This window comes from Pseudomonas putida (assembly GCF_025905425.1).
Taxonomy (GTDB): Bacteria; Pseudomonadota; Gammaproteobacteria; order Pseudomonadales; family Pseudomonadaceae; genus Aquipseudomonas; species Aquipseudomonas putida_AF.
Genome location: NZ_CP109603.1, coordinates 4383121 through 4495081, shown reverse-complemented (window position 1 = coordinate 4495081; position 111961 = coordinate 4383121). Strand labels below are relative to the sequence as shown.

At 62.3% G+C, this 111961-nt stretch carries 109 protein-coding genes, 2 tRNA genes, 1 pseudogene and 1 riboswitch; of the genes and pseudogenes, 64 read left to right on the top strand and 48 right to left on the bottom strand.

Annotated elements, in window-relative coordinates; genetic code table 11:
* The first annotated feature begins 68 nt into the window (after positions 1-68).
* From OGV19_RS20210 to OGV19_RS20195, 4 genes are all read left to right on the top strand, one after another.
* A complete protein-coding gene (locus OGV19_RS20210) occupies positions 69-557 on the top strand; it encodes a TIGR00645 family protein (RefSeq protein ID WP_016501546.1) in 489 nt (162 codons plus the stop codon).
* A 109-nt stretch (positions 558-666) separates the two neighbouring features.
* Complete coding sequence (locus OGV19_RS20205; protein ID WP_264310359.1) at positions 667-972, top strand: DUF6482 family protein; 306 nt, start codon at positions 667-669, stop codon at positions 970-972.
* Positions 973-1057: 85 nt separating this feature from the next.
* Complete coding sequence (locus OGV19_RS20200) at positions 1058-1675, top strand: BamJ family beta-barrel-assembly machinery protein (protein ID WP_264310358.1); 618 nt, start codon at positions 1058-1060, stop codon at positions 1673-1675.
* Between the two features lie 257 nt (positions 1676-1932).
* Positions 1933-2868 (top strand): IS110 family transposase, encoded by a 936-nt coding sequence (locus OGV19_RS20195; RefSeq protein WP_264310357.1) that lies wholly within the window; start codon positions 1933-1935, stop codon positions 2866-2868.
* A gap of 176 nt (positions 2869-3044) precedes the next feature.
* Here the strand turns inward: OGV19_RS20195 and OGV19_RS20190 are convergent, their stop codons facing one another.
* The 3 genes from OGV19_RS20190 to OGV19_RS20180 form a co-directional block, all read right to left on the bottom strand.
* Positions 3045-3290, bottom strand: coding sequence for a PA4570 family protein (locus OGV19_RS20190; RefSeq protein ID WP_003256316.1), 246 nt, complete (start codon positions 3288-3290; stop codon positions 3045-3047).
* A 151-nt stretch (positions 3291-3441) separates the two neighbouring features.
* Positions 3442-3783: a zinc ribbon domain-containing protein YjdM gene (locus OGV19_RS20185; RefSeq protein ID WP_027594521.1), complete on the bottom strand. Its 342-nt coding sequence runs from the start codon at positions 3781-3783 to the stop codon at positions 3442-3444.
* 164 nt (positions 3784-3947) lie between these two features.
* Positions 3948-4916 carry a polyprenyl synthetase family protein gene (locus OGV19_RS20180; RefSeq protein WP_264310356.1) on the bottom strand — a complete coding sequence of 323 codons (969 nt, stop codon included), beginning with the start codon at positions 4914-4916 and terminating at the stop codon, positions 3948-3950.
* Between the two features lie 244 nt (positions 4917-5160).
* On the opposite strand from OGV19_RS20180, the gene rplU reads away from it, so the two are divergent.
* From rplU to OGV19_RS20155, 5 genes are all read left to right on the top strand, one after another.
* Positions 5161-5475, top strand: coding sequence for a 50S ribosomal protein L21 (gene rplU / locus OGV19_RS20175; protein ID WP_003247466.1), 315 nt, complete (start codon positions 5161-5163; stop codon positions 5473-5475).
* A 38-nt stretch (positions 5476-5513) separates the two neighbouring features.
* Positions 5514-5771, top strand: a complete 258-nt coding sequence (gene rpmA, locus OGV19_RS20170; RefSeq protein WP_008092023.1) for a 50S ribosomal protein L27 — start codon at positions 5514-5516, stop codon at positions 5769-5771.
* Between the two features lie 188 nt (positions 5772-5959).
* On the top strand, positions 5960-7186 hold the full coding sequence (gene cgtA, locus OGV19_RS20165; protein ID WP_264310355.1) for an Obg family GTPase CgtA: 1227 nt from the start codon (positions 5960-5962) through the stop codon (positions 7184-7186).
* An 85-nt stretch (positions 7187-7271) separates the two neighbouring features.
* A complete protein-coding gene (gene proB, locus OGV19_RS20160; protein ID WP_264310354.1) occupies positions 7272-8390 on the top strand; it encodes a glutamate 5-kinase in 1119 nt (372 codons plus the stop codon).
* Between the two features lie 10 nt (positions 8391-8400).
* On the top strand, positions 8401-8856 hold the full coding sequence (locus tag OGV19_RS20155; RefSeq protein ID WP_264310353.1) for a CreA family protein: 456 nt from the start codon (positions 8401-8403) through the stop codon (positions 8854-8856).
* Between the two features lie 138 nt (positions 8857-8994).
* Here the strand turns inward: OGV19_RS20155 and mksF are convergent, their stop codons facing one another.
* Genes mksF through mksB form a run of 3 tightly spaced genes read right to left on the bottom strand, consistent with a single transcriptional unit; the run spans position 8995 to position 13809 of the window.
* Complete coding sequence (gene mksF / locus OGV19_RS20150) at positions 8995-11826, bottom strand: Mks condensin complex protein MksF (RefSeq protein WP_264310352.1); 2832 nt, start codon at positions 11824-11826, stop codon at positions 8995-8997.
* On the bottom strand, positions 11823-12530 hold the full coding sequence (gene mksE, locus OGV19_RS20145; RefSeq protein WP_264310351.1) for an Mks condensin complex protein MksE: 708 nt from the start codon (positions 12528-12530) through the stop codon (positions 11823-11825). The genes mksF and mksE overlap by 4 nt, the downstream gene beginning before the upstream one ends.
* A complete protein-coding gene (gene mksB / locus OGV19_RS20140; protein ID WP_264310350.1) occupies positions 12520-13809 on the bottom strand; it encodes an Mks condensin complex protein MksB in 1290 nt (429 codons plus the stop codon). The genes mksE and mksB overlap by 11 nt, the downstream gene beginning before the upstream one ends.
* A 273-nt stretch (positions 13810-14082) precedes the next feature.
* On the opposite strand from mksB, the gene OGV19_RS20135 reads away from it, so the two are divergent.
* The 4 genes from OGV19_RS20135 (at position 14083) to OGV19_RS20120 (ending at position 16732) form a co-directional block, all read left to right on the top strand.
* Positions 14083-14868 carry an energy transducer TonB gene (locus OGV19_RS20135; RefSeq protein ID WP_264310349.1) on the top strand — a complete coding sequence of 262 codons (786 nt, stop codon included), beginning with the start codon at positions 14083-14085 and terminating at the stop codon, positions 14866-14868.
* Entirely contained in the window at positions 14865-15320 is a 456-nt protein-coding gene (gene rimI / locus OGV19_RS20130) for a ribosomal protein S18-alanine N-acetyltransferase (protein ID WP_264310348.1), read from the top strand. Before OGV19_RS20135 ends, rimI begins: the two co-directional genes overlap by 4 nt.
* A gap of 51 nt (positions 15321-15371) precedes the next feature.
* Positions 15372-16010, top strand: coding sequence for a carbonate dehydratase (gene can, locus OGV19_RS20125; protein WP_033701363.1), 639 nt, complete (start codon positions 15372-15374; stop codon positions 16008-16010).
* Between the two features lie 137 nt (positions 16011-16147).
* Complete coding sequence (locus tag OGV19_RS20120; RefSeq protein ID WP_264310347.1) at positions 16148-16732, top strand: YcbK family protein; 585 nt, start codon at positions 16148-16150, stop codon at positions 16730-16732.
* On the opposite strand, the gene OGV19_RS20115 is transcribed toward OGV19_RS20120, so the two are convergent.
* Positions 16672-17577, bottom strand: coding sequence for a LysR substrate-binding domain-containing protein (locus OGV19_RS20115; RefSeq protein ID WP_264310346.1), 906 nt, complete (start codon positions 17575-17577; stop codon positions 16672-16674). The two genes, OGV19_RS20120 and OGV19_RS20115, sit on opposite strands and share 61 nt — an antisense overlap.
* Before the next feature lie 226 nt (positions 17578-17803).
* On the opposite strand from OGV19_RS20115, the gene OGV19_RS20110 reads away from it, so the two are divergent.
* Positions 17804-18421 (top strand): LysE family translocator, encoded by a 618-nt coding sequence (locus tag OGV19_RS20110; protein ID WP_264310345.1) that lies wholly within the window; start codon positions 17804-17806, stop codon positions 18419-18421.
* Positions 18422-18514: 93 nt separating this feature from the next.
* Here the strand turns inward: OGV19_RS20110 and OGV19_RS20105 are convergent.
* Positions 18515-18591 (bottom strand) — tRNA-Met (locus tag OGV19_RS20105).
* A gap of 94 nt (positions 18592-18685) precedes the next feature.
* On the bottom strand, positions 18686-19609 hold the full coding sequence (locus tag OGV19_RS20100) for a FecR family protein (RefSeq protein WP_264313980.1): 924 nt from the start codon (positions 19607-19609) through the stop codon (positions 18686-18688).
* Between the two features lie 192 nt (positions 19610-19801).
* Between OGV19_RS20100 and OGV19_RS20095 the strand changes: the two genes are divergently transcribed.
* Positions 19802-21016: an MFS transporter gene (locus OGV19_RS20095; RefSeq protein WP_264310344.1), complete on the top strand. Its 1215-nt coding sequence runs from the start codon at positions 19802-19804 to the stop codon at positions 21014-21016.
* Positions 21017-21339: 323 nt separating this feature from the next.
* On the top strand, positions 21340-22497 hold the full coding sequence (locus tag OGV19_RS20090; protein ID WP_264310343.1) for an MFS transporter: 1158 nt from the start codon (positions 21340-21342) through the stop codon (positions 22495-22497).
* A gap of 11 nt (positions 22498-22508) precedes the next feature.
* On the opposite strand, the gene OGV19_RS20085 is transcribed toward OGV19_RS20090, so the two are convergent.
* Positions 22509-23465: a FecR domain-containing protein gene (locus tag OGV19_RS20085; RefSeq protein ID WP_264310342.1), complete on the bottom strand. Its 957-nt coding sequence runs from the start codon at positions 23463-23465 to the stop codon at positions 22509-22511.
* A complete protein-coding gene (locus tag OGV19_RS20080) occupies positions 23452-23967 on the bottom strand; it encodes a sigma-70 family RNA polymerase sigma factor (RefSeq protein ID WP_264310341.1) in 516 nt (171 codons plus the stop codon). The genes OGV19_RS20085 and OGV19_RS20080 overlap by 14 nt, the downstream gene beginning before the upstream one ends.
* Positions 23968-24139: 172 nt before the next feature.
* On the opposite strand from OGV19_RS20080, the gene OGV19_RS20075 reads away from it, so the two are divergent.
* From OGV19_RS20075 to OGV19_RS20065, 3 genes are all read left to right on the top strand, one after another.
* Positions 24140-24766, top strand: a complete 627-nt coding sequence (locus OGV19_RS20075) for a DNA-3-methyladenine glycosylase family protein (RefSeq protein ID WP_264310340.1) — start codon at positions 24140-24142, stop codon at positions 24764-24766.
* Between the two features lie 144 nt (positions 24767-24910).
* Positions 24911-25969 (top strand): bifunctional DNA-binding transcriptional regulator/O6-methylguanine-DNA methyltransferase Ada, encoded by a 1059-nt coding sequence (gene ada, locus OGV19_RS20070; protein ID WP_264310339.1) that lies wholly within the window; start codon positions 24911-24913, stop codon positions 25967-25969.
* Between the two features lie 56 nt (positions 25970-26025).
* A complete protein-coding gene (locus OGV19_RS20065; RefSeq protein WP_264310338.1) occupies positions 26026-28428 on the top strand; it encodes a DUF3772 domain-containing protein in 2403 nt (800 codons plus the stop codon).
* 128 nt (positions 28429-28556) lie between these two features.
* Here OGV19_RS20065 and OGV19_RS20060 read toward each other — a convergent pair whose 3' ends face one another.
* The 4 genes from OGV19_RS20060 to OGV19_RS20045 form a co-directional block, all read right to left on the bottom strand.
* On the bottom strand, positions 28557-29774 hold the full coding sequence (locus OGV19_RS20060; protein ID WP_264310337.1) for a DUF3422 domain-containing protein: 1218 nt from the start codon (positions 29772-29774) through the stop codon (positions 28557-28559).
* Positions 29775-29940: 166 nt separating this feature from the next.
* Positions 29941-31371 carry an aldehyde dehydrogenase family protein gene (locus OGV19_RS20055; RefSeq protein ID WP_264310336.1) on the bottom strand — a complete coding sequence of 477 codons (1431 nt, stop codon included), beginning with the start codon at positions 31369-31371 and terminating at the stop codon, positions 29941-29943.
* A gap of 298 nt (positions 31372-31669) precedes the next feature.
* Positions 31670-32200, bottom strand: coding sequence for an RES family NAD+ phosphorylase (locus OGV19_RS20050; protein WP_264310335.1), 531 nt, complete (start codon positions 32198-32200; stop codon positions 31670-31672).
* Entirely contained in the window at positions 32197-32592 is a 396-nt protein-coding gene (locus OGV19_RS20045) for a DUF2384 domain-containing protein (protein WP_264310334.1), read from the bottom strand. Before OGV19_RS20045 ends, OGV19_RS20050 begins: the two co-directional genes overlap by 4 nt.
* A gap of 193 nt (positions 32593-32785) precedes the next feature.
* Between OGV19_RS20045 and OGV19_RS20040 the strand changes: the two genes are divergently transcribed.
* From OGV19_RS20040 to OGV19_RS20005, 8 genes are all read left to right on the top strand, one after another.
* Positions 32786-33805, top strand: coding sequence for a transporter (locus tag OGV19_RS20040; protein WP_264310333.1), 1020 nt, complete (start codon positions 32786-32788; stop codon positions 33803-33805).
* Between the two features lie 90 nt (positions 33806-33895).
* Complete coding sequence (ycaC, locus tag OGV19_RS20035) at positions 33896-34516, top strand: isochorismate family cysteine hydrolase YcaC (RefSeq protein WP_264310332.1); 621 nt, start codon at positions 33896-33898, stop codon at positions 34514-34516.
* A gap of 180 nt (positions 34517-34696) precedes the next feature.
* Positions 34697-35515 carry a polyphosphate kinase 2 gene (ppk2, locus tag OGV19_RS20030; RefSeq protein ID WP_264310331.1) on the top strand — a complete coding sequence of 273 codons (819 nt, stop codon included), beginning with the start codon at positions 34697-34699 and terminating at the stop codon, positions 35513-35515.
* Positions 35516-35551: 36 nt separating this feature from the next.
* Complete coding sequence (locus OGV19_RS20025) at positions 35552-36748, top strand: monovalent cation:proton antiporter-2 (CPA2) family protein (RefSeq protein WP_264310330.1); 1197 nt, start codon at positions 35552-35554, stop codon at positions 36746-36748.
* 39 nt (positions 36749-36787) lie between these two features.
* Positions 36788-37885 (top strand): AI-2E family transporter, encoded by a 1098-nt coding sequence (locus OGV19_RS20020; RefSeq protein WP_264310329.1) that lies wholly within the window; start codon positions 36788-36790, stop codon positions 37883-37885.
* Positions 37886-37898: 13 nt separating this feature from the next.
* Entirely contained in the window at positions 37899-39419 is a 1521-nt protein-coding gene (locus tag OGV19_RS20015; protein WP_264310328.1) for an efflux transporter outer membrane subunit, read from the top strand.
* Entirely contained in the window at positions 39416-40513 is a 1098-nt protein-coding gene (locus OGV19_RS20010; protein WP_264310327.1) for an HlyD family secretion protein, read from the top strand. The genes OGV19_RS20015 and OGV19_RS20010 overlap by 4 nt, the downstream gene beginning before the upstream one ends.
* Complete coding sequence (locus tag OGV19_RS20005; protein WP_264310326.1) at positions 40503-41519, top strand: DUF2955 domain-containing protein; 1017 nt, start codon at positions 40503-40505, stop codon at positions 41517-41519. The genes OGV19_RS20010 and OGV19_RS20005 overlap by 11 nt, the downstream gene beginning before the upstream one ends.
* Here OGV19_RS20005 and OGV19_RS20000 read toward each other — a convergent pair.
* The 10 genes from OGV19_RS20000 to OGV19_RS19955 all read right to left on the bottom strand — a co-directional run bounded on the left by OGV19_RS20000 (position 41516) and on the right by OGV19_RS19955 (position 51596).
* On the bottom strand, positions 41516-43237 hold the full coding sequence (locus tag OGV19_RS20000) for a SulP family inorganic anion transporter (protein WP_264310325.1): 1722 nt from the start codon (positions 43235-43237) through the stop codon (positions 41516-41518). The two genes, OGV19_RS20005 and OGV19_RS20000, sit on opposite strands and share 4 nt — an antisense overlap.
* A 235-nt stretch (positions 43238-43472) precedes the next feature.
* Positions 43473-44692, bottom strand: a protein-coding gene (locus OGV19_RS19995; protein WP_264309780.1) for an IS3 family transposase whose coding sequence is annotated in 2 segments (ribosomal slippage) — positions 43473-44344 and positions 44344-44692 — 1221 coding nt in all. Because the reading frame shifts where the segments join, the coding sequence is not laid out codon by codon here.
* A gap of 110 nt (positions 44693-44802) precedes the next feature.
* Positions 44803-45903 (bottom strand): redox-regulated ATPase YchF, encoded by a 1101-nt coding sequence (gene ychF / locus OGV19_RS19990; RefSeq protein WP_027594480.1) that lies wholly within the window; start codon positions 45901-45903, stop codon positions 44803-44805.
* 21 nt (positions 45904-45924) lie between these two features.
* Positions 45925-46509, bottom strand: coding sequence for an aminoacyl-tRNA hydrolase (pth, locus tag OGV19_RS19985; RefSeq protein ID WP_008099045.1), 585 nt, complete (start codon positions 46507-46509; stop codon positions 45925-45927).
* A 79-nt stretch (positions 46510-46588) separates the two neighbouring features.
* Positions 46589-47182 carry a 50S ribosomal protein L25/general stress protein Ctc gene (locus OGV19_RS19980; protein WP_264310324.1) on the bottom strand — a complete coding sequence of 198 codons (594 nt, stop codon included), beginning with the start codon at positions 47180-47182 and terminating at the stop codon, positions 46589-46591.
* A gap of 122 nt (positions 47183-47304) precedes the next feature.
* Positions 47305-48246, bottom strand: coding sequence for a ribose-phosphate pyrophosphokinase (locus OGV19_RS19975; protein ID WP_003247410.1), 942 nt, complete (start codon positions 48244-48246; stop codon positions 47305-47307).
* A 48-nt stretch (positions 48247-48294) separates the two neighbouring features.
* Positions 48295-48369, bottom strand: a tRNA-Gln gene (locus OGV19_RS19970).
* Between the two features lie 19 nt (positions 48370-48388).
* Complete coding sequence (ispE, locus tag OGV19_RS19965) at positions 48389-49249, bottom strand: 4-(cytidine 5'-diphospho)-2-C-methyl-D-erythritol kinase (protein ID WP_264310323.1); 861 nt, start codon at positions 49247-49249, stop codon at positions 48389-48391.
* A gap of 3 nt (positions 49250-49252) precedes the next feature.
* Positions 49253-49870 (bottom strand): lipoprotein insertase outer membrane protein LolB, encoded by a 618-nt coding sequence (gene lolB, locus OGV19_RS19960; RefSeq protein ID WP_264310322.1) that lies wholly within the window; start codon positions 49868-49870, stop codon positions 49253-49255.
* 4 nt (positions 49871-49874) lie between these two features.
* Positions 49875-51596 (bottom strand): tetratricopeptide repeat protein, encoded by a 1722-nt coding sequence (locus tag OGV19_RS19955; RefSeq protein ID WP_264310321.1) that lies wholly within the window; start codon positions 51594-51596, stop codon positions 49875-49877.
* Positions 51597-51802: 206 nt separating this feature from the next.
* Here OGV19_RS19955 and hemA point away from each other — a divergent pair, with 206 nt between their 5' ends.
* From hemA to OGV19_RS19925, 6 genes are all read left to right on the top strand, one after another.
* Positions 51803-53080 carry a glutamyl-tRNA reductase gene (hemA, locus tag OGV19_RS19950; protein ID WP_264310320.1) on the top strand — a complete coding sequence of 426 codons (1278 nt, stop codon included), beginning with the start codon at positions 51803-51805 and terminating at the stop codon, positions 53078-53080.
* Positions 53077-54159 (top strand): peptide chain release factor 1, encoded by a 1083-nt coding sequence (gene prfA / locus OGV19_RS19945; protein WP_264310319.1) that lies wholly within the window; start codon positions 53077-53079, stop codon positions 54157-54159. Before hemA ends, prfA begins: the two co-directional genes overlap by 4 nt.
* Complete coding sequence (gene prmC, locus OGV19_RS19940; protein WP_264310318.1) at positions 54159-54989, top strand: peptide chain release factor N(5)-glutamine methyltransferase; 831 nt, start codon at positions 54159-54161, stop codon at positions 54987-54989. Before prfA ends, prmC begins: the two co-directional genes overlap by 1 nt.
* Positions 54983-55738: a molybdopterin-synthase adenylyltransferase MoeB gene (locus OGV19_RS19935; protein WP_264310317.1), complete on the top strand. Its 756-nt coding sequence runs from the start codon at positions 54983-54985 to the stop codon at positions 55736-55738. Before prmC ends, OGV19_RS19935 begins: the two co-directional genes overlap by 7 nt.
* Positions 55731-56528: a glutamate racemase gene (gene murI / locus OGV19_RS19930; RefSeq protein WP_264310316.1), complete on the top strand. Its 798-nt coding sequence runs from the start codon at positions 55731-55733 to the stop codon at positions 56526-56528. The genes OGV19_RS19935 and murI overlap by 8 nt, the downstream gene beginning before the upstream one ends.
* Before the next feature lie 106 nt (positions 56529-56634).
* Positions 56635-57153: an acyloxyacyl hydrolase gene (locus OGV19_RS19925; protein ID WP_264310315.1), complete on the top strand. Its 519-nt coding sequence runs from the start codon at positions 56635-56637 to the stop codon at positions 57151-57153.
* Positions 57154-57171: 18 nt separating this feature from the next.
* Here the strand turns inward: OGV19_RS19925 and OGV19_RS19920 are convergent, their stop codons facing one another.
* From OGV19_RS19920 to OGV19_RS19900, 5 genes are all read right to left on the bottom strand, one after another.
* Entirely contained in the window at positions 57172-57870 is a 699-nt protein-coding gene (locus OGV19_RS19920; RefSeq protein WP_264310314.1) for an SDR family oxidoreductase, read from the bottom strand.
* A complete protein-coding gene (gene phrB / locus OGV19_RS19915) occupies positions 57867-59309 on the bottom strand; it encodes a deoxyribodipyrimidine photo-lyase (protein WP_264310313.1) in 1443 nt (480 codons plus the stop codon). Before phrB ends, OGV19_RS19920 begins: the two co-directional genes overlap by 4 nt.
* Positions 59300-60199, bottom strand: a complete 900-nt coding sequence (locus OGV19_RS19910) for a MerR family transcriptional regulator (protein WP_264310312.1) — start codon at positions 60197-60199, stop codon at positions 59300-59302. Before OGV19_RS19910 ends, phrB begins: the two co-directional genes overlap by 10 nt.
* Positions 60189-61157 (bottom strand): YbgA family protein, encoded by a 969-nt coding sequence (locus OGV19_RS19905; protein ID WP_264310311.1) that lies wholly within the window; start codon positions 61155-61157, stop codon positions 60189-60191. The genes OGV19_RS19910 and OGV19_RS19905 overlap by 11 nt, the downstream gene beginning before the upstream one ends.
* 105 nt (positions 61158-61262) lie before the next feature.
* Entirely contained in the window at positions 61263-62249 is a 987-nt protein-coding gene (locus OGV19_RS19900) for an NAD(P)/FAD-dependent oxidoreductase (RefSeq protein ID WP_264310310.1), read from the bottom strand.
* A 186-nt stretch (positions 62250-62435) separates the two neighbouring features.
* Here OGV19_RS19900 and OGV19_RS19895 point away from each other — a divergent pair, with 186 nt between their 5' ends.
* Both OGV19_RS19895 and hemH read left to right on the top strand, forming a co-directional pair.
* Positions 62436-63341: a TIGR01777 family oxidoreductase gene (locus OGV19_RS19895; RefSeq protein ID WP_264310309.1), complete on the top strand. Its 906-nt coding sequence runs from the start codon at positions 62436-62438 to the stop codon at positions 63339-63341.
* A 13-nt stretch (positions 63342-63354) separates the two neighbouring features.
* On the top strand, positions 63355-64368 hold the full coding sequence (hemH, locus tag OGV19_RS19890; RefSeq protein WP_264310308.1) for a ferrochelatase: 1014 nt from the start codon (positions 63355-63357) through the stop codon (positions 64366-64368).
* A gap of 114 nt (positions 64369-64482) precedes the next feature.
* Here the strand turns inward: hemH and OGV19_RS19885 are convergent, their stop codons facing one another.
* Together OGV19_RS19885 and upp are read right to left on the bottom strand one after the other, a co-directional pair.
* Positions 64483-65757 (bottom strand): uracil-xanthine permease family protein, encoded by a 1275-nt coding sequence (locus OGV19_RS19885; protein ID WP_027594462.1) that lies wholly within the window; start codon positions 65755-65757, stop codon positions 64483-64485.
* Positions 65758-65759: 2 nt separating this feature from the next.
* On the bottom strand, positions 65760-66398 hold the full coding sequence (gene upp / locus OGV19_RS19880) for a uracil phosphoribosyltransferase (protein ID WP_264310307.1): 639 nt from the start codon (positions 66396-66398) through the stop codon (positions 65760-65762).
* Between the two features lie 160 nt (positions 66399-66558).
* Here upp and OGV19_RS19875 point away from each other — a divergent pair, with 160 nt between their 5' ends.
* The 4 genes from OGV19_RS19875 (at position 66559) to OGV19_RS19860 (ending at position 68488) form a co-directional block, all read left to right on the top strand.
* Positions 66559-67116, top strand: a complete 558-nt coding sequence (locus OGV19_RS19875; RefSeq protein WP_264310306.1) for a hypoxanthine-guanine phosphoribosyltransferase — start codon at positions 66559-66561, stop codon at positions 67114-67116.
* A 2-nt stretch (positions 67117-67118) separates the two neighbouring features.
* The gene (locus tag OGV19_RS19870) at positions 67119-67592 is read left to right on the top strand and encodes a WbuC family cupin fold metalloprotein (protein ID WP_264310305.1); all 474 of its coding nucleotides are present in this window, start codon (positions 67119-67121) and stop codon (positions 67590-67592) included.
* Positions 67593-67658: 66 nt separating this feature from the next.
* Positions 67659-68129: a hypothetical protein gene (locus OGV19_RS19865; RefSeq protein ID WP_264310304.1), complete on the top strand. Its 471-nt coding sequence runs from the start codon at positions 67659-67661 to the stop codon at positions 68127-68129.
* Positions 68130-68197: 68 nt separating this feature from the next.
* A complete protein-coding gene (locus OGV19_RS19860; protein WP_234227539.1) occupies positions 68198-68488 on the top strand; it encodes a PA4642 family protein in 291 nt (96 codons plus the stop codon).
* Positions 68489-68641: 153 nt separating this feature from the next.
* Here OGV19_RS19860 and mqo read toward each other — a convergent pair whose 3' ends face one another.
* Positions 68642-70147, bottom strand: coding sequence for a malate dehydrogenase (quinone) (gene mqo, locus OGV19_RS19855; protein WP_264310303.1), 1506 nt, complete (start codon positions 70145-70147; stop codon positions 68642-68644).
* Between the two features lie 604 nt (positions 70148-70751).
* Positions 70752-70985: a hypothetical protein gene (locus OGV19_RS19850; RefSeq protein WP_264310302.1), complete on the bottom strand. Its 234-nt coding sequence runs from the start codon at positions 70983-70985 to the stop codon at positions 70752-70754.
* Between the two features lie 144 nt (positions 70986-71129).
* Here OGV19_RS19850 and OGV19_RS19845 point away from each other — a divergent pair, with 144 nt between their 5' ends.
* A complete protein-coding gene (locus tag OGV19_RS19845; protein WP_264310301.1) occupies positions 71130-71714 on the top strand; it encodes a YajG family lipoprotein in 585 nt (194 codons plus the stop codon).
* A gap of 64 nt (positions 71715-71778) precedes the next feature.
* Here OGV19_RS19845 and OGV19_RS19840 read toward each other — a convergent pair whose 3' ends face one another.
* The gene (locus OGV19_RS19840) at positions 71779-71985 is read right to left on the bottom strand and encodes a hypothetical protein (protein WP_264310300.1); all 207 of its coding nucleotides are present in this window, start codon (positions 71983-71985) and stop codon (positions 71779-71781) included.
* A gap of 160 nt (positions 71986-72145) precedes the next feature.
* On the opposite strand from OGV19_RS19840, the gene OGV19_RS19835 reads away from it, so the two are divergent.
* Entirely contained in the window at positions 72146-72406 is a 261-nt protein-coding gene (locus OGV19_RS19835) for a hypothetical protein (protein WP_264310299.1), read from the top strand.
* A gap of 33 nt (positions 72407-72439) precedes the next feature.
* On the opposite strand, the gene OGV19_RS19830 is transcribed toward OGV19_RS19835, so the two are convergent.
* On the bottom strand, positions 72440-73609 hold the full coding sequence (locus OGV19_RS19830) for a 1-acyl-sn-glycerol-3-phosphate acyltransferase (protein ID WP_264310298.1): 1170 nt from the start codon (positions 73607-73609) through the stop codon (positions 72440-72442).
* 122 nt (positions 73610-73731) lie between these two features.
* Here OGV19_RS19830 and OGV19_RS19825 point away from each other — a divergent pair, with 122 nt between their 5' ends.
* From OGV19_RS19825 to OGV19_RS19810, 4 genes are all read left to right on the top strand, one after another.
* Positions 73732-73917 carry a CPXCG motif-containing cysteine-rich protein gene (locus tag OGV19_RS19825; RefSeq protein ID WP_264310297.1) on the top strand — a complete coding sequence of 62 codons (186 nt, stop codon included), beginning with the start codon at positions 73732-73734 and terminating at the stop codon, positions 73915-73917.
* Positions 73917-74177 (top strand): putative signal transducing protein, encoded by a 261-nt coding sequence (locus OGV19_RS19820; RefSeq protein ID WP_264310296.1) that lies wholly within the window; start codon positions 73917-73919, stop codon positions 74175-74177. Before OGV19_RS19825 ends, OGV19_RS19820 begins: the two co-directional genes overlap by 1 nt.
* A gap of 15 nt (positions 74178-74192) precedes the next feature.
* The gene (locus OGV19_RS19815) at positions 74193-74813 is read left to right on the top strand and encodes an SOS response-associated peptidase (protein WP_264310295.1); all 621 of its coding nucleotides are present in this window, start codon (positions 74193-74195) and stop codon (positions 74811-74813) included.
* 97 nt (positions 74814-74910) lie between these two features.
* The gene (locus OGV19_RS19810) at positions 74911-75726 is read left to right on the top strand and encodes a M48 family metallopeptidase (RefSeq protein ID WP_264310294.1); all 816 of its coding nucleotides are present in this window, start codon (positions 74911-74913) and stop codon (positions 75724-75726) included.
* A gap of 124 nt (positions 75727-75850) precedes the next feature.
* Here the strand turns inward: OGV19_RS19810 and OGV19_RS19805 are convergent, their stop codons facing one another.
* From OGV19_RS19805 to OGV19_RS19795, 3 genes are all read right to left on the bottom strand, one after another.
* Positions 75851-76432, bottom strand: coding sequence for a TMEM165/GDT1 family protein (locus tag OGV19_RS19805; protein WP_264313979.1), 582 nt, complete (start codon positions 76430-76432; stop codon positions 75851-75853).
* A 99-nt stretch (positions 76433-76531) separates the two neighbouring features.
* Positions 76532-76664: riboswitch (yybP-ykoY riboswitch) on the bottom strand.
* A 39-nt stretch (positions 76665-76703) separates the two neighbouring features.
* Positions 76704-77702: a methyltransferase gene (locus OGV19_RS19800; RefSeq protein WP_264310293.1), complete on the bottom strand. Its 999-nt coding sequence runs from the start codon at positions 77700-77702 to the stop codon at positions 76704-76706.
* Between the two features lie 55 nt (positions 77703-77757).
* Positions 77758-78723, bottom strand: coding sequence for a 2-hydroxyacid dehydrogenase (locus tag OGV19_RS19795; RefSeq protein WP_264310292.1), 966 nt, complete (start codon positions 78721-78723; stop codon positions 77758-77760).
* A 216-nt stretch (positions 78724-78939) separates the two neighbouring features.
* Between OGV19_RS19795 and OGV19_RS19790 the strand changes: the two genes are divergently transcribed.
* The 10 genes from OGV19_RS19790 (at position 78940) to OGV19_RS19745 (ending at position 91978) form a co-directional block, all read left to right on the top strand.
* A complete protein-coding gene (locus OGV19_RS19790; protein ID WP_264310291.1) occupies positions 78940-80622 on the top strand; it encodes a fatty acid--CoA ligase in 1683 nt (560 codons plus the stop codon).
* A gap of 332 nt (positions 80623-80954) precedes the next feature.
* Positions 80955-82841, top strand: a complete 1887-nt coding sequence (locus OGV19_RS19785; RefSeq protein ID WP_264310290.1) for a DUF1302 domain-containing protein — start codon at positions 80955-80957, stop codon at positions 82839-82841.
* A 25-nt stretch (positions 82842-82866) separates the two neighbouring features.
* On the top strand, positions 82867-84231 hold the full coding sequence (locus tag OGV19_RS19780) for a DUF1329 domain-containing protein (RefSeq protein ID WP_264310289.1): 1365 nt from the start codon (positions 82867-82869) through the stop codon (positions 84229-84231).
* 275 nt (positions 84232-84506) lie between these two features.
* Complete coding sequence (locus OGV19_RS19775; protein ID WP_264310288.1) at positions 84507-87224, top strand: winged helix-turn-helix domain-containing protein; 2718 nt, start codon at positions 84507-84509, stop codon at positions 87222-87224.
* A gap of 159 nt (positions 87225-87383) precedes the next feature.
* Positions 87384-88991: a tetratricopeptide repeat-containing response regulator gene (locus OGV19_RS19770; RefSeq protein ID WP_264310287.1), complete on the top strand. Its 1608-nt coding sequence runs from the start codon at positions 87384-87386 to the stop codon at positions 88989-88991.
* Positions 88988-89680 carry a sensor histidine kinase gene (locus OGV19_RS19765; RefSeq protein WP_264310286.1) on the top strand — a complete coding sequence of 231 codons (693 nt, stop codon included), beginning with the start codon at positions 88988-88990 and terminating at the stop codon, positions 89678-89680. The genes OGV19_RS19770 and OGV19_RS19765 overlap by 4 nt, the downstream gene beginning before the upstream one ends.
* Before the next feature lie 182 nt (positions 89681-89862).
* A complete protein-coding gene (locus tag OGV19_RS19760) occupies positions 89863-90141 on the top strand; it encodes an AbrB/MazE/SpoVT family DNA-binding domain-containing protein (RefSeq protein WP_264310285.1) in 279 nt (92 codons plus the stop codon).
* On the top strand, positions 90138-90485 hold the full coding sequence (locus OGV19_RS19755) for a type II toxin-antitoxin system ChpB family toxin (RefSeq protein ID WP_264310284.1): 348 nt from the start codon (positions 90138-90140) through the stop codon (positions 90483-90485). The genes OGV19_RS19760 and OGV19_RS19755 overlap by 4 nt, the downstream gene beginning before the upstream one ends.
* Before the next feature lie 19 nt (positions 90486-90504).
* The gene (locus OGV19_RS19750) at positions 90505-91149 is read left to right on the top strand and encodes an MBL fold metallo-hydrolase (protein ID WP_264310283.1); all 645 of its coding nucleotides are present in this window, start codon (positions 90505-90507) and stop codon (positions 91147-91149) included.
* Between the two features lie 109 nt (positions 91150-91258).
* On the top strand, positions 91259-91978 hold the full coding sequence (locus OGV19_RS19745) for a YiaD family glycine zipper/OmpA-like lipoprotein (protein WP_264310282.1): 720 nt from the start codon (positions 91259-91261) through the stop codon (positions 91976-91978).
* A 34-nt stretch (positions 91979-92012) separates the two neighbouring features.
* Here the strand turns inward: OGV19_RS19745 and pta are convergent, their stop codons facing one another.
* Both pta and OGV19_RS19735 read right to left on the bottom strand, forming a co-directional pair.
* Positions 92013-94100: a phosphate acetyltransferase gene (gene pta / locus OGV19_RS19740; protein WP_264310281.1), complete on the bottom strand. Its 2088-nt coding sequence runs from the start codon at positions 94098-94100 to the stop codon at positions 92013-92015.
* Between the two features lie 32 nt (positions 94101-94132).
* On the bottom strand, positions 94133-94435 hold the full coding sequence (locus tag OGV19_RS19735) for a DUF3565 domain-containing protein (protein WP_264313978.1): 303 nt from the start codon (positions 94433-94435) through the stop codon (positions 94133-94135).
* Between OGV19_RS19735 and OGV19_RS19730 the strand changes: the two genes are divergently transcribed.
* The 3 genes from OGV19_RS19730 (at position 94434) to OGV19_RS19720 (ending at position 96533) form a co-directional block, all read left to right on the top strand.
* Positions 94434-94919: an FKBP-type peptidyl-prolyl cis-trans isomerase gene (locus OGV19_RS19730; protein ID WP_016501463.1), complete on the top strand. Its 486-nt coding sequence runs from the start codon at positions 94434-94436 to the stop codon at positions 94917-94919. The genes OGV19_RS19735 and OGV19_RS19730 overlap by 2 nt on opposite strands.
* A 147-nt stretch (positions 94920-95066) precedes the next feature.
* Entirely contained in the window at positions 95067-95549 is a 483-nt protein-coding gene (locus OGV19_RS19725; protein ID WP_264310280.1) for a glutathione peroxidase, read from the top strand.
* Between the two features lie 117 nt (positions 95550-95666).
* Complete coding sequence (locus tag OGV19_RS19720) at positions 95667-96533, top strand: RHS repeat-associated core domain-containing protein (RefSeq protein WP_264310279.1); 867 nt, start codon at positions 95667-95669, stop codon at positions 96531-96533.
* Between the two features lie 14 nt (positions 96534-96547).
* Here OGV19_RS19720 and OGV19_RS19715 read toward each other — a convergent pair whose 3' ends face one another.
* Entirely contained in the window at positions 96548-97762 is a 1215-nt protein-coding gene (locus OGV19_RS19715; RefSeq protein WP_264310278.1) for a glycosyltransferase family 4 protein, read from the bottom strand.
* A gap of 178 nt (positions 97763-97940) precedes the next feature.
* Here OGV19_RS19715 and OGV19_RS19710 point away from each other — a divergent pair, with 178 nt between their 5' ends.
* Positions 97941-99254: a methyl-accepting chemotaxis protein gene (locus tag OGV19_RS19710; protein ID WP_264310277.1), complete on the top strand. Its 1314-nt coding sequence runs from the start codon at positions 97941-97943 to the stop codon at positions 99252-99254.
* A gap of 130 nt (positions 99255-99384) precedes the next feature.
* Here OGV19_RS19710 and OGV19_RS19705 read toward each other — a convergent pair.
* The 5 genes and pseudogenes from OGV19_RS19705 to cysZ form a co-directional block, all read right to left on the bottom strand.
* A pseudogene (locus tag OGV19_RS19705) lies at positions 99385-99468 on the bottom strand (sulfate transporter CysZ); the annotation flags it as partial.
* A gap of 63 nt (positions 99469-99531) precedes the next feature.
* Positions 99532-102069, bottom strand: a complete 2538-nt coding sequence (locus OGV19_RS19700) for a TonB-dependent siderophore receptor (RefSeq protein ID WP_264310276.1) — start codon at positions 102067-102069, stop codon at positions 99532-99534.
* Positions 102070-102153: 84 nt separating this feature from the next.
* Positions 102154-103095 (bottom strand): FecR domain-containing protein, encoded by a 942-nt coding sequence (locus OGV19_RS19695; protein WP_264310275.1) that lies wholly within the window; start codon positions 103093-103095, stop codon positions 102154-102156.
* Positions 103092-103619, bottom strand: coding sequence for a sigma-70 family RNA polymerase sigma factor (locus OGV19_RS19690; protein ID WP_264310274.1), 528 nt, complete (start codon positions 103617-103619; stop codon positions 103092-103094). The genes OGV19_RS19695 and OGV19_RS19690 overlap by 4 nt, the downstream gene beginning before the upstream one ends.
* Positions 103620-103744: 125 nt before the next feature.
* Entirely contained in the window at positions 103745-104509 is a 765-nt protein-coding gene (cysZ, locus tag OGV19_RS19685; protein ID WP_264310273.1) for a sulfate transporter CysZ, read from the bottom strand.
* A gap of 329 nt (positions 104510-104838) precedes the next feature.
* On the opposite strand from cysZ, the gene trxB reads away from it, so the two are divergent.
* Both trxB and OGV19_RS19675 read left to right on the top strand, forming a co-directional pair.
* Entirely contained in the window at positions 104839-105801 is a 963-nt protein-coding gene (trxB, locus tag OGV19_RS19680) for a thioredoxin-disulfide reductase (protein ID WP_264310272.1), read from the top strand.
* Positions 105802-106105: 304 nt separating this feature from the next.
* On the top strand, positions 106106-107041 hold the full coding sequence (locus OGV19_RS19675) for an IS110 family transposase (RefSeq protein ID WP_264309399.1): 936 nt from the start codon (positions 106106-106108) through the stop codon (positions 107039-107041).
* Positions 107042-107180: 139 nt separating this feature from the next.
* Here OGV19_RS19675 and nadC read toward each other — a convergent pair whose 3' ends face one another.
* Complete coding sequence (gene nadC, locus OGV19_RS19670) at positions 107181-108029, bottom strand: carboxylating nicotinate-nucleotide diphosphorylase (protein WP_264310271.1); 849 nt, start codon at positions 108027-108029, stop codon at positions 107181-107183.
* Between the two features lie 242 nt (positions 108030-108271).
* On the opposite strand from nadC, the gene OGV19_RS19665 reads away from it, so the two are divergent.
* The 3 genes from OGV19_RS19665 (at position 108272) to ampE (ending at position 111928) form a co-directional block, all read left to right on the top strand.
* Entirely contained in the window at positions 108272-110446 is a 2175-nt protein-coding gene (locus OGV19_RS19665) for a DUF1631 domain-containing protein (protein WP_264310270.1), read from the top strand.
* A gap of 88 nt (positions 110447-110534) precedes the next feature.
* Complete coding sequence (gene ampD / locus OGV19_RS19660) at positions 110535-111101, top strand: 1,6-anhydro-N-acetylmuramyl-L-alanine amidase AmpD (RefSeq protein WP_264310269.1); 567 nt, start codon at positions 110535-110537, stop codon at positions 111099-111101.
* Positions 111098-111928 (top strand): regulatory signaling modulator protein AmpE, encoded by an 831-nt coding sequence (gene ampE, locus OGV19_RS19655; protein WP_264310268.1) that lies wholly within the window; start codon positions 111098-111100, stop codon positions 111926-111928. The genes ampD and ampE overlap by 4 nt, the downstream gene beginning before the upstream one ends.
* The last annotated feature ends 33 nt before the right edge of the window (positions 111929-111961 follow it).

Genomic DNA, 111961 nt, shown 5'->3' with positions numbered 1-111961 from the left:
TGCTGTAACAGGTGGCTGGCTATACTCGCCGTCGCTTTTTTAGTCACCTGACGAGTCCCTTACCCTCCATGGAACGTATTCTCGAAAACGCGATGTATGCCTCGCGCTGGCTGCTCGCCCCTATCTATTTCGGCTTGTCCCTCGGCTTGCTGGCCCTGGCCCTGAAGTTCTTCCAGGAAGTCGTTCACGTTCTGCCCAACGTGTTTGCCCTGAGCGAAGCCGACCTGATCCTGGTGATCCTGTCGTTGATCGACATGTCGCTGGTGGGCGGCCTGCTGGTGATGGTGATGATTTCCGGCTACGAGAACTTCGTCTCGCAATTGGACATCGACGACAGCAAAGAGAAGCTCAACTGGCTCGGCAAGATGGACTCTTCTTCGCTGAAGATGAAGGTTGCCGCCTCGATCGTGGCCATTTCGTCCATTCACCTGCTGCGGGTGTTCATGGATGCACAGAACATCTCCACCGACTACCTGATGTGGTACGTGATCATCCACATGACCTTCGTGGTGTCGGCCTTCTGCATGGGCTACCTGGACAAGCTCACCAAGCACTGAGTCCGCCAAGGGGTAAAACTGACGAGTGGCGTCAGTTTTACCTTGTGTATTCCTAGCCGCTGTACAAAAAATGAGCACTCATGCGCGGTTCCCGCGGCGAGGTGCTCTCATGAACCTGCATCAGCTCAATACCGAGGCCAGGGTTGGCCATGTCGACGAACTCAATCTGATCGCCATCGAAGGTGGTGATTATCTTCTGGAGGCCCGGGTCAAGGGCCGTGCGCACCCGCTTTCCGACAGCCATGGGCAACGCTTGCGCGTGCATTCCGTGGAGGAGGCACGTGACCTGCTCAAAGCCCTGCCATTGCTGTCGCTGAACCTGTTGCACTGGTCAGTGCAGGACGAAATGTGCGGCATGGGCACGCACCCGGAAGAAGACCTGAAAGTGCCGATTTCTCACCGCTCGGCCTGGTAGCTGCTCCCGGCGCCCCAGTGTGCTAGGCTGCTCGCCCTTTTCATCAAGGGCGCGGCTTCACTGCGCCCTGCAGTGGAGCACGACCATGTCCGAACTCAACCTGTCTACCGACGAAACGCGCGTCAGCTACGGCATCGGCCGTCAGCTGGGCGGCCAACTGCGTGACAACCCGCCACCAGGCGTTAGCCTGGACGCCATCCTGGCCGGCCTGACCGACGCCTTCAACGGCGCCGACAGCCGCGTCAGCGAAGCCGACCTGTCGGCCAGCTTCAAGGTCATCCGCGACATCATGCAAGCCGAGGCTGCTGCCAAGGCTGAAGCTGCTGCTGGCGCTGGCAAGGAATTCCTCGCCGAAAACGCCAAGCGCGAAGGCATCACCACCCTGGCTTCGGGCCTGCAGTTCGAAGTGCTGACCGCCGGTGCTGGCGCCAAGCCGACCCGCGAAAGCAACGTGCGCACCCACTACCACGGCACCCTGATCGACGGCACCGTGTTCGACAGCTCCTACGACCGTGGCCAACCGGCTGAATTCCCGGTAGGTGGCGTGATTGCTGGCTGGACCGAAGCCCTGCAGCTGATGAACGCTGGCAGCAAATGGCGCCTGTACGTGCCGAGCGAGCTGGCCTACGGCGCCCAAGGCGTCGGCAGCATCCCGCCGCACAGCGTCCTGGTGTTCGACGTCGAGCTGCTCGACGTTCTGTAAGACCGCTGGGGCCGCTTTGCGGCCCATTCGCGGGGCAAGCCCGCTTGTGTCTTGGAGAGGGAATAGAATCTGAAGTGAGAGCGGTGAATGGCAAGCTGATAGCCCGAGGTGCCCAGAGCACGTGTGGGAGCAAAAGCTGCCATTCACCGTTCCACTTTGGCGAGAGCCCGAACAGTTGGATGAGGGGCGTAATCTCGAATCACAAGCGTGGGCCAAGCCAAAGCGCTCTCACTCCTTGAGTTTAAGAGGGTTTGGCCATGTCTTCCTCTGTCGGCATCGATGTTTCCAGTGCCACACTTGCTGTTCACATCCGTCCTGAGGGGGTGAACTTCAGTGTTTCCAATGACTTGAAGGGATTCCAACTGCTCGTCGAAAAGCTTGGCGGGCATGCAATTTCAATGGTCTTGCTCGAAGCTACCGGTGGCTACGAGTGCAATGTCCTCAAAGCGCTGCAGGATGCCGATTTTCCGGTTTGCCGGATCAATCCCAGTCGTGCCCGGGACTTTGCCAAGTCGATGGGTAAACGCGCCAAGACCGATCCCATTGACGCAGCTGTTTTGGCTCACCTGGCTGAAGTTATGCCCCCACGGCCTTGCCAGGTGATGACACCCGAGCGGGCTTTGCTGCGCGAACTGCTTATGCAGCGGGATCGCTTCGTCCAACAGCGCGACGATGACAAGCGGCGCCTGAAGCAGGCGCGGGCTCCCAGTGTTTGTTTGCGGTTGGAACAACACATCGCCTATCTGAAGGGTGAAATTCGAGCGCTGGAACAAGAGATCGCACAGCAGGCAGCAGCTTTGCCTGATGATCGGGTTAAACAGCTCACTCAAGTCAAAGGAATTGGTCTGATTACTGCCGGAAAGCTGATGGCCTTGCTGCCAGAGCTGGGCCAGGTGGATAAGAAGGAAATTGCCGCCTTGGTCGGTGTTGCGCCGTTCAACCAGGACAGCGGCAAGCAGTCGGGCAAGCGTTCAATCTGGGGGGGGCGCTCACAAGTCAGGCGGGCGCTCTATATGGCCTGCTGGGTGGTGATACGGCACAACAAGGACTTCTGCGAGCGCTACAAAGCACTGCGAGCCCAGGGGAAGTGCGCGAAAGTATCGGTGGTGGCGTGTATGCGAGTATTGATAGTGAGGCTAAATGCGATGCTCAAGACCGGAACGCCCTGGAAGGAGCAAATAGCTCATTCGTAGGAGCAAGCCTTGCTGGCGATGCCCGGCACAGCCGGGCCTGGGGCGCTACGCGCCCCATCGCCGGCAAGGCCAGCTTCCACAAGAAGACAGTTGCTCCCACAGAGATGCCGCTCCTATTGAGCAGAGAGGTCTTTGTGGGAGCGGGCTTGCCCGCGAATGCGTCGGGCCTGCAAACATCAATTCCAGTCTGTCCCCCCAGGGCGCAATGCCCGCGCATAGCAGAACAGAAACAAATTCCGCACCAGCTCCTTGAGCACCCCAGGTTCACTCGAATTCAGCCCGCTCATGTCCAGGTCGCCCTGGTCTCGCAGTTCATCGAGCGCTTCTTCTTCGAGCACGGCACAGACTTCGCCAGTCTCGCGATGCAGGATGCGCAGGTAAGGGTGAGGGCGGTCTAGCCAGGCGTCGATCAGATAAGTCATGGCTATTCTCCTTGGATAGCGGTTCCAATGAGAATAATTCTTATTATCAAAATAGCAAGGGTCTATTGGCGTATTTTTGCCGGACGGTGCAATGACCCTGTTGCAGGATCTGTCAGGGCCACCCGGAAGGTAGCCCCGTCGCACAGTGTAATCAGACCTTACGCACGAACTCGGACTTCAGCTTCATGGCGCCGATGCCGTCGATCTTGCAGTCGATGTCGTGGTCGCCGTCGCACAGGCGGATGTTCTTGACCTTGGTGCCGACCTTGACCACCAGGGACGAGCCCTTGACCTTGAGGTCCTTGATCACGGTGACGGTATCGCCGTCCTGCAGGACGTTGCCGACCGAATCCTTTTTCACCACGTCATCGCTGGCGGCTTCGGCTTCGCCGTTGGCCGACCACTCGTGGGCGCATTCGGGGCAGATCAGCTGGCTGCCATCCTCATAGGTGTATTCGGAATTGCATTTGGGGCAGGGCGGCAAAGTGCTCACTTCGGTTCCTTAAACAGACAGGCGGTTAAAGGCGCATATTGTATAAGGTTTTGTCCCGGAAGTGTTTTGTCCTTGCAAAAGCATCGCGGGCAAGCCCGCTCCTACAGGGATCGGCGAAAATCCTGTGGGAGCGGGCTTGCCCGCGAAGAAGGCGACTTGGTTTGTCAGTGCGTACGCGCTACCGCAAATTCGCTCAGCTCAACCAGCGCATCGCGGTATTCACTGGCCGGCAGCACTTCCAGGCACTCGATGGCCTTGGCCACGTAATCACGTGCCATCTGCGCGGTGTAGTCCAGCGCGCCCGAGGCTTCGACCGCTGCACGGATCTGCTCGAGGTCTTCAAGGCCACCTTTCTGGATGGCCTTGCGCACCAGTGCAGCCTGCTCAGGCGTGCCTTCGCGCATGGTGTAGATCAGCGGCAGGGTCGGCTTGCCTTCGGCCAGGTCGTCACCGACGTTCTTGCCCAAGGTCTGCGAGTCGCCCTTGTAGTCCAGCAGGTCGTCGACCAGTTGGAAGGCCACGCCCAGGTGGTCGCCGAAGGTCCGCAGGGCCTCGCGCTGCGCTTCGCTGGCGCCGGCCAGCGCGGCGGCGCTGTGGGTCGAGGCTTCGAACAGCATGGCGGTCTTGCCGCGGATGACCTCCATGTACACCTCTTCGGTGGTGCTGGCATCGCGAACACGCGACAGTTGCAGCACTTCACCCTCGGCGATGACGCGGGTGGCCTTGGAGAGGATCTGCATGACCGGCATCGAACCCAGTTCGACCATCATTTCGAACGAGCGCGAATAAAGGAAGTCACCCACCAGCACGCTTGGCGCGTTGCCCCACAGCGCATTGGCGGTGGAACGGCCACGGCGCATGCCCGACATGTCGACGACGTCGTCGTGCAGCAGGGTGGCGGTGTGCAGGAACTCGATGGTCGCTGCCAGCAGGCGCAGGTCATCGCCTTCGCGGCCCAGGGCCTTGCCACAGAGCAGGACCAGCAGGGGACGCAGGCGCTTGCCACCGGCCGACGTGATATAGTCGCCGATCTTCGATACCAGCGGCACGCGCGAGGTCAGCTGCTTCTTGATGATCTCGTCGACGGCGCTGAAATCATCAGCCACCGCGCGGTAGAAGGTTTGGGGTTGCATCGGCTGCTCCATTGACGTTGCGCGGCATGCTAGGTCGCGGGTCCCGGTGTGTCAAGGCGCGGTGCCCGCACCGCCGGGGCGGTACTTGCAAGCAAAACCGGGGTTGCGTACAATCGCGCACCCTAACTTCCTGGGCAGCACCTGCCTTACGCAATTGCACCGGGCCGTTCCAGCCCCATGCAGCCATGCCAGCCAATACTCAATATATAAAGCGCTGGGTGAGCAGGATTATCGGAGAAATACCATGTCTTACGCAGTAATCGTTACCGGCGGCAAGCAGTACAAAGTCGCTGAAGGTGAATTCCTCAAGATCGAAAAGCTGGAAGTCGCCACTGGCGAATCCGTGACTTTCGATCGCGTTCTGCTGGTTGCCAACGGTGAAGAAGTCACCATCGGCGCACCAGTTGTCGCTGGCGCTAAAGTTGTTGCAGAAGTCGTTTCGCAAGGCCGTCACGATAAAGTCCGCATCATCAAGTTCCGTCGCCGTAAGCACCACATGAAGCGTATGGGCCACCGCCAGTGGTTCACCGAGATCAAAATCACCGGCATCCAGGCTTAATCCCCTAGATCCCCTGAATTTATTTGGAGAATTGAACCATGGCTCACAAGAAGGCTGGTGGTAGTACCCGTAACGGTCGCGACTCAGAATCGAAACGCCTTGGCGTGAAGATGTATGGCAGCCAGGTCGTCAAGGCCGGCAACATCATCGTCCGTCAGCGCGGCACCCAGTTCCACGCCGGCTACGGCGTTGGCATGGGCAAGGATCACACCCTGTTCGCCAAGATCGAAGGCGTGATCAAGTTCGAGAAGAAAGGCGAGTTCAACCGCCGTTACGTGAGCATCGTCGCCGCTTAATCGCGACCTCGCTCCAGAAGCCCCGTCATGCGACGGGGCTTTTTCGTTTGTGGTGAGCCTCTTGCAAAGCTGTTTGTATGGGCTGCCGGCGTTGGTTTCTACGGTCGTACGGGGCCGCCGCGCTCATTTTTGCAAGAGCCTCAGGTTTTTTAAGTATTCAGCTCGTCGGAAGGCGAGAGGCGGTTTTAATGAAGTTTGTTGACGAAGTATCGATTCGAGTCAAAGCCGGTGACGGCGGTAACGGTTGCATGAGCTTCCGTCGCGAAAAATTCATCGAAAACGGCGGCCCCAATGGTGGTGACGGCGGCGACGGTGGCTCGGTGTTCATGGTTGCCGACGAAAACCTCAACACCCTGGTCGACTACCGCTACACCCGTCACCACGAGGCCCAGCGTGGCGCCAATGGTGGCAGCACCGATTGCACCGGCAAGAAGGGTGAAGACCTGTTCCTGCGCGTGCCAGTCGGCACCACGGTGATCGACGCCACCACCCAGGAAGTGATCGGTGACCTGATCACCCCTGGCCAAAAGCTGATGGTCGCCCAAGGCGGCTGGCACGGCCTGGGTAACACCCGTTTCAAGTCCAGCACCAACCGTGCGCCACGCCAGACCACCCCGGGCAAGCCAGGTGATCAGCGCGACCTGAAAATGGAAATGAAGGTGTTGGCCGACGTCGGCCTGCTCGGCCTGCCGAACGCGGGCAAGAGCACCTTCATCCGTTCGGTATCGGCCGCCAAGCCGAAAGTTGCCGACTACCCGTTCACCACCCTGGTGCCGAACCTGGGTGTGGTCAGCGTCGACCGCTGGAAGAGCTTCGTCATTGCCGACATCCCCGGCCTGATCGAAGGCGCTTCCGACGGTGCCGGCCTGGGTATCCGTTTCCTCAAGCACCTGGCGCGTACCCGTGTGCTGCTGCACCTGGTCGACATGGCGCCGCTGGACGAAAGCAGCCCGGCCGATGCCGCCGAAGTGATTGTCAACGAACTGACCCGCTTCAGCCCGTCGCTGGCCGAGCGCGAGCGCTGGCTGGTGCTGAACAAGTCCGACATGGTCATGGACGACGAGCGTGACGAGCGGGTCAAGGAAGTGGTCGAGCGTCTGCAGTGGGAAGGCCCGGTCTACGTGATCTCGGCCATTTCCAAGCAGGGCACCGACAAGCTCAGCCACGACCTCATGCGCTACCTCGAAGACCGCGCCGACCGCCTGGCCAACGACCCGGCCTACGCCGCAGAGCTGGCCGACCTCGACCAGCGCATCGAAGACGAAGCCCGTGCCCAGCTGCAGGCCCTGGACGACGCGCGTACCCTGCGTCGTACTGGCGTCAAGAGCGTCCACGACATCGGCGACGATGACGGTTGGGACGATGATTTCGAGGACGACGAAGACGGCCCAGAAATCATTTACGTGCGCGACTGACCGGTTGCAGTACACTAAACGCCGCTCTCTGGAGCGGCGTTTTTGTATCTACGGTATCTACAGATTCGACATAGGTTGGAAGAAGATGCGAAGCAAGGTGACGGGCGCCAAGCGCTGGGTCGTGAAGATTGGCAGCGCACTGCTGACCGCTGATGGCAAGGGCCTCGATCGCGGCGCAATGGCCGTTTGGGTCGAGCAGATGGTCGCACTGCGTGAGGCAGGCGTGGAGTTGGTGCTGGTCTCTTCCGGGGCCGTGGCCGCTGGCATGAGCCAGCTGGGCTGGACCTCGCGACCGAGCGCGATGAACGAGCTGCAGGCGGCCGCCTCGATCGGCCAGATGCGCCTGGTACAGGCCTGGGAGTCGAGCTTCGGCGAGCACGGCAAGCACACCGCGCAGATCCTTCTGACCCATGACGACCTGTCCGACCGCAAACGTTACCTCAACGCCCGCAGCACCTTGCGCACGCTGGTCGACCTGGGCGTGGTGCCGGTGATCAACGAAAACGACACCGTGGTCACCGACGAAATCCGTTTCGGCGACAACGACACCCTGGCTGCGCTGGTGGCCAACCTGGTGGAGGCCGACCTGCTGGTGATCCTCACCGACCGCGACGGCATGTTCGATGCCGACCCGCGCAACAACCCCGAAGCCCAGCTGATCTATGAAGCCCGCGCAGACGACCCGGCGCTGGACGCCGTGGCCGGTGGTACTGGCGGCGCCTTGGGCCGTGGCGGCATGCAGACCAAACTGCGCGCGGCTCGCCTGGCGGCACGTTCGGGTGCCCACACCATCATCATCGGTGGCCGTATCGAGCGCGTGCTTGACCGCCTCAAGACGGGCGAGCGCCTGGGTACCTTGCTGTCGCCTGAGCGCGGCATGCTTGCAGCGCGCAAGCAGTGGTTGGCCGGGCACCTGCAGACCCGCGGCACGCTGGTGCTCGACGCCGGTGCCGTGCAGGCGCTGCGCCAGGCCAACAAGAGCCTGCTACCTGTGGGTGTGAAGACCGTGCAGGGCAGTTTCCGCCGTGGCGAGATGGTGGTGTGCGTCGGCCCGGACGGCCTGGAAGTGGCCCGCGGTCTGGCCAACTACAGTGCGCTTGAAGCGCAGAAGATCATCGGCCAGTCGTCCGATGCCATCGAATCCCTGCTCGGTTACAGCGCGGAACCCGAGCTGGTGCACCGTGACAACCTGGTTCTGGTCTGAGGAAGTGCACATGTTGAAAAGGATGATTGCCGTGGCGGCGTTGGCGTTGCCGATGCTGGCCGGTGCCGAGGAGATCGGCCAGGTGTCCACCGTGTTCAAGTTCGTTGGGCCCAACGACCGCATCGTGGTCGAGGCGTTCGATGACCCTAAGGTCGAGGGCGTGACCTGTTACCTGTCGCGGGCCAAGACGGGCGGTGTGAAGGGTGGTCTGGGCCTGGCTGAGGACCGTGCAGAGGCGTCGATCGCCTGCCGTCAGGTGGGGCCGATCAACTTCAAGGGTGAGTTGAAAGACGGCGAGGAAGTGTTCAAGGAACGCACCTCGTTGGTGTTCAAGACCATGCAGGTGGTGCGCTTTCTCGACAAGAAGCGCAATACCTTGGTTTACCTGGTGTACAGCGACCGCATGATCGAGGGCAGCCCGCAGAATGCGGTGACGGCGATTCCGATCTTGCCTTGGGCTCATTGATAGCCTGATAGATGCTGGGAGGCCTTTGGCCTCCATTCGCGGGGCAAGCCCGCTCCCACAGATACTCCGCTGGCGCAAAACTTGTGGGAGCGGGCTTGCCCCGCGAATGGGCTGCAAAGCAGCCCCAATTCACAACAATCAGGCGAGCTCTTCGGCCTGATCCTCACGCACGTCCACCTGCACCTCATCCAGCCGGCTGATGAACTTCCAGTCCGCCTCATCGATGTAGATGCCATTCGGCCCGCTGCCACCTTCCAGGTCGATCGCCACCTTGGCCGACACCTGCGGCTTCACACTCGCCAGAATCGGTACGAAGCCCAGCTGCAGGCTGGTTTCCAGCAGTGCTGTCTGGTTGCGTTCGTCGATGTCTGCCGCTTCGTCGAGGTAGTACGGCAGGCGAATGCGCCCGGCCAGGTCACGGTCCATCAGGTGCAGCAACAAGTACATGTTGGTCAGCGCTTTGATGGTCATGGTGGTGCCGTTGGACGCAGCGCCGTCGATGTCGGCGTGGATCACCGGCTGGCCATTGACCTTGGTGATCTCGAACGCCAGTTCGAACAGGTCCTTGAGGCCCAGTTGGTTGTGGTTGGCCGCCACCAGCCGTGCCAGGTACTCCTTGGCCTCTTCGTTCTTGTGGTCCTGGTCGGAGTTCTGGGTCAGGTCGAACACCGACAGGGTCTCGCCTTCTTCGTACTGGCCGGCGCTGTGGATGATCTGGTCGATGTGCTTGAGCGCTTCCTTGTTCGGTGCCAGCACCACGCGGAAGCTCTGAAGGTTGGATACCTGGCGCTTGTTGATCTCACGGTTGAACAAGGCCAGCTGGTGCTCAAGGCTGTCGTAGTCGCTGCGGATGTTGCGCAGGGTCCGGGCGATGTCGGTGACTGCGGCGCGGCGCGCCTTGGCCAGGGTCAGGGCCTCATCGGTACGGTGCGCATAGGCGTTGACCAGTAACTGGAGGCGGCGCTCCATGTCGTCTTCGCTGTCGAACTTGGCCACGCCCTTGAGGCGCACCTGGGCGTACAGCGCCTCGATCTGGTTGTCCACCCGCTGCAAACCCTGCCAGCTGTCTTGGTAGTCGTTGAGCATCGGCAGCAGGTTGTCCATGGTGTCGTCGACCGCTTCCATGAATGGCGTGCCGTAGGGCAGGTCCGCCGGCAACAACTGGCGGCGGCGCAGGGCGTCTTCCAGGGTGCGTTGCTTGGACTCCAGGTCACCGAGCTGGCGGCCGACCAGTTGCAGCTTGGCCGACAGCTGCTGGACGCGCTCGGTGAAGGCATCGCTGGAGCGCTTGAGCTCGTCCTGAGCGGCTTCCAGTTGCGACAGATGCTCCAGTTTTTCGGGTTCTTCGGCCGCCAGGGTTTCGCTGCGGCGGAAGTCTTCCAATGCCTTCTGCGCATCCAGTACCGCTTGGTACAGGGTCTCGGTCTGTGCCTTGGAGGCGGAGCGGTCGGCGGCTACGGCCTGCTGGGTCTTGAGCTGCTTGAGCTCTTTTTCCAGGCGCTCTTTCTGGTCGCGCAGGGCGGCGCGGTCGGCCAGGGCCTGCAGTGCTGGAGGGTCGATGTGGGTGAGGTCGATGGACAGGCCGGGCGCTTCGAAGCGCTCGCCTTTGAAACCGTCGAGCACCGCTTCCAGCGACTTTACCCACAGGTCGCTGTCGTCCAGCTCGATGCCGCGCTCGCCCAGTGGCAGGCTGAACAGCGCACCGTTGAACAGGCGCATCAGGCGGTCGACATCCTGTTGGGAGAACTCTTCGCGCAGGCGGGCATAGCTGTTGTTGTCGGCGTGGTCGAGCTGCTGACGGACCTGCTTGAGGCGTTTTTCCAGGTCGCGTACGCGCTCGTCCAGGTCTTCGGCAGAGAACTGCCGCGACTGGGCCAGGGCGCCGGCCAGTTCGTCGTGGGCGTCTTTGGCGGCCAGCAACTGCTGCTCCAGCACCTTGACGTCATCGACCAGGGCGAAGCGGTGTTTGAGCACCGACAGCTCGCCGAGCCAGCGCTGAATGCCAGTGATCTCACGCTCCAGGCGCATCAGCTCCTGGGTGCCGCCACGTTGGTCGTTCTGCAGCCGGTCTTGTTCGCCGCGGTAATGCTCGGACTGGATAACCAACTCTTCCTTGCGCGCCATGGCGTATTCCTGCCAGGTGCCCAGCAGGTTGTCGAGCAGCGGCGAAAGGCGGTGCAGCTTGCCGCGCAGGATGTCGCGCTGGGCCACGCCACCGGCCAGGGCTTCGACCAACGGGCCGGCGGCGACCAGGGCGTTGTAGTCCTGCTCCATGCGCCGTACGTCGCGGAAGGCTTCTTCACAGGCCGCGATGTAGTCGACGCTGCCCGAGCGCAGGCTGTGCTCGAAGGCGTCGAGGAACAGTTGCTTGAGCTTGGCAGCGGTGATTTCGCGCATGTGCAGCAGGTTGATGAACAGCGCGCGGAAGGTTTTCAGACTTTGCTCGCTGGTCGAGCGCAGCGGAATCATGGTCAGGTCCAGCGGCACCGAAGTGTGGCCACCGACCAGCAGGCGGCGCAGTTCGTCGGGCTTGAGCTCGTAGGCCTTCAGGCCCAGGCGCTCCAGGTTGGTGAACAGCTCTTTCTGGCGCAGGCAGGTGTCGTTCTTCTGGTAGTGGGCCAGGTCCAGCTCGCCTTTGTAGGCGAAGAACTGGTGGCCGAAACCGCCACCTGGGCCGCGCCCGACCACGCCGATCACGTGCGGGCCGTGAGGCAGGTTCAGTTCGCAGAGAATGTAGGACGTGTCGCTGGCGAAGTAGAAGCGACGCGACTGCTCCAGGCTGTACTTGCCGAAGCTCATGTCGGACATGCGCGCCAGGATCGGGAACTGCAGGGCGTTGATCGATGCCGATTTACCCAGGTTGTTGGCGCCGTAGACCGACAACGGGTGTTCCAGCGGGAACAGGCCGAGGCTGTAACCGGCGGTGTTGAGCAATGCAAAGCGGCGGATGCCGTAGCGTTCCTGGCTCATGCGTCAATCTCCTGTTGCTCTTCGCGGATGGCCCTGGCCAGGGCGTCCTCTTCGCTCTCGTCGCCGTCGAAGGGTGAAAGGTCGAGCGGGTCGTCGGTGCGGTTGAGTTGCTCCGGGCTTTCTTCCTCGACCAGTACCGGCGTGGGCAAAGGCAGGTCACTGTGCAGGGTGGCGGCCAGGTCGCGGTCCTGCTGGACCGACAGGCAGACGTCGAGGAAGCGGTGCATCGGCGGCAGGAAGCGGTAGATGCCGCCTTCCTCATGGGCGAAGCCGAGCTGGGTCATGCGGCGCAGGATTTTTTCTTCGAGCTCTTCGACGGTTTGCACTTCGGCCTGCAGGAACAGGTCGCGGTACTTGTCCAGCAGCGAGGGCAGTTCATCGCGGCCGATGCTGCCGCCGTCGAGCACGGCCATCGGGTCACGGCCCTGGTCGGCCAGGTGCTCGACCAGGATGAAGGTGAACAACGACAGGCGCTGGGCGGTTTTGTTGACCTGCGCGGCGGCAAGCTCGGGCACGAAGTAATAGAAACCACGGGTGTCGCATACCAGCTCGAAGCCCAGGGCCTTGAACAAGGTACGGTACTGGTCCTGGAAGTTCGACAGCTGAGCGTACAGCTCCGGGTCACGGCGGCTGACGTGGAAACCTTTGAACAGCTCGCGGAAGATCGGCGCGAGCTGGGACAGTTCGGAAAGATCAAGATGCATTGGCTGGGCTCGCGTTGGATTCGGCAGTCGTTCTGGCGACGTCTTCACGGCTGGACGTCAGGGCGAACGAGCGCAGGCTGACCAGGTGTTCGTGGGTGGTGTAGTCGCGGCGGTCGAGGCGCTCGCGCTTGAAGCGCTTCTCACGGGACAGGCGCGAGAACCAGTACAGCAGTTCGTCGGTGGCGCCTTCGGGCTCCTGGTCCAGCAGCCAGACCATCAGGTCTGGCAGTGGCAGGGCCTGCTCGCAGCGTTCGAGCATTTCCTTCACCGTACGGGGTGCGCGCGGTAGCGGGTCTTTGTCGGTCTTGTGCGCCTTGGGGAAGCGCGCGGGCTTGGGCTCGAAACGGGCCAAGGCGTAAACATAGGCCTCGACCTGGCTGGCGCTGCCAAGGAAGGTGCTTTGCGGCCGGGTGAACATCGGCATGGCCGCTTGCGGCACGGCATCGATGCCCTTGCGGCGGATCACCGACAGCGCCAGCGCGGCGCCACGGGTCACGGCGTTGTGCCGGCGCGCTTCTTCGCGCAAGGGCAGCAGCAGTTCACGGGCGTGGCGCAAGGTCAGCTGGGCGCTGGTTTGCATTTCCAGAATACGCGCGTGGGTGCGCAGCAGCATGTCGTCGTCGACCAGGTGGCCCAGGCGCGCCTGTTCGCCCAGCAGGCGCAGCAGCACGGTTTCGACCTTGCGCACGCCTTGTTCGAAGGCGCCATCGGCGTTTACCAGCTGGATCATCGGCTCGACGTATTCGTCCCAGGTCGCGAGGACTTCGGCATAGCGCTGGCGCAGCGGGATCTGGCGGTTGCTGGTCTTGGCCCGCTCGGCCACGGCCACCAGCGCCTGCTCGTCGTTGTCGAGCTTCTTGAGCACATCGCGCACGCGCATGTCGAGCAGGCGCAGCTGGCGCGCCAGGTCGTCGCTGTCGCGGTTGTCGAAGGCGTCCTGGATATGCCCGGCGAGGCGCTCCAGGTGGCGCAGGTAGGCTTCGATCTCCAGGCACAGGCCCAAGCGGTGCTCGCGGCGCAGGTAGGCGAGGAAGTCGTGGATCTGGGCGTTGAGCTCGAAGCGGTTCGGGCTCTTGGCTACCGGGACCAGGATATCCAGGCGGATCCACACGTCGAGTAGTTGGGTGATGTCCTGCGGGGTGCTTTCGACCTGCTGGCGGGCCACATGCTGGCGCAGTTCGACCAGGCTCAGGGTGCCCTGGTCGAAACGTTCGCACAGCGGCTCGATCAGGGCCCAGTGTTCGGCTAGGGCGCGCAGGACGCGCTTGGGTTCGATCATTGGCTTCGACTCGTTGCCAAGAAAAAGGGGGCGATTGTACTGCATCCAGGGGGGAGGATTTCACCCCTTGGTCTGTAATGAGAAATGTCCCTTATTTTGCTGGGGGAATCTCGGCGCCTGCCGCCGGTATTGTCAGCGACGCAGCCCCTGTAGGAGCGGGCTTGCCCGCGAAAGGGCCGGTACAGCCAATAAAAATCCGCCGACCAGTTGCGGCACGCGAATGCTAACGGCGTTAGAATGCTCGATTGATTTAGCCCCTCGGATACCCGTCCCTTGCTGACCGAACCCCGTCGCCGCGCCTACCTTTCCGCCATGCAAGTGGTGCACTGGCTGCCGCGCGCCGAACTGCCGTTCGCCGCACCGTCACGCCCCGAACTGTTGTTGCCGGTGGGGCCGGTCGAAGACATCGACTTCGACGTCAAGCCGGCGCCGGCCGCCAACGCGGCGCCCATCGCGCCCCAGGCACGCGCCGGCGAACGCCCGAAAATCGAAATTCCACGTCCTGGCAGCACTCCAAAACCTGCGGCCAAGGCCGTCGAGGCAGAAGAGCCGGCCCCGGCCCCGCGCCCGGTGCCGGTGCCACCACCACGCTTCGCGTTGCAGCTGCTGCGCGCCGGCAGCTGCCTGCTGCTGGTGGAGCTGGCCACGGGCCAGCCGTTCCAGAGCCGCGACCCGTCCTACCTGCTACTCAAGGACATGTTGCGCGCCGCCGGCCTGCCCGACGCCCCGCAGATCATCGGCGAACCGGTGCGCTGGCCGCTGCTGGTGCGCGGCAACATGGACCAGGGCCCGGACGCTGCACGTGATTTCGTCCAGGGGTTCATCCAGGCGCGCCTGGAAGAAGCCCCTTGCAGTTGCTTGTGGCTGATCGGGCTGCCTGCGCTGCGTTTTGCCGGCAATACCGATGCGCAAACCTACTACCAAACACTGAAGCTCGACGGCCTGGGCGATGCCTGGGCCTTGCCGGGCCTTGAACTGTTGATGGACGAGCCGCAACGCAAGGCGGACGTCTGGCAAGCCATGCGCCAGCTGATGGCGCGCTGGAAGAGCGTTGAATGAGTGACTCGATCAGTTTCCGCCCGATGACCGAGGCGGATCTGGATGCCGTGCTTAAGATCGAATATGCCGCGTTCAGTCATCCCTGGACCCGGGGAATCTTTCAGGATGCGCTTAAGTCCTACGAAGTGTGGCTGATGTTCGATGGCCAGCAGCAGGTCGGCCATGGCGTTATCAATGTGATCATTGATGAAGCGCACCTGCTCAACATCACCGTCAAACCCGAGAATCAGGGTTGCGGCCTGGGCCTGTGTCTGCTCGAACACCTGATGGCGCGGGCCTATCAGCTCAATGGCCGCGAGTGCTTTTTGGAAGTGCGTGCCAGCAACCAGTCGGCCTATCGGTTGTACGAGCGCTACGGATTCAACGAAATCGGCCGCCGCCGCGACTACTACCCTATCGCCGGCGGCCGCGAAGATGCCCTGGTGATGGCCTGCACCCTGTTCGAAGAGTGACCCTGCAGGGGCAGGTCCAGTCACACAGGTACAACCTGATGAGGCAAGACCATGCACGACCTGCAGGAACTGATCGACAACAACGCGCGCTGGGCCGATGCCATCACCCAGCGTGACCCCGATTTCTTCGCCAAGCTGGCCCGTCAGCAAACCCCGGAATTCCTCTGGATCGGTTGCTCCGACGCCCGCGTGCCGGCCAACGAGATCGTTGGCATGCTGCCCGGCGACCTGTTCGTCCACCGCAATGTCGCCAACGTGGTGCTGCACACCGACCTTAACTGCCTGTCGGTGATCCAGTACGCCGTCGAAGTGCTTAAGGTCAAACACATCCTGGTCACCGGCCACTACGGCTGCGGCGGCGTGCGCGCAGCCATGCAGGACCGCCAGCTAGGCTTGATCGACGGCTGGCTGCGTTCGATCCGCGACTTGTACTACGAAAAGCGCGGCGAGCTGGCCAAGCTGGAAACCGAAGAGGCGCAAGTCGATCGCCTGTGCGAGCTGAACGTGATCCAGCAGGTCGCCAACGTGGCCCACACCAGCATCGTGCAGAACGCCTGGCACCGTGGGCAGGAGCTGTCGGTGCATGGCTGCATCTATGGCATCAAGGACGGGCGTTGGAAGAGCCTGGACACCACCATCAGCGGGTTTGCCCAACTGCCGCCGCAGTATCGGTTGCGGGCGTTGGAGTAATTGGTAAAGGGGGCGGTGCGAGTCTTTAAAGAACTGCACTATACCTGTGGGAGCGGGTTTGTCGTGGCGACGAACCGCAGTGATGGGCTGCAAAACGGCCCTAATTGCAGGTCTTGAGGCTTGAGCCGGGGGCAGGGATGACAAGGGCGAAGTGGCTACTGCTGGCGGCGGGCATGTGGGTGATCAATGCGGCGCACGCCGATGACCGCGACCTGTGGATGTTCGCCCAATGGGCTGGCGATCATCAGACGCGCCCGTTCCGCGAAATGCTGGTGGATGCGCGCCTGTACGGGGTGGTGCCTATCCATCAACTGCTTCGCTCGGCCTCGGACTGGCGGCTGTGCCGGGCTTCACCTTTCGCAGTGCCACCTGCCAGCCAATGGCCAGCGGTACGCTCGACCCTCTCACTGCTCAAAAGCCTTGACGACCAAGGCATCCTGCGCCAGTTCGAAGTGGTCTCGGCCTACCGTGATCCTGGCCTCAACCGATGTGCTGGTGGCGCCGCCAACAGCGCCCATACCCGCGCATTCGCCGTCGATATCCTGTTGCCGGCCTGGGCCGACCCCAATCCACTGTGCCGTTTCTGGCAACAACATGGCCAGGCCTGGAACATGGGCCTGGGTCGCTACCCGTCAGGTCGCATTCATATCGACACCGCCGGCTACCGCACCTGGGGTGGCGACGGCAGTGCGGGCTCGTCGTTCTGTATCAAGCCCAAGTGAGCCAAACAGGCCTGGCATTCGCCGATCACCCATTCGGCGAAACGCTGGCGTTTGCCGCCATCGTCCAGCGGATGTGGGCTGAGCAGATGGTAGGCAGAGCCGTCGCGCAAGAAGCCGAAGGGGGCCTGCAGTTGGCCGCTGTCGATTTCGTCGCGCACCATCAAGGCTGACCCCATGGCCAGGCCGAGGCCCGCACTGGCGGCCTGGATCGACAGGTAGAAGTGCTCCTCGGTGTGGCTGGCCAGTTGCTCGCTCAGGCGCAGCCAGGTGGGCCAGGCACTGGGCCGCGTGCGGCTGTGCAGCAGGCGCTGGCCATCGAGGCCGGTGACGGCGCCAGGGCGGCAGACCGGGCCGATCCATTCGTCGCAGATCTTGCGGTGATGGAGTTGGCGGTCCCAGTGGAAGTCGTCGCGGCGCAGTGCCAGATCGACGCCGCTGCGCGTGAAGTCCAGTGGCCCGCCAGCGGCCACCAGGTGCAGTTGCAGGTCGGGGTGGGCGGTGTGGAAGCGGGGCAGGCGCGGTATCAGCCAGCGCATGGCGATGGTGGGTTCGCAGGAGAGGACCAGCACATTGTCGCGCGCCTGCTGTTGCAGGCGCTGCACGGCGCCTTCGAGCTGTTCGAACATGGCCTGGGTGGTGCCCTGCAGCGCGCGGCCGGCGGCGGTGAGAAAAATGGCCCGGTTGCGGCGTTCGAACAGTTCGATGCCGAGGCTTTCCTCAAGCAGCCGAACCTGGCGGCTGACCGCGCCGTGAGTGACATGCAGGCGCTCGGCGGCGCGCACGAAGCTTTCGGTTTCGGCGGCGATGTCGAAGTAGCGGAAGGCGTTGAGGGGAGGCAGTTTCATGGTTTTGTGGTGCCTGTTCTGGCCTCTTCGCGGGGCAAGCCCGCTCCCACCGATAACAGACATGCACTGTGGGAGCGGGCTTGCCCCGCGAAGAGGCCAGACCAGGCACTGCACCTCTGTGAGGAAAACTATCGAATAACCGCCACTATAAATCGATTTTTCGCTGCCCATAAGCCCAGGATAATCGGCGTGTCTGTGCATTTTCATCGCCAATCGAGACCCGCCAATGACTGAACTCATCGCTGTAGCCCTGTTCACTATCCTCGCCGTCATCAGCCCTGGGGCCGACTTCGCCATGGTCACTCGCAGCAGTTATGCACAGGGTCGCAAGGCCGGGCTGGCGGCTGCCGTGGGGATCGCCTTGGGCGTGCAGGTGCATGTGCTGTACACGGTGCTGGGCATCGCCGTGATCATCAGCCAGAGCCCATCGCTGTTCCTGTTCATGAAGGTGGTAGGCGCGGGTTACCTGATCTACTTGGGCTACAAGTCGCTGACCAACGCCACGCGAATCAGCCTCGACGGTATCGGTCAGCACACCGGCGCCAGCGTGTGGGCGGCACTGCGCACAGGTTTTCTAACCAATGCCCTGAACCCCAAGACCATGCTCTTCGTCATCAGCGCCTACACCCAGGTGGTCCAGCCGGGCAGCCCGCTGGCGCTGGACTTCGCTTATGGCGCGTTCATGTCCTTTGCCCATTGGGTGTGGTTCAGCCTGGTAGCGGTGTTCTTCTCCAGCACGGCACTGCGCAAGGCGATGATCGAGCGGCAGCGGCTGGTAGACCGGGTGATCGGCGTGGCACTGATCGGGCTGGGTCTGGCTGTGGCCGTGACGGGTGTTCGTTGATGTGACGCGGCCCTGTAAGGCTGCCCCCACAGGCCGTACTTTTTCGCAGGCAAAGAAAAAGGGCCTACCTTTCGGTAAGCCCTTTATCATGTTTGGTGGCTACACAGGGACTTGAACCCCGGACCCCAGCATTATGAATGCTATGCTCTAACCAACTGAGCTATGTAGCCAATGGCGCGCATTATTCCCTTGTGATGCCCCTCTGTCAACACTCATTTCAAAAAAATTTGCACGCTTTCAAAAACTTAGCCGCCAGGGGCGCCCTTAGCGAACGATCAGCCAATGCCCGAGCACGCCCTGCAGCTGTAATTGCTGGGTGCTGGCCAGTGCGGCAAGGCTTTCGGCAGGGCGGTCGAGGTTGAAATCGCCGCTTACACGCCGATGGACGGTTTGCTCGTCGAGTATCCATAGGCGTTCCCCCTGATACCCCGCCAGGCGTTCCAGCACCTGCCCCAGTGGCATGTCGGTGGCACGCAGTCGGCCGTTGCGCCAACTGTCGGCGGTCTTCAGATCAGCCTTTTGCACGCTATCGATCCGCGTGCCATCGAACGTCACCCGCTCGCCGGCCGAGACCAGGCGCTGCTCGCCGCCCTGGACAACCATTGCCTTGCCACTGACCACTACCAGTTCGTCATGGTGTGCATAGCGTGCGATTTGCAGGCGGGTACCAAATACCTGGATGCGCGCATCGCCCACTTCCACTTCCATGGCTCGGCCATCGAGCAGCACCTCCAGGTACACCTGGCCTTGGACCAGGTGCAACTGACGGGTACGCCCACGCAGGTCCACGTTCATCGCGCTGGCGCTGTCCAGGTGCACGGTCGAACCGTCGGCCAGGCGCAGGCTGCGGCGTTCGCCAACGTCGGTGTGCATCTCGCTGCCCAGGCGCTGCATCAGCGGCCAGTACAGGTAAGCCAAAGCGCCCAGCACCAGCAAAAACAGCAGGGCCAGCCATTTGCCCAGGTGGCTGCGGCGGGCCGTTATCTGCCGCGGGCGGGGGCGAGCCGGTGGGGGTTGCAGTTGTTGCCAGAAGGTTTCCAGCTCAGCGTAGGCCTGGGCGTTTTGCGGCGCCTGGCACCAGGCGGCGAATACCTGGCGTTCGCCTTCGTCACAGCCGGGTTGACGCAAACGCGAGAACCACTCCAGGGCTTCCTGCTGTGGATCGGGCTGGAATTGCTTGGCGGGCATCGGGCTCATGGGATCGGTCTGCTCACGATAGGGGCCGTTTTGCCCAACGATGACAGGGGAATGAGTCGAGGATGCTAATTATATTGAGAACCATTTACAAGTACGTTTCGACAGAGGGATAAAAAAGGTAGCTATGTATCTATTTGTTTCCCGATAATCGGATCCCAAATCTGCGCACGGAGATTCAGGCACATGGCCATCAGTAGCACCTCCACGGCGTCCACCAACGCTGCGGCGAACCCAGCCAACCCGTTGGTGATGCGCATCATCGGCTTCTGCGCCTTGGCGCACCTGATCAATGACCTGATCCAGTCGGTGTTGCCGGCGATCTACCCGATGCTCAAAGCCAACTACGACCTGAGCTTCGCCCAGATCGGCATGATCACCCTGACCTTCCAGATCACGGCCTCGCTGCTGCAACCCTGGGTTGGCTTCTTTACCGACCGTCGGCCCGCGCCGAACCTGTTGCCGCTGGGTACCCTGTGCACGCTGGTGGGCATCGTCATGCTGGCCTTCGTCGGCAGCTTCCCGATGATTCTGCTGGCGTCGGCCTTGGTGGGTATCGGTTCGTCCACCTTCCACCCAGAGACTTCACGCATCGCGCGGCTGGCATCGGGCGGGCGCTTTGGCCTGGCTCAATCGACCTTCCAGGTGGGTGGTAACACCGGCTCGGCGCTGGGGCCGCTGTTGGCTGCGGCGATCGTGATTCCGTTCGGGCAGACGCACGTGGCCTGGTTCGGTCTGGCAGGGCTGTTCTTCTTCGCCGTGACCTTGATGCTGCGCAGTTGGTACAAGGAGCACCTGAACCAGGCCAAGGCCCGCAAGGCCGTGCAGGCCACCCATGGCATCTCGCGCAAGCGGGTGATTGCGGCGCTGATCGTGCTGGGCCTGCTGGTGTTCTCCAAGTACTTCTACATGGCCAGTTTCACCAGCTACTTCACCTTCTACCTGATCGAGAAGTTCGACGTCTCGGTGGCCAGCTCGCAACTGCACCTGTTCCTGTTCCTCGGCGCAGTCGCGGCCGGTACCTTCTTTGGTGGCCCGATCGGTGACCGTATCGGGCGCAAGGCGGTGATCTGGTTCTCGATTCTGGGCGTGACGCCGTTCACCCTGGCACTGCCGTATGCCGACCTGTTCTGGACCACGGTGTTGAGCGTGGTGATCGGCTTCATCCTGGCCTCAGCGTTTTCGGCCATCGTGGTGTATGCACAGGAGCTGGTGCCGGGAAGCGTGGGCATGATTGCCGGGATCTTCTTCGGGCTGATGTTTGGCTTTGGCGGCATCGGCGCGGCGCTGCTGGGGTATGTCGCGGACCTGCGCGGTATCGAGTATGTGTATGGTGTGTGCTCGTTCCTGCCGTTGTTCGGGTTGTTGGCGGTGTTGCTGCCGTCTACCGGCAAGCGTTGAGCCTGCAGGGGGCCGCGCTGCTGCGGCCCCTGATGATTGACGGCCCGACCACCGTTAGCCTAGAGTGCCGCCTCTTTTCACCAACCTGCGTAGTCAAAGCAATGCGCCGTAACCCGTCCCTCCCACATGCTCGCCAGCCTGTACTCCAGGCCCTGCGTCGTGCATGGCCGAGCGACACGGTGCTCAAGCGTCGGCGCAGCGTGCTGTTTGCCTTCACCTTCTCGCCACACCTCGCCCTGAACTGATCCGCGCTTTTGCGTCGTCCGCCGTCCCGGCGTACGCGCTCGTGTTTGCTCGTCTTTTCGGTTTGCAAGGAGTGGTAAATGAACATGCGTTTGCTGGCGGGCTTATTGTTCGCCGTGTCGGTGGTGGGCTTCAGCCTGGGGGCCAGCCTGCCGTTGGTGTCGTTGCGTCTGCATGAGGCCGGCGCAGGCACGCTTGAAATCGGCATCATTTCGGCCATCCCAGCGGCAGGGATGATGCTCTCGGCGTTCATGGTCGATGCCTGCTGCCGGCTGCTGACCCGGCGCACCATTTACCTGCTGTGCTTCAGCTTGTGCACCGTCAGCATTGCCTTGCTGGAGTCCGCCTTCGACTCGATCTGGCTGCTGGCATTGCTGCGCCTGGGCCTGGGCATCGGCATGGGTATCGCCATCATTCTGGGCGAGTCCTGGGTCAACGAGCTGTGCCCCGAGCACAACCGCGGCAAGATCATGGCCCTGTACGCCACCAGCTTCACCGGTTTCCAGGTCCTTGGCCCGGCGATGCTGGCCGTGCTGGGGGCTAACAGCCCTTGGATCACCGGCGTGGTCACCGCCTGCTATGGCCTGGCCCTGCTGTGCATCGTGCTGACCGTGCCCAACGATTACGTCGAGCATGAAGAAGGCGACAAAAGCTTCGGCCTGGCCGGCTTCTTCCGCGTGGCGCCGGCCTTGTGCGTGGCGGTGTTGTTCTTCTCCTTCTTCGACGCCGTGGTGCTGTCGCTGCTGCCGGTATATGCCACCAGCCACGGGTTTGCCGTGGGTGTGGCGGCGCTGATGGTGACGGTGGTGTTTGCCGGCGACATGTTGTTCCAGCTGCCCTTGGGCTGGTTGGCCGACCGGGTCGAGCGCACTGGGCTGCACCTGGTGTGCGGCCTGGTGGCGATGCTGATTGGCATCGGCTTGCCGTGGCTGCTGCAGATGACCTGGTTGCTGTGGCCGCTGCTGGTGGTGCTGGGCGCTGTGGCGGGGGGCATCTATACCTTGGCGCTGGTGCTGATCGGGCAGCGCTTCAAAGGGCAGGACCTGGTCACGGCCAATGCCAGCGTCGGCTTGCTGTGGGGCGTGGGTAGCCTGGTCGGGCCGCTGGTCAGTGGCGCGGCGATGGATGTGGCACCGCACGGGCTGCCGATGGCGCTGGCGATCATGGCAGGGCTGTTCGTCTGCTTTGCCCGGCAGTCGTACCGGCGGGCAGGGCGCTTGCGAGCGGTGGCGGACTGATCACACGGTGTTCAGACGGCGCCGATGCTCACCCAATAGCGTGTGCGGTAGTCGATCCGCACCGGCAGGCTGCGTGCAAGCAGTTTCAGAATGTGTTCGGTGTCGGCCAGCTGATACGTGCCGGAGACCTTCAGATTTGCCACTTCGTCGGCACAGCGCAGCAGGCCCGGGCGGTAGCGGGCGAGTTCGGCGGTAAATTCACCCAGCGGCATCTGCTGCACGCTGAGCACGCCGTCGGTCCAGCCCCAGGGGTCGCTGTGCAGGCTCACGGCCTGCAAGCTGCCGTTGGCCAGCACTTGCAACGTTTCGCCGGCCTGCACCCCTCGCGCTGAGGCAGACGCGGGAAACAGCGTGACCTCGCCACGGCGTACTGCCAGCAACAGGCCATTGTCGTTTTCGCGCAGCAGCAACTGGCCGTCGAGTGTGGCCAGGGTGGCGACACGCGTATCGATACGGAACGGGCGGCTGTCGTTGGCGTTGCTGTCCAGGCTGACCTCGCCCCGTATCAGTTCAAGCTGACGTTGTTCGTTGCTGTAGCGCAGGTCGATGGCGCTGGCGGTGTTGAGCTGGATACGGCTGCCATCGCTGCCTTGTAACTGCCGGCGCTCACCTGCGGCGGTGCTGCTGTCAGCCAGTAGCTGCGGCAGGCCCAATGGCTCGCGCGCAGCCCAGCCCAGGCTGCCCCCGACGGCCAGCAGCGCCAGCAGCTTGAGGTGGTCACGGCGGCTGGTGTGCTGACGTTGGCGGGCGTCGAGGGTGCGTCGGCTCAGTGCCTTGGGTAGCCCGGCCAGCTCGTCGCTAAGGCTACTGACGCGCTGCCAGGCCTGAGGGTTTTGTGGGTGGCTGGCCAGCCATTGCTGAAATTGCCGCTCGGTACGCGGGCTGGGGGTGTCGAAGCGCAACTTCACCAGCCAGTCGATGGCCTGGTCGACCTGGGCCTGCGCGGGCGTGCTGTCAGAGCTCGACATAACGCAACCGATAGCAGACACCCAGCGCTCTGGCCAGGTCGCGCTCGACAGTCGCGCGGGAGACATCAAGGCGCTGGGCGATCTGCGCGATGCTCAGCCCGTCGATCTGGGCCAGCAAGAAGGCCTGCCGCACACGTGGCTTCAGCGCGTGCAGGGCGCGGTCTAGGCGCTCCAAGGTATCGAGGATGACCAGCCGGTGTTCCTCGCTGGGCACGTCGGCCTCAGGTAGATGGGCCAGGCTTTCCTGATAGGCGCGCTCCAGGGCGCGGCGGCGGAACTGGTCGATCATCAGCCCACGGGCGATGGCGCTCAGATAAGCACGAGGCTCCTTGAGCGGCGAGACCTGGCGGGCACGCAACAGCCGTACGAAGGTATCCTGGGCCAGGTCGGCGGCATGCTCATGGCACCCGACCCGGCTGCGCAACCAGCCGCTGAGCCAGGCGTGGTGGGACTGATAGAGCAGAGCGACCTCGGTTGGCTTGAGCGTGTCGTTGATCTGCATCGTATCGGAGGCCTGATCCCGTGGGGGTATGCGATTGTGAATAGTTCTCAATTCTATGCGCGGAGCGCGGCACAGAGCAATGGTATGCCAGGAATTAGCCCCGCAAGATCCGGCGTTTCGCCGATGAACGGCTGGGCTAAGCTAGGTCTCTAGTCAACCTGTTGGAACCGCCATGATCCTGGCTGACCTTTCGCCCGAAACCTACCGCGAAGCGACCCGATACCTTGCCGGCGCGGACCCGGACTGGGCGCGGCATATTGCTGCAATTGGGCCGTGCCTGCACCAGGCGACGCCGGGGCGCGAGCCCTATGAGGCGCTGGTTAGGGCGATTGCCTACCAGCAGTTGCATGCCCGCGCTGCCGAGTCGATTCTGGGGCGGCTGTTGGCGCTGTTCCCCGAGGGCAGCTTTCCTGCACCGGACCAACTGCTGGCTGTAACGCCAGAGGCGATGCGCGCATGCGGCTTTTCGGCGAGCAAGGCAGCTACCATCCAGGGCATTGCCCAGGCCCGCCTCGCGGGCGTGGTGCCCAGCCGCGAGGAGGCGCTGGGCATGCCCGATGAAGCGTTGATCGAGCGTCTGGTGGCCCTGCGTGGGGTAGGGCGGTGGACGGTAGAGATGTTGCTGATCTACAGCCTTGAACGCTCGGACATTCTGCCGGTGGACGATTTCGGGGTGCGCGAGGGGTATCGTCGGCTCAAGGGGCTGGAGAAGGCGCCAACACCGGCGCAGATGCGCTCGCTGGGCGGTGGCTGGCACCCGTACCGGACCGTGGCGGCCTGGTACCTGTGGCGGGCCTGAGGGCGTTGCAGTGCCTGTACCGGCCTCTTCGCGGGCAAGCCCGCTCCCACAGATTGCCACTGTGCTCGTGACCAGTGGGGTACTTGTGGGAGCGGGCTTGCCCGCGAAGAGGCCGCTACAGGTGTAAACCGAATGGGAGGCGCGATGAAACCCTACACCACCCCCGAACAACGTTGGCAGGCCGTGCAGGCCCGCGACGGCAACGCCGCCGGCCACTTCGTCTACGCCGTACGCACCACCGGTATCTATTGCCGCCCAGGTTGCAAAGCGCGTATGGCCAAGCGCGAAAACATCGAGTTCTACAACGATGCCAACGCCGCCGAATGTGCGGGTTACCGGGCCTGCAAGCGTTGCACGAGCGCAAGCCGTGCCACTGCAACCCGGCGTAGTGAGCTGGTCACACGCGCCTGCCGCCTGATCGAGGGCGATGAGTTTTCGTCGAACCTCGACCAGCTCAGCGCACAACTGGCGGTCAGCCCCTTTCACCTGCACCGTCTGTTCAAGGCCGAAACCGGCTTGACCCCCAAGGCCTACGCCTCGGCATTCCGCGCCCGGCGCCTGCGCGAGCACCTGGAAAAGGGCCAGCGCTCGGTGACTGACGCCATCTACGACGCTGGCTACACCTCCAACAGCCGCTTCTACGAAAGTGCCGAGCAACGCCTGGGCATGCGCCCCAAGGCCTACCGTGCCGGTGGGCTGGGGGCGACCATTCGCTTTGCACTTGGCCAGTGTTCGCTGGGTGCGATTCTGGTGGCCCAGAGCGAGAAGGGCATCTGCGCGATCCTGCTGGGCGATGACCCCGAGGCACTGCTGCACGGGTTGCAGGACCAGTTCCCCAACGCCCGGCTGATCGGTGGCGACAGCGAATACGAGCGCGTGGTCGCCGAGGTGGTGGGTTTCGTGGAAGCCCCCGCACTGGGCCTGGCACTGCCCCTTGATGTGCAAGGCACGGCATTTCAGGAGCGAGTCTGGCAGGCCTTGCGCGAGGTACCTGCCGGCTGTCGGGTCAGCTACACCGACATCGCCGAGCGTATCGGCGCGCCCAAAGCGGTGCGCGCGGTGGCCATGGCGTGCGCGGCCAACTGCATTGCCGTGGCCATCCCTTGCCACCGGGTGGTACGCCGCGACGGCGATATCAGCGGCTACCGTTGGGGCGTCGAGCGCAAGCAGCAACTGCTCAAGCGAGAAACGGCACTCTCCTGATCGCTTCAAGCCGCGTAGAATCCCCCGCCAAATCGAAATGTATAGAGGAATGTTCGATGAGGCGTGTCAGCCTTGCCCGTTATTGCCTAGGCGTATTGGCCCTGATGGTGGCGTTGGCCACCCCGGCCTGGTCCGCCCCGGCCACGCCAGTCTCCAGCCTGGCGGCTGCCGAGCTGCCGGTTCTCGACGAGAACGCGAGCCTTGAGCAGTTGAATGATCGACTCGACCTGATCCGTCAGGGGGTGACCAGCAACGCCAATGACGACGTGCTCTCACAGCTGCGCCTGGCGGCCATGCAGGTGCAGCGTCAGGCCGATGCCCTCAGTGCGCTGCGCGCCACTGACGTGCAAGGCCTGGACGACAAACTCAAGGTGCTGGGCCCGCTGCAGAAGGATGAGGCCACGAGCATCACCCTTCAGCGCAAAGACCTTGAGGCACAGAAAAAGACCGTACTGGCTGAGCAGGAACAGGCGACCAAGCTGACCCAGTCGGCTCGCGATCTGTCCACGCAGATCGTCAACCTGCGCCGCAGCCAGTTCAACTCGCAGGTCACCAGCCGCGCCACCAGCCCGCTGACCCCGGCGTTCTGGCAGTCACTGATCCGCCCCACCGATGAAGACCTGGCACGCCTGCGCGACCTGCGTGGCGAGGCTGCCGATGCCGTGGCCAGCGCATTCAGTGCCGAGCATCGCTGGTTGTTCCTCACCAGCCTGGTAGCGGCGATTCTGGTGTGGACGCTGGTCCGCCGGCTGCTCGAACGTTTGCTGGCGGACGCCATGATCCGCTGGCTGCCGGAAGGCCGCCTGCGTCGCAGCGCCTTGGCCCTGAGCGTCAGCCTGGCGACGCTGGGCACCATTGCCGGCTCCGTGTCGCTGCTGCGCTGGGGCCTGGAAAGCAGCGCCGAGCTGGGCTCGGATATCGCCAGCCTGACCAACCACATCCTCACCCTGGTGGTGTTCAGCGCCTTCATTTCCGGCCTGGGCCGCGCCATGTTGATGCTGCAACGCCCGTCCTGGCGCCTGCCGCCGATCCATGATGAGGTGGCCAGCGCCCTGGGTTGGTTCCCGAAACTGCTGGCGCTGGCGCTGATGGTGCTGCTGACCCAGGAGCGCATCAACAGCGTGATCGGCACCAGCCTGGCGCTGACCGTGGCCACCAACGGCCTGACCGCACTGGTGGTGGCGGTAATCTTCTCGGTGGCCTTGCTGCGCTACCGCCGCACCTTGCGCAAGCACGACCTGGAGCGCCCGACCGGCCTGGCGGGCCTGATCCCCTTCGTCATCGTGGTGTGGGTGGGGCTGATCTTGCTGGCACTGCTGGCCGGCTTCCTGACCCTGGCCTACTTCCTGACCGCCAAGTTGCTGTGGATCAGCGTGGTGGCCACCTGTGCCTACCTGTTGACCACCTTCCTGGGCGACCTGTGCGAAACGTTGTTGTCGCCGCGTCAGCCCGGTGGCCTGGCCTTGGCATCGACCTTGGGCCTGGCGCCACGCCACCAGGCCCAGGCCAGCACGATACTGGCCGGTATTGGCCGTACTGTGTTGCTGTTCCTGGCTGTACTGCTGGCCTTCACCCCTTCGGGCACCAGCCCCGGTGAATTGCTGCTCAGCCTGGGTGATTGGGACGACACCGGCGGCAAGATGCTCGGCAACCTGAACATCGTGCCGCAGGACATCCTGCTGGCGGTGGTGATGTTCTTCGGCGGTATGTTCGGCATCCGTGTGCTCAAGCGCTGGTTGAGCGAGCGCCTGCTGCCGGAAACCGACATGGACGCCGGCATGCGTGCCTCGCTGGTAACGCTGGTGGGTTACCTGGGCTTCCTGTTCCTGGCCATGCTGGTGATGTCGACCTTGCGCATCAACCTGACCAGCCTGACCTGGGTGGTGAGTGCGCTGTCGGTCGGTATTGGTTTTGGCTTGCAGCAGATCGTGCAGAACTTCATCTCCGGCCTGATCCTGCTCACCGAGCGCCCGGTGAAGGTGGGCGACTGGGTCAGCTTGGCGGGTGTCGAGGGTGATATCCGTCGCATCAACGTGCGCGCCACCGAAATTCAGATGTCCGACCGCTCGACGGTGATCGTGCCCAACTCGCAGTTTATTTCCCAGAACGTGCGCAACGTGACCATGGGCAATGCCCTGGGGGTCGTCAGCATTACCCTGACCCTGCCACTGGAGACCGATGCCAACCATGTGCGGGAGCTGCTGCTGGCGGCGTACCACGAGCACGAGGCGATCCTGGATGCGCCCGCGACTTCGGTATCGTTCAAGGACCTGACGACCAGTGGCATGGTGATTGCGGTCAGTGGTTACGTGGCCGGGCCGCGGCAGGTGTCCAGCACACGCAGTGACCTGCTGTTCACCATTCTTGGTCGGTTGCGCGATGAGGGCATTCCGTTGTCGTCGCCGCAAAGCATGGTGTTGGTGCAAGAGACCGTGCGCCCGGCTGACGAGTCGGTGTGAAGCGGGGGCCGCTGTGCGGCCCATTCGCGGGGCAAGCCCGCTCCCACAGATTTTGCTTGATCTGAAGGCAGCAGGGGGCCTGTGGGAGCGGGCTTGCCCCGCGAATGGGCTGCAGAGCAGCCCCGGCTTCAATGCTGCTTGGCCTGCCTGATCCTCACCAGAATCACCAGCAGCACCAACAGCACTGGCGGCGCCATCGCCAACAACCCATCCCGCGCCGTCAGCCCCACCCCCAGCACATTCAGCCCCCCGTACAGCAGCTTGAATAGGTTCAGCAGGTAATAGGTGATGGCAATGATCGACAGCCCCTCCACGGCCCGCTGAATCTTCACCTGGGCGTCGGCGCGGGCATTGAGGCTGCGCAGGATCTCCGCATTCTGCTCTTCCATTTCCACCTGCACCCGCGCTTGCAGCAGGTCGCCCAGGTTGGCGACATTCTTCGCCAGCTGTTCCAGCCGTTGCTCGGTGGCTGCGCAATAACGCACAGTGGGCTTGAAGCGACGTTCGATGAACACGCCCAAACGCTGGCAATCGCCCACGTGGCTTTCGCGCAGTTCGCCCAAGCGCTCGAACACCAGTTGCGCATACGCCTGGGTTGCACCGAAGCGGTGACGGGTCTTCACCGTGTGGCTGACCACTTGGCGCGAGAGGTGGGCGATGGCGTCAAGCAACCCCTTGGAGTCATGGCCATCGCCCCCGGTGCTGCGTTCGGACAGGCTCACCAGGGTCTTGTCGAAGGCGTCGAGCTCCTGGCTCAGGGCCTTGGCCGTGGTCAAAGTCAGCGAAGCCATCATGCGGTAAGTCTCGATCTCCAGCAGGCGCCGGATCATCCGGCCCTGGCGGTAGGCATTGAGGCGGCGGTTGATGAACAGGAAGCGGTTGGTGCCGTCCTCGGTCAGGCGAAAATCGCTCCACACCGACGCATCGCCACCGCCCACGCAGGAGCCGCACGGGTCTTTGAAACCATAGCGGGGCAGGTCCAGGTCCTGTTCATCGCGTACCAGCACCTGCACCGCATTGATTACCTGCGCCGTTTGCGGGGCGATGGCTTCGGCCAGTACCTGCGGCAGGGCTTGCCACTCGGTGTCGGCGGTGGCGCAGGGCACGACCAGGGTCAGGGTGAAGAACTCGGTGTGCCTTTCCCACTTGAACGGGTGCCCGTCCAGGCGGGTGATGCCCTGCGCTGCGTTGGTGTCCTGCGCCTCTGGGCAGCAGCGTTGCAGCAGCGCGGCACACGCGGCATCGCCGCCGAGTAGGGCGAGGTGGAAGACATGGGCCGGGCCGTCGAAATACAGCGACGGGCGAGCGTGCAGTTCGTTGTGCAAGGCGGTGCGTTGAGGGTGCATGGTGGTCCGGCCTGGTGTTGTGATTGTGGGGGTACCAGGGAGTGGGACTTGGCGGGGGGAGGGGAAAGTCACGTGACCATGAGGGCGTTTGTGAAACGGAATCAAGCGTAAAGCAAAAGCCCCTTGTGACAACCGTCAGCAAGGGGCTTCTTTACCAGCGCTGGGGTTAACCCAGGCAGCGCGTCACATGCTTCACCGACAGGTACCCCGACAAACCCCAAGGCCCAAGCTCGCGCCCAATCCCGCTGCCTTTGGTCCCGCCCCACGAGGTCTCGACGAACACGGCCTGCACCGAGTTGATCCACACGTGGCCAACCTCCAGCGCATCGGCAACCCGTTCGGCGCGTTCCAGGTCGGCCGAGCAGACCGTGGCCACCAGGCCGAAGCGGCTGTCATTGGCTTCAGCGATTGCCTGCGCTTCAGTGGTGAAGCGCCGTGCGCACAGCACCGGGCCGAAGATTTCTTCAGTCCACAGGCGGCTGTGGGCTGGTACGTCCACATACAGCGTGGGGCTGACGAACCAGCCTTCACGGTCCAGCGCCTTGCCGCCAGCCAGGCACTGCAGGCCTTCTTCGCGTGCGGTAGCAAAGTAGCTGGCAACCTTCAGCCATTGCGCCTGGCTGGTCAGCGGGCCCATGTCCACTTCTTCGTTCAACGGGTTGCCCACCCGCAGGTTCTCCAGTGCTGCCTGCAAGCGCGGCAGCAGCGTATCGGCAATGCCGTCCTGCACCAGTAGGCGCGAGGTGGCCGAGCACATCTGACCGGCGTTCCAGCTGATGCCGGCGACAATCCATTCCACGGCCTGGTCGATATCGCAATCATCGAACACCACGATTGCTGACTTGCCGCCCAGCTCCAGCGTCACGGGCCGGCATTGGGTAGAGGCGCTGCGCATCACCTGGCTGCCGACACTGTTGCTGCCGGTGAACGACAGCTTGTCCAGGCCCGCGTGGTTGCTCAGCGCCGCGCCGGTTTCGGCCTTGCCGTTGACGATGTTCAGCACACCGGCGGGCAGCCCGAGGGTATCGGCGATCTGGCCGTAAGCCTGCTCGACCAGCGGGGTGACCTCCGAGGGTTTGAGCACCACGGTGCAGCCTGCGGCCAAGGCGGGCGCGAGCTTCCAGGCGCTGGTCACCAGTGGGAAGTTCCACGGCACGATCAGGCCGACTACGCCGACGGGCTCCAGGCGAGTACGGGCGGTAAAGCCGGGTGCGGCCAGGGGCACGTTGCGGTTCTTTTCCGGCAGTTGTTCAGCCAGCTCGGCGTAGTAGCTGAACGTGGCAATCGCGTCGTCCAGGTCGATTTCGGCTTCGTGGCGGGGCTTGCCGTTGTTGCGCATCTGCAGGGTGATCAACGCTTCACGGCGTTGCCCGAGCTGGTCTGCAAAACCGCGCAGGTACGCTGCACGCTCGCTGGCGCTGGTCTGTTTCCAGGCAGGCAGGGCTTGGCGTGCAGCAGCCACGGCCTGGTCGACCTGGGCAACGCTGGCGGCCATAAATTCGGCGAAGGGCAGGCCCAATGCAGGGTCATTGACGCTAATGCAGTCGCTGCCTTGGCCTTCGACCCAGTGGCCGTTGATGTAGTGAGAAGTGGTCATGGGCGGATTCCAGTCAGGCCTTTTCGGCAGTGATTACCGGCGTGTGGGTGATGTTTTTCAGGGCACCCAGCGCGGGCCATTGGGCCCCTACACGCCAGCACGGTAAAACCCTTGGCCTGCCGCACCTGGAGTGTTTGGTCCACGGGAGTGGCCTCACGGTTTTTGTGATTGTGGTGGGCGATTCTGGTGGCGGTTGGTGGGGGGAAAAATCGCTGGGGGCAAATAATCAGTTCAGGAAAGTGTGAACTTTTTGACTAACTGCCGGCTTCACGCAGGTGCGTAAGGGCACCTGGGCCGGTCAGCGCTTGGGGCCGTGCCAGGACGACTGATCCTTAGGTAGATCGCCACGCGGGTCGTTCACAGTGAGGGAACCGTGCGCGGGAAGTTGGTCGGTGTAGAGCACAAGATTCTTACCACCGGGGTGCGCAACGGACTCAAAAACGATCCCTGCACAATCGACTTCAAGAACGAGGTCACCAATGAGCCAACTGGGCGGTTCGACACCTTCGTTGAAGCGAATCTTTCGCCAGTCGCAGAAAAAGTCTTTCCAGATTGCCGGCCAGTCTTCTTGGTAGCCACCGGTAAAATCGATCACTCGGTCCAGCGTGAGCGAGTAGCTCACCAGAAGGCCAGGAGGTAGAAACGAGCTACCTTGCTGGAACTCTGCCACCGCCGTTACTGGCTCCAGGGACAGGTAGAGAGCCTCCAGCCCCTTGCGATTGGCCCGACCGCCCTGAGTAGCTGCACCCGCTCCGGACATTGGCGCTACCGCCCACTTCGGTGTGTGCAGGCGGTAACAGGCCAAGTTTAGATAAGAGGTGATCTTCATCCTTGAGCGCCGGCTTCCCACGACTGGAGGAAGGCGATCAACTGTTCAGTCCGGCCTTCGCTGACAACCTCTTCTGCGGTCTTGTAATCGAAGGTGGAAAGGGGTTCGTTCTTGAACCAGAAAATGGCCTTGGTCATTTCGGTACCCATGTCGGTCACAGCGCGCAGGACCCGTACAGCATCGCGAATGTATGCCTGGATCTTTTCCGACTCGGGGGCGTTACGCACCGTATTGCGATGGACGTGGGCACGGGCCGCGAATGTCTGCTGGTCCATCGAGAACACTTTCAAGAACCGCTCAGGGGAAAACATGACCCGGTTAACTTCGCGAAGCGCTTCCATCAACCCTTCGAAAGTGGTGGGGTGAAGTTCCAATACTGCATTACTGGCCATGGTTGACCTCCTGGCGATTTTTGCTTCTCACGTGCACAATATTTGCACAAATTCAGCATATATCAAGCTTGCTCGACAGGTGGGCAGGCTATCCGCGAAGTGACCGGCACAAGCCGATCCTGCTGTCATCGAACTGCAACTTACATCCCGCAACATTTCTGCCATCAACCCCAATGCCTCATTGCGAGTTCGAATGGGTCATCCCGCGCTGCATCCGCAACAGGACCACGACCTGTTCGGCCTGCTCTATGCGTTCGCCTTCCGCCCAGGCCAACCCGGTCGCGAGATCGATTCGGCGCAGCTGCTGCGCAAGCTCGGCGAGCCGCCCGAGCCCGACGAGTTTCTGTGGCTACACCTGAACCTGGCCCATGCCGCCTGTGAGCGTTGGCTGCGCGCCCACCTGACGCTGCCCGAGGCCTTCTTCGAAACCTTGCGCGAGGGTTCTCGTTCGACCCGTATCGAGCATGCCGATTCGGCACTGCTGGCGGTGGTCAACGACGTGGTCTTCAACTTCGGCCTGGTGTCTTCGGACATCTCCACGTTGTGGGCCTGCGCCAGCAGCCAACTGCTGGTGAGCGCACGTTTGCAGCCGTTGCATTCGGTGGACAAGCTGCGCTCGTCGGTCAAGCGTGGCGAGCGTTTTCATTCGTCCATCGAACTGCTGGTGCATCTACTGCGCGACCAGGGTGATGTGTTGACCCAGATCGTGCGCGAAACCACCACCAGCGTTGATCGCATCGAAGACCAGTTGCTGTCCCAGCGCCTGAGTGACAACCGCGCCGAACTCAGCAGCATGCGCCGGGTATTGGTGCGCCTGCAGCGCCTGCTGGCGCTCGAACCCGGGGCCCTGTTGCGACTGCTCAACCGCCCACCGGAATGGCTGCAGGAGCAGGACATGCGTCAGCTGCGCGCGGCCACCGAAGAGTTCACCCTGGTGATCAGCGACCTCACCGCCTTGGGCGAGCGGATCAAGTTGCTGCAGGAAGAGATCGCCGCCAAGCTCAACGAGCAAACCAACCGAACCCTGTTCACCCTCACCGTAGTAACTGTGCTGGCGCTGCCGATCAACATCATCGCCGGCTTCTTCGGCATGAACGTCGGGGGCGTGCCGCTGTCGGACGACCCGCACGGCTTCTGGGTGCTGGTGGCACTGGTGGCGACCTTCACCGTGCTGGTGGGGCGCTGGGCGTTTCGCAAGCGCCGTGAGTACTGACGGCGTGATGCGCCCCGACTGACGGTTCCCGCCATCGCTCATCCTTGCCTACGCTGATACTCCCAATCCGCTGATGCAAGGAGCTCCACCATGGCCTTCCAATACAAGCGTCTGGACAAGGACAACGCTGCAGTGCTGCTGGTCGATCACCAGGCCGGCCTGCTTTCGCTGGTACGCGACATCGACCCGGATCGCTTCAAGAACAACGTCCTGGCCCTGGCAGACCTGGCCAAGTACTTCAAGCTACCGACCATCCTCACCACCAGCTTCGAAACCGGCCCCAATGGCCCGCTGGTCCCCGAGCTCAAGGCGCAATTCCCCGATGCCCCCTACATTGCGCGCCCCGGCAACATCAACGCCTGGGACAACGAAGATTTCGTCAAAGCCGTCAAAGCCACGGGCAAGAAGCAACTGCTGATTGCCGGCGTGGTGACCGAAGTCTGCGTGGCGTTCCCGGCACTTTCGGCGCTGGAGGAGGGCTTCGAGGTCTTCGTCGTCACTGATGCTTCTGGCACCTTCAACGAACTGACCCGTGATTCGGCCTGGCGGCGCATGGAGGCTGCCGGGGCGCAACTGATGACCTGGTTCGGCGTGGCCTGCGAGCTGCACCGGGACTGGCGTAACGACGTCGAAGGGCTGGGGACGCTGTTCTCCAATCACATTCCCGACTACCGCAACCTGATGACCAGCTACGACAAACTGGCCAAGTAGCGCACTTCCCCACACGCCGGGCGATTCTGTGTAGGAGCGGCCTTGCCGGGGCGCTCCTACACACTCACACAGACCGAGCAAACCACGCACCAGCAAGGGACAGTGCGGGCGTAATAAGCGAAGCGGCAAACCGCCATGGATCGACCATACTGAATCTTCATTCGCCAGCAGGAGCGCGCCATGTCGAAGTCAGCCAAGAACAAGGACCCCCAGGCACAGCCCGAAAAACTGGGCGGCAAGGCCTACGAGAAGGCGCTCAAGCAACTTCACGTCGAGTTGGTAAAGCTGCAGGAATGGGTCGTGGCCAAAGGCCTGAAGGTGTGCATCGTCTTTGAAGGCCGCGATGGCGCGGGCAAGGGCGGGACCATCAAGGCCCTTACCGAGCGGGTCAGCCCTCGGGTGTTCCGTGTGGTGGCGCTGCCTGCGCCGACCGAGCGGGAAAAGACCCAGATGTACGTGCAACGCTACCTGGGCCATCTGCCCGCCGCGGGTGAAGTGGTGATCTTCGACCGCAGTTGGTACAACCGCGCCGGCGTCGAGCGCGTCATGGGCTTTTGCAGCGATGAACAGGCCAACAAGTTCCTCACCGTGGTGCCGCTGTTCGAGAAGATGATGGTCGAGTCGGGGATCATCCTCATCAAGTACTGGCTGGAGGTCAGTGCCGAAGAGCAGACCCGACGCCTGCAGGACCGCATAAACGACGGCCGCAAGCTGTGGAAGCTGTCACCGATGGACTTGAAGTCGTACACCCGCTGGGACGACTACACCAAAGCCCGCGATGACATGTTCGCCGCGTCGGATTCCTCTTGGGCACCGTGGTTCATGGCGCACTCCAACGACAAGCGGCGCGCGCGGCTGAACATCATCAGCCACCTGCTCGGCCGCATCCCCTACAAGGACATCACCCGCGACCAGGTCGTGAAGTTGCCCAAGCGCGGCAAGGTCGGCAAGTACAAGGCAGTGAACTACCCGTTCAAGGTTGTCGAAGCGCGTTACTGACCCCCTCCCTGCGGGGAGCCTACAGGGTGTAGACCTATGCCACATGACGGCAGCTTGCTTCAGGCAACGGTGGTGTTCCTGCTGGCCGTGGTACTGCTGGTGCCACTGGCGCAACGCTTGAAACTGGGCGCCGTGCCGGGGTATCTGCTGGCCGGCATCCTGATCGGCCCCTCGGTGCTCGGTTTGCTGGGTAACCCGGACAACGTCGCACGCCTGTCAGAGATGGGCGTGGTGATGCTGCTGTTCGTGATCGGCCTGGAGCTTTCGCCACGCCGGCTGTGGACCATGCGCCGCGCGCTGTTCGGCATTGGCTCGTTGCAGGTCGGGCTGACCGCCACAGTGCTTGGCCTGCTCGCGTACTGGCTGTTCGGCCAGTCGAAGGCGGCGGCCATCGTGCTGGGGCTGGGGCTGGCCCTGTCGTCCACGGCGTTCGGTTTGCAGGTGCTGGCGGAGCGCAAGGACCTGGGCAAGCCGCACGGGCGCCTGGCCGTGGCGATTCTGTTGTTCCAGGACATTGCCGCCATCCCCCTGATTGCCGTGGTGCCCTTGCTTGGCGGTGATGTCAGCCGCGCCGATGAGGGCACGTGGCCGCTGGTGGGCGTGGCGGTCGGCATTGGCGTGATCATTGTTGGCGGCCGCTACCTGATGACCCCGGTATTCAAATGGACGGTCGGCTCCGGGTTGCCGGAGCTGTCTACCGCTACCGCCTTGCTGGTGGTGCTGGGTACCGCCTGGGTGATGGAGCATGTCGGCGTCTCGATGGCCCTCGGCGCGTTCCTTGCCGGTGTGTTGATGGCCGAGTCACCGTTTCGCCACGAGCTTGAGACCCAGATCGAGCCGCTTAAAGGGCTGCTGCTTGGGCTGTTCTTCGTCGGTGTGGGCATGAGCGCCGACTTGCGCTTGTTGTTCGGCATGCCCTTGGCGGTGCTGGGGCTCACGCTGTTGCTGGTGGGCGTCAAGCTGCCGCTGTTGGTTGCCTTGGGCCGCACGGCCGGCGGGCTGAATCGCCCCCAGGCGCTGTGCCTGGGGGTGGTACTGGCGTCTGGCGGTGAGTTTGCTTTCGTGGTGTTCAAACTGGCGCTTGAGCACCAGGTGCTTGAGCAGCAGGTTCACGACTTGCTGGTGCTGGCCATCACCCTGTCGATGGCGGTGGTGCCGCTGGTGATGATGGGCCTCTCACGGCAGTTGCGCGACGCCGACGCCACCCGTCCCGCGCCTGAAACCGACCACTGACTCGCGCCTGACGGCGTACCGACTGTTCGGAGGTGAAGCATGCAGCCGAGTTTCAAGCTGGACAGCGCCCTGTCGCAGGGCTTGCTTGATGTCTTGATCAAGGCAGGCTTGGTGGCTGCCCTGGTAATCTTCTCCTTTCAGGTGTTCCAGCCCTTCCTGGAACTGATGCTATGGGCGGTGATCCTGGCGGTCACGCTGTACCCGCTGCACTGCCGTATCACGCGGCGCTGGGGGCTCAAGGACGGCTATGCGGCGACACTGGTGGTGTTGCTGGTGCTGGTGGTGTTGCTGGTGCCGATCTACCTGGTGGTGGTGTCGATCACCGAGTCGGTGGACGGCATGCTGACACTGCTCAAGAGCGGCGCCTGGAGCGTGCCGACACCCCCCGAGTCGGTGGCTTCCTGGCCGTTGCTCGGGCCGCGTCTGTATGCCTTATGGCTGGCGGCTTCCGAGAGCCTCAGCGAGGTGCTAAACAGCATGATGCCGCAGCTCAAGGACACCGGGCGTGTGCTGTTGGGGGCAGCGGCCAGTGCCGGGGGCGCGTTTCTGATGTTCATCGCGGCGATCATCATCTCGGGGGTAATCATGGCCTTCGGCGCGCGTGGCGAGCTGGCGGCGCAGCGCATTGCCATGCGGGTATCCGGCGAGCAGCGCGGCAGGTCGATTGCAAAACTATGTACCGCCACCATTCGCGCCGTCGCCCAGGGCGTGATCGGCATTGCCTTCATCCAGATGCTGTTGATTGGCGTAGGTTTTGTCATCAAGGGCGTGCCGGCGGCGGGGATGCTGGCGATTGCCATCCTCATGCTGGGTATCGCCCAGGCGCCAGCCACGCTGATCACGCTGCCGGTCATCGCCTACGTGTTCCATGCCGAGGGCTTCACCGTGGCGACCATCGTGTTTGCCGTCTACACCTTCGTCGCCGGCCTTGCCGACAACGTGCTCAAGCCGCTGCTGCTGGGGCGCGGTGTGGATGTGCCGATGCCTGTGGTGCTGATCGGTGCGTTGGGCGGCATGGTGGTCAAAGGCATTATCGGCCTGTTTATCGGCCCGGTGATTCTGGGTGTGACCTACGTGCTGTTCTGGCAATGGGTCGCGCTGCAGGTACCCGAAAACCCTGTCGAACCGTCGGCCTGAGCCGGGGCCTGGCATGCCTGCACCTACCTGGCGTCGCGCCTTGGGCCTGGTTGCCTTGCTGTCAGGCTGCACCCAGGTCGGGCCAGACTTTCACCCCCAACAAACGGCCTGGCTGGACCCGTGGAGCACACCCCTGCTGGAGCAGGCCGGGCGGCGCGATGCAACGGTGGACTTTCGCCAGTGGTGGGCGGTGTTCGCCGACCCGACACTGGATGCGCTGATCGCCGAAGCCGACGCCCACAACAGCAACCTGCGCGTGGCCGGCCTGCGCATCGCCGAGGCACGTGCGCAGCTGGCCATCGTGCAGACTGGGCGCTATCCGCAGTTGCAGCAGGTGCGGGCGCAAAGCCTCTATCTCAAGCAAGACCAATCCGGCACCGACACTGCCCGCGACTCGGTGTTCTGGCAATCCAGCGCTGGCTTCGACATCGCCTGGGAAATCGACTTCTGGGGGCGTTTCAGCCGCGCCATCGAGTCTGCCGATGCGCTTTATTTCGCCTCCCAGGCCAACTACGCCGATGCCCTGTTGCTATTGCGTGCGCAGGTCGCCGACACCTACTTTGCATTGCGTACCGCCGAGGCGCGCCTGGCCATTGCCGAGGAAAACGCCAAGCGCCAGGCGCGCAGCCTGGAGATCACCGAGCGGCTGTTCCGCCATGGCGAGCATGACGAACTCGATTGGCAGCAGGCCCGTACGCAATACCTGGCGACTCAGGCGACCATCCCCGAGTTCGAGAACCAGCTCAACGCTCTGCGCAACGTGCTCTGCTCGCTGCTCGGGCGGCCCCCCGGCCCACTGCCGGAGCTGCAGTCGCATTACGGGCAGTTGCCACTGCCGGACCGCGCATTGTTGCAGGACGTGCCTGCCCGCCTGCTGCAACGTCGCCCAGACATCCGCGCCGCAGAGCAGGCCGTGGCGGCGCAATCGGCACTGGTCGGGGTGGCCGAAGCCGATCTTTATCCACAGCTGAGCCTGTTGGGCAGCCTCGGCTGGACGTTCGTCTCGGCCAGTCACCTGCCCAACACGTTCGACCTGGCTGCCGGGCCCAGCCTGATCTGGAACCCGTTCGACTACGGCCGGCGCAAGAACGCCGTACGCGTCGAGGATGCGCGTTTGCAGCAACTGATCGAGCTGTATCAGCAAAGTGTGCGCGAAGCCGCCCGCGAGGCCGACGACGCCGCCAGCGGCTTGGTGCGCTCGCTGCAGAGCGCGAGTATTCGCGACCAAGCCTCGCAAGCCGCGCAGCGCTCGTTGAGCCTGGCCATGTCGCAATACCGCGAAGGTTTCGCCGACTTTCAGCGGGTGCTCGACGCGCAACAGTTACTGCTACAACAACAGGACGGCTACTTGGTCAGCCGCGGTAATGCCGTCAGTAGCCTGGTGACCTTGTACAAGGCCCTGGGCGGCGGTTGGGACCCAAGCCGTGCACCGATCGACCCGGCCACGCGTCGACAGATGCAGCTACGCACCGATTGGGGCGACTTGCTGGATGAACCTGCCCCCAGCGCACAGCAACCCGGTGAGCAAAAATGACCGACACCCCGCAAACACCCCCCGCGCAAGCGCCCGACCGTGGCTTGCGCTGGGTATTGCTGCTGATTGCCGTGAGCCTGTTCTGGTACCTGCTGGCCGACCGCTTCACGCCCTATACCCAACAGGCCCGCCTGCAAGCCTACGTGGTGCCGGTGAGCGCCGAAGTGGCCGGCCAGGTCAAGCGCGTGGCCGTGGGCAACAACCAAGAGGTGCGCAAGGGCGAGGTGCTGTTCGAGCTGGACCAGGAGCAGTACCGCATTGCCCTGGCCCGCGCCGAGGCCGACTTCGATACGGTGGGCAGGCAGATCGGTGCCCATACCGCCGGCATCGATTCGGCCCAGGCGGCATTGCTGGCGGCCCAGGCCAACGAGCGCAAGGCCAGGCAGGACGCCGGGCGGCTCAAGCGGCTGATCGAGGAAGACCCCGGCACGGTTTCACAGCGCCGCCTGGAAGGCGCGCAGGCCACGCGCGATCAGGCCATTAGCCAGGTCGCGGCAGCGCGTGCCGAAGTGGTGCGGGCACGCGAGCAGCAGGGTGGGGCACAAGCGGACAATGCCCAGCTGCGCAGCGCCGCGGCGAATGTGCAAAAGGCCCGCCTGGACCTGGCGCGAACGGTGGTGCGCGCCGATGCCAACGGGTTGATCACCGACCTGCGCACTGACGTTGGCCACTATGTGGGCGCCGGCAGCCCGATGATGACCTTGATCGCGATCCATGACGTGTGGATCAGCGCTGACCTGACCGAGAACAACCTCGGCCGCCTGCGCCCCGGTACACCGGTGCTGGTGGTGCTCGATGCGTTGCCTGGGGCTGTGCTGAAAGGGCGCATACGCAGCATCGGTTATGGCGTCAGCGTGGGCCAGAGCAACCCGCCGGGTACGCTGCCGAGTGTCCAGAACAGCCGTGAGTGGCTGCGTTCGGCCCAACGCTTTCCGGTGATCATTGAACTTGAGCGTGACCAGTTGCAGGACAAGGCGGGGTTGCGGGTGGGTGGCCAGGCCGAGGTCATGGCGCTGCCCAGCGAGGGCAACCCGTTGAACGTGCTGGGCCGTGCGTTCATGTGGTTGATGAGCTGGCTCTCGTATGCCTATTGAACTGCGGCGCCAGCGCGCACTACGCCTGGCCTGGGGCGTGGCGCTGTGCCTGGCGGTCAGCTTCGGCATTGGCCTGCCTGTGCCGATTTTGGCACCGGTGTTCGCGGTCCTGCTGTTGGCCATGCGCAGCCAGCCGCTGCCGTTGCGCGCGGCACCGGCGCTGGCGGTGCTGGTGCTGCTGAGTTGTGGCAGTGGCCTGTTGCTGATTCCCTTACTGCGCCATGCACCGGTGAGCGGGGTACTGCTGGTTGGCGTGGGTGTGTTTCTGGTGCTGCGTTATGCCCTGAAAGGCGGCAACGGCCTGTTGGCCAACTTGTTGGTGATCGGCCTGACCATGATCGCCGCAGCGGGCACCAGCGATTTCACCCTGGCGCTGTCGGTGGTCGAGGCCTTGTCCAAAGGCATGCTCCTGGCAACCTTGGGCACGGCGCTGGCGCATGTGATGTTCCCGGAACCTGCCGATGCCCCCGCGCAGCCAGCACCGCCGCCGCTCGCCGCCGAGCGTGCCAGCTGGGTTGCGCTGCGCGCCACACTCATCGTCATGCCCGCGTTTTTGCTGGCGCTGATTGCACCCGACGCGTTCATGCCGCTGATCATGAAGTCGGTGAGCCTCGGTCAGCAGGCAAGCGAGACCCATGCCCGTAATGCCAGCCGAGAGCTGATTGGTTCGACCTTGCTGGCCGGGTTGCTGGCGATCCTGCTGTGGAGCGCACTGAGCCTGTTCGTGCACCTGTGGATGTTTTTTTTGTGGGTGTTGCTGTTCACGCTTTGGCAGGCCCGGCGGCTCTACCGTGCTGTGGCGACGCGGCACAGCCCGGCCTACTGGGTCAGTTGCCTGACGACCATGCTGATACTGCTGGGGCAGTCTGTGCAGGACAGCGCGGCGGGGCAGGATGTTTACCGCGCGTTCGCGGTGCGCATGGCGCTGTTTCTGGCGGTATCGGTGTATGCCAGTGCCCTGCTGATCTGGATCGACCGGCGCAGGGCACAGCAGTGGGTGCATTAGGGTTGCCAGTCGACCCCAGTGTCCTCCAGGTAGGCATCCACCGCAGCGCCGACGGTGGGGTGAAACGCCTTTTCCCCCATGTGCTGGAACAATTCAAAGCGCTTCATCTTGTCTTTTACCGGGTCTTTCATTTCGGCGAACTGCAACTCCACACCGCGCGCCTCCAGCGCCCGGTCCAGCTCGGCGAGCATGTCCGCAGAGGTAATGTCGATGCTGGTCACAGGCTCCGCGGCAATTATCAACCGCTGCACCGCGGTAGGGGACTGATCCACGGCGGCCAGCACGGTGCTCTGAAACTGTTCGGCATTGGCAAAGAACAGCGGCGCATCCCAGCGCAGCAGCACCAGCCCGGGAATGCGCCGGGCATGCGGGTAGCGCTGCACATCATGGTAGCCACGGGTGCCATCCACCCGGCCAAGGACCGCAAAGTGCGGCCTCCAGCCATCCCACAGAAACTCGACCACTGAAATCGCCACGGCAATGCAGATACCGGGAATGGCACCAAACACCGCCACGCCGACGAAGCAGGTGAACGACAACCAGAACTCCCACTGCTGCATGTGGAAGATGCGCTTGAGGTCGGCGAACTCGAACAGGCCCAGTGCGGCGGCGATCACCACGGCGGCGAGTGCACTGTTGGGCAGGTAATGCATCAGGTTGGGCGCCACCAGCAGCAGTACGGTCACGGCCAGCGCACCGATGATGCCGGTGAGCTGGGTCTTGGCTCCGGCGGCTTCGGCGACAGGTGTACGTGACGAACTGCTGCTGATCGGGATGCCCTGGAACAGCCCACTGGCAAGGTTCGCCACACCCAGGCCAAACATCTCCTGGTTGGGGTTGACCGGCGTCTTCAGGCGGGCCGCGTAGGAGCGTGACAGCACGCTGGTGTCGGCGAACGACACCAGCGCCACCGCGATGCCGCCGAGCAGTACTTCCACCAGGTCGATATCGCTCAACCAGGGGAAGACCAGGTCCGGCAGCCCTTGGGGCAGTTGGCCAAGGACTTTGACGCCCATTTGGTCGAGGTCGAGCAGGCTCACCGCCAGTGTCGCCAGCACCACGGCGATCAAAATGCCCGGCAAGCGTTTGAAGGGTTTGAGCAGCAGGATCAGCGCCAGGCTACCGGCGCCGATGATGAAACTGGGCCAGTGGCCCTGGCCTGCGAGCAGGGCCTGGGTCAGGTTCCAGACGTCACGCAATGGGCCTTGGCTGTCGACGGACAACCCGAACAGTTTGGGCAATTGGCTGATCAGCACGGTCAGGGCGATGCCGTTCATGTAGCCGTAGCGGATCGGCTTGGACAGCAATTCGGTGATGAAGCCCAGGCGCAATAACCCGGCGACCATGCAGAACACGCCAGCGACCAGGGCCATCATGCTGGCGATGGTGATGGCGCGTTGCGGGTCGCTGGCGGCGTATTGCACGACCACCGCCAGAATAGGCGCGGCCAGTGCCGAATCTGGGCCGAGCACCAGGATGCGGCTGGGGCCGAACAGGGCATAGGCCAGCAGCGGAATGATGGTGGCGTAGAGGCCGTAGATGCCGGGTACGCCCGAGGCTTCTGCGTAGGCGATGCCCACGGGCACCAGCATGCTGGTGAGTACCAGCCCGGCAGCGATGTCCCTGGGCAGCCAGGCACGCTGATAGTGCAGCAGGGTGACCACGCCAGGTAGCCAGCGTTGCCAGTCGAAGCGTGGGGGAGGGGGTGTTTCGGGCATGGTGCAGGCTCCAGGGGGGCGGGCGTATTTACCGCTTGAGGTCCCGTTGGAGACAGCTTAGTTGGTGTCTGCGGGCGCGGGCCCTGTGGGAGCGGGTTTACCCGCGAACACCGGCGAAGCCGGTGCCATAAACCGCGTTGCATGCTTCGCGGGCAAGCCCGCTCCCACAGAGTCCGTAACTCTGCATGTCTAGTCCTGAAATAGGTTTACACCTGTTCAGGTAGGCCGACAGGCCTCAAAACGCCCGATGCACTGCATCGGGCGTTTTATTTTTCAGGGCCATATGGGGCCGTTCTGTGTTGTAGATCTGCACTGCCTCGTCAACCATCTGCCTCGCCTGCTCAAGATCTTCAGGGCTGCTCAACAGCAGCTCCATCTTGAGGATTCCGTTGATTCGCTCGGCCAGCGCGTTCTGGTAGCAGTCATACCCATCAGTCATGGAGCACTGAACATCGTGCCGTTGGTGCAGTGACTGGTACAGCGCCGAGCAATATTGGATGCCTCGATCCGAATGGTGGACTAATGGCTGGCGACGACGTCGCTTTCGTAATGCCTGCTTGAAGGCTTGCGCCACTGACTCGGCATGCAGGCTTTCATGGACGTGGTGGCCAACAATTTTCCTGGAGTACGCATCCGTTACCAGGCTCAGGTATAACGGGCCGTTACGTGCGGGCAGGTAAGTAATATCGGCAACCCAGACGTGCTCCGGTCTTGTCGGAACGACTTGGCTTGGGCCCGACTTGAGTAAGTTGGGATGGCAGTAGAAGCGATGAAAGCTTTGTGTTGTCTTGTGGTAAGCCCGCTTAGGCAGCACTAGCAGACGGCGCTCTCCCAAGACCTGGAACAGCCTATCTCGGCCGACTTGGAATCGTTTGTCCGGTTGGCAATGCAGCAGATAGTGCAGCTTGCGTGTACCCAGACGAGGCTGGCGCATCCGGACTTGCTGAACAAACTCAACCACCCGATCAGCCTGGCGCTCTTTGCCATCAGCAGCTCGGTTGCGCTTGTAGTAAGCCTGTCGACTGATGCCTAGAAACTGACAAGCCCTGGCAATGCTCAGTCCTGCGACTTGACCTTGCGAGAGGACTTGCCGGATCGCTTTTTTACGACCGAGACACCATAGTCATTTTTCAGAACATCAACGACCGTTTCAAAAAACTGGGCCTTCTGGCTCATCAGCTCAAGCTGTTGCTCAAGCTCTTTGATCCGCTGCTCTGGAGTAAGCGTTTTGGGGTCAGACATCGCGCAGCTCCTCTCGTCGCGGATCGAGGCCCCCTGGCTCCAATCCTGCCGACCGTGCTTACGCAACCATACCAGAACCGTCGACCGACCCTGGATGCCATACCGCACCTGGGCCTGCTTGTAGGTCAGTTCGCCTTTTTCAATCTGATCAACCACCGCCAATTTAAAAGACAGTGAGTAATCCCGCTGTGTGCGCTTTACACCTTGCTCCATCTGACTCTCCGGAAATTCGGGATGGGAGGTGTAAACCTTATTCAGGACGGGACAGCAGAAACACAAAAGCCCCCGTTCGGAGGCTTTTGTCGGCAGGCAAACGCTGAACGTCAGACGTTGAAGCGGAAGTGCATCACGTCACCGTCTTTGACGATGTAGTCTTTGCCTTCCAGACGCCATTTACCGGCTTCCTTGGCGCCGCTTTCACCCTTGAACTGGATGAAGTCGTCATACGCCACCACTTCGGCGCGGATGAAGCCTTTTTCGAAGTCGGTGTGGATCACGCCGGCTGCCTGTGGCGCAGTGGCGCCAACGCGGACGGTCCAGGCGCGGACTTCCTGCACGCCGGCAGTGAAGTAGGTCTGCAGGTTCAGCAGCTCGTAACCGGCGCGGATCACGCGGTTCAGGCCAGGCTCTTCCAGGCCCAGGGCCTCAAGGAACATGTCCTTCTCTTCACCGTCGTCGAGTTCGGCGATTTCGGCTTCGATCTTGTTGCACACCGGCACCACGACCGCGCCTTCTTCTTCGGCGATGGCACGGACCACGTCCAGGTGCGGGTTGTTGTCGAAACCGTCTTCAGCGACGTTGGCGATGTACATCACCGGCTTGCTGGTCAGCAGGTGGAAGCCACGGATGACGGCCTTTTCGTCGTCAGCCATGTGCTTCATCAGGCTGCGCGCCGGCTTGCCTTCGGTGAAGTGCGGGATCAGCTTTTCCAGAATGGCCTTTTGCGCCAGGGCTTCCTTGTCGCCGCCCTTGGCGTTGCGGGCAACCTTCTGCAGTTGCTTCTCGCAGCTGTCGAGGTCGGCGAAGATCAGCTCGAGGTCGATGATCTCGATGTCACGCTTAGGGTCGACGCTGTTGGAAACGTGGATCACGTTCTCGTCTTCGAAGCAGCGCACCACGTGAGCGATGGCGTCGGTCTCGCGGATGTTGGCGAGGAACTTGTTGCCCAGGCCTTCGCCTTTCGAGGCGCCCGCCACCAGGCCTGCGATGTCGACGAATTCCATGGTGGTCGGCAGGATGCGGTTAGGCTTGACGATTTCCGCCAGTGCAGCCAGACGCGCGTCGGGCATCGGCACGATGCCGCTGTTCGGCTCGATGGTGCAGAAAGGGAAGTTCTCCGCCGCGATGCCAGACTTGGTCAGGGCGTTGAACAGGGTGGACTTGCCGACGTTGGGCAGGCCGACGATGCCGCAATTGAAACCCATGGGTATTCCCTCTCTAGGAAATCAGGCCTTCTGGCTGTGCAGCTCGCGCATCGCCTTGGCGAAATCGCCAGCGAGGACATCTGGCAGCACGCCGAGGGCAAAATCGATGCTGGCATCGAGCTTCTCCTGCTCGGCGCGCGGCGCGCGGCCCAGGACGAAGTTGGAGACCAGTTTGGCGTCACCCGGGTGGCCGATGCCAAGCCGCAGGCGGTGGAAGTCGTTCTGGTTGCCGAGCTGCGCGATGATGTCGCGCAGGCCGTTGTGCCCACCATGGCCGCCGCCGCGTTTAAGCTTGGCGACGCCTGGAGGCAGGTCGAGTTCGTCATGTGCCACCAAAATCGCTTCCGGCTTGATGCGGAAGAAATTGGCCAAGGCCGCCACGGACTGGCCGCTACGGTTCATGTAGGTGGTGGGGATGAGCAGACGAACGTCGTTGCCCTGATGGCTGAATTTAGCCGTCAGGCCGAAATACTTGCGGTCAGCGGTCAAGGAGACGCGCTGGGCGCTGGCAATGCGTTCAACGAAAAGAGCCCCTGCGTTATGCCGGGTCTGTTCGTATTCGGGGCCGGGGTTACCCAGGCCAACGATCAACTGGATGGCGGTCACGTCAGGGGCTCTTCCTTGGAGTTGGTGGGTTACAGGGCGCGGGGCACTGTAACCCGATCAACACCGGCGTGCGAGTGGATTACTCGGCAGCGCCTTCAGCTTCTGGAGCAACGCGTGGCGCGTGAACGTTGGCAACAGCTTTGTCATCACCGTGGGCCAGAGCGACGAACTCTACGCCTTTCGGAGCTTTCAGGTCCGACAGGTGGATGATGCTGCCGACTTCGGCGTTGGCCAGGTCAACTTCGATGAACTCAGGCAGGTCTTTGGCTTCGCAAGACACTTCGATCTCGGAAACAACGTGCGAGATCTCGCCGCCTTTCTTGATCGGGGCTTCTTCGCCGATGAAGTGAACCGGAACCTTGGCGGTCAGCTTCTGGCCAGCAACGACGCGAACGAAGTCAGCGTGCATGATGAATTGCTTGGCAGGGTGACGCTGCATGGCTTTGACGATGACGTTTTGCTTGACGCCGTCAACGTTCAGCTCGATCACGTGGCTGTAGGCAGCTTCGTTTTCGAACAGCTTGGCGATTTCTTTCGACACGATGGTCAGGGATTGAGCTTCTTTATCGCCACCGTAGACAACGGCAGGGATGCTCAGCGAGTGACGCAGGCGGCGGCTCGCACCTTTCCCCAGGTCAGTACGCGCTTGGGCGTTCAGGATGAAATCAGTCATTTTGCTTCTCCAAAATAGCCATCTCCCGCAGGCGTTTGCGACCAGCGCCAAACGGGGTGGGCAAAAAAGCCCCGCCCCAACACATGCTGGGGCGGGGCGCTTCACATCAATACGTATTCCGCTTAGCGGAACATCGCACTGATCGATTCTTCATTGCTGATGCGGCGTACCGCTTCAGCGACAACCGGTGCGATATCCAACTGGCGGATACGGTCACAGGCTTGAGCAGCGGCGGACAGCGGAACGGTGTTGGTCACCACCAGCTCGTCCAGTACCGACTTCTCGATGTTCTCGATCGCGCGGCCCGACAGGACAGGGTGCGTGCAGTAGGCGTAAACCTTGGCAGCGCCGTGTTCTTTCAGGGCTTTGGCCGCGTGGCACAGGGTGCCGGCGGTGTCGACCATGTCGTCTACCAGGATGCAAGTGCGCCCTTCGACGTCGCCGATGATGTGCATAACCTCGGAGTGGTTAGCCTTCTCGCGGCGTTTATCGATGATACCCAGATCGACGCCCAGGGACTTGGCGACGGCACGTGCGCGCACGACACCACCGATGTCCGGGGAAACGATCATCAGGTTCTCGAAACGCTGGTCTTCGATATCGTCGACCAGTACGGGCGAGCCGTAGATGTTGTCGACAGGAATATCGAAGAAACCCTGGATCTGGTCAGCGTGCAGGTCGACGGTGAGTACACGGTCGATACCTACGACAGTGAGCATGTCAGCGACGACTTTGGCGCTGATGGCTACACGTGCCGAACGCGGACGGCGGTCCTGGCGGGCGTATCCGAAGTAGGGAATCACGGCGGTGATTCGGGATGCTGAGGAGCGGCGGAAGGCGTCGGCCATCACTACCAGTTCCATCAGGTTATCGTTGGTCGGGGCACAGGTCGGCTGAATAATGAAAACGTCTTTACCGCGAACATTTTCATTGATCTCAGTGCTGATCTCGCCGTCGGAGAATTTACCGACAGAGACGTCACCGAGAGGGATATGCAGCTGACGTACGACACGCCGAGCCAGATCGGGGTTAGCGTTCCCCGTAAAGACCATCATCTTGGACACGCGCAGTACCTGAAGGCTGAGGGTATACCTGGATGAGTATAAGGAAAATGGCAGGGGCGGCTGGATTCGAACCAACGCATGGCAGGATCAAAACCTGCTGCCTTACCGCTTGGCGACGCCCCTGTATCTGTTGCTGCGAGCGCTAGGCACTCGACTTCTTGACCAGACTTTGCAGCTTGCGATGCAACATCGAAACATTGCTTCCTTTCGCCACAAACCCTGTTTGGGTCGCTGAAAGAAGGGCCAGAACTTTATCAGCTTCGGCTTTGTTTGGGAAGGCCCCAAACACACAACTTCCAGTTCCGGTTAGCCGAGCTTCAGTGAATTTACCCAGAGAATTCAATGCGTTTCGAACTTCTGGATAACTCTGCTCAACCACCCGTTGGCAGTCATTTCGACTGTTTCCCTCGGGAACGGGGCGCATCTTAAGGGGGAGGGAATCACGTGTCAACTGCGGATGTGAAAAAATTTCTACAGTACTGACAGACACTTGCGGCACCAGCACGACATACCAGGGTTCGTCAGGGTCGACCGGGGTCAGTTGCTCGCCGACACCCTGGGCAAATGCCGCGTGGCCGCGAACGAATACCGGCACGTCCGCGCCCAGGCTCAGGCCCAGGCTGGCCAGGCGATCCTCATCCCAGTCCAGTTGCCACAAATGCGCCAGCGCCAGTAGCGTGGTCGCGGCATCCGAGCTGCCGCCGCCGATACCACCGCCCATGGGCAAGACCTTGGTCAGCCAGATGTCGGCGCCAAGGCCCGTGCCGGAGTGTTCCTGTAATTGGCGTGCGGCGCGCACGATCAGGTTGCTGTCGTGGGGCACGGCCTCGATTTCGGTATGCAGGCGGATCACGCCGTCTTCACGCAGGGCGAAGCTCAGCTCGTCACCGTGGTCGAGGAACTGGAACACCGTCTCCAGCTCGTGGTAACCATCCGGGCGGCGGCCGATGATGTGCAGCCACAGGTTGAGCTTGGCTGGGGCGGGCAGGGTAAGGGTGCTCATAAATCAGTGCCCCAGCTGGCGTGGCTGCCAGTCCTTGACCACCAAGGTGACGTCGATGTCCTTGCCGTGCAGTTTCAGGCGCTCGGGCAACCAGTAGCCGTTCTGCTCGGTATAACTCAGGTACTGCACCTGCCAGCCATCCTGCCGCAGGCTGGCCAAGCGGCTGTCGCCGTCCAGGGTCAGCTGGCTCTTGCTGTCGGGTGCGGGCAGGCCGCGTACCCACCAGACCAGGTGCGAAACCGGCAGTTGCCAGCCCAGCTGTTCTTCCAGCAGCGCCTCGGGGCTGCTGGCTTCATAGCGGCCCTGGTTGGCCACTTCCAGCACCACGCCACCGGGGCGGCCGGTCAGGCGGGCAGCGCCACGGCCCAGCGGGCCTGCCAGGCGGATGTCGTAATAGTCCTGGCGCTGCAGCCAGAACAGCGTGCCGCTGCCGGAATCGCGCGGGGCGCGGATGCCGACCTTGCCGTTGATCTGCCAGCCATCAAGGGTGCTCAACTGCGCTTTGTGCTGGCGCCACTGTTGCGGGTTGCCTTGGCCCTGCAGGGCTTCGCGGCTACCAAAGCCGGCACAGCCCGCGAGCAGGGCGATCAGGGTGAAGGTGATGCAATGGCGCAGGAACATGGCGTTAAAGAGTCTCTGATCCGGTCAGGCGCAGTACGGTCTTGCGCAGGATGGGGCTGTCGGGCTGGGCTTCGAAGGCCTTGGCCCAGACCTGGCGGGCTTCGCGGCGCTTGCCGTTGGCCCACAGGACTTCGCCCAGGTGAGCGGCCACTTCATGGTCGGGGAAGCGTTCGAGTGCCTGGCGCAGGTAGCCTTCGGCTTCGTCCAGGTTGCCCAGGCGGTAGGCGACCCAGCCCAGGCTGTCGAGCACCGCCGGATCGTCCGGGGTGAGCTGGTGGGCCTTGTCGATCAGCGCCTTGGCTTCGGTGTAGCGGGTGGTGCGGTCGGCCAGTGTGTAACCCAGGGCGTTGAGGGCCATGGCGTTTTCCGGCTCGCGGGCGATGATGGCGCGCAGGTCTTTTTCCATCTGCGGCAGGTCATCACGTTTTTCGGCCAGCATGGCGCGGGTGTACAGCAGGTTGAGGTCGTCCGGGTAGCGTTGGATCGCCTGCTGCAGCACCTGGTTGGCCTGGGCGTCCTTGTTGTTGTTGCTGTAGCTTTCCGATTCGATCAGGTACAGCTGAATGGCGATGTCCGGCTGCGCCTCGCGGGCTTCGGCGAGCAAGCGCGAAGCCTCGGTGCCGCGGCCGTTGGCAATCAGGATGTCGGCCTGGCGCAGTTGCGCCGGCAGGTAGTCGGGGCCCGGGCCGACCAGGGCGTATTCGCGCAAGGCGCCTTCGGGGTCGTGGCGCTCCTCGCGGATGCGGGCCAGGTTCAGGTGGGCGGCGTCGACGTTGCTGTCACGCTCGATCAGCTCCTGCAGGTAGCCTTCGGCTTCGTCCCAGTCTTTGTTTTCCAGGCAGACCAGGGCCAGGGAGTAGCGCAGCTCGTCATCCTCGGGGTACTGCTGGACCAGGCTGATGAACTCGCCCTTGGCATCGGCGATGCGGTCCTGCTCGACCAGGGTGCGGGCGTAGGTCAGGCGCAGGCGTTTGTCATCCGGGTTGTCACGGATTGCGCCACGCAACAGGGGCAGGGCCTCTTTGCCGCGGTCGAGGGCTTGCAGCAGGCGGGCACGTAGCAGGATCGGGGCAATCTCGCCGTTTTGCGGCGGATGCGCCTCGAGCAGTTCGAGCGCTTCTTCGGTCTTGCCGTCCTGGTTGAGCAGCAGCGCCTTGCCAAACACCAGCTGGCTGTTGTCCGGGTACTTGACCAGCAGGCGTTCGAAGCTCTGCAGCAAGCCATCGCGGGTGCTTTGGTCGGTCTCGGCGGCCGACAGGGCAAGGAAGTCGAAATGGGTATCGCCTTGGCCCTGCAGGACTTTCTCCATGTAGACCATGGCATCGTCGTAGCGGCCGGCGCGGGCCAGCTGGATGGCGCTGGCGCGTTGGGCGTCGAGGTTGTCCGGGTCGTTGCGGGCCCAGATCAGTGCGTTTTCCAGGGCGGGCTCGTCGGCGCCGAGGTATTCGGCGATGCGGTAGGCGCGTTCGGAAACCCCAGGGTCCTGGGTTTTCTCGGCCTGGTCGGTGTAGTTGGCCAGGGCGATGTCGAAGCGGTTGCGCTGGCCGGCCAGCTCCGCCACCAGCAGGCTGTAAAGGGTGTCTTGCTTGAACGATCCGTACACCACGGGTTTTTCGGCTTCGCCCGCGCCGGCCTCGGCAACGGGAGGCTCGGCCTTTTGCGGGGCCAGGCTCTGGCAACCCTGAAGCAGGGCGAAGGCAAGCAGCAGTGCGTAGGGTCTGTTCATAGAAGGGCTTAAAAGGACTCACCGGCGGTCGGGGCATGATGACACAAGCGCGGTGGCAAACCCACCTGCGAAGCATTTGGTTAACTGCGACCATGGCAGGGGCGGGCAGGTTCCGACGCTCCTGCACGACAATAGCGAACGGTGGTTGTTCTGGAACCTGCGAAAGAGGACAATTATCGGCTTCTCGTCACAACCAGCGACCTTGCATGGCCTTTCTTGCACTTGGTATCAACCATAAGACTGCCTCGGTAGACGTACGCGAGCGCGTGGCGTTTACCCCAGAGCAGCTGGTGGACGCCCTGCAGCAGCTCTGCCGACTGACCGCCAGCCGTGAGGCGGCGATCCTGTCGACCTGCAACCGTAGCGAGCTTTATATAGAGCAGGACCACCTGTCTGCCGAGGCCGTACTGCTTTGGCTGGCCGATTATCACCGCCTGAGCCTGGATGAGCTGCGCGCCAGCGCCTACATCCATGAAGAGCACGATGCGGTGCGGCACATGATGCGCGTGGCCTCGGGCCTCGATTCGCTGGTGCTCGGCGAGCCGCAGATTCTCGGCCAGATGAAGTCCGCCTACGCCGTGGCGCGTGAGGCCGGCACGGTCGGCCCGCTGCTCGGGCGTCTGTTCCAGGCTACCTTCAGTGCTGCCAAACAGGTGCGCACCGACACCGCGATCGGTGAAAACCCGGTGTCGGTGGCGTTTGCTGCGGTGAGCCTGGCGCGGCAGATCTTCAGTGACCTGGGCCGCAGCCAGGCCCTGCTGATCGGTGCCGGCGAGACCATTACCCTGGTCGCCCGTCACCTCCACGAGCAAGGCGTGCGCCGTATCGTGGTGGCCAACCGCACCCTGGAACGCGCCAGCATTCTGGCCGAGCAGTTCGGTGCGCATGCCGTGCTGCTGGCCGACATCCCGCAGGAGCTGGCCAACAGCGACATCGTCATCAGTTCCACCGCCAGCCAGTTGCCGATCCTTGGCAAGGGCGCGGTCGAGAGTGCGCTGAAACAGCGCCGGCACAAGCCGATCTTCATGGTCGACATCGCCGTCCCGCGTGACATCGAACCGGAAGTCGGCGAGCTCGACGACGTCTACTTGTATACCGTCGATGACCTGCACGATGTGGTCGCGGAAAACCTCAAGAGCCGCCAGGGCGCCGCCCAGGCGGCCGAAGAGCTGGTGTCGGTGGGTGCCGAAGATTTCATGGTGCGCCTGCGCGAGCTGGCCGCGGTGGACGTGCTCAAGGCTTACCGCCAGCAGAGCGAGCGCCTGCGCGATGAAGAGCTGCAAAAAGCCCAGCGCCTGCTGGCCAACGGCGGTAACCCCGAGGATGTGCTGGCCCAACTGGCCCGGGGCCTGACCAACAAACTCCTGCACGCGCCAAGCGTGCAGCTGAAAAAGCTCTCGGCCGAGGGCCGCCTCGATGCGCTGGCCATGGCCCAGGAACTCTTTGCCCTCAACGAGGGCTCGACGGACAAATCCTTGCAATGAAAGCGTCGCTGCTGAACAAACTGGATATTATCCAGGACCGCTTCGAAGAACTGACCGCACTGCTCGGTGACGCTGAGGTCATTTCCGACCAGACGCGTTTCCGTGCCTATTCCCGCGAATACGCCGAAGTCGAACCGGTCTACGTTGCCTACAAAGAGTGGCGCAAAGTCCAGGGCGACCTTGAAGGAGCCCAGGCGCTGCTCAAGGACAGCGACCCGGACCTGCGCGAAATGGCCGTGGAGGAAGTGCGCGAAGCCAAGGAGCAACTGCAGGTGCTGGAGTCGCAGCTGCAACGCATGCTGCTGCCTAAAGACCCCAACGACGGGCGCAACGTGTTCCTCGAAATCCGCGCTGGCACGGGTGGCGACGAGGCAGCGATCTTCTCGGGCGACCTGTTCCGCATGTATTCACGTTACGCCGAAAAACGCGGCTGGCGCCTGGAGATTCTCTCCGAGAACGAAGGCGAACACGGCGGCTACAAGGAAATCATTGCCCGCGTCGAAGGCGAAAGCGTCTACGGCAAACTCAAGTTCGAGTCGGGTGCGCACCGCGTACAGCGGGTACCTGAGACCGAGTCCCAGGGGCGCATCCACACGTCCGCGTGCACTGTGGCTGTGTTGCCCGAGCCGGATGAGCAGGCGGTGATCGAGATCAACCCGGCCGACCTGCGCGTGGACACCTACCGCGCCTCCGGCGCCGGCGGTCAGCACATCAACAAGACCGACTCGGCGGTCCGCATCACCCACTTGCCCACCGGTATGGTGGTCGAGTGCCAGGAAGAACGCTCGCAGCACAAAAACCGTGCCCGTGCCATGTCCTGGCTGTCGGCCAAGCTCAACGACATGCAGACCAGCGCCGCACAGAACGCGATTGCCAGCGAGCGCAAGCTGCTGGTGGGTTCCGGTGACCGCTCCGAGCGAATCCGCACCTACAATTATCCACAGGGCCGGGTCACCGATCACCGCATCAACCTGACCCTGTATTCGCTGGACGACATCCTCGCCGGTGGCGTAGACGCCGTGATCGAACCGCTGTTGGCCGAGTACCAGGCCGATCAATTGGCCGCCCTGGGGGACTGATGACCATCATCGCCAGCTTGCTGCGCAATGCGCAGTTGCCCGAATCGCCCACCGAGCGGCTGGATGCCGAACTGTTGTTGGCCGCGGCCATCGGCAAATCGCGCAGCTACCTGCACACCTGGCCCGAGCGCATCGTCAGCAGCGAAGCTGCCGAAACCTATGCCGGTTATCTGCAACGCCGCCGCAGTGGCGAGCCGGTCGCCTATATCCTAGGGCAGCAGGGGTTCTGGAAGATCGACCTGGAAGTGGCGCCGCACACGCTGATCCCGCGTCCAGACACCGAGCTGTTGGTCGAAACCGCCCTTGAGCTTCAGCCTGCGACACCGGCCAAGGTGCTCGACCTGGGCACCGGTACCGGCGCCATCGCCCTGGCCCTGGCCGGCGATCGCCCGGCCTGGCAGGTGACGGCGGTGGACCGGGTGGAGGAGGCTGTTGCATTGGCCGAGCGCAACCGCCAGCGCCTGGGCCTGGGTAATGTCCAGGTGCGCGTCAGCCATTGGTTCGACAGCCTCGGCGATGAGCGTTTCGACCTGATTGTCAGCAACCCGCCCTACATTGCCGCCGCAGACCCGCACCTGGTCGCGGGCGACGTGCGCTTCGAACCCAGCAGCGCGCTGGTGGCGGGTGCCGATGGCCTGGACGACCTGCGTGTGATCATCGCCCAGGCGCCGCAGCACCTGCAGCCCGGTGGCTGGTTGTTATTGGAACATGGCTACGATCAGGCAGCGGCGGTACGCGCCCTGCTGGCTGACCAAGGCTTTGACGAGGTTGCCAGCCGCAAGGACCTGGGCAGCCATGAACGCATCACCCTGGGGCGCCTGCCATGCTGAGTGATCAGGAACTGTTGCGCTACAGCCGGCAGGTGCTGCTGGCTCAGATCGATATCGACGGCCAGCTGCGGCTCAAGCAGAGCAAGGCACTGATCGTCGGCCTCGGTGGGTTGGGCTCGCCTGTGGCGCTGTACCTTGCCGCGGCGGGTGTGGGTGAGCTGCACCTGGCTGACTTCGACACCGTCGACCTGACCAATTTGCAGCGCCAGGTGATCCACGACAGCGCCAGCGTCGGCATGAGCAAGGTGGACTCGGCGCTACAGCGCCTGGAGGCGATCAACCCTGAGATCAGCCTGGTCGCTCACCGCCAGGCGCTGGACGAGGATTCGCTGGCCGCCGCAGTGGCTGCAGTCGACCTGGTACTCGACTGCTCCGACAATTTTTCCACGCGCGAGGCGGTCAACGCCGCCTGTGTCGCTGCCGGCAAGCCGTTGGTCAGTGGGGCGGCGATCCGTCTCGAAGGCCAGCTTTCGGTGTTCGACCCGCGACGTGACTACAGCCCTTGCTACCACTGCCTGTATGGCCATGGCAGCGAGGATGAACTGACCTGCAGCGAAGCCGGCGTCATCGGCCCGCTGGTGGGGCTGGTAGGCAGCCTGCAGGCGCTGGAAGCCATGAAGCTGCTGGCCGGGTTCGGCGAGCCACTGGTGGGCCGCCTGCTGCTGATCGATGCCCTCGGCACGCGCATACGTGAGCTGCGGGTCAAGCGCGACCCGGCCTGCGCGGTCTGCGGCAAGCGCGATGGCTGAGCGTTCGGCGCCAATTGGCGTGATGGACTCGGGGGTCGGCGGTTTGTCGGTGCTTGCCGAGATCCAGCGCCTGCTGCCCAATGAATCACTGCTGTATGTGGCCGATTGCGGGCATATACCTTACGGTGAAAAGTCGGCGGATTACATCCGCCAGCGCTGCCGGCGTATTGCCGAGTTCTTCCAGCAGCAAGGGGCCAAGGCCTTTGTCCTGGCCTGTAATACCGCTACCGTGGCGGCCGTTGCCGACCTGCGCGAACTGTACCCGCACTGGCCGCTGGTGGGTATGGAGCCTGCGGTCAAGCCCGCTGCCGAAGCTACCCGCTCCGGTGTGGTCGGGGTGCTGGCCACTACCGGCACCTTGCAAAGTGCCAAGTTCGCGGCGTTGCTCGACCGCTTCGCCAGCGATGTGCGCGTGGTCACCCAGCCTTGCCCAGGGCTGGTCGAGCGGATCGAAAGCGGCGACCTGGGCAGCCCTGCATTGCGCCAGTTGTTGCTTGGCTACGTGCAGCCGCTGTTGGCGGCTGGCTGCGATACGCTGATTCTCGGCTGCACCCATTACCCCTTCCTGCGCCCACTGCTGGCCGACATGGTGCCGGCAGACGTGGCCATCATCGATACCGGCGCCGCCGTGGCACGCCAACTTCAGCGGCTGCTGAGCGCGAGCGATTTGCTGGCCGAGGGGCCGGCACTGGATACCCGCTTCTGGACCAGCGCTGACCCGCAATCCCTAAGAGAAATCCTACCGTTGCTGTGGCATAAGTCCGACAGTGTGCAAAGCTTTACGTTGTGAAAAAAACGTGAAAAGCAACTGAACTATCGTACCACTGCCGATTTCTACCGGTTTGCCTGGCATGAGGCGAACACTAATAACAGCATCAGAAAGAAGGATGTTTCTTATGAGGAAACTGCTCGGCTTGGCGGCGGCTGCCGTCTTTACCTTGGGGCAAGCACTGTCGGCACAGGCTGCCGATGTTTCGTTTTCGGTGGGGCAGACCGGTGACTCGACCATGGTCTACCGGCTGGGGCTGCAGTCTAACTGGGACGCGAGTTGGTGGCAGAGCAGCGTTGGCCGCCTGACCGGTTACTGGGATGGCGCTTACAGCTACTGGGATGGCGACAAGACGGCCAGTAATCACAGCCTCTCGTTTGCACCGGTATTCGTCTACGAGTTCGCAGGCGAATCAGTAAAGCCCTACATCGAAGCAGGGATTGGCGTCGCGGCGTTTTCCAGTACCGAGGTTGAAAGCAACGAACTGGGTTCGGCGTTCCAGTTCGAAGATCGGATTGGTTTCGGTTTGCGCTTTGCAGGTGGGCATGAAATTGGCGTGCGCGCCATTCACTATTCCAATGCCGGCATCACGCAGCCCAACGATGGTGTAGAGAGCTACAGCCTGCATTACCGTATGGCGCTTTGAAGCACGGCGCCTACACGGTCAATGTGACAATGGCCACAAGCTGTTCAGGTCCAGCGTCTCCAGCACCAGTTCCGGTTCGCGTTGCGGTAATCGGCGCAGCAGTTCCTCGGCAGCACTCTGCGCCGTCCATGCCTCTGGTATCGCTTGCGCCGCAGTCACGGGTGCTTTCAATGATTGCGGCCCCACCACCGTCAGCGCGATCTGCAGATTGTCGAGCACCAGGCGTTGCTCGCGAAGCCACTGTGCAGTGCTGTTGAAGCCGCTGGCAACCTGGGTGGGTGCAAACAGCTGCGAGGCCGAGTAGCGATTGAGGATTGCCATCACTTGAGGCGCATCACCCTTCGCCAGCAGCGGCAAGGCACTGGCCAGGCAGTGTTCGCTGGCCAGCAGGTTGCTGGAGGCGATAGCCTCGAATAGCTCGTGGTCGGGGATGTCGTCGGCGAGGTAATCACCGGTACCGGCATTGATGATCAGGCAGTCCAGCGAACCCCAGGTGTTCAATAGCAACTGGCTGGCTGCATCGACCTGATCCAACACCTGTAACTGGCCCGGTAGGCGCAACAAGTGCGGGGCGAACTGTTCGCCCAGTGCATCCAGTGCTTCACATTCCCTGCCACTGGCGGCCACCCGGTACCCGTGTTCGAGCAACTGCTGGACCAGTGCCAGCCCCAACCCGTTACTAGCCCCTGTTACCCAGAAACTACGCGCTTTGATCACGATACTGCCCTCTGGTCCTGCCGGCGCGGAAGGCCTTTGAAGGCTTCCAAGGCACGTTGGCGACTGCTGCCGAGATCGACAATTGGATTGTGATACGAATTAGTAGCAAAAAGATCTGCAGACTTCACGGGCTGATGAATGGCTTTCTCATCCAGTGCCTGCAATTCCGGCACCCAGTGACGAATGAAACGCCCTTGCGGGTCGAAGCGCTGAGACTGCGAGACCGGGTTGAAGATGCGGAAGTAGGGCACGGCATCGGTCCCGGTGGATGCGCTCCACTGCCAGCCACCATTGTTGGCTGCCAGGTCACCGTCTATCAGGTGGCGCATGAAATGCCGCTCGCCCTTGCGCCAGTCGATCAGCAGGTTCTTGCTGAGAAACATGGCGACGATCATGCGCAGGCGGTTGTGCATCCAGCCGGTGTGCAGCAATTGGCGCATGGCCGCGTCGATGATCGGAAAGCCGGTGCGCCCCTGTTCCCAGGCCGCGAGGTCTTCAGGCGCATCGCGCCAGGGCAAGGCTTCGGTCTGGGCGCGGAAGGCGCGGTGCCGGGAAACCTGTGGATAACCCGTCAGGATGTGCTTGTAGAACTCCCGCCAGAGCAACTCGTTGATCCAGGTCTGGATGCCGGTGCTGCCGCTGTCGAACTCGCCACGGTTGCAGGCCAAGGCGCCGTGCAGGCATTGCCGGGGCGAGATCACGCCAGCAGCCAGGTAAGCGGAAAGCTGGCTGGTGCCGGGCTTGGCCGGGAGGTCACGCAGGTGCTGGTAGTCGTCTACTGTTTCATCGAGAAAGCGCGACAGACGGCCTTGTGCCTCGGTTTCGCCAGCCGGCCAGCAGTCGCGCAAGGTGCGCGAGGGTGTGTCGAAGCCGTCCACGTGTTCGGGTATTGGGTCGCTTGCGATCGCCACAGGCGCCTGGGGCTTTACCCGTCGGGCTAGCGCCGGGAGGCTGCGGTGCAAGTGTTCCAGGCAGTTTTTCTTGAACTGGCTGAAGACCTGAAAGTAATCACCACTGCGGGTCAGGATCGTGCCCGGACGGAAGAACAGTTGGTCGAGATAACTGTGCGCCTGAATTGCGGATCGTTGCAAAAGCACACGCACAGCCTGGTCCCGACGCTGTTCGTTGATGCCGTATTCGTCATTCCAGTGCACGCTTTCGATCCGATACTGATGGCATAGCGACATTATCGCGACTGGCGCTTGCTCCCAAGTGTCAATCGAGCGGATCAGCAGTGGAATGTTGAGCGCGTCCAATGAATGGCGTATTTCGCGCAGGTTACGCAACCAGAAGTCGACTTTGCAGGCGGCGTCGTCGTGCGCTTGCCACTGGCCGGGGCTGAGCAGCCACAGGGCGAGGGTCGGGCCGCGTTCACAGGCGGCGCTCAAGGCGGTGTTGTCTTCGATGCGCAGGTCGCTGCGCAGCCAGATCAATTGCATGGCGCATTCATCTCTACAGGCCGGCGGCCATTGCCTTGAAGCACACGCAATGCCGCCTGCGGGGTATCGAACAGGAAGAGGTGGGGGAGGTCGAGGGCGGTCAGTTGCGTTTCATGCAGGGCGAGCGTGGCACCGCCTAGCAGTTTCGTCCCTGACATTCCCTGCAGCGTGCGCTGCAAGGCCTTGATGTCGATGCGTGGTCCCAGGTGCAGGAGCAGGGCGCGGGGTTGCAGCGCGGTAATCGCCCGTTGCAGTTGCGGCCCACCCACCGGTTGTTCTAGCACTTCAACAGGGATGCCGTTGCTGCTGAGCAACCAGGCACACAGCCACAGACCTGGGTCGAAGGCACGCTCGCTGTCTTCGGCCAGCAGCACCGCCGCGCCTTGCAGCAGCTGGTTGTCGTGATACACACGGGCACCGAGCTTGCTGCGCAGCCAGCTGTGGAAAAACACCTGTTCGAGCCGTGCATTGAAATAGTTGCGCCAGCGCAGGTCCAGGCTATCGAGCAGGGGGAGCAGCAGCTGTTCGCACAACGTGATGGCGGGGTAGAGCGCCATGGCCTGGTTGAGTTGCTGGTCGAGTGCGCGTTGCGAGAGGTTGGCGATGGCCTCGATCAACTGCGCCTGTCGCGCCTGCCAATCGCTTTGTGGGGCGGTGCTGGCCGGTTTGTCGAGCAGCTCGCGCACTTGCCCCACCGATGCGCCGCGCTGCAGCCAGGCCAGGATCGCTTCGACCCGTTCGACCTGCGCGATGGAATACAAACGATGCCCTTTGGCGGTGCGTTGCGGTTTGAGCAGGCCATAACGACGTTCCCAGGCACGCAGGGTGACCGGGTTGACGCCGGTGCGGCGGGCGAGTTCGCCGATGGGCAGCAGGCTTTCAGACGGCATTGCGCAGCCCCAGGCTTTCGGGGTGTGGTTGCAGGTAGGCCTGCTGCATCAGATAAGGGTCGGGGTGCTTGCGCAGGTGATGCTTGAGCAGGGTCAGCGGTACGATCAGCGGTACCACGCCCTGCTGGTACTGGCTGATGATGGCCTGCAGTTCGGTTTTGTCCTGCTGGGTCAGTGCATCCTTGAAGTAACCGCTCAGGTGCTGCAGCACGTTGCAATGCGTGCCACGGCTGGCGCAGCGGCGCAGGGCCTGCATCAACTGGCTGAAATAGCGTGGGCCGATGAGCTGTGGGTCGTCATCCCGGCTCATGCTGCCGAGCAGTCGCCCCAGTGTACGGTAGGCATCAGGGTTGTTGGCCATCAGCAGGTACTTGTAGCGCGAGTGAAAGCGCACCAGTGCGCCGCGGCTCAGGCCCTCGGCCAGCAGGCGCTGCCAATCGGCATAGGCGTAGACGCGGCTGATGAAGTTCTCGCGCAATACCGCATCGTGAAGGCGGCCTTCTTCCTCCACCGGCAGGTCTGGGCGAAGGCTGCAGAAGGCCTGGGCATACACACCGCGCCCGGCATGGAAAGCGGGGTGGCCGTTGTCCTGATAGACCTTGACCCGCTCCAGCCCGCAGGAGGGCGATTTTTGCATGAAGATGTAGCCGCAGATATCGTCGAGCTCGCCGGCCATCTGCTCGCCATAGAGGCGCAGCGGCCCGGTGAGGTCCATGCCGGGGTTGCGGGTGCCGACCACTTCCGGTTGCTCAGGGTCGCCCACCAGGCGAATAGGATCGCGCGGGACACCGAGGCCAATAGCGACTTCAGGGCAAACCGGTAGCCATTCGAAATGTGCTTCGAGTTGCGTGCGGCACAGGTCGGATGCCTTGTGCCCGCCGTTGTAGCGCACACTGTGGCCAGTCAGACAGGCGCTGATAGCGATGCGAGGCTTGCTGTGGGCGGAAGGGGCTTGCATGGCTGTCTCCGAAAAAACCTGTACGTATAAACTATCTTGTACAAGTTTATTCCAGCACAGCCGTGACGTTATGCAAACTAGTTTTTTTAGCGCCTCAAGGCCCGGTCAATCGAGATGCTCCAGTAGCCGTCGGGCTGCTTCCTGGCCACTCAGCCAGGCGCCTTCGACGCGCCCGGACAAGCACCAGTCGCCACAGGCGTACAGGCCTTGGTCGGCATCCGCCAAAGCGCCCCACTCGTGGTTGCTTGTCGGGCGTGCATACAGCCAGCGGTGGGCGAGGGCGAAGGTGGGGGCCGGCACCACGCAGCCGACCAGTTCGGCGAATTCGCCCCACAACTGCTCGATCACCTCTTCCTTGGACAGGTCGATATGCTGCCTGCTCCAGTTCGAGGTGGCATGCAGCACCCAGGTATCGAGTTGCTCGTCACGCCCAGGCTTGCTGCGGTTGCGGGCTAGCCAGTCGAGCGGGTTGTCTTGTACGAAGCAGCCTTGCATCGGGGTGTCCAGTGGCGTCTTGAAGCCCAGGGCAACGGCCCAGGTGGGCTCCATCTGCACGCCGGCGGCCACGGCGGCGAGTTTGGGCGTCGAGGCCAGCAACGGGGTGGCCTGGGGCGCGGGCACGGCAATCACCACGCGGCTGAACGGGCCGTGGCTGCAGCCTTCGGTGTCTTGCAGGTGCCAGTACTGTTTGCCGCGGAACACTTCAGCGATACGGCAGCCAAAATTGACCGTCACATCCTTGAGCAGGCCACGGGTGATGGCACTCATGCGGGGCACCCCAACCCAGCGAGTCTGCTCGTCAGGAGAGGGTGTGAGTTCGCCGTCACGGTAGTTGTACAGTTGCGGCTTCCATTGCGCTGCCCATCCCGCAGCGACCCATTGCTGGACCTGATCGACGAAGCGCCGGTCACGGGCAGTGAAGTACTGGGCGCCAAGGTCCAGCGCGCCAGCATCGCTGCGCTTGCTGGCCATGCGCCCGCCACTGCCGTGGCCTTTGTCGAACAAGTGCACGGATTGCCCGGCCTTTTGCAGCGCCTGGGCGGCGGACAGACCGGCGATACCGGCACCGATGATGGCAATAGGTACTGTCATGATGGCCTCTTCAAACCTTGCTGTGAGCAGACTACGCTGTCAGGCGAACCTGTACAATGCACAACTTTTGTATAAGGTTATTCCGCTTTATAGAGCAGGTTGGCCTATGTTTATCCGAGAGCGTCGGGTCAAAAAAGTGCCTTGTTTTAAAAATAGACCACAGCCGCATTCTGCGAGGACACAGCCATGCATATATTGCTGACAGGCGGCACCGGTTTGATAGGCCAGCACCTGTGCCAGCGCTGGCTCGGCCAGGGCCATCGCCTCACGGTATGGAGCCGCCGGCCTGAGCAGGTGCCAAAACGTTGCGGTAGCGGGGTGCGTGGCATTGCCCGGCTGGACGAGTTGGACGCGGACGATCATCTCGACGCGGTCATCAACCTGGCCGGCGCGCCGATTGCCGATCGGCCCTGGACGGCGGCCCGGCGCAACCTGCTGTGGGCCAGCCGGGTCACGCTCACCGAGCAGTTGCTGGCGTGGCTGGGCAGCCGGGAGCAGCGCCCGGAGGTGCTCATTTCCGGTTCTGCGGTGGGCTGGTATGGGGACGGCGGCGAGCGCGAACTGACCGAGGCGTCTCAACCGGTACGCGAAGATTTTGCCAGCCAGTTGTGCATCGCCTGGGAGGAAACCGCCCAGCGTTCGCAGGCGCAAGGCATCCGTGTGGTACTGGTGCGGACCGGCCTGGTACTGGCCAGCGATGGCGGCTTTTTGTCGCGCCTGCGGTTGCCCTTCAAGCTGGGGCTGGGCGGGCCGTTGGGTGATGGTCGGCAGTGGATGCCCTGGATCCATATAGACGACCAGGTCGCCCTGATTGATTTTCTCTTGCAGCACAAGGACGCCAGCGGTCCTTATAATGCCTGCGCCCCAGAGCCTGTGCGCAACCGCGAGTTCGCCAAGCGACTGGGCCGGGCCCTGCACCGGCCGGCAGTGCTGCCCGTGCCTGCGCTGCTGCTCAAGGCGGGCCTTGGCGAGCTGTCGACTTTGCTGCTGGGTGGCCAGCGGGCGCGCCCGGTGCGCTTGCTGGCGGCAGGTTTCACCTTCCGTTTCAACGATCTGCAATCGGCCCTGGACGACGTGTCCAGCCGCCTCTGACATAGGACGCTGCATGACCGATCATGCCCTGCTGCTGGTCAACCTGGGTTCCCCGGCCTCCACTTCGGTGGCCGATGTGCGCCGTTACCTCAACCAGTTCCTCATGGACCCGTACGTGATCGACCTGCCCTGGCCGGTGCGGCGCTTGCTGGTGTCGCTGATCCTGCTCAAGCGCCCGGAACAGTCGGCCCACGCTTACGCGTCTATCTGGTGGGACGAAGGCTCGCCGCTGGTGGTGCTGACCCGTCGGCTGCAGGCTGCGATGGTCGAGCACTGGCACCATGGCCCGGTGGAGATTGCCATGCGCTATGGTCAGCCGGCGTTGCCCGAGGTGCTGGAGCGCCTGGCCGCACAGGGCGTGCGCAAGGTCACCCTGGCACCGCTTTATCCACAGTTTGCCGACAGCACGGTGACCACCGTGGTGAAGCTGGCGCAGCAGACCGTCAGCGAGCGCCAGTTGCCGCTGCAGATGCGCGTACTGCAGCCATTCTACGAGCACCCGGAATACATCGAGGCGTTGGCCGCGAGCGCCAGGCCTTACCTGCAGCAGGACTATGACCACCTGCTGCTGAGCTTCCATGGGTTGCCCGAGCGGCACCTGAAAAAGCTCGACCCCACTGGCAAGCACGATTTCCAGGCGGCCGATTGCTGCAAGGACGCCAGTGCCGACATGCGTGCCGTGTGTTATCGCGGGCAGTGCCTGGCCACGGCCAAGGCCTTTGCACAGAAAATGGGCATCCCAGATGGCAAGTGGTCGGTGTCGTTCCAGTCGCGGTTGGGGCGGGCCAAGTGGATCGAACCCTACACCGAGGCGCGGCTGGATGAGCTGGGCAGGGCGGGGGTGAAGAAGCTGCTGGTGATGTGCCCAGCGTTCGTTGCCGATTGCATCGAGACGCTAGAAGAGATTGGCATGCGCGGCAGCGAGCAGTTTGTCGAGGCAGGTGGGCAAGAGCTAGTGCTGGTGCCTTGCCTGAATGATCACCCGGAGTGGGTGAGGGTGCTGGCGGGGATGTGCGAGAAGGCTTGAATCCTGCCTCGGCTTCTTCGCGGGGCAAGCCCGCTCCCACAGTTCACCGCTTGGCGGTGTTGCCTGTGGGAGCGGGCTTGCCCCGCGAAGAGGCCGGTTCAGGCTACCGCTGGCTCAAGGCAACTGGTCATCCAGCTTCTTGTTCTTCCAGCCGTCATTGCCCGGCAGGATCAGGTTCAGGGCAATGGCCACCACGGCGCACAGGGCAATGCCCTTCAGGCCCCAGTCGTCCGGGCCGTCACCGCTGCCGATCAACACGCCGCCAATACCGAATACCAGGGTCACCGAAACGATCACCAGGTTGCGCGCTTCGGCCAAGTCGATCTTGTGGCGGATCATGGTGTTCATGCCCACCGCCGCGATCGAACCGAACAACAGGCACAGAATGCCGCCCATGACCGGTACCGGAATGCTCTGCAGCAGCGCGCCGAACTTGCCGATGAAGGCCAGGGTGATGGCAAACACCGCCGCCCAGGTCATGATCTTCGGGTTGTAGTTCTTGGTCAGCATCACCGCGCCGGTTACTTCGGCGTAGGTGGTGTTGGGCGGGCCGCCGAACAGGCCGGCAGCCGTGGTTGCCAGGCCGTCACCCAGCAGGGTGCGGTGCAGGCCGGGCTTTTTCAGGTAGTCGCGTCCGGTGACGCTGCCCACTGCGATCACGCCGCCGATGTGCTCGATCGCAGGTGCCAGTGCTACCGGCACGATGAACAGGATGGCCTGCCAGTTGAACGCCGGCGCGGTGAAGTTGGGGATCTCCAGCCACGGCGCGGCAGCAATCTTGGCGGTATCGACCACACCGAAGGCGAACGCCAGGGCAAAGCCCACCAGCACCCCTGAGATGATCGGTACCAGGCGGAAGATGCCCTTGCCGAAGACCGCGACGATCAAGGTCGTCAGCAGTGCCGGCATCGAGATCAGCATGGCGGTCTTGTAAGGCATCAGTGCAGCACCGTCACCGCCCTTGCCCATGGCCATGTTGGCGGCGATCGGCGCCATGGCCAGGCCAATGGAGATGATCACCGGGCCAATGACCACGGGCGGCAGCATGCGGTCGATGAAACCGGTGCCTTTGATTTTTACCATCAGCCCCATGAAGGTGTAGACGAAGCCTGCGGCCATGACGCCGCCCATGGTCTCAGCCAGGCCGAACTGGCCCTTGGCAAGGATGATCGGGGTGATGAAGGCAAAGCTCGACGCCAGAAACACCGGTACCTGACGGCCGGTGACCAGCTGGAACAGCAGCGTGCCGATGCCGGCGGTGAACAGCGCGACGTTCGGATCGAGGCCGGTGATCAGTGGCATCAGCACCAGCGCGCCGAATGCCACGAACAGCATCTGCGCGCCCGAAACGACCTGGCGCCAGAGCGGGTCGTTGAAGCCGTCCTGCATGGTCAGGCGTCCTTTTGCTTGGTGCCGAAGATCTTGTCGCCGGCATCACCCAGGCCCGGCACGATGTAGCCGTGCTCGTTCAGGCGCTGGTCGATCGACGCGGTGTAGATCTGTACGTCCGGGTGGGCTTTTGCCACCGTGTCGATACCTTCCGGTGCTGCAACCAGGACCATGGCGCGAATCTCTTTGCAGCCGGCCTTTTTCAGCAGGTCGATGGTGGCGACCATCGAGGCGCCGGTGGCCAGCATCGGGTCGATGATCAGGGCCAGGCGCTGGTTGATGTCCGGCGCGAGTTTTTCCAGGTAGGTGTGGGCTTCGAGGGTTTCCTCGTTGCGCGCGACGCCAACGGCACTGACCTTGGCACCTGGGATCAGGCTGAGCACGCCGTCGAGCATGCCGATGCCGGCGCGCAGGATCGGGACGACGGTGATCTTCTTACCGGCGATTTTTTCGACCTGCACCTTGCCACACCAGCCGTCGATCTCGTAGGTTTCCAGCGGCAGGTCCTGGGTGGCTTCATAGGTCAGAAGCGCGCCGACTTCCTGGGCGAGTTCGCGAAAATTCTTGGTGCTGATGTCGGCACGGCGCATGAGGCCGAGCTTGTGGCGGATCAGCGGATGGCGGATCTCACGAATGGGCATAGGGGGCTCCGAAAGGCGGGCAAAAAAACCGCGCTAGATTAATCTATTCAACCTGTGCTGTCGTGTAGTCCTTTTGCACGTTAGTCCATAAACGCTTGATCTGTGACGAGCGGATGCGTACCTTTGCCCGCTTTTCCAAAATACCCCCCTGGAGAGCGCAATGCCCGCCGATCTCGAGCACATCCGTCAAGTCATGCGCGAAGCTGACTGTCTGTACAACGAAGCCGAAGTCGAAGCGGCCATCGCCAAGGTCGGCGAGCAGATCTGCAACGACCTGCACGACAAGAACCCGGTGGTCTTCTGTGTGATGAACGGTGGCCTTATCTTCGCCGGCAAGCTGCTGACCCACCTGCAGTTCCCGCTGGAAGCGTCGTACCTGCACGCCACTCGCTACCGCAACCAGACCAGCGGCGGCGAGCTGTTCTGGAAAGCCAAGCCGGAAGTGTCGTTCATCGACCGTGACGTGCTGATCGTCGACGACATTCTCGACGAAGGCCACACCCTCAGCGCCATCATCGAGTTCTGCAAGCACGCCGGTGCGCGCTCGGTGCACACCGCCGTGCTGATCGACAAGGACCACGACCGCAAGGCCAGCCCGGACCTTAAAGCCAACTACGTCGGCCTGCCGTGCGTCGATCGCTACATCTTCGGCTATGGCATGGATTACAAAGGTTACTGGCGCAACGCCAACGGCATCTTCGCCGTCAAGGGGATGTGACCATGCGCCAGCCTGCGTTCATCGACCAATCGCTGTTCGCTGGGCTGGCGCAGAAGGCTGCCGCCAACCCTCGTGGGCGGCAGCACCACAACTTCCATGAGATGGAAGAGCCCTGCCACCGCATGGCGGTCGGGTTGCAACCGACGACCTATATTCCGCCCCATCGGCATCTGAGTGACGACAAGGCCGAAGCACTGATCGTGCTCAGGGGGCGCCTTGGCCTGCTGATCTTCGATGAGCAGGGTGCGGTGACTGACAAGCGGGTGCTGCAGGCGGGCGGCGACTGCCTGGGTGTGGACCTGGCGCCGGGTACCTACCACGGGTTGGTGGTACTTGAGCCCGACAGCATGTTGTTCGAGTGCAAGGCCGGGCCGTACCGGCCGGTGGGTGAGGGCGAACATGCCCACTGGGCGCCGCGCGAAGGCGAGGCGGGCGTGGACGAATACCAGGCCTGGATGCGCGCGCAGTTCGATTGACCGCGGGCTGCCGGTACAGGCTGAACACAGCATGCTAGAGTGCCTGTTCAAGCCAAGGAGCCCCACATGCGTGCGATTCTTCCCCTCCTGCTGGCGGTCAGCCTGCCGATCTGTGCAGCACCGCTGCACAGCCAGTTTCTGCCGCCTGATGACCTGTCGCTACGCCAGGAAGCGCCGACCGGTCAGCAACTGCTGCAAGTGACCGATTATTCGGTGGTGGTCGGTGCCCAGCGCCAGTCCGACCAGCAACCGATCCCGATCACCGCTTCATTGCAGATGCGCCTCAAAGGCAAGCCGCTGAGCAAGGGGGCCACCCTCGCTCAGGTGCTGCTGACCTTTGATGGCGAGCCCGGCAAGAGTTTGAAGAAACCGGTTTATGACGAGAAAACCCGCACCTTGAGCCTCAACTACCCGGTCAGCGATTACCGCGTGATCATGGACCTGCTGCGCAACGAAACGCTGTATGTGCAGTTTCTGACCTATGGCAACGGCCATGTCTGGGCTGACCTGCACACCGGGACCGTACGTACGCGTTGAGGCGTGCGCCCTGCGGGGGGTAAACTGCCGGCCTTCGAAATCCCGTGATGGTCCAGTTGGAGTCGGCAATGCGTAAAGACAAGAAACAGGTAATCGGTGACGAAATCAGCGACGACTACATCAAGTCGTACCTTCAGTTCGAGCCGGCCGATGGCGTCACTTCGCCGTCGCTGCACAAGCTGGTCAAGGCTTACCGTGGCCTGCGTGTCGACGACTTCGAGCGTTTCGTCGGCTTCTTCGTCGAGGCAGGGCTGGACCTGGATGGCAAGGACGAGCACGGCAAGACCTTCGTCGAGCAGATCGCTGACCAGCGCAATGCCCCCGAGTACATCGAGATCATCGATAAAGCCCGCGGTTGATTGTTAAGCCTGTACCGGCCTCTTCGCGGGCAAGCCCGCTCCCACAGGTGCTCCACCGCCCTTGAAAGTGATGCAGTTCGCGAAGAGGCCGGTACAGGCCAAAATGCAGGCACAAAAAAACGCCCCGAGGGGCGTTTTTTCGTTTCAGCCGGTTCAGGCGTAATGCTTGGCCGGGCTGTCTTCCACCAGCTCCAACGCGGCATCGTTGTCGGCACTGATCTTGTTGTACAGCGCGGCATCGGTTGCCAGGACCTTCTCGCGAGCCGGGAAGATTTCCTTGAGCTTGGCAGCCCAGGCACCTTTGGCCTGCTCGGGGAAGCAGCGCTCGATCAGTTCAAGCATGATCGAAACGGTCACCGAAGCGCCTGGCGATGCGCCGAGCAGCGCCGCCAGGCTGCCGTCCTGAGCCGAAACCAGCTCGGTACCGAACTGCAGGATGCCGCCTTTTTTCGGGTCTTTCTTGATGATCTGCACGCGTTGGCCGGCCACTTCCAGGCGCCAGTCTTCGGCTTTTGCCTGCGGATAGAAGCGGCGCAGGGCCTCCAGGCGTTGCTCCATCGACTGCATCACTTCGCTGACCAGGTACTTGGTCAGGTCCATGTTGTCGCGGGCCACGGCCAGCATCGGGCCGATGTTGCCCATGCGTACCGACAGCGGCAGGTCCATCAACGAACCGTGCTTGAGGAACTTGGTGGTAAAGCCTGCGTATGGGCCGAACAGCAGCGAAGTCTTGCCGTCCACCACGCGGGTGTCCAGGTGCGGCACCGACATCGGTGGCGCGCCGACTGCGGCCTGGCTGTAGACCTTGGCCTGGTGCAGCTTGACGATTTCTGGGTTGTCGCAGCGCAGCCATTGGCCGCTGACTGGGAAGCCGCCGAAGCCTTTGCTCTCGGGGATGCCGGAAACCTGCAGCAGTGGCAGGGCCGCGCCGCCAGCGCCCAGGAACACGAAGCGAGCGTCGACTTCACGGCTGCCGCCGCTGTTGACGTCCTTGATGCTCACGGTCCAGCCGTTGCCGTTGCGGCGCAGGCCGACGACTTTCTTGCTGTACTTGACCTGCGTGTCCGGCGAGTCGCCCAGCAGCTTGAGCAGCTTGTTGGTCAGCGCGCCGAAGTTGACGTCGGTGCCTTTCGCCACGCGCGTGGCGGCGATGTGCTGGTCGGCCGGGCGGCCCGGCATCATCAGCGGCATCCAGTCCTTCATCACGGCCTTGTCTTCGGTGTATTCCATCTCGGCGAAGGCGTGATGCTGCTTGAGCAGCTCGAAGCGCTTCTTGAGGAAGGAAACACCCTTGTCACCTTCGACGTAGCTCAGGTGCGGGACAGGGTTGATGAAAGCACGCGCCGAGCCGAAGTTGCTCTTCTTGCTCAGGTAGGCCCAGAACTGGCGCGAGACCTCGAACTGGGTGTTGATGTGCACGGCCTTTTTGATGTCGATGCTGCCATCGGCGGCCTGGGGCGTGTAGTTAAGCTCGCACAGGCCTGCGTGGCCGGTACCTGCGTTGTTCCAGGGGTTGGAGCTTTCCGCGGCCCCGGAGTCCATCGCCTCGACGACCTCAAGCTTCAGGGTCGGGTCGAGCTCCTTCAGCAGTACGGCCAGGGTGGCACTCATGATGCCCGCGCCTACCAGTACTACATCAACCGATTCGTTCTGCGCCATTTAACGCGTCTCCACAATCTACAGCTACCTAATTGACAGCATAGGATCCCTGGGTTTGCCAGGATCGCCATGTCCGACTTTTCGCAGTTCTTGCAACTTCCGCGGACACCGCCAATCAGTCTTCGGGTTCAGGTATTGAACCCCGTTTGCCACAGGTGCGGCAATTCGACTTATGGTCAAGGTGTCGAGCGTGCGTTATGGAACGGCCTCAGTCACTCATTCGGGATGAGCTCAGTTGCCGCCTGTTCAGGGCTGTTCGGGACACATCTGCCGCTTTTGCACATGCCAGACTGTTCATTTGCTCGCCACACTCTCGTGAAGTTGTGAAAAACCGTTTTTTCACGCTCTTTTGGAGACGTGAACCTCAAAAGGGGACTGCGCGATGGCAACCCACAGGTTCATGCAGTGCGAAGGGCCGGAAAAGCAGGCACGACAGCCGATGCAAGACCTGAGTGGAAGGCTCTCTGTGGGCGAAGCGGTGAAGGTGCCGGGGTCAAGCGGCAAATGCGGGGCCCGATCAGGAGACGTCCTTATAATCGGGGGGAGATTATAGCGATGTCGCGGGCAGAAAGGTCGTTATTCGTGGTTTTTATTGCAGCGTTTGTCAGGCCGGCAGGCTGCGTTGTTGCCAACGGTTGTTTGCGCGAGTGCAAACCCGGGCGCTGGCGGGCAATTGGCGGCCCAGCCAGGCGAGCTGCACTTCACTGACCTGAACCCAGCCACTGCCGCTTGGCGGCTGGCTGCAGTGCTTGAACGCCAGGCATCTGCCCTCGGCGTCGAGGTGGGCGTAGGCGAGGTGGCGCGGGCGTTGGAAGAGCAGGGTCCAGAGCGAGGCCATGGCGGCGAGTCCTGTGTGTTAGGGCTGGGCCAAGGATAACGGCAGGGGCATGAAACGATTGTGACAGCGCAGCCTTGGCGATGACTGGTCTGTATGAGGCTGGGTATACTGTGCGCCTTAGCCGCATTTTCTGGAGAAACGCGCATGTTGCAACGTCTGTTGTTCGGTTTGATCGCCGTGGCCAGCCTTAGCCTGGTCGGTTGTGCCCACAGCCCGCAACAACTCAGCCCGCAACCCAAGCTCACCGCCCAGCTCGCACCTGTCGGCCATGGTCAGCCGGTCGTGGTCAAGGTTGTTGATGGTCGGGCTTCGCAGTCCCTGGGCACGCGTGGTGGCATGTACCCCGAGACCAGCACCATCAGTGTCAGTGGCAATGATGTCCTGCCCAAGCTGCAGGCCCAGGCCGAAGCCGCTGTGCGCCTGCTCGGTTTCACCCCGACGCCTAGCGCCTACAATGCGCCGCAGCTGACCGTGACCCTGGCCGAACTGAAGTACCAGTCGCCCAAAGACAACCTGTACGTGACCGAGGCCACCATCGGCGCCACCTTCCGTGCTGACGTGTCCAATGCCAACCGCCGCTACAGTGGCCGTTACGGCGCTTCGCTGGATCAGCGTTTTGGCATGGCGCCGAACCAGGAAACCAACACCAAGCTGGTCAGCGATGTGCTGAGCGACGCGCTGACCCGCCTGTTCAAAGACCCGACCATCGGGCAGGTGCTGGGCCAATAACCGTTCAGTTGCACTAAAAAACCCGCTGCCTGGCTGTCAGGCAGCGGGTTTTTTATTGGCGGCTTCAGTCCGCCTGGATATGAAAATCCAGCACGCTGAAGCCGGTGGCCACATCCACCTCCGGCAAATCCTGGTGGGCATGCCCGCCCAGTGCGCAGTAGACCAGCCACTGACGGTCCTGCACATTGATGGCAAAACCATCGATCAACGCCTGCTGTTCGTCGCTCTGGGCAACAAGATAGAGGCGGTCCTGGTTTTCGGCATGCAGCATGAACAAGCTCCGGATCGGGAAAAGGCCGACAGGGTGGCCTGTTCTGATGACGAGCCGATGACAGATGAAATTAAGTGACACTTTGTCGCCAAGGCCGGGCGCCCAGGCCGGACTTGGGTAGAATGCCGGCCTTCGCTGACGTTCAAACCGAGGTTGCGTGATGTCCTTGCAAGTGCTCTGGGGGGTTCTGGCCGCCCATCCCACCAAGCTGATCAATCTGCTGGCATTGCTGATGACCTGCCCAGGCGGGATGCTGCTGCACAACGCGCGGCGGCGCGAGGCGGTCACGCGTGAGAGCCTGGCGGTGGATGAAGGGCGGGTGGATGCGTTTGACCTGAGGGTGCCGCGTTACTTCTACATCCTCGGTTTTTCGTGCCTGGCCATGGCACTGCTGCTGTCCTGGTTCAGCACCTGGGTGTGAACCACTGGGGCTGCAAGGCAGCCCCACCATCGATCAGGCAACCGGTGTCTGCTGCTTGACCTGGTACTGGTTACGCACCGGCGTCGCATACTGCAATACCAGGTACGGCCGTTGTTCTTCAGGGCAGGCATCCAGGCGACGCTGCCATTCTTCCTTGGCCCGTGCCAGCTCTTCGCCTGGGAACAGCTTCTCGGCGCTCGGCACTTGCAGAGCCTCATCTTTCTCGTCCCACATCGCGTAGGCCAGGTAGTGCACCGGGAACAGCCGGTAGCCACCGAGGATCTGCCGGTCTGTTTCTGCTGCCAACTGCTTGGTGTCTTCGAAGTATTCGGTCACCGGCGGGGCAAAGTTGATGTGCACCCGGCCCTTGTAGCCCGTGATGCCTTTGGCGATGCTGTTGTCGTCCTCGCCCGGCGCCTTCTTGTAGGTACCGGTAGTGGCGCGGATGTACAGCTCGCGGGCCTTGGCCTGGTCGCAGGGGTCGTATTCGTAGCTGATCGAAACCGGCGTCAGGTTCAGGCTCTGGATGACCGCGCCGAACGGTTCGTCCTTGCGGCTCATGTGGAACATCTTGAGGATCGCCGAATCGGTGCGGTCGTCACCGTCCTTGGCGCGGCCTTCGGCCTGGGCAATCCAGATTGACGTGCCATCGTTGCGGATCGAGTGGCTGATGTAAGCCGAGAGCAGTTGGTAGGCCGCCAGCTTTTCGCGACGACCGCTGAGCGAGCGGTGCACGATGAAGCTCTTGTTCAGGCGCATCATGTCGCTGACGAAGGGCTTTTGCAGCAGGTTGTCACCGATGGCGATGCGTGGCGTCGGCAGGCCGGCGTGGTACACGGCGTAGTTGACGAAGGCCGGGTCCATGACGATGTCGCGGTGGTTGGCCAGGAACAGGTACGCGGTGCCGGCCTTGAGTTGCTCGACGCCAGAATAGGTGACGCCATCGGTGGCGCGTTCGATGGTTTGATCGACGTAGTACTCGACTTTGTCCTGCAAGGTCGAAACGCAGGTGACGCCGGCGAATTCCTTGCGCAGGCGACGGGCGATCAGCGGCTTGAGCAGCCATCCGAGGGGGCCGGCCGCACGCGGGAAGCGGAAGTGGGTGAGGATATCGAGGAATGCCGGGTCGCTGAGCAGGCGTGCCAGCACGGCAGGGACCTCAGCGTCGTCGTACGGTCGGATGGCATCGAATTCGCCCATCATGCTCTCTTGTTGGAAACGGCTAGGGTAGTAAGGTAGGGGCGGGGTTCGAAAAACGGCTCGAACACGCACAGGCCCTGTAATCAGACCGGCAATTATACGCATAAGTCACTGCGGAGGCCGCGATGCTGGAAACCGACTTCTATGATTGCCCTTATTGTGGCGAACGCGTGGAAACCACTGTCGATATTTCCGGTGGCGACCAGGTCTACACCGAGGATTGCCAGGTCTGTTGCCAGCCTGTGGTGTTCATTTTGCAGGTGCACGGTGACGAATGGATGCTTGAGGTCAGACGCGAGGACGATGCCTGATGCAGCGGATCTACGAACCGGAGAGTCTGCTGGAGGCTGAAATGCTGATGGGCATGCTCGTCAGCGAAGGGGTTTCGGTGCACCTGGTGGGGCGTGACCTGGTCGGTGCTGCCGGTGAGCTGCCGATGCAGGGCTTGCTGGCGCTCGCCGTGCCCGACGAGCAGGCCGAGTACGCACGGCAGCTGATCGATGCGTACAATGACGCCCAGCCACTGGTTGGTGACGAACCGGAAAGTTATCCCGGTACCTTGATCTGCTAGGTTCAGAATTCGCCCATGTGTGGACGTTACGCCCTGTTTCGCTGGCCCCAGGCCCTTGCCAGTCTGCCGGGCTTTCCGGTTGGCCAGCCGGCTCAATGGAATATCTCGCCCGGTGCCTCGGTGCTGATTCAGCGTCAGATCGACGGCCAGCAGCAACTGGCCAAGGCCCGTTGGGGGTTGACCCCGGCCTGGCTCACCGACCTTTCCCGTACGCCTGCCCATGCCCGTGCCGAAACCCTCGCCGAGCAACCGATGTTCCGCGAAGCCTTTCGCCAGCGCCGCTGCCTGATGCCGGCCAACGGCTTTTACGAATGGCGCGGCACAGTGCGCAAACGCCCCTACTGGCTGACGCCGGGGGAGGGTTCTTCGCTGTATTTTGCGGCGGTGTGGGAGGCCTACCCGGTACAGGACCAGGTCTGGTTGAGCTGCGCGGTGGTAACCCAGGCGGCCATGAACCAGCGCCGGCCGTTGATTCTGGACGAGGCGGGGCAGGCGGCGTGGCTGGACCCTGATACGCCGATGACACGTTTGCATGAGCTGCTGGCCAGCCCCCCGGCGGCGCTGCGTGAGCGGGCATTGGCCAATTTCGTCAATGACCCGAAACTGGATGCACCGGAGTGCCTGACGCCGGCCTGATTGCGCGGTTGCACCGTCGGTAAAATTCTTCCCTGCGGCTATGGCGGGTCCTGGCGACTAGGCCTAGGATACGCCGCATGTAAAAGGGAGTGTTTTCATGCGTAAGTCATTTGTTGTCAGTATGTTGAGTGCCGGTATCCTGCTGGCAGGCTGCCAGGCGGTGAATACCACCAGCGGCGGTGCCGTCGGTGTCGAGCGCAAGCAGTACATGTTCAGCATGCTCTCGACCGATGAGGTCAACCAGATGTACGCCCAGTCCTACCAGCAGACCCTCGGTGAGGCGTCGAACAAAGGCGTGCTGGACAAGTCCAGCGCCGACGCCAAGCGCGTGCAGGTCATCGCCGACCGGCTGATCGCCCAGGCGCCGAAGTTTCGCCCGGATGCCGCCCAGTGGAACTGGGAGGTCAACGTGATCAAGAGCGATGAGCTCAACGCCAACTGCGGCCCCGGTGGCAAGATCATCGTTTATACCGGCCTGATCGACCAGCTCAAACTGACCGATGCCGAGATCGCAGCCGTGGTCGGCCATGAAATTGCCCACGCCTTGCGTGAGCACAGCCGCGAAGCGATGTCCAAGGCCTATGGCGTGGAAATGGCCCGCCAGGGCGCCGGCGCTATCTTCGGCCTGGGCCAGGGCAGCATGGCCATGGCCGACACCGTGGTGAACTACGCCATGACCCTGCCCAACAGCCGTTCCAACGAGAACGAGGCGGACCTGATCGGCCTGGAGCTGTCGGCACGTGCCGGTTACGACCCGAATGCCGCAATCACCTTGTGGAACAAGATGAGCAAGGCTTCCGAAGGCGCACCGCCTGAGTTCATGAGCACTCACCCGGCGTCCGAGAGCCGCATTGCCTCGTTGCAGGCAGCCATTCCGAAGGTGATGCCGCTGTATCAGGCTGCCAAGAAGTAATCACTGACATGGGGGCCGCTTTGCGGCCCTTTCGCGGCGCAAGGCCGCTCCCACGGGTGCAGCGACCGGCTTGTGGGAGCGGCCTTGCGCCGCGAAAGGGGCGCAACGCGCCCCCAGCTTTCCGTTAGCCCACCCAGCCACTGGCCTTCATCGCCGAATACACGGCCACCACCGCCAGCACGGCAAACGCGGTAGCCGCCAGTCGACGAATCAGTGTCAACGGCAGCTTGTCCGCCGCAAAGTTACCCGCCAGTACCACCGGCACGTTGGCAATCAGCATGCCCAGGGTGGTGCCAATGATGACCATGATCAGGTGCGGGTACTGTGCTGCGAGCATCACCGTTGCCACCTGGGTCTTGTCGCCGATCTCAGCCAGGAAGAACGCAATCAGCGTGGTGAGGAACGGGCCGAAGCGGCGCGCAGGGTTTTCATCGTCATCCATCTTGTCCGGCACCAGCGTCCACAGTGCCGTGGCGGTGAAGCTGGCGGCCAGGATCCAGTGCAGCGCCGAGTCGCTGAAGAACCCGCCGACCCACGCACCTACGGCGCCAGCCGCAGCATGGTTGGCCAGGGTAGCGGCGATAATACCGGCGATGATCGGCCACGGCTTGCGAAAGCGGGCAGCGAGAATGAGCGCGAGCAGTTGCGTCTTGTCACCGATTTCGGCGAGGGCAACGATGGCGGTGGGGACCAGCAGAGATTCCAGCATCAGGTTTCCTACGGGGGCGGGTCGACACGGCTATGACACGTACAGCCTTCCCGCCCCGGGTAAGGTGTGCGTGTCATAGGTCTTGTCAAACCGCGGATCCGTCTGTGCGGATCTCTCTATGCAGGCTCTGCATAGTGGGTCGCACGCGCCATGGCCTGTGGGCCAAGTATGTTGACGCGTGCCGGGCGAGCTGGGTGCTCGCGGGAGACTACTCCCCTAGGACGGTGCGGATTCTGCCTAGCCGAATCGGTTTCGGCAAGTGCTGTTTTTAACCGCGTGTTGCCTGATAGATACGAAAACCATCGGCCTCGGCACGTACCTGGCAGTTGCCCAGCGCCCCCTCGATCAGCGGCTGGTAACGCAGGAAGCTATTTGCCACCAGGCGCATTTCGCCGCCTTTTCGCAGATGTAAGCCGGATTTTTTCAGCAAGTTCTCCGAAGCCTGATAATGGGTGTGCACCCCGGTATGAAACGGCGGGTTGCTCAGGATCACGCTCAGGTCGGCAGGGGCCGCATCGATGCCATCACCGCTGATCACGTCACCTTCCAGGCCGTTGGCGGCCAGTGTCAGGCGGCTGGCTGCCACGGCAAACGCGTCCACGTCCAGCAAGGTAAGCCGGCTTTGCGGGTAGCGGCGTTTTACCGTGGCGCCCAGCACCCCGGCGCCGCAGCCGAAGTCCAGCACATGCCCGCTCGGCAGGCCATCGAGGTGCTTGAGCAGCAGTGCGCTGCCGCGATCGAGGCGGCCATGGCAGAACACGCCCGGCAGGCTGACCACCTGCAGTGGGCCATCTTCGAGGTCAAGTTCGAAGCGCTCGGCCAGGCTTTCCAGCGGCGTGGCCTTAGGCGCGTGGTCGACGGTCACCTGCCACAACTGGCAATGCCGGGCGCTGTCGAGCTTGCGCGGTTTGCCAAAGGCCTGCAGTTGCTTCGCCGCGCCTTCGATGCCGCCGCGTTTCTCGCCGACCAGGTACAGTTCGCGCCCGGCCAGGCGCGAGGCCAGGGCGTTGAGCAGGTAGGCGGCCAGCTCGCGGGACTTGGGCAGGAACAGCACGGCGCTGTCGAAGGCCACCGCAGGGGCTTCGACACCGTAATGGCTGCGGCCAGCAAAGCGGCCTTCGAGCATGGCCTGGTCACCGGCATGCCAGGTCCAGCCATGGGCCATGGGCAGGTGGCCGAGCAGGTCGTCGGCGGGCGCGCCGGCGAGCAGCAGCGGGCCTTGGAACAGGTCCGCCTGGCGGAGCAACACTTCACTGCGCGGGTCCATGGACGACGCCTCCTGTAAAAAAAGTCGCGCAGTGTAGCAGAGGCTAACGCTGCGCTCAGCTGACCACGCGGCGTGGCTGACCGGCGAAATAGGCCTGGGCATTCTCGCTGAGCTGGCCGACGATGCGCTGGCGCGACTCCACTGCGCCCCAGGCACTGTGCGGGGTGATGATCAGGCGCGGGATATCGCCTGCCAGCAGCGGGTTGCCGTTGACCGGTGGCTCGACGCTCAGCACGTCAGTAGCGGCGCCACCCAGACGGCCCTGGCGCAGGGCGTCGGCCAGGGCCTGTTCGTCGATCAAGCCACCCCGTGCAGTATTCACCACCAGGGCGCCGGGTTTGAGCAGGGCCAGCTCACGGGCCCCGATCATGTGCCGGGTATGCTCGTTCAGTGGGCAGTGCAGGGTCAGCGCGTCCACTTGCGGCAGCAGGTCTTCCAGGGCCATGCGGTCGGCGCGCTCCGGGCGACCGGGGATCTGCCCGCTCAAGACGCGCATGCCGAAGGCTTCTGCCAGCCGTGCTACCGCGCCGCCCAGTTCGCCATGACCGAGCAGGCCCAGGGTCTTGCCCTCCAGCTCGACGATGGGGTAGTCCAGCAGGCAGAACTGGCTGGCCTCTGCCCAGCGGCCGTCGGCCACTGCCTGGTTGTAGTCGCACAGGCGCGTGGCCAGGGCCAGCAGCAGGGCGAGGGTATGCTGGGCGACCGACGGCGTGCCATAGCCTTGGCAGTTGCACACCGTGATGCCCTGGGCGCGGGCCGCCGCGAGGTCGACATTGTTGGTGCCGGTGGCGGCCACCAGGATCAGCTTGAGCTGCGGGTTGGCCGCAAGGGCCGCGGCATCGAGCATGACCTTGTTGCTGACCACCGCGACGGCGCCCTGCAGGCGCTCGGCGACCTGCTCCGGACGGGTGGCGGCAAACAGCTCGAACGCATCGAACTGCGATTGCAAGGGGGACAGGTCGAGATCACCCAGGTCCAGGGATTGGTGATCGAGGAACACGGCGCGACGCGGGCTGGGCATGGGGGTCTCCGGTGGCGGGGCGGGAAAAGGGCCATCAGCTTCGGCGCAGTGTCCGAAGCGGCTAGCCGCAGTGTCTAGCCCGCAGTTGCTGCACGTCAACGCCTGCCACTCATACCTCGCTCGTCCAAATCATTCCTTCGGCTGATTTGACCGTCACATTCAGCTACTACAGTAGATCCAGACTTGTCCGGCTCGCTTTTCAGAAAAGGGATACCCATGTTGCAGACCCGCATCATCAAACCCGCCGAAGGTGCCTACGCCTATCCCCTGTTGATCAAACGCCTGCTGATGTCTGGCAGCCGCTACGAGAGAACCCGCGAGATCGTCTATCGCGACCAGTTGCGCCTGACGTATCCACAGCTCAACGAGCGTATCGCACGCCTGGCCAATGTGCTGACCGAAGCCGGCGTCAAGGCCGGTGACACGGTGGCGGTGATGGACTGGGACAGCCATCGCTACCTGGAATGCATGTTCGCCATCCCGATGATCGGTGCGGTGGTGCATACCATCAACGTGCGCCTGTCACCGGAGCAGATCCTCTACACCATGAACCACGCCGAAGACCGCGTGGTGCTGGTCAACAGTGACTTCGTCGGCCTCTACCAGGCCATCGCCGGGCAGTTGACGACCGTCGATAAGACCGTGCTGCTGACCGACGGCCCAGACAAGACCGCCGACCTGCCCGACCTGGTCGGCGAGTACGAGCAACTGCTTGCCGCCGCCAGCCCGCGTTACGACTTCCCGGATTTTGACGAGAATTCGGTGGCCACCACCTTCTACACCACCGGTACCACCGGCAACCCCAAGGGCGTGTACTTCACCCATCGGCAGCTGGTGTTGCACACCCTGGCCGAAACCTCGGTGACCGGCAGCATCGACAGCGTGCGCCTGCTTGGCAGCAACGATGTGTACATGCCCATTACCCCGATGTTCCACGTGCATGCCTGGGGCATCCCTTACGCCGCCACCATGCTTGGCATGAAGCAGGTGTACCCGGGGCGCTACGAGCCGGACATGCTGGTCAAGCTGTGGCGCGAAGAGAAGGTCACCTTTTCCCATTGCGTGCCGACCATTCTGCAGATGCTGCTCAATTGCCCGACCGCTCAAGGCCAGGACTTCGCCGGCTGGAAGATCATCATCGGCGGCAGTGCGCTCAACCGCTCGCTCTACCAGGCGGCCCTGGCGCGCGGCATCCAGTTGACTGCGGCGTATGGCATGTCCGAGACCTGCCCGCTGATCGGGGCTGCGCACCTGAACGATGAATTGCAGGCGGGCAGTGAGGATGAGCGTGTCACCTACCGGATCAAGGCCGGTGTGCCGGTACCCCTGGTTGAAGCGGCGATCGTCGACGGCGAGGGTAATTTCCTCCCAGCCGATGGCGAGACCCAGGGCGAACTGGTGCTGCGTGCCCCCTGGCTGACGATGGGCTACTTCAAAGAGCCGGAAAAGAGCAAAGAGCTGTGGCAGGGCGGCTGGCTGCACACCGGAGACGTCGCGACCCTCGATGGCATGGGCTACATCGATATCCGCGATCGCATCAAGGATGTGATCAAGACCGGCGGTGAGTGGGTCTCCTCGCTCGACCTCGAAGACCTGATCAGCCGTCATCCCGCGGTGCGCGAAGTGGCGGTGGTGGGCATCGCCGACCCGCAGTGGGGCGAGCGGCCCTTCGCCTTGCTGGTGGTGCGCGATGGGCAGGCCATCGATGCCAAGTCGCTCAAGGAGCACCTCAAGCCTTTTGTCGAGCAAGGGCACATCAACAAATGGGCGATTCCCAGCCAGATCGCCGTTGTTACTGAAGTTCCCAAGACCAGTGTCGGCAAACTCGACAAGAAACGCATCCGCCAGGACATCGTCCAGTGGCAGGCCAGTAACAGCACGTTTCTTTCGACGCTGTAAGCACCATGCGGGTCGTGCACGCCAGAGCACGACCCGCATGCTAGAGAGCTCGTTGCCTTGCCAAACAGCTAAAATGCGCCATGCTTCAGCCTTGCCAGCGCGTAACCAGAAAAACAGCGGAGCGAGTTGGCGGCACGGAGCGCAAATCACACTTTAGAGGGATCAAGCGCCTGTGCCTTGCTGGCTATAGTCGGGGCCAGGGGATTTTCAGGAATGGGGGAGGGCGACACGCGCAAGCCGTGTTGCCGCAGGCGCAAGCCTGCATACCGGTCCCACGGACCGTTTCTGAAAGGACTCACTGCCATAACAAAAAAGTACATGGAGTAGCGTCGATGAAATCTGCAAACCTGTTCTGGCGCCGGGCCAAGTTGCCCTTGGCCGTCAGCCTTGCTTCCACGCTCGCAAGCCCTGCTTTCGCTGTCAGCTTCAACATTGGGGAAATCGAAGGGCAGTTCGACTCGTCGCTCTCCGTCGGCGCCAGCTGGTCGACCGCCAGCCCGAACAAGAACCTGATCGGGGTCAACAATGGCGGCAAGGGGTTGTCGCAGACCTCCGATGACGGCCACCTCAACTTCAAGCGTGGCGAGACCTTCTCCAAGATCTTCAAGGGCATCCACGACCTGGAGCTCAAGTACGGCGACACCGGGGTGTTCGTACGTGGCAAGTACTGGTACGACTTCGAACTCAAGGACGAGGGCCGTGAGTTCAAGGACATCAGCGACTCCAACCGCAAGGAAGGCGCCAAGTCTTCCGGCGCCGAACTGCTCGATGCGTTCGTCTACCACAACTATTCGATTGGCGACATGCCAGGCTCGGTGCGCCTGGGCAAGCAGGTTGTCAGCTGGGGTGAGAGTACCTTCATCGGCGGTGGCATCAATTCGATCAACCCAATCGACGTGTCCGCGTTCCGCCGCCCAGGGGCCGAGGTCAAGGAAGGCCTGATCCCGGTCAACATGTTCTACATCTCCCAGAGCCTGACCGACAACCTGTCGGCCGAGGCCTTCTACCAGATTGAATGGGACCAGACCGTCGTCGACAACTGCGGCACGTTCTTCTCCCAGCCAGACATCATCGCCGACGGCTGTACCGACAACCTGCGCGTGCTCAACAGCAGCCGCACGGTGCCGGGCGCGGCCCAGCAGTTCCTCGCCACCCGGGGCGTGGACATCAACGAGGAAGGGGTGATGGTGCGCCGCGGCGCCGACCGTGATGCCCGCGACAGCGGCCAGTTCGGCGTGGCACTGCGCTACATGTTTGACCCGCTGGACACCGAGTTCGGTGCCTACTTCATGAACTACCACAGCCGCGCGCCGATCTTCAGCGCCACCGGCGCCCCACCGTCGGTGTTCGCCGGCCTGAGCGCGCTGCCTGCACAGTTGCGGGCGCTGGCACCGCTGATCGTGGCCGGCAACTCCGAGTACTTCGTCGAGTACCCCGAGGACATCCGCCTGTATGGCCTGAGCTTCTCCACCACGCTGCCTACGGGTACGGCCTGGAGTGGTGAAGTCAGCTATCGCCCGAATGCGCCCGTGCAATTGAATACCACCGACATCCTGTTCTCCGGTGTGCGTCCGATTGGTGGTGCCCTGAGCAACGCTTCGCTGCTCTCCGGTACCCCAGGCCAGGACCTGCACGGCTACCGTCGCAAGGAAATCACCCAGTTCCAGACCACCTTGACGCACTTCTTCGACCAGGTAATGGGCGCCAGCCGCATGACCGTGGTGGGCGAAGTTGGGGTCACCCACGTCGGCGGCCTGGAAAACGCACGCGAGACCCGCTACGGCCGTGACCCGGTCTTCGGGCCTGGCCCGCTGCCTGCCACCGGCGGTGCGGATACCTGCCAGGCACTCAATGGCAGCACCATCGCTGGCGCAGGTGCCGGGGCATCCACCACCAACCTGAATCGCAAATGCGAGAACGACGGCTACACCACCAGCACGTCCTGGGGTTACCGCGCCCGGGTCATCTGGGACTACAACGACGTCTTCGCCGGGGTCAACCTCAAGCCCAGCGTGGCCTGGTCGCATGACGTTTCCGGCTACTCGCCTGGCCCTGGCGCCAACTTCGAGGAAGGCCGCAAGGCCGTCAGCCTGGGCCTGGACGCCGAGTACCAGAACACCTACACGGCGAGCCTGTCGTACACCAACTTCTTCGACGGCAAGTACAGCACCGTGGATGACCGCGACTTCGTCGCCCTCAGCTTCGGCGTGAACTTCTAAGAATACTGATCCAGGACGACACAACATGAACAAGACCAGAAGTCTGCTGCAAGCCGGTGTGCTGGGGCTGTCCCTGCTGGCGACCAGCGTCATGGCAGCGGTGTCTGCCGATGAGGCGGCCAAGTTGGGCGGCACCCTTACCCCGATGGGCGCCGAAAAGGCCGGTAACGCCGATGGCTCGATCAGTGCCTGGCAACCGCTGTCGAAGACGGCGGGCAGCGCTGATGCCAAAGGGTTCCTTTCCGACCCTTATGGCAGCGAAAAGCCGCTGTTTACCATCACTGCGCAGAACGTCGACCAGTACAAGGACAAGCTCTCGCCGGGCCAGGTGGCGATGTTCAAGCGCTACCCGGATACCTTCAAGATCCCCGTGTTCAAGACCCACCGCGGCTCCTCGGTACCTGACGACGTCTTCGCTGCCATCAAGGAAAACGCCACCAAGACCACGCTGGTCGAAGGCGGCAACGGCCTGAACAACTTCCGCACCGCCGTGCCGTTCCCGATCCCCCACAGCGGCCTTGAGGTGATCTGGAACCACATCACCCGCTACCGTGGCGGCAGCGTCAGCCGCCTGGTAACTCAGGCCACACCGCAGCAGAACGGTTCTTACAGCCTGGTGTACTTCTCGGACCAGTTCGTCTTCCGCGACAAGATGAAGGACTACGACCCGAACAACCCAGGCAACATCCTCTTCTACTTCAAGCAGGAAGTGACCGCCCCAGCGCGTCTGGCCGGTACGGTGCTGCTGGTACACGAGACCCTGGACCAGGTGAAGGAGCCACGCAAGGCGTGGATCTACAACGCCGGCCAGCGCCGCGTGCGCCAGGCGCCGCAAGTGTCGTACGACGGCCCAGGCACCGCTGCCGACGGCCTGCGTACCTCGGACAACCTGGACATGTTCAACGGCGCGCCAGACCGCTACGACTGGAAGCTCGAGGGCAAAAAGGAGCTGTACATCGCTTCCAACAGCTACAAACTCGACTCGCCGAGCCTGAAGTACGCCGACATCCTCAAGGCCGGGCACATCAACCAGGACCTGGCCCGCTACGAGCTGCGCCGGGTGTGGCATGTGGTCGCGACGCTCAAGCCTGGCCAGCGGCACATCTATGCCAAGCGTGACTTCTACATCGACGAAGACACCTGGCAGGCTGCCGTGATCGACCAGTATGACGGGCGTGGCCAGTTGTGGCGGGTGTCCGAAGCGCACTCCCAGGACTACTACAACATGCAGGTACCGTGGTACACCCTGGAAACCATCTACGACCTGCAGTCGGGTCGTTACCTGGCGCTGGGCATGAAAAACGAAGAGAAGCGTGCCTATGACTTCGGCTTCAGTGCCAGCAAGGCCGATTTCCAGCCAGCGGCGCTGCGTCAGTCAGGCGTTCGTTGAACCGTTGAGTGCCACCTCCGTGTGATCCCCAGAACGCCCCGGCTTGCCGGGGCGTTTCTGTTCAGGTCCAACATTGCGCGGCCCTGCAAAACCGGTGATAAAGCCGGTGAATATTCCGCCAAAGCCCCGATCCAACCCGCGTCCATCAGTGTTGTTGCTTTTTGTCGTAGTCTTTTGCGGCCTAATTGTGCCCATCATCTTCAAATGCGCTGCGTTACCCGCTAGTCTCGCAAGCATCCGTATCGCCGTTGTCTTCCACCCAGAACGAGCCGGCCATGACAGATCTGTCCCGTACGCATGGATTCGCCAGCCAGGCCCTGGGCCTGCTGGACGGGCGTTTCTTCCGGCCGCCGCTGCCGGATGGCCATGTGCCGCGTGCGCGGCTGTGCCAGCGCCTGCATGCCGGCCTCAGCGGGCGGTTGCTGCTGGTCAACGCGCCGGCGGGGTTTGGCAAGAGCTCGCTGGCCATCGAATTCTGCGAAGCACTGCCTGAGCACTGGCGCAGCCTCTGGCTTGGCCTGAGCCAGCGCGACGCCGACCCTGGCCGTTTTCTTGAGCGGCTGCTCGAAGGCCTGCAGCAGTATTGCCCTGCATTGGGTGGCCAGGCCATGGGCCTGCTGAAAATGCGCCAGCGCCACCAGCCATTCGCCTTCGAGGAGTGGATCGACGGCCTGCTCGACGAACTTGCCCAGTACCTGCAAGCCGATACCCCCCTCTTATTGGTGCTGGACGACTACCACCTGGCCCAGGGGCCGGTGCTCGACCGCTGCCTGCAGTTTTTCCTCAATCACTTGCCCAGTGGCCTGGTGCTGTTGATCACCAGTCGCCAGCGCCCGGATTGGCACTTGGCGCGGCTGCGCCTGTCGCGGCAACTGACCGAGCTCAACGAGCAGGACCTGCGGCTGACCCCCGACGAGTCGCTGGCGGTGATCGGCCGACAACCCACCGGCCTGCGTGGCCAGGCGCTGGACAACCTGATCCAGCGCAGTGACGGTTGGGTGGCCGGTTTGCGCTTCTGGCAATTGGCGGCCAGCGAATCAGGCGATGAGCATGCCTTGCCCCACGCCTTGCACGGCGGCGAAGGGCTGATACGCGACTACTTGCTGGAAGAAGTCATCGAAATCCTGCCGGCGGACGTACAGGCTTTTCTCTTCGACACGGCGTGCCAGGAGCGCTTCTGCGCGCCGCTCTGCGATGCCCTGCGTGACCGCCAGGACAGCGCCGACATCCTGCGCTTTCTGCAGGCTCATCAGGTGTTTCTGGTGCCCCTGGACGAACACGGCCACTGGTTTCGTTACCATCACCTGTTCTCCGACCTGCTGCGTAGCCGCCAGGCCAGCGAACCGCTGGCGCGTCTGTATTTGCGTGCCTGTCGCTGGTTCGAGGCCCAGGGTTTGCTGGACGAGGCGGTTGAACAGGCGCTGCGTGCTGGCCACCTTGATGTCGCTGCCGACCTGGTGCAGAGCCTCTCCGAGGAGCAACTGCTGGCCGAGCAGAACGTCGGCATGCTGCTGCGCTGGAAAATGGACCTGCCCGAGAGCTTGCTGATCAGTACGCCGCGCCTGATCGTGCTGTACAGCTGGGCGTTGGGGTTGGCTTGTCAGCTGGATGCGGCCGAAGAGCTGGCAGGCTACCTCAGCCGTTTTCTGCCTGCGCCGTCGGCGACCGCGCAGAAGTCCATGCTGGCCCAGTGGCTGGCCCTGAGCGGGGTGATCGCGCGCGGTCGGGGTGATCGTGAACGCACCCTGGCCTACTGCGGTGAAGCGTTGCAGAGCCTGCCGTGCAAACGGTATGGCCAGCGCCTGGTGTGCCTGTCGACACTGTCCAACCTGGCCATTGCCGATGCCGACTTCTGGCACGCGCGGGGCTGGAACCGCGAAGCCCTGGAGCTGGCCCAGCGCGTCGGTAACCCGCTGTTCGAGGCTTTGGCGCATTATGACCGGGCACGGGTGCTGCACGCCCGCGGCGAAGTGTTGCGGGCATTGGACGAAGTGCGCCAGGGCTTGCAGCGCCTGCAAGGGCTTTCGGGGCAGCGGTTGTATGCAGTGCGGGCGCGGCTGACCCTATACGAAGGCTACCTGCTGGTCTCGCGGCTGCAAGCGGCCCAGGGCCGTGCGCGCTTGCGTGCGGGGCTTGGTGAGGCGCGGGCTTGTCGAGACATCAGCGTGCTGATCGGCCACTGTGTCATTGCTACGCTTGATGGCCGGGAGGGCCACTTCGCCGAAGCGTTCGCTGAGTTAGCCGAGGCGGAACGGCTGATGCACATCTGGGATGTTCCGCCGATTTACTATCTGGCCATGATTACCCTGGTGAAGTGCGAGCTGTGGCTGGCACAGGGGCGCACCGATCTTGCCGAGTCCTGGTTGCTGCGACTGGGGCAGACCTACGGTGGCGAGCAGCCTGCGGCAGCTCCGGAGTTCCACCCGTTATTACCCCTGCACATCGAACTGCAGCAGGCATTGCTGGAGCGTATCCAGCTACGCACTGATGCGTCGGTTCAACGCCTGTCGGGGCTGGTCGAACGAGGCTTGGTCAGTGGCGGGATGCTGCTGGCAGTCAGCGCCCTGTGCCAGTGGATCGCCCTGCTGCTCGCGCAAGGCTGTGACGCGCAGGCTGCCGGGCTGCTGCCTAAGGCGCTCGAAGCCGCGCAGGGCGGCGTTCTGCAACCGTTCCAACCCTTGCTCGAAAAACACCCACAGTGGCTGCACGAGCAGCTCGCGGCGCGCTCGGCTTGCCCGGTTCAAGTAGAGCTGCTCAAACGGTTGCCCCAGTTGCCTGTGCTCAGCAGTGGCAGTGGCGAGGCATTGAGCGGCCGCGAACGGGCTGTGCTTGAGCTGATCGCCCAGGGCTGCTCCAACCAGCAGATCAGCGAACGGTTGTTCATCTCGCTGCATACCGTCAAGACCCATGCCAGCCACATCAACAGCAAGCTGGGCGTCGAGCGCCGGACTCAAGCGGTGGCCAAGGCCAAATCACTGGGCTTGCTGGCCTGAGGCAGTGCCCGCTAAAGTGATGGCTTGAGGCCATTGCCCGCCATCGTTCAGCGCGCTGCATGCTCTATCCTCATCTTTCCCGACTGGCTGCCGATACAGCATTCGGTGGTATGCATCGCCTTGCGCGATTTTTCAATCATCCCAATACAGGTCGTGTTGATGCTGCAGTACGGGCAAAAGAGCTTTCTGATCGTCGACGACTTCACCGACTTTCGTACGTCGACCCGGTCCATGCTGCGCGAACTGGGTGTGCGCGACGTGGACACCGCCGACAGCGGCGAGCAGGCCCTGCGCATGTGTGCGCAGAAACGTTATGACTTCATCCTGCAGGACTTCCACCTGGGCGACGGCAAGAAGAACGGCCAGCAGGTGCTCGAAGACCTGATCCTCGACAAGCACATCAGCCATGAGTGCGTGTTCATCATGGTGACGGCAGAGAGCAGCCAGGCCATTGTCCTCAGTGCCATCGAGCATGAGCCCGATGCCTACCTGACCAAGCCGTTCAACCGGGTTGGGCTGGCCCAGCGTGTCGAGAAGCTGTTCCAGCGCAAGACCTTGCTCAAGCCCATCCTCCAGGCGCTGGACCGTGGGCGCCCGGCTGAAGTCCTGGCGGCCTGCGCTGAACTGTGCAAGAAGGACCCGCGCTTTGCACCCCTGTGCCTGCGCTATCGGGCCGATGCGCTGCGCAACCTCAATCGCTTCGATGAGCTGGAAAAGTTCCTCAAGGCCATTCTCGCCAGCCGTCCGCAGCCGTGGGTGTATTCGGCGCTGGGCAGCCTGATGCACAAGCGTGGCCAGCATGCACAGGCCCAGGGCGTGTACGAACAGGCACTCAAGGCCTTCCCGATCATGCCGGGCCTGTACGATGGCATGGCCGAGGCCCTGGTGGCGCAAGGCGAGAACAAGCGCGCCCAGAACATGCTTGAAGAAGCGGTACGCCTGTCGCCGCTGTCGGTACGCCGACAGGCCACGCTGGGCAAGCTGGCGCTGGGCAACGAAGATTTTGAAACCGCCTCGAAAGCGTTCCGCCATGCGGTGAACCAGGGGCAAAGTTCGCGCTACAAGGATGCCGAGAACAACCTTGGCCTGGTTCAGGCGTTGATGAACAAGAACGCAGGCTTCGGCCTGGACGCCCGTACCCGCGTCGAGATCAACACCGTGCTCAGTGAAGTGGCCAAGGAAAACCCTGAGGATCAGGGCCTGCAGGTACGCGCCCGCATGATGAAGGCCGCCAGCCTGCAGCAGGCCGGGGATGCCGAGACCGCCGCCAAGCTCACCGAGCAGGCCATGCAGCGTCTGGACAAGATGGAGCAGTTCTTCTCGGTCGATGCCGCGTTGACGGTGGCTGCTCAGTTGCAGGCCTCAGGGCAGGAAGCGGCCGCTATCGGCGTGCTCAAAAGCTGCGTTGAAAGTTACGGCGACGACCCCAAAGTGATGCAGAGGGTGGCCAAGCTGACGGATGATCCGGCCGTACTCAATGCAATCACCGAGGCAGTCACCCTTAACCGCCAAGGAGTGCGCAGTTACCAGGGAGGTCAGCTCAACGAAGCGTTGCAGTTGTTCCGCAAGGCCTTGGCCTTGCAACCCAAGAACATCAGCATCGCCCTCAACACCGCCCAGGCGCTGCTGCGCATCGGGGGGGATGACCCACAGCCTGCGATCATGCAGGAATGCCGCGACGCCTTGACCCGCGTGGCCGGCATCCCTGCCAGCGATAACCGCTATGACCGCTATGGCAAACTGCACATCCGAGTGTTCGGCGCATGAATCAAGACAATCAGGGGCTGGATTTTTCCACGGTGATCGCCTCCACCGTGCACGACCTCAAAAACTCCCTGTCAGCGCTGATCCAGTCCCATGACCAGTGGCTGGCGCGTTTGCCCGAAGAGTTGCGTGGCGGTACCGAGCAAGGGGTGATGGAACACGAGTTTCGTCACCTCAACGGTATGCTGGTGCAACTGCTGGGGCTGTACAAACTGGGCGTGAACCAGCTGCCGGTCTGCCCGGACTACCATGAGCTGGACGACTTCATCGAAGCCCAGTTGGCCGCCCATCAAGAAGTGCTCAAGCACAATGACATCCTCGCCACCTGGCGCATCGACACCGATAACCCGCTGGGCTTCTTCGACCGCGAGCTGGTGGCATCAGTGATTGCCAACGTGATCACCAACGCCACCCGGTTTGCCGGGCATGCGTTGTTGATCAGTATCGAGGAAGAGGCGAATCAGCTGGTTATCTGCGTCAACGATGACGGCCCAGGTTATCCACAGCGCATGCTCGAACGCCAGGAAGAGTTCATCCAGGGCATCGACTCACACAGCGGCAGTACCGGCCTGGGCCTGTATTTCGCCGCGCGGATCGCAGCGTTGCATGAGAGCGATGGGGTGAAGGGGCGGATCGAAATTTCCAATGGTGGGGCGCTGGGAGGCGGGTTGTTCAGGTTGTTCTTGCCCTGAGCCTTGTCGTGGCCATTGCACCTGGCTAGATAGTTTCTGGTATTGCTCCCGAGAGTCGATTCCCAATGCGATGTAAGGCATTTCCTTCTAGTGATTACAGGGCTTTTGTTAAAGCCAAGCGAGTGACAGTGTAGATACGACGTTTCTACATTTCACTTGCAATCACTTGGAGGGTTTCTACTATGTATCTACCTTGGGAGATACTTATGCAGATCAAGATTCAGCAGTGGGGCAACAGTGCAGCGATTCGTCTGCCGGCAGCGGTGCTCAAGCAGCTGCAACTGGGTGTCGGCTCAACGCTGAGCCTGGATACGGCGGGCGAAACGATGGTGCTCAAGCCCCTCAGAACAAAACCCAAATACACCCTTGAAGAATTGATGGCACAGTGTGATCTGAGCGCACCGGAGCCAGAGGATATGGCCGACTGGAACGCGATGCGTCCAGTGGGGCGGGAAGTGTGAAGCGGGCCAAGTTCGCCAGAGGCGACATCGTTCGCGTCAATCTTGACCCTACCGTCGGTCGAGAGCAGCAGGGGGCAGGGCGACCTGCATTGGTGCTCACGCCTGCAGCCTTCAATGCTGCGGGGCTCGCGGTCATTGTCCCTATCTCCCAAGGTGGCGATTTTGCAAGGCATGCAGGGTTTGCCGTTACCCTCAGTGGTGCGGGCACGCAGACGCAAGGTGTAATGCTCTGCAACCAGATCCGCACTGTGGATCTCGAAGCCAGAAGTGCCAAACGTGTTGAAACCGTTCCCGAATTAGTCGTCCTCGACGCGCTGGCTCGGGTGCAAACCCTCTTCGATTAATTGGTTCCTGTGTTCACCCATGGAAATGACACCGTCAGCACTCATCCGTGAAACCTTCCCCGTAGGCCCGTTGCAATGCAATTGCACCCTGATCGGCGACCCATTGACCAAAAAGGCCATCGTCGTCGACCCAGGCGGTGACCCGGAGAAAATCCTCGCCCGCCTGCAGGCCCACGGCCTGACCCTGGTGAGCATCATCCACACCCATGCGCACTTCGATCACTTCCTCGCCTCAGGCAAGCTCAAGGCGCTGACTGGCGCGACGTTGCACCTGCACAAAGATGACCAGTCGCTGTGGGACAACCTTGAGATGCAATGCCAGATGTTCGGCGTGCCTTACACCCCGGTGCCACCGCCAGATCGCTGGTTGGGCGATGACGAGGAGCTGGCCTGCGGGTGTGGCGTAGCCTTGCACACCCCGGGGCATACGCCGGGGTCGATGAGTTTCTGGTTTGCCGATGCCAAGCTGCTGATTGCCGGCGATACCTTGTTCCGTCGCGGTATCGGCCGCACCGATTTGTGGGGCGGCGATCAGCGGGCTATCGTTCGTTCGATCAAGGAGCGGCTGTACCGGCTGGATGAAGAGGCCATCGTGGTCACAGGTCACGGGCCCGATACCCGCCTGGGTGACGAGATGCGCGAGAACCCGTTTGTGCGGGCATGAACCTCGGTGAAAACACGTTCATGGAATTTTTTGCCATCTTGGCAATCCAAGGCTGGCATAGAGCCATTCGCGGCCTGCCGCATTTATGAATTTCAGTAGGAGCTTGTCCATGTTCACCATGCGTCGTCTGATTATCGTCGCAACCGCCGCCGCCCTGATGACGGGCTGCGCCAGCCAGAACCCGTACGACAACCAGGGTCAGGCGCAGGGCTCCACGGGGATGAGCAAGACCGCCAAGTACGGCGGCCTGGGCGCGCTGGCCGGTGCCATCGCCGGCGCCGCCATCGACCACAACAACCGGGGTAAAGGCGCACTGATCGGCGCTGCCGCAGTGGGTGCCGCCGCTGCGGGTTACGGCTACTACGCTGACAAGCAGGAAGCCGAGCTGCGCGCGCAAATGGCCAACACCGGCGTCGAGGTGCAGCGCCAGGGCGACCAGATCAAGCTGATCATGCCAGGCAACATCACCTTCGCCACCGACTCGGCCAACATCGCGCCAAGCTTCTACTCGCCGCTGAACAACCTGGCCGGTTCGTTCAAGCAGTTCAACCAGAACACCATCGAAGTGGTTGGCTTCACCGACAGCACCGGCAGCCGCCAGCACAACATGGACCTGTCCCTGCGCCGTGCGCAAGCGGTCAGCACCTACCTGACTTCGCAGGGTGTCGATGCTTCGCGCATTTCCGCCCGTGGCCTGGGCCCGGACCAGCCAATCGCCAGCAACGCCGACGCCAACGGCCGCGCGCAGAACCGTCGTGTAGAGGTCAACCTGAAGCCAATTCCCGGCCAGCAGTATGACCAGCAAGGGCAGGTTCAGCAGTACCCGTAAAAGCGAGACGGGGGCGCCAGGCGCCCCCTGACGTTCAACGCACGACGCTGGCCTGAATCGCCGTCAGGGCGATGGTATGCACGATGTCGTCAACCTGAGCCCCTCGCGGCAAATCATTCACCGGTTTGCGCAAGCCCTGCAGCATCGGCCCCAGGCTGACACCATCGGCGCTGCGCTGCACCGCTTTGTGAGTGGTGTTGCCGGTATTCAGATCCGGGAAAACGAACACCGTGGCACGCCCAGCAACCGGGCTGTTCGGTGCCAGTTCCCGGGCGATGGCCGGGTTGGCTGCGGCGTCATACTGCAACGGCCCGTCGATCAGCAGATCATGCGCGGCGGCCTGTGCCAGGCGGGTCGCTTCACGCACCTTGTCGACTTCTTCATCGCTCGCCGAATCACTTGAATAACTGATCATCGCCACCCGTGGCGCGATGCCGAAGGCGTGTGCCGATTCGGCGCTCTGCTGGGCAATTTCTGCCAGTTCTGCAGCACTTGGGTGCGGGTTCATCACGCAGTCGCCGTACACCAGCACCTGCTCGGGGAACAGCATGAAGAACACCGACGACACCAGGCTGGCGCCTGGTGCTGTCTTGATCAGCTGCAGGGCAGGGCGGATGGTGTTGGCGGTGGAGTGCACCAGGCCCGAGACCAGGCCGTCGACCTCATCCAGTGCCAGCATCATGGTGCCGATCACCACCGGGTCTTCCAGTTGCTGCTCGGCCATGGGGGCATTGAGGTTCTTGCTCTTGCGCAAATCGACCATCGCGTCGACATAGCGCCCGCGAATCAACTCAGGGTCGAGTATTTCCAGGTCTGCAGGCAGGGTGATGCCCTGGGCACGGGCGACCGCTTCGACTTCCTCGGGCTTGGCCAGCAGTACGCAACGCGCGATGCCACGGGCCTGGCAGATTGCCGCTGCCTGCACCAACAGTGGCTCGGCGCCTTCTGGCAGGACGATGCGCTTGTTGGCCTGCTGCGCGCGCTGGATCAGTTGATAGCGGAACACCGCTGGCGACAGGCGCAGCTCGCGTGGCGTGCCGCAGCGCTGATGCAGCCAGGCAGCGTCGAGATGGCTGGCGACAAAATCGGTGATGAACTCGGCACGCTCGCGGTCATCCACTGGGATCTCGCGGTTCAGCGAATTGAGCTGATTAGCCGTGTCGTACGAACCCGTACTCACCGAAAGAATCGGCAGGCCGGCCTGCAAGGCGCCACGGCACAGCCCCAGGATGCGTGCATCGGGCTTGCTGTCGCTGGTCAGCAGCAGGCCGGCGAGGGGCACGCCGTTGATTGCCGCCAGGCTTACCGCAAGGATGATGTCGTCCCGGTCGCCTGGGGTCACCACCAGGGTGCCGGATGTAAGCAGCGGCACGGTGTTGGCCACCGTACGCGCACAGATGATGATCTTGCTCATGCGCCGCTGCTCGTAGTCCCCCGCGTTGAGCACCTGGGCGCCGAGCAGGTCGGCCACGTCGCGGGTGCGCGGGGCGTTCAGTTCGGGCTGATAGGGGATGCAGCCGAGCAGGCGGAAGTCGTTGCCGCGCAGCAATGGCGAATGTTCGCGCAGGCGCGTGGCGAAGTCCGCCATGCTTTCGTCGGTACGCACCTTGTTGAGGATGACCCCAAGCACTTTCGGGTCGCGAGGGCCGCCGAACAGCTGGGCCTGCAGTTCGACGCGCCCGGACAGCTCGCTGAGCACCTCGTTTTCGGGGGCCGATACCAGGATCACCTCGGCATCCAGGCTCTTGGCCAGGTGCAGGTTGACCCGCGCCGCATAGCTGGCGTGGCGGGTTGGCACCATGCCTTCGACCACGACCACGTCATTGCCGATGCAGGCTTGTTGGTAGAGGCGGATGATTTCCTCCAGCAACTCGTCCAGTTGGCCATCGCCGAGCATCCGCTCGACGTGGGCCAGGCTCAGCGGCATGGGCGGCTTGATGCCGTGCGTGCGTGCGATCAGTTCGGTGGAACGCTCAGGGCCGGTATCACCCGGGTGGGGCTGGGCGATCGGCTTGAAAAAGCCGACCTTCAGGCCTGCGCGTTCGAGGGTGCGAACCAGGCCCAGGCTGATCGATGTCAGGCCGACACCAAAGTCGGTCGGCGCAATGAAAAATGTTTGCATGCGTGCTTCTCGAATTAAAGCGGTGCAAGGAGTCAACGGCCAAGGGTAGCGCTATCGGCTGCCTGTGCACACCAGCCACACGCGAAAGCCTCGCCGATGCGCTGCTGGCGCTGTTCGGCATCGAGCACCCACGGGCGCGCCTGCCAAGGAGGTTGGTGACGAAGGTGCTGGGTGTGGCCGCACGACAACTCGACCACCCAGTGGCCTTCTTGGTCCTGATGGAAGCCTGTGATCCGACTGATGGACCGTTCCTCGGCCGAGGCACGTTCGCAATCGGGCGATGGCTTGGTTACACTTGTCCGCTCTACATACTTTTGCAAAAGGTCTTGCCCCATGCTGATCGCCGCCAACAAGGCTGTCTCCATCGACTATACCCTGACCAACGACGCCGGGGAGACCATCGACAGCTCCGCCGGTGGCGCGCCGCTGGTTTACCTGCACGGTGCCGGCAACATCATCCCGGGCCTGGAAAAGGCGCTGGAAGGCAAGCAGGCCGGTGACGAGCTGAACGTCTCCATCGAGCCGGAAGACGCCTACGGTGAATACCTGGCCGAGCTGGTCAGCACCCTGAACCGCAGCCTGTTCGAAGGCGTTGACGAGCTGGAAGTCGGCATGCAGTTCCACGCTTCGGCGCCGGATGGCCAGATGCAGATCGTCACCATTCGCGACCTCGACGGCGACGACGTCACCGTTGACGGCAACCACCCGCTGGCCGGCCAGCGCCTGACCTTCCAGGTCAAGGTTGTCGACGTGCGTGACGCCAGCGAAGAAGAAATCGCGCACCGTCACATCCACGGTGAAGGTGGCCATCACCACTGATTTTCTGCGCTAAGCTCAGAGAGTCGCCAGGCGCTCGGGCAAGCCGATTTGCCTTCCCAACGGGAGGTGGACGGCTTGGACGAGCGCCTTTTTATTGGGCGGATTTCGCCCCCCGCGGCAATCGGGAACCTGAGAGGGGATTACAACATGAGTGCATTTCACGACCTGAAGTTGGAGGCACTGAACGGCGGGGAGCTGCCCCTCGCACCGTTCAAGGGCCAAGTGGTGCTGGTGGTCAACGTTGCCTCCAAGTGTGGCCTGACGCCGCAATACGCTTCGCTGGAGAAGCTGCAACAGCAGTTTAAGGGCAAGGGGTTCAGTGTGTTGGGGCTGCCGTGCAACCAGTTTGCCGGCCAGGAGCCAGGCAGCGAGAAAGAGATCCAGGAATTCTGCAGCCTCAACTACGGTGTGAGCTTCCCGCTGGGCGCCAAGCTTGAGGTCAACGGGCCGCACCGCCATTCGCTGTATCGCCTGCTGGCGGGGGAAGGGGCTGAATTTCCCGGCGACATCACCTGGAACTTCGAAAAGTTTCTGGTGGGCAAGGATGGGCGCGTGCTGGCGCGTTTCTCGCCAAGGACTGCCCCGGACGACCCTGCGGTGGTGCAGGCTATCGAGAAAGCGCTGGGCTGAACACACGGGCCGCTTTGCGGCCCATCGCCGATATGAACTGATATTTTTGCCAGTAGCGGCAATAGTAGGTGCGCTGTCAAACTTCAACCTCGCGAACCGCATCACGAGGTTTGGCAAATGGCGCTTATGTATTTTTATCAAGGGCATCGCCTGACGTTGCTACATCAAGAGCAAGAGCAGCGACGTGTCTTCGATGTGGCAGAGCACGCACATGCAGTCGTGATTAAAAGCGCCGATGCACAGACATCGATACTGCTGGCCAATGATGCTTTATCACCGGCCACGCAATCCCACCCCAAACAGCCAGTAGAGTTTCGCCTCTACGCCCCTTACGGTTACCAGGCCCCCCATCCTTTACTGCCTGGGTTTACCGGTCAGGTACCCGAGTCTTTGACGGAAGGCTATCTGCTAGGCAAGGGTTACCGCCTTTACAACCCTGTCTTGATGCGGTTTACCGCCCCTGATGACTGGAGCCCCTTCGGTGCCGCCGGCATGAACACCTACGCGTATTGCAAAGGCGATCCTGTCAACCACAGCGATCCGTCAGGCCATATGCTGAAGGCCCTCAAAGGGATGCTGAGAAATGCGGGGGAACGAGTGCTCAAGGCAACAGACTCAATCATGTATGAGTATGTTAAAGCCAAGCACGGGAAGCGGATTTTTGACGAGATTTACCCGATCGAATCATCGGCGGGCAAGCCTATGCCGCATACCGCTTTAACACCTGCAGAAAGAAAAGTAGGCAAGATGATGTTGAACGAAAGCCTTGAATATCATAAAAATGACTATGCGTTATTGACGAAGCGTCATTCAAAGGCAGTGCAAGGGAAAGAAGGTAGCAAGATCATTTTCGACGAATCACCAGAGTATATCGCTGATGTACTTTCAGTAGAAATCGAGAAAGTTCGTGTTCGGATCGTCAATACAGAAAAAACCTTGCTGGCCGTGAATGAGTCCGCGCAAGCCATAAGGGGCTCACGGTAGCTGGCGATCTCCGCTCATCCTTGCGTCTGAGATGACTCAGGTTTGACCTCGACCACTGAGCTGGCACTCCCCGGCTGTGCGCTATTCTCTCTTGTAGCAACACTCAGATAATTCTCGAACTGCTCGACAATCCCCGGCCAACCCTGGCGGCTGGCGTGTTGACGCGCATTCAAGCGTACCCTTCGCAGGGTTTCCTCCTCTTCCAGCAACCAGCACGCTGCATCGATAAACGCCGCCTGATCCCCTGGCATCGCCAGCGCGCCGCTGTGCCCATGACGAATATGTTGCGCGGCTGCTGCCTCATCGTAGGCAACCACTGCCAGCCCTGAAGCCATGCCTTCAAGCACCACGTTGCCAAAAGTCTCGGTCAGGCTTGGGAACAGGAACAGGTCGCCGCTGGCATAGTGCTCGGCCAGTACCTCACCGCGCTGGGCACCACAGAACACGGCATCAGGCACCTGCTGTTGGAGGTTGGCGCGCTGCGGGCCATCACCGACCACGATCAGGCGCAGGCGCTTGTGTGGATAACTCTTCTGCAGGGCGTCCAGGCACGGGCGCAGCACGCCAAGGTTCTTTTCTGCCGCCAACCGCCCGACATGCAGCACGGCGATATCATCCGGGCCAAGCCCCCAGCTTTCGCGCAGCACCTGGCTGCGCCGCGCAGGGTTGAACAGGCAGGCATCGACCCCGCGAGCCAATAGCTCCAGGCGCTCGAAACCACGGCGCTCCAGTTCCAGGCGCTGGCTGACGCTGGGCACCAGGGTGATTGCCGTGCGGCGATGGAACCAGCGCAGGTAATGGGTGAGCAGGCGTGCCAGCAGACCCAGGCCATACTGGCCGGAATACTGCGGGAAGTTGGTATGAAAGCCGCTGACCACCGGCACCCCCAGGCGCCGCGCCGCACGCAGTGCACTCAGCCCCAGCGGCCCCTCGGTGGCGATGTACAGCACATCCGGGCGTTGCCTGCGCCAGCGCCGCAGCAGCTTGTGCATGGACACTTCGCCCCATTGCAGGCCGGGGTAGCCGGGCAAGCCCCAACCGCGGCACAGCAGCACATGCGGATCGTTGTGCACAGGCGCTTCGCCGGCCTGGCGGGGGCGTACGATCTCGATGTCATGCCCACGTTGGCGCAGCCCTTCGCAGAGGCGGCCAAGGGTGTTGGCTACACCGTTGATCTCGGGTGGGAAGGTTTCGCTGACGAGGGTGATGCGTAGGGCGGGTGTATTCATGACAAAAAGTTTCCGCTTGCATCATTGCGCCCATGTGACGGCCTCGTGACGTGCAGGTGACGCCTGATTGCCGGTTGTTGCAACTTTATGAATATTTGCGTGGAGGGCACTCAAGAAGCGAGTACCGGCAGCCGATGAAGATGCATTCGATTACGTGCTGCGCTCCAGGAGAGCGGTAATGTTCAACAACAAGCTCAAGCAAGAAATCCAGCAACTGCGTGAAGACCTGATGTCCGTCGAGCAGGTCAAGAGCAGCCTCGACAGCGAGATGCTGGTGCTCCAGCTCGACCCCCAGGGACGGATCGAGATGGTCAACGGTAACTTCGAGAGCGAGATGCTCTACCGTGCCGACCAATTGCTTGGGCGCAAGCTCGAGGACATTGTCCCGGCCCATGTGAAGACGCTCGACTTCTATCAGCGCATGAAAACCGCGATCAGCCGTGGCGAGCATCTTAACGGGGCCTTCCGCCTGCTGCGCGGCAATGGTCAGGAAGCCTGGCTGCGCTCCATCCTGCAGCCGGTCAAGAACAGCGAAGGGCGCATCAAGTATTTCAGCCTGCACTCCAGCGACCTTACCCGCACCATCGAAACATCGCGTGAGCATGAAAGCCTGATCAAGGCGCTGATGCGCTCCACCGCAGTGATCGAATTCAACCTCGACGGCACCATCCTGACCGCCAACGAACGGTTTCTGACATCGGTCGGCTACCGCCTGGAGCAGATCCGTGGCAAGCATCACCGCATCTTCTGCGAACCGGCCGAGGCCAATTCGGCGGGCTATCAGGCGTTCTGGGACAAGCTGCGCCGGGGCAAGTACGTGGCTGAACGGTTCAAGCGCATCGATGCCCATGGCCGGGTCATCTGGCTGGAGGCCTCCTACAACCCGATCTTTGATGCCCATGATGTGCTGTACAAAGTGGTCAAGTTTGCCACTGTGATCACCGACCAGGTCAACCAGGAGCAAGCGGTTGCCGAGGCGGCGGACATCGCCTTTAACACCTCCCTCAGTACTGACGCCAGTGCGCGCAAGGCCACCGACGTGGTCACGCAGACCGTAAGCGTCATGCGGGGGCTGGAGTCGTCGATGCAGGAAGCGGCCGAAGGCATTCAGGCGCTGGATACCCAGTCGCGAGTGATCGGCTCGATCATCAAGACCATCAGCGACATTGCCGGGCAGACCAACTTGCTGGCGCTTAACGCCGCCATCGAAGCGGCCCGGGCGGGCGAGCAGGGGCGTGGTTTTGCAGTGGTCGCTGATGAAGTACGCCAGCTCGCCTCGCGTACCAGCACTGCTACCGAAGAAATTGCCAGGGTGGTGCAGCAGAACGAGCAATTGGCCCAGGCTGCGGTAGCGATTATCGACACCAGCAAGCGTCAGGCTGAGCAGGGGCTGTCGCTGGCCGATGAAACCGGCCATGTGATCGTCGAGATCCAGGACGGCGCGAAGCGGGTGGTGGATGTAGTCGGGCAGTTCTCCAGCCGGCTCGGGTAGGAGCGGCCTTGCGTCGCGAAAGGGCTGCGTAGCAGCCCCAGCAATGTCTGCGGCGATGCTAAAAAACCTGGGGCCGCTACGCGGCCCTTTCGCGACGCAAGGCCGCTCCTACACAAGGCCGCGCCTGGCGTTAGTCGCGCTCACGCACCCAGAACATCGTAGCCCCGGCCACCGGCACCATCAGCGCCAAGTAGGTGATGCCGCCGAAGCCCAGCGACTGCAGCGCTTGCTGCGCAGCACCTTGTTGTTGTCGGGGTGCCTTAAGGCTGCTCTTTCGTTAGAACTTACTACGAAGTGTCACAGCAAAGTTTCTTGGCTCACCGTAGAAGTTGGCTGCGGTGGTATCCCCAACAGTCTGGTAGTACCGTTTGTCAAAGAGGTTGTTAGCATTCAGCGTGGCTGACCAGTACTCGTCGATTTTGTAGTCGATGCTCCCGCTCCAGATGGTATAGCTGGCCTGGACAAACTTGAACGGCTGCTCATCGCCGTCGAACCGTCCAGAGCTCGGGTTGTAGGCATATGTGGTACCGCTAACGTAGTTCGAGCTTTGTGTAATGGCTCCAGCACCGATCTTCCACGCTTGCAATGGCCCTGGTAATTGATAGGTGCTCCAAAGCTTGAACAGATGCTTGGGGGTAATGTTGCGGTAGTTGGAAGTGCTGGAATCCTTATCGCGGCTGTGGTTGTAAGTGTAACCCGCAATCAATTGCCAATCCGGTTTCAGTTCCCCACTAATCTCCGCGTCAATCCCTTGGCTGACAGTCTGTCCCTGGCTAACGTAGCAGCACAGATAACCTTTATACCGGTTGTATTCAACGGGCCCATCGGCCACTGCAACGTTTTCCTGAACGGCGCGATATAGAGATACGGCAGTGTTCAGTCGACCTTCGAAGAACTCGCCCTTCATGCCGACTTCGTAGTTCTTCGACTCGACTGGAGCGAGCGTGCCGTTATCACGGGTTCGCTCCTGGTATTGAGGGCGGAAAGTTTCAGCATAACTGGTGTAAGCTGTCCAGTTCTGGTTTATGTCATAGGTCAAGCCGGCATATGGCGTGAAGACACCTGTATCTTGGAGTTCACGAAGCCCTAGCTCGCCATTGGGGCTGCCATCCGGTTTGTAATAGGGGGAGTCGCTCTCATACGCGTAGTCTGTGATGCGCCCCCCGAGGGAGAGCTTTAGTGCATCAGTTATGCTCAGTCGAGTCATCGCAAACAGCGATTTCTTCTTGGTGATATGGTAGTCATCTTTAGTGGGGTAAAAGCTAGCACTGGCCGGCAATTGCGGATTGAATACGTCAACCGGTGTACCGTCGCTAGTTGTAGTGTATTGCTCGGTCCAGGCGTTGCCTTTCTGATAGTCTGCGCCAATGACCACATCGTGGTACATGTCAAAGAGGCCGAAGCCGCCCTTGATGGTTGCGCTGTAACCAGTTCGGTCCATGCCGGTCTTGGCCGGGAAGGCCCAGAACGTGCTACCGGTGTTATCCGAAGGGTCGACAGCGCCGATGGAGTAAACGCCCATCGCGTCTCGGTCCATCTCCATTCGCATGGCGTCTAGCGTTATTCCCCAGTCTGGCGTGAAGTTATGCTGAACTCTAATGAAGCCTTGCTGGGTCGTTTCGTGTGTGTGGTTCCAATCAGTGGTCAGCGAGGTGCGGCGGGAGAGTTTCAGGTCGTCGCCGTTGGCATAGCGAGGTAGGCCTGAAAAGTTACTCACACCGTCGTGTTCCTGATAACTACCGCCCAGGGTTAACAGGGTATCCGATGTGACATCGAGCTCCAGGGAGCCGTAGAGAACCTTCGTCTTCATGTTGCCAGGGCTGTAGAAGAATTTTCGGTCCTGATAGGCCGTTCCAAGCCGGCCTCGGACATTGCCTGCCTGGGTGAGAGGGCCGGTTATATCCAGCTCGGAGCGGTAGTTATCCCAGCTTCCTGCTGAGGTGGAGAAGGTCAGCTGATTATGGTCCAGGGCACGTTTGCGTACGAGGTTGATAGTACCGCCGGGGTCACCTGAACCTGAATACAATCCGTCCACACCCCGCAGGAACTCAACGTGATCGAACTGCACCATGTCCAGCTGACTCACTGAGCCAAAGCCCACCATTACAGTGTCCATCGGTGCGCCGCTGTCTATCTGGATGTTGTTGACTTGGAATCCACGGGAATAGAAGTTGCTATCGTTACCCAGCGATGAGCCGGCAGTTTGGCTGGCACGAGAGTGGGTGACACCCGTGGTCTTGTCCATCACATCGGTAAGGCTGGTGAGGTTCTGGTCGTCCAAGCGCTGGCGGGTCATCACCGACACTGAGTGGGGCACTTCTTTAAGGCTTGTGGCGACCTTGCTACCAACGGCAGCGCTGCCGGTGGTAAAGGAACCGGAGTTCTCAGTTACATCTCCGAGGCGATCAGCGTTGACGCGGGTAGCCCCTAATTGAAACGCGGAGTCTCTGTTAGCCTTCTCTGTTAAGAGGTAATTAGCGCCCACCTTGATCACTTGGATGTCGTTGTCACCCAGCAAGGAGTAGAAACCTTCTTCAACGCTGTATTGGCCATGCAGGCCAGCTGACTGGCGGCCCTTTGTCAAAGTAGCATCGAAGGACAATACGACGCCGGCTTCCTGAGCGAACTGATTGAGTGCTACGCCCAAGGAGCCCGGTGCAATACTGTAGGCGTTCAGCGACTGCTTGGCGTGAGCCTGGCTGCCCCCCTCGAGCAGCGGTTGCAGGAGCCCTGCCTGTAGGGCAAGCGTGGCTCCCAAAATCAGTTTGCGAAGGCAAGGTCGTGGTCTGCCGAGAGGCTGGGTGAGGCGTGACATGGCTGCTCCTTCAGGTGCCTTTCTCAGGCGGTTGGAAGAGAGCACGGACGAGTTGCGCAAACCGACAATGGCGATGTGAAATAATTAGGTCGCAGAGGTCAGTTGTACCCAGAAGCGAGTACGGCGGTGTACCTTCAACTTCAATGCCTGAGCGATGACCATCAATGCCCGGTCAATGTCGTCCAGCGGAAATACGCCTGAAACTCTCAGGTCGGCGACCTCATCGCTGCACCGTATGAAGCCAAACCGATAACGCTCCAACTCGACCAAGGCGCGATCTAGGCGCCATTCATTAATGATCAAGCGTCCCTGGCTCCATGCGCTCTCGTTGATCTCAGTAGCCTTAGGGAATGGGAGCTGTCCATTGGCAAAGTCCAGCCCCATACCGGCCTCCACCTTGACGGGGTCTGGTGCGCTGGCACTGTGCACTAACACGGTATGTTCCAGCACCGCTAACCGGGTGTGGTCGCCATACATGCGGACGTCGAACCGGGTGCCGAGGGCGAGCATTTCACCGTGGATGGTACGCACTCTGAACGGGCGGGGGTCTGAAGCGGTTTCAACCAGAATTTCGCCATCATGCAGAATTAGCAGCCGCTCGCCTGCATCGTAGCGGATGTCCACTGCTGAAGCTGTATTGAGGAACAAGCGAGTGCCGTCGGCTAGAACCACATTGCGTCGTTCTCCCACGCCCGTGCGCAGGTCAGCAAGCCATGTCGCAGAGCGTTGATAGCCGTTCCAGGCAAGACCTGCCAGGCCCAGTCCCAATACCACACTTTTGAGTATTACCCTGCGTCCTGCTTCGCCAGTGTTATTGCTCAGGGCATGCCGCGCTAGCCCGCCAGGAACATCTTGTAAGCCCGCTTGCAGGTGCTCTACTCGTTCCCAGGCCCAGGAATTGAGTGGATCTAGCTTGATCCAGCTCTGGAATTCGACCTGCTCTTTTGGGCACTCAGGAGCGGCCCCCAGTCGGGCATGCCATTGAGCAGCAGCACGCAATGCAAGGTGCCTGTCTGACAGGGTCACGCTTCGGCGTCCAATTCGTAGAACAGGCAACGCTCCGTGGCCTTGGCCATGTATTTGGTTACCGAACTTACCGAGATGCCTAGCCGCGCGGCGACTTCGCTATACGAAAGCCCGTCAAGCTGGACATAGAAGAAGGCTTGTCGCACTTTCTCTCCCATACCTTCTAGCATTGCGGCCAGTTGCAACAGCGTTTCCAACACAAGCACACGACGCTCTGGTGAGCACGCCAAGAGCTGAGGCTCATCAGCCATGTATTGCAGATAGGCCTTCTCCAGCTGGCGGCGACGTGACTGGTCAATAATCAACCGTTTGGCCACAGTTGCGAGATAGCTTCGGGGTTCCCGAGGGGCTTTCACCAAAGCGCTACTGATCAAGCGTACGAATGTATCCTGTGTGATATCTGCTGCCTGGTCCTTGTTATCTAGCCGTCTTCGAATCCATGTCAGAAGCCACTGACTGTGATCGCGATACAGAAGGTCTATGTCAGTGTGAGGTGAGGAAGGCAACAGTGATCCCTTGGACACCTGCAACTCCTTGGTTGTGCCAATGCGGATAAGAATTGATCGCGATTGTATGCCGTTAAGCTGCGATTGGGAATTGCCATCTTGCCTAAAGACTTGGGAGCTGAAACGTGTCCGTATTGGGGTTATCAGGTGCTCTGGTTGGACGGTTTCATGACGCGGGTATCGCCTTTCTCACGCACCCAGAACAACGTAGCCCCGGCCACCGCCGCCGGCATCATCAGCACGTTGACCACCGGCACCATCAGCGCCAGGTAGGTAATGCCGCCAAAGCTCAATGACTGCCAGCGCTTGCTGCGTAGCCAGGCAAGCATGTCCTGCCAGCTCATCTTGTTGTTGTCCGCCGGGTAGTCGATGTACTGGATAGCCATCATCCAGACACCAAAGATCAGCCACAGCGGCGCGGCAACCACGTTGACCACCGGGATCAGCGACAGGATGAACAGGCCGATGGCCCGTGGCAGGAAGTAGCCCAGCTTGCGCATCTCGCGGCCGAAGGTGCGCGGCACCATGGCCACCAGCTCAGCCCAGCTGAAGGCGGGGAAATTGTCTTCGCCACGCACCACCACCTCGACCTTTTCGGCCAGAAAACCGTTGAACGGCGCCGCAATGACGTTGGCCACCAGGGTGAAGGTGAAGAACACCATCAGCACCACCAGCGCGACGAACAGTGGCCAGAGAATGTACGTGAGGAAGTTCAACCAGCTGGGCAGGGTCGGCATCAGCGCGTCGACCCACACACTGAACTGATGGCCGGCAAAGTAGATCAGGCCGCCGAACAGCAGCAGGTTGACTGCCAGGGGCAGCAGCACGAACAACCGCAGGTTCGGGCTCAGCACCAGTTTCAGGCCTTCGCGCAGATACTGGGGGCCAGAGAGGACAGGGGCTTGCATCGAGACACTCCGAACATAAGGAAAACGCGCTGACCTTACCGAGTTTGTTGCGCCGACGAAAGGCGGGCGATGCCGGAGAAACCGGCTGTAACAAAAGCATCAGGGCGTTTTTGGTGAATGAAATTGCTGGATAGACGATGCCTATGAGGTGGATTGTCGAAGGATATTTCCTTAATCTTTGCGACCTCGCTACAGTGCGCTCAACTTTTAGGTTTTGGACCAACGCGTTGTAGCCTTCCCCAAGGTTGCGTGGGTCCTTTTTAAATTCCAGCTGGCACCGCCGGCACACCGATGCTGGCCCCGTGCGGCCGGCTCGACAGGAGTTCGACATGTCTGAAGTACGTCATTCGCGCGTCATCATCCTCGGTTCCGGCCCTGCCGGTTACAGCGCCGCAGTCTATGCTGCCCGTGCCAACCTCAAGCCGCTGCTGATCACCGGCATGCAGGCCGGTGGCCAGCTGACCACCACTACCGAAGTCGACAACTGGCCGGGCGACCCCCATGGCCTGACCGGCCCAGCCCTGATGCAGCGCATGCAGGAGCACGCCGAGCGCTTCGAGACCGAGATCGTCTTCGACCACATCAACGCTGTAGATCTGGCCAGCAAGCCGTTCACCCTGAAGGGTGACAGTGGCACCTACACCTGTGATGCCCTGATCGTCGCCACCGGCGCCAGCGCCCGCTACCTGGGCCTGCCGTCGGAAGAAACCTTCATGGGCAAGGGTGTTTCGGCCTGCGCCACCTGTGATGGCTTCTTCTACCGCAACAAGCCGGTAGCGGTTGTCGGCGGCGGCAACACCGCCGTTGAAGAGGCGCTGTACCTGGCCAACATTGCCAGCAAGGTGACCCTGGTGCATCGTCGCGAAACCTTCCGCGCCGAAAAAATCCTGGTCGACAAGCTCAACGCCCGCGTGGCCGAAGGCAAGATCGAGCTCAAGCTCAACGCCACCCTGGACGAAGTGCTGGGTGACAACATGGGTGTGACCGGTGCACGCCTGAAGAACAACGATGGCAGCAGCGACGAAATCAAGGTCGACGGTGTGTTCATCGCCATTGGCCACACGCCGAACACCTCGCTGTTCGAAGGCCAGCTGACCCTCAAGGACGGCTACCTGGTGGTCAACGGCGGCCGCGAAGGCAATGCCACTGCCACCAATGTCGAAGGTGTGTTCGCAGCCGGCGACGTGGCAGACCACGTTTACCGTCAGGCCATCACCTCGGCCGGTGCTGGCTGCATGGCCGCGCTGGACGTCGAGCGTTATCTGGACGGCCTGGCCAACGCCGCGTTCTGATCCATGCCCGAAAAAAAACCGGCCATCTGGCCGGTTTTTTTATGCCTGGAATTTGCTGCGCCTGTTCGGGCCGCTTCGCGGGCAAGCCCGCTTGTGTCTTGGAGAGGGAATAGAATCTGAAGTGAGAGCGGTGAATGGCAAGCTGATAGCCCGAGGTGCCCAGAGCACGTGTGGGAGCAAAAGCTGCCATTCACCGTTCCACTTTGGCGAGAGCCCGAACAGTTGGATGAGGGGCGTAATCTCGAATCACAAGCGTGGGCCAAGCCAAAGCGCTCTCACTCCTTGAGTTTAAGAGGGTTTGGCCATGTCTTCCTCTGTCGGCATCGATGTTTCCAGTGCCACACTTGCTGTTCACATCCGCCCTGAGGGGGTGAACTTCAGTGTTTCCAATGACTTGAAGGGATTCCAACTGCTCGTCGAAAAGCTTGGCGGGTATGCAGTTTCAATGGTCTTGCTCGAAGCTACCGGTGGCTACGAGTGCAATGTCCTCAAAGCGCTGCAGGATGCCGATTTTCCGGTTTGCCGGATCAATCCCAGTCGTGCCCGGGACTTTGCCAAGTCGATGGGTAAACGCGCCAAGACCGATCCCATTGACGCAGCTGTTTTGGCTCACCTGGCTGAAGTTATGCCCCCACGGCCTTGCCAGGTGATGACACCCGAGCGGGCCTTGCTGCGCGAACTGCTTATGCAGCGGGATCGCTTCGTCCAACAGCGCGACGATGACAAGCGGCGCCTGAAGCAGGCGCGGGCTCCCAGTGTTTGTTTGCGGTTGGAACAACACATCGCCTATCTGAAGGGTGAAATTCGAGCGCTGGAACAAGAGATCGCACAGCAGGCAGCAGCTTTGCCTGATGACCGGGTTAAACAGCTCACTCAAGTCAAAGGAATTGGTCTGATTACTGCCGGAAAGCTGATGGCCTTGCTGCCAGAGCTGGGCCAGGTGGATAAGAAGGAAATTGCCGCCTTGGTCGGTGTTGCGCCGTTCAACCAGGACAGCGGCAAGCAGTCGGGCAAGCGTTCAATCTGGGGGGGGCGCTCACAAGTCAGGCGGGCGCTCTATATGGCCTGCTGGGTGGTGATACGGCACAACAAGGACTTCTGCGAGCGCTACAAAGCACTGCGAGCCCAGGGGAAGTGCGCGAAAGTATCGGTGGTGGCGTGTATGCGAGTATTGATAGTGAGGCTAAATGCGATGCTCAAGACCGGAACGCCCTGGAAGGAGCAAATAGCTCATTCGTAGGAGCAAGCCTTGCTGGCGATGCCCGGCACAGCCGGGCCTGGGGCGCTACGCGCCCCATCGCCGGCAAGGCCAGCTTCCACAAGAAGACAGTTGCTCCCACAATGACCCATGTTATCCGGGGTACAAGCGCCGCGCGCCCTCAGAGGCTCAAGCGCATCGACAGGTCAACGGCTTTCACATCCTTGGTCATGGCACCAATGGAGATGTAATCGACGCCAGTCTCGGCAATAACCCGCAAAGTGCTCTCGTTGACGCCGCCGCTGGCCTCAAGTTTGGCCTTGCCTGCGGTGATGCGCACCGCTTCGCGCATTTCATCCAGGGTCAGCTCGTCGAGCATGACGATATCTGCACCCGCATTCAGGGCCTGGCGCAGTTCGTCCAGGCTTTCCACCTCGATTTCCACCGGCTTGCCAGGGGCGATACGGTGCGCCGCCGCCACTGCCTCGGCCACGCCACCGCTGGCGGCGATGTGGTTTTCCTTGATCAGGAAGGCGTCGTAAAGGCCGATACGGTGGTTGTCGCAACCGCCGCAGGTGACCGCATACTTTTGCGCCAGGCGCAGGCCTGGGAGGGTCTTGCGGGTGTCGAGAAGGCGTACCTGGGTCCCTTCGACCATGTCGGCCAGAAAGCGCGCGCGCGTGGCGACACCAGACAACATCTGCAGGAAGTTCAGCGCGCTACGCTCACCACTGAGCAGCGAGCGTGCCGGGCCTTCCAGGTGGAACAGCGGCTGGTTGGCCACCGCCCTCTCGCCGTCGGCTACCTGCCAGTGCACGGCCACCCGTGGGTCGAGCTGGCGGAACACGGCATCGACCCAGGCGGTGCCAGCGATCACGCAGTCCTCGCGGGTAATGATGGTCGCCTTGGCCAGGCGCTCGGCCGGGATCAGCTGCGCGGTGATATCGCCACTGCCGATGTCCTCCAGCAGCGCGCGGCGCACGTTGGCTTCGATTTCAGCGGTCAGGTCGGCGAGGCGTAGGTTCGGCATGGTCGGCTCCACAAGCTAGATGCCGGCGATTATAGGGCAGGGGGCCGGTGTGTACAGCCGCATAGCGAGTGACCTTTGGTCGGTCGGTGTGAGCGTCTGACCCAGAACAGAGTCATTTTCCTGCAAGCGATACGGCGCTGGCAGCTATCAGAATTTTTGCCGATAATGGTGCCCAGTATTTGGCGTCATGGTTTTGACGATTCATTGCACTGACGGGCAAGCGAACCTGCAAGGAGTTCAGGATGCATAAAGAAGGCAAGGTGGTGCCGCTGGCGGCAGCCATCGACCGGGGCGCGCGCACGCCTCTGCCTTGCCTTCCGGTGGTGCTCCTGCAAGTGCGGGACAAAGCTGCACTGCAATTGCGTCAAGGCCTGCAAGGCTTGTTCGACAACGCCGACGACACCCTCTTCGAGATGGCCGACAAGGCCTTTGAACGCTGCGACCAAAACCTGTATTTCGAAGCAATGCGTGATTTGCGTCTGAAGCGCAAAAGCATCGAGCGCGGCTTTCTCGATACGTTCTATGGCACCTTCGCCAGCATCGGCAAGCTCGACCCCCTGGGCGGCCTGGATGGCGGGGAAAGTACCGGCAACAAGAGCCAACGAGAGCGTGCGTCGGCCCTCGATGGCATGGTCGCGCGGGTGCTGTCGCGCGATGGCGTTGCCCTGCAGCAACTGGGCCTGCGCTTGCAGGCATTGCTTGATCGCCCTGTGGGCGAGCAGCAGAACCCAGTTGGGCCCGCCGCCCTGTGCGGCTATTTCCTCGAAGCCGGCCGCAACCTGGGGGTTGGTCTACGGGTGAAGCTGGTCCTGCTCAAGCTTTTCGAACGCTACGTGCTGCGTGATGTGGATGTGCTCTATGCCGAGGCCAACCAGTTGCTCGCCGCAGCCGGCGTGCTGCCCGAGCTGCAACCGGCCCCACGGCGGCGCGCCGAGGACCGGCGCATGAGCGCCGGGCGTCGGCCGGCAAGCCTGGAGGCACAGGGGCAGGTGGGCGCCGACAGTGCGGGGCAAGCGTATTTTGCTTCGCTGCAAACACTCCTGGCCCCGGCGCGGGGGCAGATCGCGCCGCGTTTGCAGGCCGTGGCCGCTGCCCGGCCGATCAGCACCGCCGACCTGCTACGCCTGCTCTCACACCTGCAGCACTATGTACCCGCCACGCAGGCGGCAGATGACTTCGAGCTCGGCCAGCAGCTTGAACAACTGCTGTTGCGCGTAAGTGTGCGCAGTGGCACACGCCGGCGCATCGCCACGGCCGATGAAGACATGATCAATCTGGTCGGCCTGCTGTTCGAGTACATCCACAACGACGACAACCTTCCGGCCAGCCTCAGGGCGCTGATCGCGCGTCTGCATATTCCGCTGCTCAAGGTCGCGCTGCTCGACAAAGGGCTGTTCAGCCGTGCCAGCCACCCGGCCCGCCGCTTGCTCAACGAGATTGCGGGTGCTGCGATCGGTTGGGAGAAGGGGGGTGAAGGATTGCGCGACAGTTTGCATGTGCGGGTGGAGCGAATCATTCAGCGCCTGCTCAACGACTTTACCGAAGACCCGAGCCTGTTCGCCGAGTTGCTCGACGATTTTATCGCTTTCAGCCAGGACGAACGCCGCCGCAACGAGCTGCTCGAACAACGCACGCGCGACGCCGAAGAGGGCCGGGCGCGCACCTTGCAAGCTCGCCAGCAGGTGCAGCACGTGCTCAACCAGCGTCTACGTGGACGGGTGTTGCCGCAGGTGGTGGTACAGATGCTGGTGCAGGCCTGGAGCCAGGTGATGTTGCTGGCGTGGCTCAAGCAGGGCGAGGGCTCCCAGGCCTGGCACAACGCCTTGGCCACCCTGGACGCGCTGCTTGCCAGCATCGCCCCGCACCACGGCCCACAGGCGTGTGAGCAATTGCTGCAAGCGCTGCCTGGGCTGCTCAAGGCACTGCGCGAAGGCCTGGCTGGCGTGGCGCTGGACTCGACCGCTACCCGCGACTTCTTTTTGCAGTTGGAGCAGTTGCACCTGCGCGCCTGCTCCACGTCGCAAGGGCCCCTGGCCGATGACCACCCGGAGCTTGAGGCGGTGCTTGTGGCCGAGGACATCGTGCTGGCACTGGCCGAAGAGCCGGCTTGTGCGCCCCTGCACGTGGCCGACGGCCACGCCTCGGAGCTGCGCCAGGTGCAGCGTTTGCGTATCGGCACCTGGGTCGAGGTGTTCGATGAAGACCAGCCACTGCGCTGCAAGCTGGTGGCGCGTATCGACAGCAGCGATCGGCTGGTCTTCGCCAATCGCACGGGCATGAAAGTGCGTGAGTGGAACATTGGCAGCCTTGCCCTGGCGATGCAGCGGGGGGAAGTGCGGGTGCTCGATGACGGCTTGCTGTTCGAACGGGCGCTGGAAGCGGTGCTCGAAGGGCTGCGGCAACGGCAGGTCCGCTGAACCACCATTACAATGATTCACATGCAAACGGCCTCGGACGCAGGGCATACTGCTGCTCTGTACCCGGCGTTTTTTCAGGATCTGCCCCATGCAATTGGACCGTGCCACCGGCTGGTTCCACGGAATCACCCACTGCCCTTCGCCGAACTTCAATGCACGCCCCGAGGGCGAGTCGATCTCCTTGCTGGTGATCCACAACATCAGCCTGCCGCCAGCGTGTTTCGGCACCGGCAAGGTTCAGGAATTCTTCCAGAACCGCCTGGACGCCAATGAACACCCCTATTTTGCGAGCATCAGTCACCTGACGGTATCGGCGCATCTGTTTGTCGAGCGCAATGGCGCGGTGACCCAGTTCGTGTCGTTGCTCGACCGCGCCTGGCATGCCGGGGTGTCGAGTTTCGACGGGCGCGAGGGCTGCAATGACTTTTCCATCGGCATCGAGCTCGAAGGCACTGACGACCTGCCTTACACCGATGCCCAGTACGCCACGCTGGAGCAGCTCACCCGGCAGATCCGTAACGCCTGGCCGGTCATCAGCCTTGCGCGCATCCAGGGCCACAGCGACATTGCGCCAGTGCGCAAGACCGACCCAGGCCCGGCATTCGACTGGCATCGCTATCGCCAAACCGTGAAGGATAACGAGGACAACCCATGAGTTTTCTGGTTTTGCTGCTGGCACTGTGGGTCGAGAAATTCTCGGCATTGCGCCATCAAGTACAGCGCGACGGTTTTTTCCTGGGTGAGCTGGTGCGCCTGGAGCGTAGCGGCAAGGTGCACCCCTGGTGGACCTTGGCCATTTTGGTGCTGGCGCCGGTGGCGGTGCTGGTCCTGCTGCTGCATGTGCTGGAGCCAGTGGCCTATGGGCTGCTGGCGTTGCCGGTGCACTTGCTGGTGCTGATCTACAGCCTGGGCCGTGGCGACGCCAAGGCGGCACTGGGGCCTTTTCGCGATGCCTGGCGGCGGGGTGATGATCAGGCTGCCCTGCACGTTGCCGAGCGCGACCTGGGCCTGGTGGCCGACGAACCCCATAGCCTGCTGGTGCGCGTGCAAGGCTACCTGCTGTGGCAGGCCTATCAGAGCTTCTTTGCCGTGATCTTCTGGTATTTCGTGCTCGGCCCAGGTGCTGCATTGGCCTATCGCCTGCTGGCGCTGTGCGGTGAGCACAGCAAGCAACCCGCGCTCAAGGCGCGTGCCGAGCAACTGCGGCACATCATGGACTGGCTGCCGGTGCGGGTAATGACCTTGAGCTTCGCGCTGGTTGGTAACTTCGTCGCCGTGACCCGCGTCATGCTGCACGAGCTGCTCAACTGGCACATCAGCGCCGGGCACCTGGTGGCCCGTGTTGGCCGGATTGCCGACGATATTCCCGAGCAGGAGGACAGCCAGCGTGGCCTGAGCCGGTTAGACAGCCTGTGGGAGTTGCTGCTGCGCTGTGCGGTGCTGTGGTATGCCGGGTTTGCGTTGTGGACCGTGCTGGTCTGACCTGCCACGCGGAGCATGGCACCGGCTTCGCCG

Coding starts and splice junctions, on each gene's coding strand:
- rpmA (WP_008092023.1), top strand. CDS start 5,514: ATGGCTCACAAGAAGGCTGGTGGTAGTACCCGTAACGGTCGCGACTCA.
- mqo (WP_264310303.1), bottom strand. CDS start 70,147: ATGGCGCAGAACGAATCGGTTGATGTAGTACTGGTAGGCGCGGGCATC.
- OGV19_RS19870 (WP_264310305.1), top strand. CDS start 67,119: ATGCGCCAGCCTGCGTTCATCGACCAATCGCTGTTCGCTGGGCTGGCG.
- OGV19_RS19840 (WP_264310300.1), bottom strand. CDS start 71,985: ATGCTGCATGCCGAAAACCAGGACCGCCTCTATCTTGTTGCCCAGAGC.
- trxB (WP_264310272.1), top strand. CDS start 104,839: ATGTCTGAAGTACGTCATTCGCGCGTCATCATCCTCGGTTCCGGCCCT.
- OGV19_RS20090 (WP_264310343.1), top strand. CDS start 21,340: ATGAACATGCGTTTGCTGGCGGGCTTATTGTTCGCCGTGTCGGTGGTG.
- rplU (WP_003247466.1), top strand. CDS start 5,161: ATGTCTTACGCAGTAATCGTTACCGGCGGCAAGCAGTACAAAGTCGCT.
- OGV19_RS20120 (WP_264310347.1), top strand. CDS start 16,148: ATGACAAGGGCGAAGTGGCTACTGCTGGCGGCGGGCATGTGGGTGATC.
- OGV19_RS20055 (WP_264310336.1), bottom strand. CDS start 31,371: ATGACCACTTCTCACTACATCAACGGCCACTGGGTCGAAGGCCAAGGC.
- OGV19_RS19775 (WP_264310288.1), top strand. CDS start 84,507: ATGACAGATCTGTCCCGTACGCATGGATTCGCCAGCCAGGCCCTGGGC.
- OGV19_RS20065 (WP_264310338.1), top strand. CDS start 26,026: ATGAGGCGTGTCAGCCTTGCCCGTTATTGCCTAGGCGTATTGGCCCTG.
- OGV19_RS20180 (WP_264310356.1), bottom strand. CDS start 4,916: ATGCAACCCCAAACCTTCTACCGCGCGGTGGCTGATGATTTCAGCGCC.
- mksE (WP_264310351.1), bottom strand. CDS start 12,530: ATGCATCTTGATCTTTCCGAACTGTCCCAGCTCGCGCCGATCTTCCGC.
- ppk2 (WP_264310331.1), top strand. CDS start 34,697: ATGTCGAAGTCAGCCAAGAACAAGGACCCCCAGGCACAGCCCGAAAAA.
- mksB (WP_264310350.1), bottom strand. CDS start 13,809: ATGATCGAACCCAAGCGCGTCCTGCGCGCCCTAGCCGAACACTGGGCC.
- OGV19_RS20195 (WP_264310357.1), top strand. CDS start 1,933: ATGTCTTCCTCTGTCGGCATCGATGTTTCCAGTGCCACACTTGCTGTT.
- pta (WP_264310281.1), bottom strand. CDS start 94,100: ATGCAAACATTTTTCATTGCGCCGACCGACTTTGGTGTCGGCCTGACA.
- hemA (WP_264310320.1), top strand. CDS start 51,803: ATGGCCTTTCTTGCACTTGGTATCAACCATAAGACTGCCTCGGTAGAC.
- ada (WP_264310339.1), top strand. CDS start 24,911: ATGAAACCCTACACCACCCCCGAACAACGTTGGCAGGCCGTGCAGGCC.
- OGV19_RS19675 (WP_264309399.1), top strand. CDS start 106,106: ATGTCTTCCTCTGTCGGCATCGATGTTTCCAGTGCCACACTTGCTGTT.
- OGV19_RS19835 (WP_264310299.1), top strand. CDS start 72,146: ATGTCCTTGCAAGTGCTCTGGGGGGTTCTGGCCGCCCATCCCACCAAG.
- OGV19_RS20205 (WP_264310359.1), top strand. CDS start 667: ATGAACCTGCATCAGCTCAATACCGAGGCCAGGGTTGGCCATGTCGAC.
- prfA (WP_264310319.1), top strand. CDS start 53,077: ATGAAAGCGTCGCTGCTGAACAAACTGGATATTATCCAGGACCGCTTC.
- OGV19_RS20015 (WP_264310328.1), top strand. CDS start 37,899: ATGCCTGCACCTACCTGGCGTCGCGCCTTGGGCCTGGTTGCCTTGCTG.
- OGV19_RS19860 (WP_234227539.1), top strand. CDS start 68,198: ATGCGTAAAGACAAGAAACAGGTAATCGGTGACGAAATCAGCGACGAC.
- OGV19_RS20095 (WP_264310344.1), top strand. CDS start 19,802: ATGGCCATCAGTAGCACCTCCACGGCGTCCACCAACGCTGCGGCGAAC.
- OGV19_RS19905 (WP_264310311.1), bottom strand. CDS start 61,157: ATGCAAGCCCCTTCCGCCCACAGCAAGCCTCGCATCGCTATCAGCGCC.
- OGV19_RS19735 (WP_264313978.1), bottom strand. CDS start 94,435: ATGGGGCAAGACCTTTTGCAAAAGTATGTAGAGCGGACAAGTGTAACC.
- OGV19_RS19800 (WP_264310293.1), bottom strand. CDS start 77,702: ATGGACCCGCGCAGTGAAGTGTTGCTCCGCCAGGCGGACCTGTTCCAA.
- OGV19_RS19900 (WP_264310310.1), bottom strand. CDS start 62,249: ATGACAGTACCTATTGCCATCATCGGTGCCGGTATCGCCGGTCTGTCC.
- OGV19_RS19730 (WP_016501463.1), top strand. CDS start 94,434: ATGCTGATCGCCGCCAACAAGGCTGTCTCCATCGACTATACCCTGACC.
- cgtA (WP_264310355.1), top strand. CDS start 5,960: ATGAAGTTTGTTGACGAAGTATCGATTCGAGTCAAAGCCGGTGACGGC.
- OGV19_RS20190 (WP_003256316.1), bottom strand. CDS start 3,290: ATGACTTATCTGATCGACGCCTGGCTAGACCGCCCTCACCCTTACCTG.
- OGV19_RS19825 (WP_264310297.1), top strand. CDS start 73,732: ATGCTGGAAACCGACTTCTATGATTGCCCTTATTGTGGCGAACGCGTG.
- OGV19_RS20010 (WP_264310327.1), top strand. CDS start 39,416: ATGACCGACACCCCGCAAACACCCCCCGCGCAAGCGCCCGACCGTGGC.
- OGV19_RS19715 (WP_264310278.1), bottom strand. CDS start 97,762: ATGAATACACCCGCCCTACGCATCACCCTCGTCAGCGAAACCTTCCCA.
- OGV19_RS19780 (WP_264310289.1), top strand. CDS start 82,867: ATGAACAAGACCAGAAGTCTGCTGCAAGCCGGTGTGCTGGGGCTGTCC.
- OGV19_RS20155 (WP_264310353.1), top strand. CDS start 8,401: ATGTTGAAAAGGATGATTGCCGTGGCGGCGTTGGCGTTGCCGATGCTG.
- OGV19_RS19810 (WP_264310294.1), top strand. CDS start 74,911: ATGCGTAAGTCATTTGTTGTCAGTATGTTGAGTGCCGGTATCCTGCTG.
- OGV19_RS19785 (WP_264310290.1), top strand. CDS start 80,955: ATGAAATCTGCAAACCTGTTCTGGCGCCGGGCCAAGTTGCCCTTGGCC.
- OGV19_RS20100 (WP_264313980.1), bottom strand. CDS start 19,609: ATGCCCGCCAAGCAATTCCAGCCCGATCCACAGCAGGAAGCCCTGGAG.
- OGV19_RS19820 (WP_264310296.1), top strand. CDS start 73,917: ATGCAGCGGATCTACGAACCGGAGAGTCTGCTGGAGGCTGAAATGCTG.
- OGV19_RS19720 (WP_264310279.1), top strand. CDS start 95,667: ATGGCGCTTATGTATTTTTATCAAGGGCATCGCCTGACGTTGCTACAT.
- upp (WP_264310307.1), bottom strand. CDS start 66,398: ATGCCCATTCGTGAGATCCGCCATCCGCTGATCCGCCACAAGCTCGGC.
- OGV19_RS19665 (WP_264310270.1), top strand. CDS start 108,272: ATGCATAAAGAAGGCAAGGTGGTGCCGCTGGCGGCAGCCATCGACCGG.
- OGV19_RS19815 (WP_264310295.1), top strand. CDS start 74,193: ATGTGTGGACGTTACGCCCTGTTTCGCTGGCCCCAGGCCCTTGCCAGT.
- OGV19_RS19760 (WP_264310285.1), top strand. CDS start 89,863: ATGTATCTACCTTGGGAGATACTTATGCAGATCAAGATTCAGCAGTGG.
- OGV19_RS20060 (WP_264310337.1), bottom strand. CDS start 29,774: ATGCACCCTCAACGCACCGCCTTGCACAACGAACTGCACGCTCGCCCG.
- OGV19_RS19850 (WP_264310302.1), bottom strand. CDS start 70,985: ATGGCCTCGCTCTGGACCCTGCTCTTCCAACGCCCGCGCCACCTCGCC.
- nadC (WP_264310271.1), bottom strand. CDS start 108,029: ATGCCGAACCTACGCCTCGCCGACCTGACCGCTGAAATCGAAGCCAAC.
- OGV19_RS20200 (WP_264310358.1), top strand. CDS start 1,058: ATGTCCGAACTCAACCTGTCTACCGACGAAACGCGCGTCAGCTACGGC.
- OGV19_RS19790 (WP_264310291.1), top strand. CDS start 78,940: ATGTTGCAGACCCGCATCATCAAACCCGCCGAAGGTGCCTACGCCTAT.
- OGV19_RS19875 (WP_264310306.1), top strand. CDS start 66,559: ATGCCCGCCGATCTCGAGCACATCCGTCAAGTCATGCGCGAAGCTGAC.
- ychF (WP_027594480.1), bottom strand. CDS start 45,903: ATGGGTTTCAATTGCGGCATCGTCGGCCTGCCCAACGTCGGCAAGTCC.
- OGV19_RS19895 (WP_264310309.1), top strand. CDS start 62,436: ATGCATATATTGCTGACAGGCGGCACCGGTTTGATAGGCCAGCACCTG.
- OGV19_RS20050 (WP_264310335.1), bottom strand. CDS start 32,200: ATGAAGATCACCTCTTATCTAAACTTGGCCTGTTACCGCCTGCACACA.
- OGV19_RS19865 (WP_264310304.1), top strand. CDS start 67,659: ATGCGTGCGATTCTTCCCCTCCTGCTGGCGGTCAGCCTGCCGATCTGT.
- OGV19_RS20110 (WP_264310345.1), top strand. CDS start 17,804: ATGACTGAACTCATCGCTGTAGCCCTGTTCACTATCCTCGCCGTCATC.
- OGV19_RS19770 (WP_264310287.1), top strand. CDS start 87,384: ATGCTGCAGTACGGGCAAAAGAGCTTTCTGATCGTCGACGACTTCACC.
- OGV19_RS19795 (WP_264310292.1), bottom strand. CDS start 78,723: ATGCCCAGCCCGCGTCGCGCCGTGTTCCTCGATCACCAATCCCTGGAC.
- ispE (WP_264310323.1), bottom strand. CDS start 49,249: ATGAGCACCCTTACCCTGCCCGCCCCAGCCAAGCTCAACCTGTGGCTG.
- OGV19_RS20115 (WP_264310346.1), bottom strand. CDS start 17,577: ATGAAACTGCCTCCCCTCAACGCCTTCCGCTACTTCGACATCGCCGCC.
- OGV19_RS19910 (WP_264310312.1), bottom strand. CDS start 60,199: ATGCCGTCTGAAAGCCTGCTGCCCATCGGCGAACTCGCCCGCCGCACC.
- proB (WP_264310354.1), top strand. CDS start 7,272: ATGCGAAGCAAGGTGACGGGCGCCAAGCGCTGGGTCGTGAAGATTGGC.
- can (WP_033701363.1), top strand. CDS start 15,372: ATGCACGACCTGCAGGAACTGATCGACAACAACGCGCGCTGGGCCGAT.
- OGV19_RS20075 (WP_264310340.1), top strand. CDS start 24,140: ATGATCCTGGCTGACCTTTCGCCCGAAACCTACCGCGAAGCGACCCGA.
- lolB (WP_264310322.1), bottom strand. CDS start 49,870: ATGTTCCTGCGCCATTGCATCACCTTCACCCTGATCGCCCTGCTCGCG.
- OGV19_RS19980 (WP_264310324.1), bottom strand. CDS start 47,182: ATGACTGATTTCATCCTGAACGCCCAAGCGCGTACTGACCTGGGGAAA.
- OGV19_RS19845 (WP_264310301.1), top strand. CDS start 71,130: ATGTTGCAACGTCTGTTGTTCGGTTTGATCGCCGTGGCCAGCCTTAGC.
- OGV19_RS20040 (WP_264310333.1), top strand. CDS start 32,786: ATGGGTCATCCCGCGCTGCATCCGCAACAGGACCACGACCTGTTCGGC.
- OGV19_RS20000 (WP_264310325.1), bottom strand. CDS start 43,237: ATGCCCGAAACACCCCCTCCCCCACGCTTCGACTGGCAACGCTGGCTA.
- OGV19_RS20045 (WP_264310334.1), bottom strand. CDS start 32,592: ATGGCCAGTAATGCAGTATTGGAACTTCACCCCACCACTTTCGAAGGG.
- cysZ (WP_264310273.1), bottom strand. CDS start 104,509: ATGCAAGCCCCTGTCCTCTCTGGCCCCCAGTATCTGCGCGAAGGCCTG.
- OGV19_RS20210 (WP_016501546.1), top strand. CDS start 69: ATGGAACGTATTCTCGAAAACGCGATGTATGCCTCGCGCTGGCTGCTC.
- OGV19_RS19750 (WP_264310283.1), top strand. CDS start 90,505: ATGGAAATGACACCGTCAGCACTCATCCGTGAAACCTTCCCCGTAGGC.
- OGV19_RS19935 (WP_264310317.1), top strand. CDS start 54,983: ATGCTGAGTGATCAGGAACTGTTGCGCTACAGCCGGCAGGTGCTGCTG.
- mksF (WP_264310352.1), bottom strand. CDS start 11,826: ATGAGCCAGGAACGCTACGGCATCCGCCGCTTTGCATTGCTCAACACC.
- ycaC (WP_264310332.1), top strand. CDS start 33,896: ATGGCCTTCCAATACAAGCGTCTGGACAAGGACAACGCTGCAGTGCTG.
- ampE (WP_264310268.1), top strand. CDS start 111,098: ATGAGTTTTCTGGTTTTGCTGCTGGCACTGTGGGTCGAGAAATTCTCG.
- murI (WP_264310316.1), top strand. CDS start 55,731: ATGGCTGAGCGTTCGGCGCCAATTGGCGTGATGGACTCGGGGGTCGGC.
- OGV19_RS19765 (WP_264310286.1), top strand. CDS start 88,988: ATGAATCAAGACAATCAGGGGCTGGATTTTTCCACGGTGATCGCCTCC.
- OGV19_RS19955 (WP_264310321.1), bottom strand. CDS start 51,596: ATGAACAGACCCTACGCACTGCTGCTTGCCTTCGCCCTGCTTCAGGGT.
- ampD (WP_264310269.1), top strand. CDS start 110,535: ATGCAATTGGACCGTGCCACCGGCTGGTTCCACGGAATCACCCACTGC.
- rimI (WP_264310348.1), top strand. CDS start 14,865: ATGAGTGACTCGATCAGTTTCCGCCCGATGACCGAGGCGGATCTGGAT.
- hemH (WP_264310308.1), top strand. CDS start 63,355: ATGACCGATCATGCCCTGCTGCTGGTCAACCTGGGTTCCCCGGCCTCC.
- OGV19_RS19745 (WP_264310282.1), top strand. CDS start 91,259: ATGTTCACCATGCGTCGTCTGATTATCGTCGCAACCGCCGCCGCCCTG.
- OGV19_RS20020 (WP_264310329.1), top strand. CDS start 36,788: ATGCAGCCGAGTTTCAAGCTGGACAGCGCCCTGTCGCAGGGCTTGCTT.
- OGV19_RS19710 (WP_264310277.1), top strand. CDS start 97,941: ATGTTCAACAACAAGCTCAAGCAAGAAATCCAGCAACTGCGTGAAGAC.
- phrB (WP_264310313.1), bottom strand. CDS start 59,309: ATGCAATTGATCTGGCTGCGCAGCGACCTGCGCATCGAAGACAACACC.
- prmC (WP_264310318.1), top strand. CDS start 54,159: ATGACCATCATCGCCAGCTTGCTGCGCAATGCGCAGTTGCCCGAATCG.
- OGV19_RS20025 (WP_264310330.1), top strand. CDS start 35,552: ATGCCACATGACGGCAGCTTGCTTCAGGCAACGGTGGTGTTCCTGCTG.
- OGV19_RS20080 (WP_264310341.1), bottom strand. CDS start 23,967: ATGCAGATCAACGACACGCTCAAGCCAACCGAGGTCGCTCTGCTCTAT.
- OGV19_RS19925 (WP_264310315.1), top strand. CDS start 56,635: ATGAGGAAACTGCTCGGCTTGGCGGCGGCTGCCGTCTTTACCTTGGGG.
- OGV19_RS19885 (WP_027594462.1), bottom strand. CDS start 65,757: ATGCAGGACGGCTTCAACGACCCGCTCTGGCGCCAGGTCGTTTCGGGC.
- OGV19_RS19700 (WP_264310276.1), bottom strand. CDS start 102,069: ATGTCACGCCTCACCCAGCCTCTCGGCAGACCACGACCTTGCCTTCGC.
- OGV19_RS19830 (WP_264310298.1), bottom strand. CDS start 73,609: ATGATGGGCGAATTCGATGCCATCCGACCGTACGACGACGCTGAGGTC.
- OGV19_RS19725 (WP_264310280.1), top strand. CDS start 95,067: ATGAGTGCATTTCACGACCTGAAGTTGGAGGCACTGAACGGCGGGGAG.
- OGV19_RS20085 (WP_264310342.1), bottom strand. CDS start 23,465: ATGTCGAGCTCTGACAGCACGCCCGCGCAGGCCCAGGTCGACCAGGCC.
- OGV19_RS20005 (WP_264310326.1), top strand. CDS start 40,503: ATGCCTATTGAACTGCGGCGCCAGCGCGCACTACGCCTGGCCTGGGGC.